The sequence below is a fragment of the Rhodopseudomonas palustris genome (assembly GCF_003591005.1).
GTDB lineage: Bacteria > Pseudomonadota > Alphaproteobacteria > Rhizobiales > Xanthobacteraceae > Rhodopseudomonas > Rhodopseudomonas palustris_K.
The window spans coordinates 53,875-143,780 of record NZ_QYYD01000015.1; the positions used below are offsets into that span (position 1 = coordinate 53,875).

Genomic DNA, 89,906 nt, shown 5'->3' on the forward strand with positions numbered 1-89,906 from the left:
CGCTACGTGCTGGCCAATCGCGGCGCCGAACTCATCCTCAATCGCCGGCGCGAAGACGCGCTCGGGCTGACGTCCGGCGAGATATTCAACGCAAAGGAAGCGCGTCTGATCGGCGAGCGTGACGACATCGCGATCCGCAAGCGCGGCCTGATGGTCGAGGAGCATCCGATCAGCACCAAAGACGGTCTGCGGCTGTTCGTGACCCGGCGCATCACCGTCGCCGACGAGGCGGGGGCCGAAAACTATCTGATCAAGACCCATGTCGACGTCACCGACCGCCGCCAGACCGAGGCCCGGATGGCGCATATGGCGTATCACGACGGGCTCACCGGGCTCCCCAACCGCCCGGCATTCCTGAAGTCCCTGTCGCAGATGATCGAAGCCTGCGACTGCTCGTCCGACGAATTCGCCGTGCTCAGCGTCGACCTCGACGGGTTGGCGGAGATCAACGACGTGTTCGGCCACGCCATTGGCGACAAGCTGCTGGTCGAGGTCGCGCGCCGCATCGAGGCCGCCTCCAGCGGCGGGGTGGTGGCGCGGCTCAGCGGCGACGAATTCGGCCTGTTGATCGACGGCCCGCAGCCGGCTTCCGGCTACGAACTCGCCGAGCGGGTGGCGCGCGAATTCGCCGGCGGCTTCGAGATCGACGGCAAGACGGTGCGCACCGGCGTCACCACCGGCATCGCGCTGTTTCCGCGCGACGGCCGGGACGCTGCCTCGCTGCTCGCCAATGCCGGCGCCGCGCTGTTTCGCGCCAAGGGCCGCGCCCGCGGTACGATCAGCGTGTTCGCACCCGAAATGGACATGCAGATCCGCGACCGTCGCGCGCTGCATCAGGATCTGTCGAGCGCGATCCGCAACGCCGAGTTGTCGCTGCACTATCAGCCGCAGGCGTCGAGCAGCAAGGAGCTGTCCGAGCGCAACGTCGTCGGCTTCGAAGCGCTGGCGCGGTGGCGGCATCCGACCCGTGGCTTCGTGCCGCCGTCCGAATTCATCCCGCTGGCGGAAGAGAGCGGACTGATCGTCGAGATCGGCGAGTGGATTTTGCGCGAAGCCTGCCGGCAGGCGGCGGCATGGCCGAAGCCGCTGCAGATCGCCGTCAACCTGTCGCCGGCGCAATTCCTCAACAGCGACCTCGTCAGCTTCGTGCACACCGTGTTGCTCGAGACCGGGCTGCAGCCTGGCCGGCTCGAGCTCGAAATCACCGAAGGCGTGCTGATCGAGGATTTCGAGCGCGGTCTCTCGCTGCTGCGCCGGCTCAAGGCGCTCGGCGTGCGCGTCTCGATGGACGATTTCGGCAGTGGCTACTCGTCGCTGACCTATCTGCAGGCGTTCCCGTTCGACAAGATCAAGATCGACCGCGCCTTCATCATGAATCTCGGCCGCAACGTGCAGTCTGCCGCGATCGTACGCGCGGTGATCGGGCTCGGCCACGGTCTCGGCGTGTCGCTGGTGGCCGAAGGCGTCGAGACCCAGGAGCAGCTCGACTTCCTGGTCGACGAGGGCTGCGACGCGGTGCAGGGCTATCTGATCGGCCGTCCGGCACCGATCGAAGATTACCCGTGGCTGGTGGGCCTGCCGCCCCGGATCGGCAGCGGTGCGACCCGCAGCCGACAGGTCAGCTGATCGTCGCGGCCGGTCGCGCGACGCACCCATTTCGCGCTTCGCGGAAGCGCGGCGGATGGGCCGGCTTATCCTAAACCGCCCTTCAACCACCACCCGTCATTGCCCGGCTTGTCCGGGCGACCCAGTATCGCAGACCGTTCGCGACGAACAATGAATGCACTGGGATACTGGGTCACCCGCTTTCGCGGTGATGACGGTCTGGTGGTGTGGCAGCGTAGCGCCTGCGCGCTACGCACTAGCAGAGTTGAGCCGCTTGCGATTGGCCGCTACAGCTTGCCGGTTATCGCCGGATGGGAAGCGGGGCGGGTCGTCCTAGGAATGACTGAGCAGGTTGTAAAAAATTCCGCGCCGTCCGAAAGCGCGGCGACGCCGCTGCTGCGGATCGAGGCGGTCAAAAAACGCTTCGGCGGCTTCGTCGCCGTCGACGGGCTGTCGCTCGACATCAAGGCCGGCGAGTTCTTCGCGCTGCTCGGGCCGAGCGGCTGCGGCAAGACCACGCTGCTGCGGATGCTCGCCGGCTTCGAGACACCGGACAGCGGCCGCATCCTGCTCGGCGGCGAGGACATCGCCCCGGTGCTGCCACACCAGCGGCCGGTCAACATGATGTTCCAGAACTACGCGCTGTTTCCGCATCTCAGCGTCGCAAACAACATCGCCTTCGGGCTGAAGCGCGCCGGGCTGCCGCGCCGCGAGGTGGCGCAGCGCGTCGCCGAGATGGTGGCGCTGGCGAAGCTGGAGGGCATGGAGAAGCGTCGGCCGAATCAGCTCTCCGGCGGTCAGCAGCAACGCGTCGCGCTCGCCCGCGCGCTGGCGCGACGGCCGAAACTGTTGCTGCTCGACGAGCCGATGGCGGCGCTGGACAAGAAATTGCGCGAAAGCACCCAGCTCGAACTGATCGCGCTGCAGAAGCGGCTCGGCACCACTTTCGTAATCGTCACGCATGATCAGGACGAGGCGATGACGGTGGCCGATCGGATCGGCGTGATGCGCGCCGGCAAGCTCGAACAGGTTGCGGCGCCGCGCCGGCTGTACGAGACGCCGACTTCGCGCTGGGTCGCGGAGTTCGTCGGCGACGTCAACATCCTCGACGGCAACGTCACGTCGCGCGAGCACGGCCGACTGACGATTGCGACGGATGCAGGCGCGGTGGTGGCTGCCGCGCCATCGCAGCCTGTCGAAGCGACATCGGTCGCGCTGGCGATCCGGCCCGAGAAGATCAAGCTGTCGCGCCGCGGGCCCGCGGCCGACCCCGGCCATGCCGATGCGATGAACCGGCTCGATGGCGAGATCGTCGAGGTCGGCTATGTCGGCGGGCTGACCACCTACAAGGTCCGGCTCGACGCCGGCACCATGCTGCAGGCGAGGATGGCCAATACCACGCGGCTCGACAGCGACGTTTACCAGACCGGCCAGCACGTGGTGGCGTGGTTCGCGCCGGACGACTGCGTGGTGCTGGACCGATGAGGGCAGGGCGATGAAGGAATGGCGATGAGCGGCGCTCGCGACATCTTCACCCGCCCGGCGCGGCTGGCGGTGATCGCGCCGTATCTGTGGATGGCGCTGTTCTTCCTGGTGCCGTTCGGCTTCGTGGTGAAGATCAGCCTGTCGCAGAGCGCGATCGCGCAGCCGCCTTATACGCCGGTGTTCGATCTCGCCGCCGGCTGGGACGCGCTGACAGCAGCATTCTCGGCGCTGTCGCTGGAGAATTTCCGGCTGCTGATCTCCGACAACCTCTATGTGCTGTCGTATCTGCGCAGTCTTGTCGTCGCGGCGGTGTCGACCGCGATCCTGCTGCTGATCGGCTATCCGATTGCGTACGCGATGGCGCGGCTGCCGCGGCGGTGGCAGCCGCTGGCGATGATGCTGGTGATCGTGCCGTTCTGGACCTCGTTCCTGATCCGGATCTACGCCTGGATCAATATCCTGCAGCACGACGGCCTGCTCAACACCACGCTGCTGGCGCTGCATCTGATCTCCGCGCCGCTCGTGTGGCTATCGACCGACACCGCGATGTACATCGGCATCGTCTATTCCTATCTGCCGTTCATGGTGCTGCCGCTCTACGCGACGCTGGCCAAACTACCCGCCTCGCTCGGCGAAGCTGCAGCCGATCTCGGCGCCTCGCCGCGCCGCGCGTTCTGGCTGGTGACGTTTCCGCTGTCGCTGCCCGGCATCGGCGCCGGCGTGTTGTTGTGCTTCATCCCGATCGTCGGCGATTTCGTGATTCCCGATCTGCTCGCCGGCTCCGGCTCGCAGATGATCGGCCAGACGCTGTGGCTGGAGTTCTTCACCAATCGCGACTGGCCGGTCGCCTCGGCGATCGCGGTCGTGCTGCTCGCCGTATTGCTGCTGCCGCTGCTGATCTACGAACGGGTGCAGCGGCGGCAACTCGAGGGCTGATGATTCCGGAAACCGGAAGTAAGACCGTCCGCTCGCTAAGTCATCGATAGCAGACCGACGTTCTCAACAGCTTGACCAGCGCGCGGGTTTCGACGTGAACTTGTTCGGTCCACCTGATGGACCACAGGTTCATTTATTTTGACAACCGCTGAAGCGGATGCAAAGACGTCGATCGGAAGAGCTCGCAACAAACGACCGGGCTTACGTGTCGGGAGAGAACGCTATGTTGAGATTTGCCCTGCTACTTGGCGCGTCGGTGTCGATCGCAATGATGCCAAGTGCGATGGCGCAGGAGCAGCCTTTCAAGATCGGCGTGTCGAACGATCAGTCCGGGCCTTACGCCGATCAGGGCGGGCCGGGATCGGCGCTTGCCGCGCGCATGGCGGTGGAAGACTTTGGCGGCAAGGTGCTCGGCCGAACCATCGAGGTCGTCGTCGCCGACAATCAGAACAAGCCGGATCTGGCCTCGCAGATCGCGCGGCGGTTCTTCGAGGTCGAGGGTGTCAGCGCGATTACCGATGGTGGGACGTCGGCCGCCGGGCTGGCAGCGCAGAGCATGGCGACGCAGCTCAACAAGACCATGTTGAACACGGCCGGCACCGCGCCGGGCTTCAGCGGCGCGCTCTGCTCGCCGTCCGGGACGCAATGGGCCACCAGCTCCTACGCGCTCGCCAACACGGTGGTGAAGGACCTGGTCCGCGAGGGCGGCAAGAAGTGGTTCTTCGTGACCACGGATTCCGCGTTCGGTAACGCGCTGGAGCCGGAAACCGTGAAGGCCATCAAGGCGGCGGGCGGAACGACGCTCGGCAGCGTCAAGCATCCGATCAATACGGCGGACTTCTCGTCCTTCCTGTTGCAGGCGCAAGGCTCCGGCGCGGACGTTGTCGCGCTGGCCGTCGGCGGGTCGGATCTGATCACCGCCATGAAACAGGCCAAGGAATTCGCCATCCCCGGCCGCATGGTCGCGCTCTATGTCAGCCAGCCCGAAGTCGACTCGATGGGCGCGGACACCGCGCAGGGCCTGCATTTCGCGACGCCGTTCTACTGGAATCTCAACGAGACCACGCGGGCCTGGTCGAAGCGTTTCGTCGAGCGGCACAAGAAGATGCCGAGCATGATCCACGCCAACACCTATGTGGCGGTCACGCATTATCTCAAAGCCGTGGCGGCCGTCGGGTCGGACAAGGGGGCCGATGTCGTCGCCAAGATGAAAGAGATGCCGATCGGCGACAAGGCGCTGATCCAGAATGCGTCGATCAAGGACAATGGCCGCGTGGTGATGGACATGTACGTCGCGCGCGCCAAGAAGCCGGGGGCCGCGACCATGCCGGGCGACAGCTTCGAGATCGTCGGCACCGTGCCCGCGAGCGAAGCCTTCGAGGACATCGCTTTGTCCGGATGTCCTCTGATCAAGAACTAACGACGTTGCCCGACGCCGCGAAGACGCCCGTCAACGCGCTGTTGCGCGGGCTTCTCGTCCTCGAAGCCGTGAACGCTTACGGCCCGGTCGGGCTGTCGGATGTCCGCGATATCACCGGACTGCCGAAGGCGACGACGTTGCGGCTGCTCGAAAGCCTGCGGCAGGTCGGGTACCTCTCCTTCGACGAGACGACGCGCACCTACACGGTCGGGCTGCGCGCACTCGCTTTGTCGAACAACATCTCCCACGAAAATCATCTGGTGGAGACCGCGCGGCCGATCATGGAGCGGCTGCGGCTGAAGCTCGGCTGGCCGTCGGACCTCGCGATCTTCCAGCTCGACAAGATGGTGATCGTCGACACCAACCGAAAGCCCGGCATGCTGTCGAGCAATCGCTCGATCGGCTCGCGCGTACCGATGCTGGCGTCGGCAACCGGACGCGTCTATCTCGCCAATATGAATCCGGACGAACGCGCCGATTTGCTCGCGCGGTTGCGGCTGTCGAGCGATCCGTTCGAGAAGCTGGCGCGCAATGCCAAGGCCGTCGACAAGATCGTCAAGACTACGCTCGAGCGCGGCTACGCGGTTTCCGATCAGGAGTTTCTCAAGACCAATCGGGGCGCCGCCGTTGCGGTCAAGCATGGCGACGAAGTCATCTGTGTCATCAATCTGATCGCCATCGCGTCGCTGGCGACACTCGAAGACATCGAGCGCCGCTATATCCCCCTGCTGTTCGAGGCCAAGGCCGAACTCGAAGAGCAGATGCGCGGCGCTTTCCGTCCGCGAGATGCCAACGCAGCGCGGGCAACGCGCATCACGGCGAAAGCTGACAAATGAAACTCTATCATTCGACCGCATCCCCGTTCGTCCGCAAGGTGATGGTGTTGGCCTATGAAACAGGCCTCGTCGACCGGCTCGAGCTGGTGTCGGCGGTCGTCAGTCCGGTGGCGCGCGACGCCAGCGTCGTCGCCCACAATCCGACCGGGCACATTCCCACGCTGGTTCTGGAGGACGGGACCGCGCTCTACGACAGTGGCGTGATCTGCCAGTATCTCGACACGTTGCATGATGGGCCGCCGCTGCTGCCCGCCGGACCTCTTGACCGCGCCCGCGCGCTTTGCCTGCAGGCGCTCGGCGACGGCATCATGAACGCCGGCGTCCTGATCCGGTTCGAAAACGCATTACGGCCATCGGAGCTGCGCTGGCAGGCCTGGCTCGACGGGCAGTCCTCCAAAATTCAATCCAGCCTCGATGTGCTGGAGAGCGACTGGCTGGCGTATCTGGAGCAACCGGTCGATATCGGGGCCATCACGGTCGCCTGTGCGCTCAGCTACATCGATTTTCGCGAGCTTCGCCCGGGTTGGCGCGAAACGGTGCCGTCGCTTGCCGACTGGCACGCGCGCTTCGCGCAGCGACGCTCGATGCAACAGACGCAACTTCGCGCCATTTCGTGACGTGGTGAGACACCGGAGCAAACAGGAGACATCGTGAGCGGCATCTTCAGGGACAGCGTCATCCTCATCACCGGCGGAGCGGCCGGCATCGGACGCGCGACCGGCGAACTGCTGGCGCAACAGGGCGGACGTATCAACATCCTCGATCTCGCGGCCGACAACGTGCCGGCCGGTTGGACCGCCTATCAGGGCAGCGTGACGGACGACGCCGCCATTGCATCTGCGGTGGGCGACATCGTCGCGCGCGAGGGCCGCATCGACATCCTCGTCAACAATGCGGGTGTCAGCTTTTATGGCAGCATCGAAGACGGCACGATGGACGATTGGTCGCGCGTGATCGATGTCAATCTCATCAGCGTCGCGCGGGTCTCGCGTCTGGTGCTGCCTCACCTGCGGAAATCGAGCCATCCGGCCATCGTGAACATCGCATCGTGCCTGGCCCAGACCGGCCTCGCGCGCCGTGCTCTGTATTCGGCGACCAAAGGCGGCGTCGAGGCGCTGACCCGGGCGATGGCTGCTGATCTTGTTTCGGAGGGCATCCGGGTCAATTGCGTCAATCCCGGCACGGTCGATACGGATTTCGTCCGCGGTCTGGCGGCGCAAACCGGGCGGGACGTCAGCGAATTCGCCGCCCGGCAGGCGACGGGTCACATGGTGTCTCCGGACGAGGTCGCCCACGCCATCGCCTATCTGGCGCGCCCGGGTGCGAGGTCGACGATCGGATCGGTCCTGACGGTCGAAGCCGGTTTCGGTCAATTGCATCGCTGAGGCACGCGATCAAGCGGGGGCGGGATCGCTGCGCGATTTGATGCTAGGCTGAGGCCGAACTGGACCGCTCATCCCGTCGGAAGACAAATCGCCAATCCGGCCTCACCCATGAAACTCTCCCGCTTCAACCTGGTCTCGCTGACGCTCGGGCTGGCGTTTTTGTATCTCCCGATCGTCATCATGGTGATCTACTCGTTCAACGACTCCCGTCTGGTAACGGTGTGGGGCGGGTGGTCGCTGCGGTGGTACCGCGAGTTGTTTCAGGATCAGGCGATGCTGGCGGCGGCGTGGATGAGCCTGCGCGTGGCGCTGGCGTCGGCGACGGCGGCGGCGGTGCTCGGCACGCTGGCGGCGGTGGCGCTGTCGCGGGCGGGGCATTTCCGCGGCCGCACTCTGTTTTCCGGCATGCTGTACGCGCCGCTGGTGATGCCTGAAGTCATCACAGGCCTGTCGCTGCTGCTGCTGTTCGTCGCGCTCAATGCGGAGCGCGGCTTCTGGACGGTGATGATCGCGCATACCACGCTGACGATGTGCTTCGTCGCGGTGGTGGTGCAGTCGCGCCTGCACGCGCTCGACCGCAGCGTCGAGGAGGCCGCGATGGACCTCGGCTGCGGCCCGGCCGAAGCCTTCCTGCGCGCCACCGTGCCGCTGATCTGGCCGGCGATCGCTGCCGGCTGGATGCTGGCCTTCGCGCTGTCGCTCGACGACCTGGTTATCGCCAGCTTCACCACCGGGCCTGGCTCGGCGACGCTGCCGATCCGGATCTATTCGGAAGTCAGGCTCGGCGTGAAGCCGCAGATCAACGCGATCTGCACGCTGATCGTCGCGGTGGTGACGGTGGCGATCGTGCTGGCGTCGCTGGCGTCGAAACTGTCGAAGGCTCATGCGGAGAGTGCGGCGCCGATGTGAGGCGCCTGCCGCCGTCTTCGGGGCGCGGGCTTACCGTCCGACCGTGCCTGAAAGCGGCGAATTCTCACCCAGCGTGACGCCATTGACGGTCCGACCGTACATCTCGAACGGCGAGTTGTGATACCTTCGGCGCGTCTCCGCGACCGAGCCGATGAAGCGCGGATCCTGCGGCCGCTCCTGGCTGTTGATATAGGTCGCGACGTCCCACGCCTCGCGATCGGAAAGCGTGTTGCCCTGGCTGAGAGGCATGTTGGCTTTGATGAAGCCGGCCGCGTTGGTGATCGAACTCATGCCCGCGCCCCAATTGTAGGAGCGTGGTCCCCATAGCGGCGGAAACACCGTCTGGCCGCTCGCCGACCTTTGACCCTGGCCATCGGCGCCGTGACACGTCGCGCATCGCGAGGTGTAGACCTGCTGGCCATTGACCGCGTCGAGCGCATCGGGTGGCGGCAGCTTCAAGAAGCCCTGGCCTGGCAGCTTCTCTCCGGTCGGCGCACCCTTGGCCAACGCGAAGGCGTAGCTCTCGAGCGCGACCAGCACCTTGTCGCCGAGTTCGGGCGCCTTTCCGTTCATACTGAAGCGAAAGCAGCCCTGCAGCCGTTCGGCGAACGTATTGACGTGCTGGTCCTTGGATCGGTACGCCGGGTAGATCACATAGGCTGCCCACATTGGCGCCGCGTGCGCGAGCCGGCCGCGATCGAGGTGACAATTTGCGCAGCGCAGATCATTGCCGACGAACTCACCCGCATGCGCCTTGGTGTCCGTGAAGATTGCCTCGCCGAGCTTGACCATCTCGCCGAATTCTCCAGTCGGAAGGTCGTTCTCCAGGGTCGGTACGAACTGCGCGGGCGAGGGGCGCGCGGTCGCGGTGTTGTTGCCACCGTCCTGGGAGCCAGCGGCTGGTTTCATGGCTTGCGTTGACGACACGAGGTCCGCGCCGCGCGGCAGCGAATAGCCGATCAGTCCCGCAAGTCCGAGCAGGATCACTCCGACCACCCAGGTGCCAAGGTCTTTCATGATCAGTCTTTCTTTCCGGCGGTGATGGAAAGCTTGGCGTAATAGCTTGCGACCGCCTTGATATCGGCTTCGTCCAGCTTGCTGGCGATGCCGGTCATCAGATGCAGCGCATCGTTCTGTCGCGTGGCGCTGCGGAACGCGGTGAGTTGATTCTCGATGTACTTCGCCGATTGGCCTGCGAGACGCGGAAAGCCGGCGCCGACGCCTTCGCCTTGCGGTCCGTGGCACTGGTTGCAGGCCGGAAGTCCGTTTGCCCAGACCCCGATCGTGGCGAGGTCGCGGCCCCGGGTTGCAGCGAGTTCAGAGTTGGCGGCCTGGTCTATTGCCGGCGGCGCCGACTGGCTTGCGTAGTACGCGGCGACGGCTTGCCGCTCCTCGGGCGACAGGCCCTTCGCGACCGGCGACATTACCTCGCTGGAGCGGCTGCTGTCCGCGAAGCTGTTCAATTGATGAACGAGATAGCCGGCATTGAGACCGGACAGCCTGGGATAGCCATCAGCCGGAAGGCCTTCGCCCTTCTGGCCGTGACACGAGGCGCAAGCGGGCGCACCCGAGCTGCCGTTGGTTACGATCGACGAGCCATCGGCCGTGTGTCCCGGGGCAATCGGTGCCAGCACCGACGCCGAGAGGATCGCGGCCAGCACCACACCCCCATGACATCCAGCCATGCGCGCGCTTCCCCGGTTTGCTCTTTGTCGCTTGGCAGACGCTGGTGTTCTCAACGCCGTCTCAGGCGCAGAGGAGTTATACGCTCACATCTTACGGCATTTTCGTTGTCGAAACGTAACGGCGCGATCGCCTGCTGGGCAACACGGCAGACATTGCGCAGGACGGCCGTCTCGGACGACTGATCAGTTCGCTTTGGGGGGCGCCGCCGGCGCTGTCGATGGCGGCTCGGCGCCCGCGTCCGGCTCGCTCTTGCGGCCGCCGCCGGTGATGCGTTCTAGCACCGAGCGAACCGCGTCGCGGGTTTTCTTGTCCTTCACCGCGTCGAGCAGCGGGGCGGAGGCGGGGGAGCGGCGGATCAGGCTTTCCGGATCGGGGAAGATCAGGGGATCGTCCCATGGGCCTTCGACGATGAACGGCAGCTCGAAGCCGGCCGCGGCGCCGCCGCCGTTGGCGAGGCTGGCGACGCCCTTGAGGTCGTATTCGCGCGACGGCACCGAGGCGGTGCCGGTCAGCGAGATTTTCGCGGTCGGGCCATCGATCCGGATGTCGTCGGCGGTGGCGACGCCGTCGCGGAACCGCACCGCGACGTTGAGGGTGGTGAACGGCGTCTTGCCGTTGCGGAAATTGCCGCCGCCGGACAGCGGCCGGCGCTCCAGCCGCTTCAGCAATTGCTCGACATTGAAGCCGGTGATGGCGCCGTCATGGCCGGTCAGCAGCGCCGAGCCGTCGAGCGACTGCGCCAGGCCGAACGGGCTGGAGCCCGAAGCTTCCAGCGAGATACCGAGATTGCCGCGGCCCGACAGATTGCGCACGCCGAGCAGGTCGGAGGCGCAGGCTTCGAGATCGACGTCTCTGAACTGGAACTGGGTCTTGATGTTGGCGATGTTGTCGCGCCGCGACACGCCGAGCGTGCCCTGCACGATGCCGCCATAAACCTGCGCCTCGCCGACGCTGAGCGCCAGCGCGCCGCCGCGCAGATTGGCGCTGAGCGCGGTGCGGCCCAGCGTCGAGGAGCCGAGCAACACCTTGGCGGCCGACAGCCGCACGTCGAGATCGATCGGGTTGCTGGAGCCGAGATCGAACAGCTGCCGGTTCCAGTCGCGGGCGCCGCTGGCCAGCAGCCGGACCGTGGAGATGTAGGGCGTGGCGTCGATCGAACCGGCCGCGAGCGTCGCCTGCAGGCCCTGGTGGCCGCCGGCGATGGTGTAGGTCATCACGCCTTCGGCGACGTTCTTATCGAGTTCGATATTGACGTTGGTCAGCGCCACCGAAGGCCCGATCAGGCTAGCGCGCGCCTTCATGGCGAAGCGGCCGAAACCGCCGGCGCCGGGCGGCTCCTGGCCGGCCCAGCGCAGCGCGTTGCGCAGCGAGGCGCTGTCGGCCGACAGCGTGCCTTCCAGCACCAGGCTGGATTTGTTGGCGATCGCGCCGTCGAAGGCGAGCTTCATCGGCGGGCCGGCGAGCCGCAGCTTGAGGCCGGAGCGATCGCCCGCCAGCGCCGCGATGAAATCGTTGACGCTAATGCTGCCGTCGAGCCGCTCGCCGCGCCAGTCGAACTGGCCGGCGGCCGCGAAGGTGCGCGAGATCGACGGCCACGCCAGCGCCAGATCGATGTCGCTGACGCGTTCGAGGATCGCGCTGGCGTCGTCGCGATAGCTCAGCGTGCCGTCCTGCAGCCGGATTTCGGAGAACGACACCTGGTCGTCGAGCCCGGGCTTCATCGTCCGCGTCAGGCTCTTGATGAAGGGCGTCCAGTTGCTGCCGCCGTCGGCATCGCGGATCACCCGGATGGTCGGCTGCATCAGCGCGATGTCGGCGATTTCGAAGCGGCGCAGCAGCAGCGGCAATAATCGCAGATTGGCGGTGAGCGTCTCGACGCTGAGCGCGGAGTCCTCGCTGCTATCGCCGCTGCCCTTCAGCCGCACCGCGTTGAAGGTCACGTAGCTGCGCGGAAACACCGCAACGTCGATATCGCCATCGACCGCGAGATCGAGACCGGTGGCGGCGCGCAGCTGCGCCTCGACGGCCTGGCGCATCGAGCCACGGTCGATCAGCAGCGACAGCAGCAGCGCGCCGATCACCACGATGGCGATCAGCGCCGCCACCGAGATGCCGAGGCGCTTGATTCCTTGGGCCATCGCCAATGACTATCCGGATCGATCTATGGGCGTGTTGAGGGATGGGCCCCCGCCGGCCCTCGGTCGGCCGGCAACTTGATCGGTTTTCTTGTCTGATTCAAGGCCTTCCGGGCCGCAGCCTGTGGGCGCAATTGACGGCCTGCGCGGTTTTTGCTGAATAGACCCACTCGCAGAACAGCCCCTCTGACCAGGTCCCTGTCCATGAAAAAGGTTTATCCCGACGCCGAAGCGGCCCTGGCCGGAATCCTGCGCGACGGCATGATGGTTATGTCCGGCGGTTTCGGGCTGTGCGGCATCGCCGAGACGCTGTCCGACGCGCTGCGCGAGTCCGGCGTCAAGGGCCTCACCGTCGTCTCCAACAATGCCGGGGTCGACGGCATCGGCCTCAGCCGACTGCTGGAAACGCGGCAGATCAAGAAGATGATTTCGTCCTATGTGGGCGAGAACAAGCTGTTCGCGCAGCAATATCTGGCCGGCGAACTCGAACTCGAATTCTGCCCGCAGGGCACGCTGGCCGAGCGCATTCGCGCCGGCGGCGCCGGCATTCCGGCGTTCTTCACCAAGACCGGCGTCGGCACGCTGGTGGCGGAAGGCAAGGAAGTGCGCGAGTTTGACGGCGAGAAGTACGTGATGGAGCGCGGCCTGTTCGGCGACATCGCGATCGTGCACGCCTGGAAGGGCGACACCGCCGGCAACCTCGTGTACCGAAAGACCGCGCGCAACTTCAATCCGATGATGGCCACCGCGGCGAAGATCACCATCGCCGAGGTCGAGCATCTGGTGCCGGCCGGCGAGATCGATCCCGATCATATCCACACGCCGGGCATCTTCGTCCAGCGCATCATCGAAGTCGGCACTGCCAAGAAACACATCGAGCAGCGCACCACGCGCAAGCGCCCCGAAACCGCGGCGAGCTGAGGAGAAGTCTGATGGCCTGGACCCGCGAACAGATGGCGGCGCGCGCCGCCAAGGAATTGCGCGACGGTTTCTACGTCAATCTCGGCATCGGCATTCCGACGCTGGTGTCGAACTACATCCCCGACGGCGTCGACGTGGTGCTGCAGAGCGAGAACGGCATGCTCGGCATGGGCCCGTTCCCCTATGAGGGCGACGAGGATCCGGATCTGATCAACGCCGGCAAGCAGACCGTCACCGAGCTGCCGTCGACCAGCTACTTCTCCTCGGCCGATTCCTTCGCGATGGTCCGCGGCGGCCACATCGATTTGTCGATCCTCGGCGCCATGCAGGTCGCCCAGAATGGCGACCTCGCCAACTGGATGATCCCCGGCAAGATGGTCAAGGGCATGGGCGGCGCAATGGATCTGGTCGCCGGCGTCAAGCGCGTCATCGTGGTGATGGAGCATTCCGCCAAGGACGGCCCGAAGCTGCTGAAGAGCTGCAACCTGCCGCTGACCGGCGAGCGCGTCGTCGACATGGTGGTCACCGATCTCGCCGTGTTCACCATCGACAAGCACGGCAATGACGGCATGGCGCTGATCGAACTCGCCGACGGCGTCACCCTCGACGAGGTCAAGGCGAAGACCGAAGCCGATTTTCGGGTGGCGCTCAAGAACGCGTAGTTGGTGACTTAGATGTAGGGTGGGCAAAGGCGCGCAGCGCCGTGCCACGCGACGATCGGTTGCCGCGAATGCGCCCTTTGAGATCAGGCACTTTCGTCTCCACCCGTCATGCCCGGCCTTGTGCCGGGCATCCACGCCTTGCTGACGGAAACGCACGAAAGGCGTGGATGGCCGGGACAAGCCCGGCCATGACGGATTCATCAGCGAAATCGAACGGCCGGACCGGACGCGGATCGTCTGCCGTATCGGATTGAGATTTGCAGGTTCGCGGCCACAGCGCAGCGGAAACGCGTCATCATCGTTTCCCTGCTCCTCCATCCGATGAGGTCGCGTGCGCTTTCTGACTCTGCGTTACTTCAACGAGGTCGCCAAGCTCGGCTCGATCCGCAAGGCGGCCGATCGGCTGCACGTCGCGCCCTCCGCGGTCAGCCGGCAGATCGCGCAGCTCGAGCATGAACTCGACGCCGTGCTGTTCGAGCGCTCCAAGGTCGGCGTGCAACTGACCCCGGCCGGCGAAGTGCTGGCGCGGCAGAGCACCCGGATCTTTCGCGACCTCGACCGCGCCCGCAATGAGATCGATGACCTGCGCGGCCTGCGCCGCGGCGAGGTGTCGCTGTTCGTGATCGAAGGGCTGGTGTCCGGGCTGCTGCCGGATCTGCTCGCCAACTTCCACCATCGCTATCCGGCCGTCAGCTTTCGTATCCAGACCGGCTCGACGGATCGCATCATCGAGGCGCTACTCGAAGATGAGGCGGATATCGGCATCACTTTCAACGCGACGCCGCGGCCGGAGATCGAAGTGATCGCCGAGCATATCGAGCCGATCGCCTGCCTGGTGGCGCCTACGCATCAATTCGCCAACCGCACCTCGCTGACACTCGACGATATCTGCACCCAGACCATCGCGCTGCCCGAGCATAGTTTCGGCCTGCGCCAGGTGTTCGAGCGCGCGATCGCCAAGCGCCAACGCACCCCCCAGGTGCTGGTGACCACCAATTCGCTGGAGCTCACCAAGCGGATGGCCGCGACCGGGCAGGTGATCGCCTTCATGCCGGCGCTGACGGTGATCACCGAGCTGCATTCCGACGCGCTGCGGGCGATCCCGATCGCCGATCCGGCCTTCGCCGCGGCCCGCTCCAGCATCAGCGTGCACCGCGACCGGCCGCTGCCGCACGCGCCGCAGGAGTTTCTCAAGGCGCTGGCGGACGCCATCCGTGGCCTGTCGAAGCGAAAGAAGCCCGGCTGAGGGTGTTGCCTTTTTGGCAGCATCGCATGACTGATTCTCGACTTTTCGGAACAGCTTCTCCGTCCTTAGTCTGGCGGCCACAGGCCCCAACGGAGGACGCGTCGTGAAATCTGAGCGCACAGCCACCAAGCTTTACACCGGCGCCGCCTCGCGGCGGACCGTCCTGCTGGGGGCGAGCGCGGCCGCCATGGTCGCAGCCTTCGACCGGCTCGGCAGCCCCGCCGCCGCCCAGTCGCTGAAATCCATCAAGGTTTCCGAGGCGATCCACCTCGGCATGTATGTGTCGGTCTACGCCGCCAAGCACGGCGGCTTCTTCAAGAAGCACGGCCTCGACGTCGCCGTCAGCTCGGCCGGCGGCATCGCGCTGGCGCTGCCGGTGGTGCTGTCGGGCAATGCCAGCTTCGCCGTCACCGGCGCCGGCATGTCGGTCAACGCCGTCAACGAGGGCGCCAAGGTCAGCAACATCGCCAAGGTCGTCGGCGGCGTCGCGATGTGGGCGGTCGCCAAGCCCGGCACCAAGGTCGGCAACATCGCCGACTTCAAGGGCAAGACCATCGCCACGCTGCGCTTCCCATCCTCCACCATCCAGACCCCGACCTTCGCCATGAAGGACCGCGGCGGCTACGATCCGGAGGCCAGCGGCGTCAAATTCCTGCAGCTGCCGCAGGGCGCGCAGGCGCAGGCGGTGCTCGACGGCCGCGCCGAGTTCGCCACGATGTTCGAGTGGGACGTCTCGATCGCCAAGGAGAAATTCGGCCTCGAGCCGGTGTTCGCCTTCGCCGACATCATCGGCCCGTTGTCCTGGACCACCGCGATGACCCAGCGCGAGGTGATCGAAAAGGATCCGGCGATGGTGCAGGCGTTCTGCGACGCGCTGGCCGAAGCCCAGGCGGCGCTGCAGACCGACCGCGAGCTGTTCGTCAAAGCCTCGGTCGCCGAATTCCCGCAGGTCGGCGAATCGGTGATCCGCTCCGCGGCCGGCAACCTGCTCGACAACTCCGCCGCCATTCCGAAGAACCCGACCATCTCCAAAGCCGAGTGGGACGCCGACATGGCGTTCGAACTCGCCGGCGGCTCGATCAAGTCCGCACGGCCCTACGAGGAAATGGTCGACAACAGCTTCGCCGAAAAGGCGACCGCCAAGGTCGGCAAGGCCGGCTGAAGATCGAGAGCATCATGTCCAAGCAATTGTCCGCCCGTCCCGAGGCCGTCGATCTCGACGCCGCCGCCACCGCGCTGATCGTCGTCGATATGCAGAACGGCTACTGCTCGCCGGGCGGTTACTTCTCGCATCTCGGCGTCGATCTGGCGCCGACCCAGAAAGTGATCCCGGCGATCGCGCGGCTGGTTGCGACCGCGCGTAGCGCCGGCATTCAGGTGATCTGGCTGCAAAACGGCTGGGATCCGGAGCTGAAGGAGGCCGGCGGGCCGCATTCGGTCAATCAGCGCAAGGGCAATTCGCTGAAGCTGATGCGCAGCCGCCCCGAGCTTGCCGGCAAGCTGCTGACGCGCGGCGGTTGGGACTACGAGCTGGTCAAGGAGCTGAAGCCGGAGCCGAATGATCTGGTGGTGCCGAAGCCGCGCTACAGCGGCTTCGCCGGCACCGCGCTCGACAGCCTGCTGCGCAGCCGGCGGATCGATACGCTTTTGGTGTGCGGCGTCGCCACCAATGTCTGCGTCGAATCCACCATCCGCGACGCGTTCTTCAAGGAGTACTTCCCGGTCCTGGTGCGCGACGCCTGCTATCAGGCCGGGCCGGAATTCTGCCAGCAGGCGACGATCTACAACGTCGAGAGCTTCTTCGGCTGGAGCTCGACCGTCGACGACGTCGCCCAGGCGCTCGCCTCCAGCATCGCCGCCTGATCCTCGCTTCCGACAACCAAGGAGTGTCTATGCCGTTCGAAGTCATCATTCCGCCGGGCTCGCCGCCGCCGCTCGCGCCCTACAGCCCCGGCACCAAGGCCGGCGGTTTCATCTACGTGTCCGGCACGCTGGCGATCGGCCCCAAGGGCGAGACCGTCGGTGCCGGTGATGCCACCGCGCAGACCCGGTTCGTGCTGGAATCGATCAAGTCGGTGATCGAGGCCGGTGGCGGCACCATGAAGGACGTGGTGTTCAACCAGATCTTCCTCAAGGATCTCGCCGACTACGCGGCGATGAATGCCGTCTACAAGGAGTACTTCCCGGAGACTCCGCCGGCGCGTTATTGCATCCAGACGCCGCTGGTGCGTCCGGAATTCCTCGTCGAAATCGCCACCACCGCTTACGTCGGAACCTGACCATGGCCAACGCGGAGATCGTAGGTCGCATGCCCGAGCAGACAGCCGACCGGAAGCCGGCCAAAGCCTCGCAACGCTCGATCTCCGCGCCGTGGTTCGCGCGGGGCAAGATCCTCGTGCTGCAGCTGCTGCTGATCGGCGGTTTCCTGCTGCTGTGGGAAGTTGCGATCCGCGCCGAGTGGATCAAGGTCTATCTCTACGGCCAGCCGACCGGCATCTGGCGCGAGCTGGTGAAGGGCTTCACCACCGGCACGCTGCTCAACGACACCTGGGTCACCGCCAAGGAATCGATCCTCGGCTTCCTGATCGGCAGCATCGCCGGCTCCGCGGCGGGCTTGCTGTTGTGGTTGTCGCCGACTGCGGCCGCGGTGCTGCGGCCGATCTTGATCGCGCTCAACGGCCTGCCGAAGATCGCGCTGGCGCCACTGATCGTGGTGTGGTTCGGCGTCGGCATCGAATCCAAGATCGCGGTCGCCGCGATCATCACCTTCATCGTCGCGATGATCACCAGCTATGCGGGCACGCAGGAAATCGATGGCGACTACCTGAAGATGCTCAAGGCGCTCGGCGCCAGCCGGCTGCAGATGTTCCGGATGGTGATCGTGCCCGGCTCGCTGCCGTGGATCGCCTCGGCGTTCCGCCTCAACATCGGCTTCGCGATGATCGGCGCGGTGGTCGGCGAATACATCTCGGCCGATCAGGGCCTCGGCTATCAGATCTACTACGCCGGCACGCTGTACAATCTCAACGCGGTGTGGGGCGGCATTCTGGCGCTGATGCTGCTGGCGGTGCTGCTCGACGGCGCGGTCGGCTGGGTCGAACGCCGCATGAAGTGGCGCTGAGGCCCGCCATGCCGATCGCTCAATTATCGGACGTCGCGCTGCGCTACGAGATTGTCGGCTCCGGCGAGCCGGTGCTGCTGGTCGCCGGGCTCGGCGGCTCGGCGGGCTACTGGGTGCCGAATGTCGACGCCTTCGCGGCGCGTCACCAGGTGGTGCTGCACGATCATCGCGGCACCGGCGGCAGCACGCGGTCGGAGATGGACTATTCGGTCGAACTTTTGGCCGACGATCTGCTGCGGCTGATGGATCAGCTCAAGATCGACAAGGCGCATCTGGTCGGCCATTCCACCGGCGGCGCGATGGGCATCGTGCTCGGCGCCAAGGCGCCGGAGCGGATCGCCAGCCTCGTGCTGTACGCCACCTGGGCCGAGCTCGACGCGCAGATGGAGCAGTGCCTCAGCCTACGCCGGCGGATCCTCCGCGCCATGGGCGAGGCGGAGTATCACCGCGCCACGCCGCTGTTTTTGTATCCGCCGTACTACGTGCGCGACCACAAGGCCGATCTCGAGCGCGAGGTCGCGGCCGCCGTCGCCGCGAGCCCGTCACGCAGCATCATGGACGCCCGCGCCAAGGGCATCATGGCGTTCGACGGGCTGCGCTATCTCGACGCCATCCGCTGCCCGACGCTGGTGCTGGTGGCGCAGGACGACATCCTGACGCCGCCATATTCGTCCGAGCTGATCGCCGCCCGCATCGTCGGCTCCGAACTCGTCGAAGTGCCGCGCGGCGGCCATGCCTTCTCCCGCGTCGAGCCGGCTGAATTCAACAGCCTGACGCTCGACTTCCTTGCCGCTCATCCGATCGGGACCCATGCTCATGTCTGACGCCAACATCGTGCTCAATGCCGAGAGGGTCGGGATGACCTTCGAGGCCGCCAACGCGCCGCCGGTGACGGCGATCGCCGATATCGGCTTTCAGGTCCATCGCGGCGAGATCGTCGCCATCGTCGGCCCGTCCGGCTGCGGCAAGACCACGCTGTTCAACATCATCGCCGGCCTGTTGAAGCCGACCGACGGCCGCGTCGAGGTCAACGGCGAGCCGGTGCACAGCGCCACCGGCCATGTCGGCTACATGCTGCAGAAGGATCTGCTGCTGCCGTGGCGCACGGTGATCGACAACGTCATCATCGGCCTGCAGGTGCGCAACACGCCGCGCACGAAGGCTGAGGCGATCGCACACGAGCTGATCGAGAACTACGGCCTCAAGGGTTTCGAACACAGCTATCCGTCGGAACTGTCCGGCGGCATGCGGCAGCGCGTGGCGTTTATGCGCACGCTCGCGTTCAGCCCGGACGTGATCCTGCTCGACGAGCCGTTCTCGGCGCTCGACAGCCAGACCCGGCTGGTGCTGCAGAGCGACGTGCTGCGCATCATCCGCGAGCGGCAGTGCAGCGTCGTCCTGGTGACGCACGACGTCGGCGAGGCGATCACCATGGCGGACCGCATCGTGGTGATCACCAGCCGGCCGGGCCGGGTGAAGTCGATCCATCCGGTGAACATCGCGCCCGAGCAGCGCCATCCCTTGAAGATCCGCAAGCTGCCGGAGTTCACCGCGCTGTACGAAACCATCTGGTCCGAACTCGGCATCGATCTGGCGGCGTGAGCGACATGAACGCAACTGATAGCGGCGTGCTGACCACGCAGATCATCGGCCGCACCGAAAAGGATGCGCCGACCATCGTGCTGTCGGCCGGCCTCGGCGGCGCTGGCGCATTCTGGCAGCCGCAGTTCGGGGCGCTGACCGAGCAGTTCCGCATCGTGCTGTACGATCATCGCGGCACCGGCCGAAACGCGGCGGCGCTGCCCGAAGGCTACAGCATCGGCGACATGGCGGACGAAGTCATCGCGCTGCTGCGCGCGCTGCAGATTGATCGCTGTGCCTTCATGGGCCACGCGCTGGGCGGTCTCGTCGGGCTCGAGCTGGCCCTGCGCGCGCCGCAGCTGCTCGATCGCCTGGTGCTGGTCAACGCCTGGGCCGCGCCCAATCCGCATAGCAAACGCTGCTTCGACGTCCGCCGCGATCTGCTGCGCCATGTCGGCGTCGAAGCCTATGTCCGGGCACAGCCGATCTTCCTGTATCCGCCGGTGTGGCTGGTCGCCAACGCCGACCGCGTCGCGGAGGAGGAGGCCCACGGCGTCAAGCACTTCCAGGGCGCCGACAATATCGAGCGCCGGATCGCGGCGCTGCTGCGCTTCGACGTATCGGACCGGCTCGGCCAAATCGGGCATCGCACGCTGGTGCTGGCGACCAAAGACGACATGCTGGTGCCGTGGACCTGCTCGCAGCAGCTCGCGGCCGGCTTGCCGAATGCCGAACTCGTCGTAATGCCTGAAGGCGGCCACGGCGTCACCGTGACAGATGCCGAGGCGTTCAACCGCGTCGTGCTGGATTTCCTAGCGGCGGCCGCCTGAGAACATCGGCGACTCGCCGGGGAGCAGATTGGAGCGGATGTCGCTGTCGACGGCGCCGTTGGGCTGGACGTAGCCGGCCGAGAACGACAGGCTGAGATTCGACGTCGGGCGGATCTCGACGCCGGCATGCACCGCGGTCGCCGCGGTGTTGCCGCTGGAGAAGCCTGGGGAGGTCAGCGAGGTGAATACGTCGGGCTGATACTTCAGCTGATCGACGCCGCCGAACAGCGTCATCGGCGTATTGCCTACGCCCTTGAAGTTGTAGCCGTACTGCGATCCTTCGACGGCGAGCGAGCCGAAATTGCCGAACGCCCCTGCGCCGCCGATCCCGCCGACGCCGCGCCAGTTGAGGCCGCTGCTGAACGCACTCACCGGCGTGCTGTAGGCGCGCGCGACGAAGCCGGTGCGGAAGCCGTCCTCATCCGGCTCGGATGCGGTGAAGCCGGGTACGTCGCCCCAGCTCAGCGGCTGCCAGCTCTCGGTCGCTCCGCCGCCAAAGCCGAACGGCCCGCCCGGCACCCAATAGCGGATCGGCGCCGACTGCGCCGACGCGGCCTGCGCGCCGAGGCTGAGCAAGGCGGCAGCAAGGCTGATCCTGATCACGGGGCGAAACATCCGATTGTCCATCATGGCCAGCAAATTATACGCGGGCGCTCAAACCGAAACCAGCCGGTGCAGCGCATCGCCGCATCGGTGGGCGGTTCCATTTTCAATGCGATGACGGCGCCAGCATGGCGATGCCCTTGTCGGGCACGACCTCTGCGTCATTGCGAGGAGGCGAAGCCGACGAAGCAATCCAGCCCCCGTGAACTGGGCTTCTGGATTGCTTCGCTTCGCTGGCAATGACGAGAGACGATGCCTCACTCCGCCCGATCCGAAAACCGCGTCAGCCAAATCACCGGCGGGATGCTGGCGGCGACGATGATCAGGGCGGCGAGGGCGCCGTCCTCGAAGCTGCCGCGGCTGGCGTATTGGTAGATCGAGGTAGCCAGCGTGTCGACGTTCAGCGGCCGCAGCAGCAGCGTCGCCGGCAGCTCCTTGAGGCAGTCGACGAATACCAGGATCGCGGCGCCGACCAGGGCCGGCCGCAGCAGCGGCAGATCGACCTTCGCCAGCGTCACCAACCGCGACGCGCCGGCCGCGCGCGCCGAGTCGTCGTAGTCGCGCGGGATGCGATCGAAGCCGGCCTTCAGCAGACCGGTCGGCACGGCCAGGAAGCGGATCACATAGGCGGCCACCACCGCGCCGCCCGAGCCCATCAGCAGCAGGCCGGGCGACGCCAGGCCGAGCACTTGCGCGGCCGAGGCGATGGTGCCGTCGAGCGCCAGCAGCGGCGCCAGCAGGCCGAGCGCCAGCACCAGCCCCGGCAGCGCATAGCCGAGTTGAACGATCGACGCCGCTATGCTCGCGGTACGGCCCGGGCGCCAACGCAGAGCGAGGATCACGATCAGCGCCAGCCCGAGCGCCAGCAGCGTCGCGACCGACGCCAGCGTCACGGTATGCAGCGCGTCGCGCCACAGCGCGTCGTCGATCCGGCCGGCGAGGGCGCGGCGCAGGCTTTCGCCGAGCAGATAGGCCGCCGGAATCACGAAGCCGAGCAGCACCGGGACGGCGCACGCAACGCTCGCGAGCGCGCTCTTTTTCCCCCGAAGCAGCCGGCGCGGCCGCAGCCGCGGATTCTCAGCGGAGAGCTCGGTACTGATGCTGCGGCGGCCGAGACGCTCGATGGTGATCAGCAGCGCCGCGAAGCTGAGCAGCACCAGCGACAGCTGCGCGGCGCCGGCCAGGCTGCCGCGATTGAGCCAGGTGGTGAACACCGATACGGTCAGCGTCCGGACGCCGAGATATTCGCTGGCGCCGATATCGTTGAGCGTTTCAAGCGCCGCCAGCGCCACGCCGACCGCGAGCGCCGGCCGCGCCATCGGCAGCACGACGCGGCGCAGGATGGTGAAGCGGGAGGCGCCGAGCGTGCGCGCCGCCTCGATCGGATCGGCGCTCTGCGCCGCAAACACCGCGCGTGCCGACAGATAAACGTAGGGATACAGCACCACCGACAGCAGCAGCACCGCGCCGGGCAGCGAGCGCAGCTGCGGCAGCCAGCGCACCGCGCTTGTCGTCGGCATCACCAGGGCCAGCAGGCGGTGCGCCAGCCCGAGCGGCTCGAACAAATCCACATACACATAGGCCGACAGATAGGTCGGCACGGCGAGCGGCAACGGCAGCAGCCACAGCAGCAGCGCGCGGCCGGCAAAATCATGCGACGACACCAGCCAGGCGGTGCCGGTGCCGATCAGCAGCGTCAGCGTGCCGACGCCGATCAGCAGCCACGCCGTGTCGCGCAGCGTCTGCGGCAGCACATAGGCGATCAGATGCGGCCAGATATCCGCGGCCGGCTGCAGCGCCGTGATCGCCAGACTGATCACCGGCGAAGCGACGATCAGCGCGGTGAGCAGGGCGATGGCGAGGGCGGTGAGTTCAATGCGGGAGGAGGGACGACGGAGGGAGCGCGCCGGGGGAGGCGTGGCCGTGCCCTCTGCTTCCCTCTCCCCTTGTGGGAGAGGGTGCCCGAGCGCGGCGAGGGCGGGTGAGGGGCTGCGTCGCAGCGCTTCGTCCCGCCCCCTCATTCGTCTCGAATTCCCTTCGCTCATTCGAGCCACCCTCTCCCACAAGGGGAGAGGGAATCGGCGTGTGTCCCGATCATCGTCAGTTGTCGAACCCGACCTTGTCGACCAGCGTCGAGGCGGTTTTGCGCTGCGCGGCGATCTCGGCGATCGGCAGCGAGTCCGCCGTCAGCTTGCCGTAGCTGGCGATGGTCGGGTTGAGCGGCACGCCGGGACGGATCGGGTATTCGTAGTTGGCGTCGGCGTAGATCTGCTGCGCCTTCTCGCCGGCGAGCCATTCGATCAGCTTGAGGCCGTTCGCCTTGTTGGGCGCGTGCTTGGCGAGCAGCACGCCGGACAAATTGACGTGAGTGCCGCCGCCCGCGAAGGTCGGCAGGATCACCTTGGTGGCTTCCGCCCACGGCTTCTTGTCGGGATCGTTGTTCATCATCAGCGCCCAGTAATAGGTATTGCCAATCCCGATGTCGCATTTGCCGGCCGCGACGTCGCGCGCGGTTTCGCGGTCGCCGCCTGACGGCTTTTGCGCCAGATTGGCCTTCAGGCCGCGCAGCCATTCCTCGGCCTTGGCTTCGCCGTGCTTCGCGACGTAAGCGGCGAACAGCGCGTTGTTGTAGATGTGCTGGCCCGAGCGAATGCAGATCTTGCCCTTCCACTTCGGATCGGCCAGCTCCTCGTAAGTAATCGCGTCCTGCTTGACGCGGTCCTTCGCGGCGTAGATCACCCGCGCCCGCATCGAGATGCCGGTCCAATGACCTTTCGGATCGCGGTAGCGCGGCGGCACGGTCTCGTCGATGACCGCGGAGCCGATCGGCTGGGTGATGCCGGCTTGAACCGCTTCGTCGATCCGGCCGATGTCCACCGTCAGCAACACGTCGGCCGGGCTCTTGTCGCCCTCGGCCTTGATCCGCTGCTCCAGCCCGGAACTCGCCGAGATCACGTTGACGGCGATGCCGGTGTCCTTGGTGAATGCCTCGAACAGCGGCTGCACCAGCTTGGTTTCGCGATAGGTGTAGACGTTGACCTGCTCGGCGGCACCCGCCGGCAGCGGCAAAAGGACAGCGACGATTGCGAAGGCAGCGGTGCGGATGCGGCTCATGCGACAGGCTCCTGAGGGGCTGACGGGACCCGTGTCAGTATCTCAGAGGGGGCAGGGCCGAGCAGCGACGCAATGTCGCGATTAGAGCGATTCCAGCTTTCCAATGAGGGAGTTGCAGGAGGCGGGCAGAGTTTGATGGGCGGTCCTGCAGAGGGCCGTTCAGAACAGCCGGGTGCCTTCGCCGCTCTGGCAGGACGGGCACTTGCAATTGTGAAAATTGACGTCGGCTGCGAGATATTCTTCGCCGCAATGGATGCAGGCGATCCGCAGATGCGGACGCTTGTCGGTGCTGACCGTGCGGTCGACCAAATATTGCCCAAGCGCATTCTGATCGCCGACAGCGACGTGATAGTTCGCAACCATGGCGTCCTCCGCATCTCGCGTCTGCGAAATAGTCTAGCACACAGTCCGCAGGGGAAGGCAAATGTGATTATGGCGATCGGACACGCGGGCCTCCTTCCATAAAACTTCCCTTAAATGAACCGGTTACCGTCAATGCTCGGCAAATCACAGCGTCAGTTGGGTGAGCGCCGATTTCGGCGTTGCCCGCAACCCGGCAACAGCGTCGCTGCGGATCGCGCATCAGGCGGAAGCGGGGATCGGTCAGCGGCAGGCCGAACAGCCTTCGGCTTTGTGCCGCGGACGAAGTCGGACGCATCGGCGTGGTCGAGACAGGTCGCGTCGATTTCCTGACGTTGCCGTCGAGATCGAGCCGGGTCGCAGAGGTGTTAGTTGCACCGCGTTGGTACTTGGCCGGATCGGAGATTCGCGAAGGTCGCGAGCGGCGTTCGGTTCAAACGTTGGCGCTGCACGACGTTCTGCGGGGTGTGACCACGCATGCTGGCACGATGGAGACGACCATGCTCATTCATCGCGCCCGCGTCGTCGATCAGGGCGCCTTGCCCTCGGGCGCCTGCTCGGCCAGCACCACGAGCTGATGAGGCTCGCGCAGCACGATCTTCTGCCGACCGCTCTCGATCAGTCCGCGTTGTTCCCAGCCGGACAGCAGGCGGCTGATGGTGTGCAGCGTGGTGCCGGTCATCTGCGCGATATCCTGCCGGCTGATCGGGAAATCGATCTGCACGCCGTTGTCGACCTGGCGGCCGCTCTGCTTGGCGAGCCGCAACAGCGCGTGGGCGACACGCTGTTCGACCTGCTGGGTCGACATCTCGATGACCCGCGAATGGGTCTCCTGAAGCCGGCTGCCGACGGTGCGCAGCGTGTTGGTTGCGAGCGAGGGATAGCGCTCAACCAGCCGCGGCCAGGCCGCGGTCGGCCACGCCAGCACGATGCTGTCGTCGACCGCCGTCGCCGTCGCGGGGTAGCGCGACAGCCCGATCGCCATCGCGACGCCGAGCGTCTCACCGGGCGATACGTAGCGCACCACGACCTGCTCGCCCGCCAGCGTGACTTTGCTGGCGCGAACGTGGCCGTGCAGCAGCACGTAGAACGAATGCGCGTCCTCGCCCTGCTCGAACACCTTGCCGTTCTTGGGAATCCGGATGGAGCGCGCCTCCAGCAGGATGGCGTCGAGCTCGGCCGGCGCGAACCCGGCAAACAACGGCAGCTTAGCAACCAGAGAGGTGTCGATCGTCGCCATGCGTGTCTCGGGCTTTGCAGTCGGCAGCCACCTAAATCGCGACCGCGGATCGGAGCAAGAGAAATATAGGGTGGGCCGTCATGGGTAGGGCGGATAAGCGAAGCGCCATCCGCCGAGCCTCGCCGATCGTCCTCGCGATAAAGAGCTCGTGAAGCTAATGACGCCTTCGGCTCTCAGTCTCACGGGCGGGAAAGTTCGTTGGGTTCACCATAGTCGCCGGGTGCTGCGCTGTCGCCCGCCCAATCAAGTGGAAACAAGCCAAGCTTCACATCCCGATGAAACGAGGAGTAAGGCCAGTCCTGAACACGACTAACCAGACCGTGCTTAACCGGGTTGATATAGCAGTAGTGGATATGACGCGCGAAATCGTCCTCGGTCCTGATGAGATGTTCCCAGTAGCGTCGCTGCCAAATTCCGCGTTCGCGACGTGACCGCCTTGTTGGATCGCAGTACTCAATATGTGGCAGTGCCTTCGTGAAGTGTTTTTTGATCGCCCGCCACCGAGACGAGAAGTTTGCGTCGCCGTCCGGCAGCGTCCAGACGGTGTGGATATGATCCGGCAGAACTACAATGGCATCGATCTGAAAAGGAGATCTGGCTCGAACAACGCGCACCGCTTCGCGCAGCAGATCAATCTCTTCGATGAGGAGGGGGAGGCGTCGATCGTGAAGGTTCACTGTGAAGAACCAACATCCTCCCTTCAGCCATGCGCGGCGGTAATTGGGCATTGGACGACAGTCCCATCCGCAGACCTTTAGCGCACAATCTAGCGTTTTCTGTAGATCAGCGCATCCGCTTCGTTCGTGGTGAGGATGGCGGATGACGCCTTCGGCTTATCCGCCCTACGGATATGCTCTGTTGCTCCCCTCACACCCCTACCGGCGTGCGTGAAAACACCACTTCAATCAGGGTGCCGGACTGCGGTGCGCTCTTGATGTGGAATTGAGCATGGTTGGCTTCCACCAGCGCCTTGGTCAGCGACAGGCTGACGCCGGCGGCCTCGGAGCGGTCGCTGGGGGCCGGAGTGCTGAACGGCTGCAAGGCGGCGGCGAGTTCGTCGTCGTTGAGGCGATGGCCGGTGTCGCGGACGCGCAGCACGACCTCGCCGAAATCGCTCAACGCGGTCGAGACGATGACCTGGCCGCCAGCATTGGCGAGATGGATCGAGGTGCCGATCAGATGCATCAGGATCTGTCGCAGCGCCTGCGCGTCGGCGACGACGGGCGGCAACGCGTGCGCCAGCGAGGTGCGGATGATGATGCGCTCGCGATTGGCGCGCGGCTGCATCACCGCAACGCACTGCTCGACAACCTCGTTGAGATGCTGGCTGGTGAAGTCGAGCTCGAGCTTGCCGGTTTCGATCTGCGACAGATCGAGCAGATCGCCGACGATGCCGATCACGCGCTCGCCCGAGGCGCGGATGTCCTTGAGATAGTCGCCATAACGCTCGTTGCCGAGCGGGCCGAAGCGCTCTTCGATCATGACTTCGGCGAAACCGATGATGGCGTTGACCGGCGTACGGATCTCGTGACTGAGGCGCGCCAGCACGTCGGCCTTGGCGCCGGCGGCGCGCTCGGCCAGCTTGCGCACCTGGCCGAGTTCGGTTTCGATCCGGCGCGCCTGCGACAGGTCGCGGAAGACCGCGAAGTAGTTCGGGCCATCGGGCCGGGTGCGGCCGATCGTCATGGTGAGCGGAAACAGTCCGCCTTCGCGCACGCGGCCGAGTGCTTCGAGGCCGTGGTCGAGCAGGCTTTCGGCGCTGCCGGACTTCACGCTGGCGAAGTAATCGTTCACCACATTGGTGCTCTCCGGCGCGAACAGATCCGGCAGCGAGCGCTCCACCAACTCGGCGCCGTCATAGCCGAACAGCGCCTCGGCGCTGCGATTGCAGGCGCTGATGTGCCCGTCGGCATCGAACATCAGGATGCCTTCCGCGGTGGTGTCGAGGATCGCGCCGAGTTCTTCGGCATTGACCTGGCCGGCTTCGGATGACGCGGCGCTCTCTGCCTCCTCAACATCGGCGACCAGCTCCGGGGCGACAACGGCCGGCGCGTCTGGCGAAAAGATCAATGCCAGCGCCTGCTCGCCATCCCAGGTGATGGTGTGCAGCCGGCCCGCCGCCGGCGAGGAGTGCGCGCTCGCGACGGTGATCGGCGCGCCGACTTCGGAGGTGCTGCTGGCGCCGCCGCTGCCTTCTTCGACATACAGCGCGTCGAGCCCGCCGGCTTCGTCGAGCTCCGTGACGCTGGCGAACCCGACGCGCTGCAGGAACGCGCCGTTGGCGTAGAGCAGGCGGTCGAGCCGATAGATCAGCACGCCCACCGGGATCAAATCCATCAACACGCGATCGTGGGCACTGCTCCCCATGGCCGGCGTCGCCGGCGGTGTCAGCCAGTCGGCCTGCGGCGCGGCAGGCTCCGAAACGGAGGTCTCGTCCGTGCTGGTCTCCGCGACGCCTGATGCGTCGGCGCGCTGCCCGCCGTCGTCATGCTCGGCCGGCGCGCTGATCTGATCGTCGTTGGACGCCTGCGCGAACAACAGATCCGCGGCGCCGGCGGCTTCACTTTCCAGCCGTTCGGCGAGCTGGCGCGCGAGCTCGTTGAATGCGCTGTTCTCGACCGGCGTCAGCGCGGGCGAGCGCGCATCGTTGGCGGGCCGGAACGGCAAGACGTTTCTCGGGGGTTCCACGGCGCTATCCGTTTCTAGGGTCTGGTGAGTTGGGTCCGCCGCAACAGGCTGGTCGGCGGCGAGCAGCGACGCGTCGGGCGGCGTCGTGCCGGCGGAGAGCGACTGCGGCGGGTGTTGGTCTGAGCTGCCGTGCTGGCGGAGCGCGGCGAGATGATCGAGGCCGGCGAGATCGCGGCACACGCCGGCGCCGCGATAGCCGACCAACAGGCCGTCCCGGTTCTGGATCGGCAGGCCGGACATCTCGATCGGCAGCCGAAGGCTGGTGCCGTCCGCCGGCCAGTGCAGCGTGACGCCGCTCCAGGTCTGGCGCCGCGCCACCGCCTGCGCGAACCGGTCGTCGGGATCGAGATCGAGCGCAGCCCGGATCTCGGCCCAAGGCCGATCGAGGCCGGCCGCCGTCTGCGGGCCGATCAGCCGGATGAAATCGTCTGACTTCAGCGTGAAGCGCTGATCGCCGTCGAGTTGCCAGACGAAACGCAACGGATGCCGCCGCGGCGGCACCGGTTCGAGAGGTGCCGGCTCGGGAGGCTCCGGCTCGGGAGGCTCCGGCTCGGCAGGCACCGGTTCGGCAGGCGGCGGCTCGGTCGTCCCCGGTTCGTCGGCGACCGGCTCGACAAATGGGGAAGGTTCTTGGGACGGCGCGTCGGGCGCCTCGGGCGGCGGCAAGGCGTCGGCTTCGACCTGATCGGCCACGCTCTCGGCAATCGGCGAGAGCTGTTGACTTGCATCTGCGGCCGCCTCGGCCGGAGCAGGATCAATGGGTTCTGATGCAGCAACGTCCGCTTCCACCGGCGCGAGCGGCTGCAGCAGTGCCACCAGCCCGACGTCGCTGCCGCTGCCGACGCGTTGCAGGACCATGCGGCCGACGCCGACCGGGGTCTCGGCGCGGCCGCTGCGCAGCGCCTCGGCGCGCGCTTCGTCGAGCCCGGCCTCGGTGAGGTTGCGGAAGCCGAGCAGGGTTCGGGCGGCGGCGCTGGCGCCGACGAACAGGCCGTCGCGGGCGAAAGCTGCCATCGGGGTGTCGAGGCCCTCCACCAGCGCGCGCAGCCGATCGAGCAGCGGCATCGGGCGCCCGACCGGCTCGACGGCCGCGATCAGGACGCCGGCGCCCCCGTCGGCAAACTCCATCCGCGCACAAGCGCAAGTAAGCAGCCCCCCCACCCGCGCGCCAAAGCCCCGCAGCCGCTCCAGCCGCGTGGCGCCGTTTGGCGGGAGACGGCCAGCCAGATGCACGACGAGGCGACGCTGCGGATCGGCGGGGCCGAAGTGCCTGGCGCCAAGCGCATTGGCATTGTCGGCGCCGAGCAGCCGCGCGCCGACCGGATTGGCCCACAGCACGCGGGTGCCATCGACCGACCACAGCCAGACCGGCAAAGCCCGAATGGCGTGGGCCGCTAGCCGAGGATCGTCGACCCCTCGCAACTGAAAATCCCAACTGGTCATCGATGCTCGTGCGCGGCGGTTTTGGTCCGGTTCAAGCGCCGGAGCAGCTTTGCGCCGCGGCCGGTCAAGAAGCTTAACAATTCATTATCGCTTTCGCGCGCCGTCAGGTCCACGCTTGCGGCTGCGCTGTCCCAAGCTAAGCGGCGATAACCTTAATTTGGCCGTGAGGCGGCCGAACCCTGGTGCGCAAGTCGGCGTTGTAAGGGAGACCGCGTTGTAAGGTTGCAAAAATCCTTTGTTGGGTCACGATGACAAGGATGCGGTCACACGGCTGATGCGAAGCTGGCGTTATCGTAAGGCAGGCTCAATTGGGCCGTGAAGCGGCCTCTCGGAACAGGAGTGGACCATGGATCAGGACGGGCGGGACCGGTTCGAAATTCCCAAGGAAATGCGCTCCATCGCGGAAGCCAGCTTCGATCAGGCCCGCAAGGCCTTCGAGCACATGCTGTCCAACGCGCAGCAGACCGCCACGACGATCGAGGATCGCGGCGCGGTTGTCCGAGCTAACGCCAAGGACATCACCACCAAGGCCGTTGGATTTGCCGAGCGCAACGTCTCGGCGGCGCTGGACTATGCTCAGCAGCTCGTCCACGCCAAGGACTTGGGAGATGTGTTGCGACTGCACAGTGAATACGTTCAGGCCCAAATGAAGGCGCTGGCGGAGCAGGCCACCGAACTTGGCCATGCGGTAAGCAAAGCCGCCCAGGACGCTGCCACACCCAAAAGTTAAGTGGCACGAAAATACCGCGTCGGTCACACCGATGGCCTAAGTGGCGCACAATGTGGCAGTGCGATGCATTTTTATGTTGCATTGCACAAATTTCGTGTCATCATCCTCGCATAGGATGACCGAAAGCGGTCGATCCAGTTTTAGGCCCGCTACGCTGGCCCTCTTTTAAGGGGCTCCGCGCGTGGGTGACTTGGATTTTTCATCAGGAAGGGCGCCCCTATGGCCGATTCGAACGATCCGTTCTCTACCGTCATCCCGTTTCAGCTTCCCGAGCAGGTTCGCGCATTTGCCGAGAAAGGCGTTTCCCAGGCTCGCGAGAGCTACAGCAAGCTGCGTGATGTTGCCGAGAGCAACAACGGTGCCATCGAAGCTGTGTTCACGTCCGCCAGCAAGGGCGCGACCGACTACTCCTCGAAGGTGTTCGACTTCGTGAAGACCAACACCACCGCCAGCTTCGACTTCGCTCACAGCCTGATCGGCGCCAAGACGCTGCCGGAAGTGCTGGAAATGTGGACGTCGCACGCCAAGAAGCAGGTCGAAGTCCTGACCTCGCAGACCAAGGAGCTGACCGAGCTGTCGCAGAAGGTTGCGGCTGAGACCGTCGAGCCGATCAAGGCCAACGCCTCGAAGATCTTCAGCACCGCCGGCTGAGCCGATCCGAGAGAAGCGAATATCGAAGCCCGGGACCTGTCCCGGGCTTTTTTATCGATCCGCCCCTCGACATTGGTCGGAGGGCGCAACGCGGTCTTGCCAAAGCGCGGCGTTGCACCTAGTTTCCGCCCGTTCGCGGCCCGAGCCGCGCCGGATGCAGTTGTAGCTCAGTTGGTTAGAGCGCCTGTCTGTGGAACAGGAGGTCGGTGGTTCGAGCCCACCCAACTGTACCACGTTATTCCCCAGTTCTCCTTCGCTCGCTGGTCCGGCAACCGACGTCCGTCTGGTTCGAGATCGGGCGAAGCGTCGATCGTGATCGATCCGATTGCACGTCGGTTCCTGACGGGAAGCGTGACACGTCTCGATCGTTCGCCTCGAGGCCCAGCCAATCTGCTGAGCGGACCTCGCCAGGCTCTGCGACGCGCGGTGGAACGAGGCCCCGCGCGGCACGTTCCTTTCGCCGGAGCGGAGCAGGGAAGCGATGGCGGAATACCAACCCAGCAATGAAGCGATCGCCGTGCTAGTCGACATTGCGCGTACGGCCGGGCGCGACTTGAACGCCGGGCAGCGGCTGGAACTGGATCATCTGATTTCGCAAGGATTCGCCGCGATTGTGCCGAACGAGCAGGGACAGCGGAGCTACGAGGTCACTGCGAAGGGCCAAGATCTGCTCGATCAGCGCGGCGTCGGCGCCAACGAATCGTAACGCGCTGTCGGATGATCGATTGTTCATGGAGCTGGCGGCCAGTTGCTCTGGATCGAAGCACGGCAGATACATACGTAGAGGCGAATGGAGAAACCCATGAGCGACCTCGATCACCGCGCTGAAATCGAACGCCATCTTGCGTGGTTCGAGTCCAAGCTGCCGCCTAAGCCCGCTCGATTCGTTGGGTGGTTGCGCAAACCGTCTTCGCGCTATGTGCGCCTGCCGGTCGGTGTGGCGTTGGTTGGCGGCGGGTTGCTCAGCTTTCTTCCCATACTCGGGCTCTGGATGCTGCCGCTCGGCCTTGTCCTGATTTCGCAGGACATCCCGGTGCTCGAAAAACCGACAGCGCGGATACTGAGCTGGCTGGAACGAAAGTGGCTCGAGCACCAGCGCAAGCGCGGCGTCGACGCCATGCCGTTCGACCCTGAACAGCACGCCCGCGATTCGGCCGCGGATTCTGCGGCAAAGCGGCTCAGCGCCTAGCATGCACGCAGCCGGATGTCCGTGTGACTCAAAAGCCGCCGTAACGCTGCAATCGTCAAGCGCCGTCGGCGGTCGTCCGCACTTTTATCTTCCACGAATCAGCGTCCTGATTCACCTTTGTGAATCAATGGTCAATCGGGAGGCCCGTCGTATGAATGTCATCGTCTTTGCGTCACGTAAAGGCGGCGCAGGCAAGAGCACACTGACCGCTCACTTGGCTGCCCATCTTACCAAAGCGTCGAAGCGCTGTTTGTTGGTCGATGCCGATCCGCAGGGCTCACTCACGCTGTGGCACAAATTGCGTGGTACTAACGAGCCGCCGCTTCGCACGGCAACGCGTTCCGTGGGTGAGATCGTCGCTTCCGCCAAGCGCGATGGCATCGATTGGGTGTTCATCGACACGCCGCCGAACTTGTCCGCCGTCGTCGACGACGCGATCCGTCATGCCACCATGGTCATCATACCGGCGCGCCCGGGCGTGTTCGACGTCAATGCGGTGCAGGAGACGATCCAGAGCTGCCGCTCCAGCCGCAAGCCTTATGCGGTCGTGCTCAACGGCGCACCGGCGCTCCGCGACGAAACGGAAAGCCGCATTGTCACCATTGCGCGTGACGCACTCGCCAAGTTCAAGGCGCCGGTTTGGGGTGGTCAGATCACCAATCGTGCCGACCTGCTGATGGCGCTGGGCGAAGGCCAGGGCGCTCGGGAATATGCGGCGGAAGGACGCGCCGCCTACGAGATCAGCCGATTGTGGGCCGCGATCGAGCGCTCGGTCAAGGCGATCCGCGGGGCGGGTGCTGCATCCGGGGCGATGCACAAGCAGGCCGCCTAATCATCGCACATAACGACGCGCGGCATCGCGCGTTCTCGGCCTCCGGCCGCGGCGTAACTCGCCGCGGTTTTTCGCCGTTGCGGCCGGGCTGCCCGCACCCAGCCGATAAGCTGACGCTCATCAGCGCAAGAAAAAAGCCGGGCTCACAAGGAACCCGGCTGAGGTCATGGCCTCAAGAGGCCGACACAATCACCTTCCAAGAGGGATAACTGAAGCTCCACACCACTGGAGGAGGGGGACAAGTGTAGTGCGAACCCTCAGCATGTAGCCATTTGATCCGCGAAAACGGCATCCAGCAACCAGGGTCGCCGCATGTCAGTCATGCATACGTGGCCGCGGCGATGCCGCGCAGAGCTGGCGGCGTCGCAGGCCTCCTGGGGCTTGACCGAGAGCACGAGAGCGCCGAACTCAGCTCGGCCAGCGCTGCGCCTTGTTGACCACGAAGTCGCGGAAGACCTGGACGCGGGCGACGGTCTTCAGCTCTTCTGGATAGACGAAATATGTGTCGAGCTGGATCGAGTCCTGCTCGTCGAACAGCTGTACCAGCCGGTTCGGATCTTCGACCAGGTAGTCGGGCAGCGCCGCGATGCCGAGGCCCTGCTGACAAGCCCGCACCAGACCGAGGATGTTGTTGACCTTGAAGTACGGCTCGCGCGGCCCTTGGCCGTTGCGGCCGGCGTCGACCAGCCAGCTGCGGTTCTGCAGATGCTGCGGTACCTGATTGTCGCTCAGCATGATCAGCCGGTGGTTATCCAGCTCTTCAAGCGTGCGCGGCGTGCCGAAATGCTTGATGTATTCGGGAGAGCAATAGGCGTGGAAGCCGATTGAGAACAGTTTTCGCTGGATCAGGTCGGGCTGGGTCGGCTTGCGGGTGCGGATCGCGACGTCAGCCTCGCGCATCGACAGATCCAGCTCTTCGTCGGTGACGATCAGCGAGATCCGGATCTCGGGATACAGCGCGGTGAACTCGCCGAGCCGCGGCACCAGCCAGTGAATGCCGAGCCCCGGCGTCGTGGTGATCTTCAGATCTCCGCTCGGCCGCTCGCGGCTGTCGGTCAGCTTGGCACGCGCCGCCTGAAGCTGCATGAACACGTCGTGCGCGGTACGGAACAGCAGGTCGCCCTGTTCGGTGAGTATCAGACCACGCGCGTGGCGGTGGAACAGCGAGACCGACAGCTCCTGCTCGAGCGCGCTGACTTGGCGCGAGACGGCTGATTGCGACAGGCCGAGCTGTTCACCCGCATGGGTGAAGCTGCCGGCTTCGGCAGCCGCGTGAAAGACCTTGAGCTTATCCCAATCCATATCGGTGAACCCGTCGCGGTTTCGAGGCACGGTTATTCCGCCGCCTCGCGTTCATTGGCCGCCATTGCCAGAAAGCGTTCGGCTTCGAGCGCGGCCATGCAGCCGAGGCCTGCTGCGGTGACGGCCTGACGATACGTTTCGTCAGCCACGTCGCCGGCGGCGAACACGCCCGGCACCGAGGTGGCGGTCGAATTCGGCGCCACCTGAACATAGCCGGACGGCTTCAGCTTGAGCTGGTCTTTCACCAGCTCGGTCGCGGGCGCGTGGCCGATCGCAATGAACACGCCATCGGCCGGCAGTTCGGTTATCGCGCCGCTCTTGACGTTCTTCAGCCGGACATGCGTGACCTTGGTCGGGTTGTCGCTGCCGCAGATCTCGTCGACGGCGCTGTCCCAGACCACGTTGATCTTCGGGTTCTTGAACAGGCGGTCCTGCAGGATGCGCTCGGCCCGGAAATGATCACGGCGATGGACGATGGTGACCTTGGACGCGAAGTTAGTCAGAAACAGTGCTTCCTCGACCGCGGTGTTGCCACCGCCGACGACCACCACTTCCTTGCCGCGATAGAAGAAGCCATCGCAGGTCGCGCAGGCCGAAACGCCGAACCCCTTGTAGGTCTGCTCCGACGGCAGGCCGAGCCAGCGTGCCTGCGCCCCGGTGGCGAGGATCACCGTGTCGGCGATGTAGACGTCGCCGCTGTCGCAGGTGAGCCGGAACGGGCACTGGCTCAGATCGAGGTTCACGACCAGATCGGTGATGATCTTGGTGCCGACATGGACGGCCTGCTTCTCCATCTGCTCCATCAGCCAGGGGCCCTGGATGACGTCGGCGAAGCCGGGGTAGTTCTCCACGTCGGTGGTGATGGTCAGCTGACCCCCAGGCTGCATTCCTTGCAGCAGGACCGGCTCAAGCATGGCGCGGGCGGCATAGATCGCTGCGGTGTAGCCGGCCGGTCCTGAGCCGATGATCACGACTTTGGCGTGGACTGGACTGGGCATGTTTCAGCTCCCCAAATATAGGGCGGCGCGAAGCAGGAATGGCCTGGCAGGGGCATCGCCAATGGGCGGAAGGTTTAGACGCAACATTATGTCATCTAGAGAGCTATGCAAGATTTGCAATCCGTCTGTGCAGGATTTCCCACGGTGTTTGGCAAACGAGTTGTGAGCATCGCGAAATAAAATTGCGCAGGATGTGTCAACTCAGCTAAGACGGGAGCGTTGCCCGCCACGTCCGCAACACGGGATTTCGCTGCGTGTCCAAGAGCCTCGACCAGATCGACCTGAAAATCCTCCAGGAAATCCAGGAGGACGGTCGAATCACCAATGTCGAATTGGCGAAGCGCGTCGGGATCTCGCCGCCGCCTTGTCTGCGCCGCGTCCGCACCCTGGAGGAAGAGGGCTACATCCAGGGCTATCGCGGCCTGCTCGACCCGGCCCATCTCGGCTTCGACGTGACCGTGTTCGCCTCGGTGCACCTGTCGAGCCAGGCTGAAGCCGATCTGCGCGGGTTTGAGGAGTTCGTCCGCAACGAGCCGCTCGTCAGGGAGTGCTGGATGCTGTCCGGCGAGGTCGATTTCATTCTGAAATGCGTCGCGCCCGATATGGCGACCTTTCAGGCCTTCGTGGCGCATCTCACCGCCGCTCCCCATGTCCGTAACGTCCGCACGTCGCTGGTGCTGAGGAATTCGAAGTATGCGGCCGCCGTGCCGCTGGAGTTGAAGTCGGCGACCTGACCGCCGGGCCGGGCCCGGCGTCCAAAATTGGTTGGGGAGGTTCAGATCTTGCGGCGCAGGGCTGCGTCGAGACTGATCGGTCCGCCACCCGCTGTCGCCAGATACAAGCAGGCGAAGCAGAACAGGATCGCGGCGGTGCCGCCGTTCAACAGCGGAAACCACACCGGCGCTTCGCCCTTGAATACGTGGCCGATGAAGTAAGCGAACGCCATCTCGCCCGACAGGATGAAGGCGACCAGCCTGGTGAACAGACCGAGCATCAGCATCGCGCCGAGAATGAGTTCGAGCGCACCGGCGAAGCCGATGAGCGAGAACAATTCGACCTTGGCGAAGTAAGGGACCACCGGAAACTTGAAGATTTTCGCCACGCCGTACTGAAACAGCAGCAGGCCGGTGATGAAGCGAAACAAGCTCAGGACCGTGGGCTGCCACTTGGCGGCGAAGCTGTCCATGTTCGGTGCGAGTCCTTTGTTGATGACGGATCGCAGTTGGATACTTGGCGTTCCGCGCCCTTGTCCATTGGTCGCACCCTGCAACACGGACAAGTGATGTTTGTCCGGCTGGCGTGATCACCTGGAAGGCGCTCACTACTCTGCACACAGCAAAAAGGCCGCCCTCGGCGGCCTTCTGTGCACTACCTGCTCGAAAAACGCGTCAGCGCCATTCGACCTTTGCGATCTCGTAGGCCTTGGCGCCGCCGGGGGCATTGACCTCGACGGAGGTGCCCTTGGTCTTGCCGATCAGGGCGCGGGCGAGCGGCGAGGTGATCGAGATCTTGCCCTTCTTGGCGTCTGCCTCGGCTTCGCCGACGATCTGCCAGACGGCCTTTTTCTCTGTGTCCTCGTCGATCAGCGTCACGGTGGCGCCGAACTTGATGGTGTCGCCGGACAGCTTGCTGATGTCGATGATGTCGGCGCGCGCGAGCTTGTCCTCGAGCTCCGCGATGCGGCCCTCGTTGTGCGACTGCTCTTCCTTGGCGGCGTGATACTCGGCGTTCTCCGAGAGGTCGCCATGCGAGCGCGCCTCGGCGATATGCTCGATGATGCGCGGACGATCCTGCGACTGGCGCTTCTTCAATTCGTCCGAGAGCGCGGCGTAGCCGCCCGCCGTCATCGGTACCTTTTCGACCATCTTGCCTTCATCCTCGATATTCGCCGCGGCTGGTCACATCGTGACCAACCGCAATCTCGTCAGCTTGCATAAGGGCGAGCCGCCGCGCGGGTACCCAAAACTTCCAGGAATACTTCCAGCCGGTAGCTCAGGATCGCCGCGAGGGCCGATTAAAACTAACTTGAAGCTGGCGGGTTCCCGGCCTTGCCGATCAGTTTGCCGGGCACGCGGCCCGGCTGTCGATCAGGATTGGGAAAAGTAGCTCTGCAAGGTCCGAACCTCAAGGTCTCCGCCCAGATAGGCCCGGATTCCCTTTGCGGCCGCCACAGCCCCGGAAAGAGTGGTGTAATATGGCACCTTATGCAAGAGGGCAGCCCGCCGCAGCGAGCGGCTGTCGGCCAAGGCCTGCGGCCCCTCGGTGGTGTTGAACACCAATTGGACCTCGCCGTTCATGATGGCGTCGACGATGTGCGGACGGCCTTCCAACACCTTGTTGATCTTCTCGGCCGGGACGCCGTGGTCGCTGAGATAGCGCTGCGTGCCGGAGGTGGCGATCACCTTGAAGCCGACTTCATGGAGCAGCTTCACGGCGTCGATGATCCGGGTCTTGTCGTTTTCCCTGACCGAGACAAACACCGTGCCCTTGCGCGGCACGCGGGTGCCGCCGCCGAGCTGACTCTTGGCGAAGGCGATCTCGAACGAGCGGTCGAGGCCCATGACTTCGCCGGTCGAACGCATCTCCGGGCCGAGCACGGTGTCGACGCCGGGGAAGCGGGCGAACGGGAAGACCGATTCCTTGACGCCGACGTGGCCCAGCATGCGTTTCTCCAGACCGAGGTCCGCGATCTTCTCGCCGGCCATGATCCGGGCGGCCAGCTTGGCAACCGGCATACCGATCACCTTGGCGACGAACGGCACCGTTCGCGAGGCCCGCGGATTGACCTCGAGAACGTAGATCTCGCCGTCCTTAATGGCGTACTGCACGTTCATCAGGCCGACGACGTCGAGGCCGAGCGCAAGCTCCCGGGTCTGCCGCTCCAGCTCGGCGATGATCGGCGCGTCGAGCGAGTAGGGCGGCAGCGAGCAGGCCGAGTCGCCGGAATGAATGCCGGCTTCCTCGATGTGCTCCATGATGCCGACGATGAAGGTGTCCTTGCCGTCGGACAGGCAGTCGACGTCGACTTCCGTGGCGTCCGACAGATAGCGGTCGAACAGCAGCGGGTTGGTGCCGAGCACGGTGTTGATCTGGCCGGTCTTGTCGTTCGGGTAGCGCGCCTTGACGTCGCCGGGGACGAGCTCGGGCAGGGTGCCGAGCAGATAATCGCTGAGCTGATTGTCCTCGCGAATGATCTGCATGGCGCGGCCGCCGAGCACGTAAGACGGGCGCACCACCAGCGGCAGGCCGAGTTCGGCCGCGACCAGGCGCGCCTGCTCGACCGAATAGGCGATGCCGTTCTTCGGCTGCTTCAGCCGCAGCTTGTCGAGGATGCGCTTGAAGCGGTCGCGGTCCTCGGCGAGGTCGATCGCGTCCGGCGAGGTGCCGAGGATCGGCACGTCGGCGGCTTCCAGCGCGCGCGCCAGCTTCAGCGGCGTCTGGCCGCCGAACTGGACGATGACGCCCTTCAGGCTGCCCTTGCTGCGTTCGGTGTCGATGATCTCGAGTACGTCTTCGGCAGTCAGCGGTTCGAAATACAGCCGGTCCGCGGTGTCGTAGTCGGTCGACACGGTTTCGGGGTTGCAGTTCACCATGATCGACTCGTAGCCGGCGTCATGCAGCGCGAAGCAGGCATGGCAGCAGCAATAGTCGAACTCGATGCCCTGGCCGATCCGGTTCGGACCGCCGCCGAGGATGATGACCTTGTTCTTGTCCGAAGGCCGGCTCTCGTCGGACGCGGGGCCGGCGAACGGCGACTCGTAGGTCGAGTACATGTAGGCGGTCGGCGAGGCGAACTCCGCCGCGCAGGTGTCGATGCGCTTGAACACCGGGCGGACGTCGAGCGCGCGGCGCTTCGCCTTGACGTCGGCTTCGGTGGTGCCGGCCAGCACGGCCAGGCGGGCGTCGGAGAACCCCATCGCCTTCAGGGTCCGCATGCCGAAGGAGTGCTCCGGCAGGCCGCTGGAGCGCACCCGCGCTTCCATGTCGACAATGCCGCGCAGCTGCGCCAGGAACCACGGGTCGATCTTGCAGGAGTTGAAGATCTCCTCGTCGGTCCAGCCCAGCCGCATCGCCTGGGCGACCTGCAGCAGCCGGCTCGGGGTCGGGGTGCCGAGCGCCGCGCGGATCGCGTTCTTGTCGTCGCCGCGGCCGAGGCCGTCGATTTCGATCTCGTCGAGGCCGGTCAGGCCGGTCTCGAGACCGCGCAGCGCCTTCTGCAGGCTTTCCTGGAAGGTGCGGCCGATCGCCATGACTTCGCCGACCGACTTCATCGAGGTGGTCAGGTTGGCCGAGGCGCCGGGGAATTTCTCGAAGGCGAAGCGCGGAATTTTGGTGACGACGTAGTCGATGGTCGGCTCGAACGACGCTGGCGTCGCGCCGCCGGTGATGTCGTTGGCAATTTCGTCCAGCGTGTAGCCGACCGCCAGCTTGGCAGCGACCTTGGCGATCGGGAAGCCGGTGGCCTTCGACGCCAGCGCCGACGAGCGCGACACGCGGGGGTTCATCTCGATCACGACCAGCCGGCCGTCCTCGGGATTGACCGCGAACTGCACGTTGGAGCCGCCGGTTTCGACGCCGATCTCGCGCAGCACCGCCAGCGAGGCGTCGCGCATGATCTGATATTCCTTGTCGGTCAGCGTCAGCGCCGGCGCCACCGTGATCGAGTCGCCGGTGTGCACGCCCATCGGATCGAGGTTTTCGATCGAGCAGACGATGATGCAGTTGTCCTTCTTGTCGCGGACAACCTCCATTTCGTATTCTTTCCATCCGAGGATGGATTCTTCGATCAGCACCTCGCTGGTCGGCGAGGCGTCGATGCCGCTCTCGACGATCTCGATGAATTCGGCCTTGGTGTAGGCGATGCCGCCGCCGGTGCCGCCCATGGTGAAAGACGGGCGGATCAGCGCCGGGAAGCCGATTTCGTCGAGCGCGCGCAGCGCGTCGGGCAGATTCTTGACCTGGCGGGAGCGGGGCGTCTCCAGACCGATTTTGGTCATCGCCTCGCGGAAGCGTTCGCGGTCCTCGGCCTTGTCGATGGCGTCGGCGGTGGCGCCGATCATCTCGACGTCGAATTTCTCCAGCGTGCCGAGCTTGCGCAGCGACAGCGCGCAGTTCAGCGCGGTCTGGCCGCCCATGGTCGGCAGCAGCGCGAAGCCGCCGGGAATGACGTAGCGTTCCTTCTCGACGATCTTGGCGACGATCTCGGGCGTGATCGGCTCGATATAGGTCGCGTCGGCCAGTTCCGGATCAGTCATGATCGTGGCCGGATTGGAATTGACCAGGACGACCCGGTAGCCTTCCTGCTTCAGCGCCTTGACCGCCTGTGTGCCGGAATAGTCGAACTCACAGGCCTGGCCGATCACGATGGGACCGGCGCCGATGATGAGGATCGTGGAGATGTCGGTTCTTTTGGGCATCAAATCTCGCTGACGCGGGCGGGGAATTTCGGGCACAAAAAAAGGGCGCGCATCCGCGCGTCCCTTGCTCATAAGCGCCGGGCGTTCCAGGCGCGCGGCCGTGTCTTAGACCAGTTTCCGCAGCGGCGAAAGGGTTTAACGACCGCCGTCAACCGTCAAATTGAAGTATTGGAGGCCCAGCCTGGACTTGAACCAGGAAAAAGGAGCGTTGCACCGCCCCCGCGTTGATCTTCCGCCACCGGGCCAAGGACAATGTGGCCCGTTCGGGTGCGACAATCCAGCCCATCTGACGATTAACCTTAAAATCCCGGTTCTGGAAAACCAGGCGAGACCTCGACTGGCTGCCGCTGCGCAGCACCCCGGAATGGCGTGCTTGGGGCCGACAGCCTCCAGTTTTTGAGGCCTCAATTCACCGTCATTGCCTCACGCATTCGTGTGATTGCTGGCGTAACACTTCCCCGGTCTCGCCGTATCTTGTCAGCGATGGCAGCCGCGGTGGAGAGATCCAGCGGTGGTCCGAGCGATCGAACGTCGAACCCGAGGAAACTCCATGCGCTACATCAGCCGCTTCGCTCACTACGCCGCCGCCCTCGGCGCACTGGCCCTTTCCGCGAGTTTCACGCCGGGGCACGCCGCCGAGGAAGCAGTGGTGATCCCGCCGCCGGCGGTCGACGCCAAGGCCGGCGACGGCATGCAGACCGCGGTGTTCGCCGGCGGCTGTTTCTGGGGCGTGCAGGGCGTGTTTCAGCACACCACCGGCGTCGTCAATGCCGTCTCCGGTTATGCGGGTGGCAGCAAGGCGAGCGCGAACTACATGATGGTGTCGACCGGCACCACCGACCATGCCGAGGCGGTGGAGATCAAATACGATCCCAAGCAGGTCAGCTACGGCAAGCTGCTGCAGATCTTCTTCTCGGTGGTGCACGATCCGACCCAGCTCAACCGGCAGGGTCCCGATCGCGGCACGCAGTATCGTTCGGCGATCTTCACGCTCAACGATGATCAGAAGAAAGTCGCTGACGCTTACATTGCACAGCTCGGCGCCGCCAAGGTCTACGGCGGCCCGATCGTCACCAAAGTCGGCGCGCTCGAAGGATTTTATGCGGCAGAAGCCTATCATCAGGACTACCTGACGCTGCACCCCAGCCAACCCTATATTGTCTACAACGACCTGCCGAAGATCGATAATCTGAAGAAGCTGTTCCCGAAGGACTATCGGGAGAAACCCGCGCTGGTCAGCAGCGCGAAAGTGACGAACTGAGGCTCAGGTCGATCACACGTTCAGGAGTTGTCATGACCGATACCAAGACCGCGCCCGGCAAGGTCACCAAGAGCGAGGCCGAGTGGCGCAAGGAATTGACGCCGATTCAGTACGCCGTGCTGCGCGAAAAGGCGACCGAGCGTCCGTTCACCGGCGAGTATGAATACGAGACGACGCCCGGCACCTATGTGTGCGCCGGCTGCGGTCAGACCCTATTCGAGTCCGATGCCAAGTTCGATTCCGGATGCGGCTGGCCGAGCTTCACGGCGCCGGCGCAATCGGAAGTGATCGACGAGGAACGCGACGTCAGCCACGGCATGGTCCGCACCGAAGTGCTTTGCTCGAACTGCAGCGGCCATCTCGGCCACGTGTTCCCGGACGGGCCGGGACCGACCGGCCTGCGCTACTGCATCAACTCGGCCGCGCTGAAGCTGAAGCCGCGCTGACGATTCGAATGCGACGCGCCGCGGCAAGCGCGACGCGTCGCATTCGGCCAAGATCGAGCGTATCCTCTCTCCACGGCCAAGGCCGGCGTATATGCCACGCATCGGCGGGGAGAGTGCCATGTCGCTCGCGACCATTCTCATCATCGTCCTGGTCATTCTGCTGCTGGGCGGCCTCAGCCGTCACTTCGGCGGCTATGGCTACGGCCAAGGCTCCGGCCTCACGGGCCTGATCGGCGTGGTCCTGATCGTCGTCCTCGTCATGGTGCTGCTGCGCAAGCTTTGAGGGATTCCGCAAGCGCCGCCCGGTCTTGGGCGATTTCGCCTTCGCGGGGTCGCAATTCCGACGCTTGCGCCTATATTATAGAGGAAATTCGAGCAGCGCTGCGCCGAGCTCTCGCGGAGTTTCCGCGTCGCGCATAATTCACGCGTACCGTCAAAAGGTTAGTTGCATCATGGCATTCAGCTTCGACACTGCCGCAGAATTATTTCCTGCAGCGATCCGGAAGAAGAAGCGTGCTGGTTTCACCTATCGCCGGTTCGACAATGCGGCCGACGCGGTGAAGTTTGCCATCGAGGAACTGCCGGCGGATTCGCTGAACGGCGCCTATCTGCAGGTCGACGAAGCCCGGTTCGATCAGAAGGGCATTCGCGAGCTCTACGAGAGCGAAGCCTATCCGCATCAGCGCCGCGTCGAGGAACCTGCCGACGTGCTGAAGGAAGATGCCGCCTGACGCCTGATACTCAGGGGCGTTCCTACAGCCGGACAAAGGCCTGCGTATCGCAGCGATCGACGATGGCTGCGGGGCGTGACGAGATCAGTTTGATATCTCGGTAGAATAGCGCGTAGGTCTGGTTCGCCGGCGCTTGGGTACTGCTGCGCACGCAGACGATCCATGGCGCCACAGTGGCCGGCTTGGCTTCGATCGGGCCCGCCACTTCCAGCGGGTCGGGGAGCTTGGCTTCGGCAGCGACCCTCTTGATATCAGCAGTCGCGGATTTGATGGTCGGCGCCTCTGCGGCAGGCTCGGGAATACCTTCGAGAATACCCGAACACGCCCCCAGCATGATCGACGAAAGAATGATAGTTAGCGTCCGCATTCGTCCAACACTCGTTAAGTGATTGGCGCGAGTGAGTAAACCAACCCGGCTCCGATGGCAACGCCGGCGCGGCGAAGATGAGGCGGACGAGCAGTGACACCGCGCCCATTTTCACTCTCTGCAGATCAGGCTAAACAGCCGTCATGCAGCGCCTTGCTACAAATTCATTGGTGGTACTTTTAGTCACCGGACTATGTGGCTGCGCGGTCGATTCCAATCTCAGCTTCGCGCCGGATTTCATGAAGCAGGCTCCGGCCGCGTCGTCCGAGCCGGGTGCTCCGCCTGATGTGGGCAGCTTGTTGAAGTCCAACGTCAACGCGGTGTTTGCGCAGGGCTCATCGCCCGCAGACCTTCGGTTCTCGGCGCCGGTCGCCGGAAAATATGGCGGCTGGGATAGCTGCGTGCAGGGCGATGTGGTCGGCGTGACCGGGCAGCCGCTCGGCGTTCAGACGTACCTCGTCACAATCGACCGCAATCAAGTCGGGCGCCGTGAGCGCGTCGGGTCCGATCATTGGTGCGCGCGGCAGACTTACAAGCCGATCTGACTGTGCAGCAGACTTGATCCACCGTTCGCGCGATCGGATGCAGCATCCCTATATGGTTTGATTGTAGGCGCCGACTTCCGGATGCTGGCGCAACACGAGGTTGACCGCTTCGAACATCTCGTGCATCCGCGCCTCCGAAACCGGGCTCTCGACCACGACGACCAGCTCCGGCTTGTTCGATGAGGCGCGTATCAACCCCCAGCTGCCATCCGTACAGGTAAAACGCACGCCGTTGACCGTAACGAGATCCCGGATCGGCTGGCCGGCGACGAGGTCGCCGTGCTTCTGCGCGGCTTCGAAGTGCTTCACCACCGCATCGATCACGCCGTACTTCTTCTCGTCGTCGCAATGCGGTGACATCGTCGGCGACGACCATGTCTTCGGCAGCGCATCCTTGAGCTGCGACATCGATTTGTCCGGCGCGCGATCGAGCATCTCGCAGATCGCGATCGCCGATACGAGGCCGTCGTCGTAGCCGCGGCCGGGCGGCGCGTTGAAGAAGAAGTGTCCCGATTTCTCGAAGCCCGCGAGCGCGTTCAGTTCGTTGGTCCGGCGCTTCATGTAGGAGTGGCCGGTCTTCCAGTACTCAGTCTTGGCGCCCTGCGCCTGCAACACCGGATCTGTCGCGAACAGCCCGGTGGATTTGACGTCGACGACGAACTGCGCGCCGGCAGTGATCGCCGACATGTCGCGCGCCAACATCACGCCGACCTTGTCGGCGAAGATCTCCTCGCCGGTGTCGTCGACCACGCCGCAACGGTCGCCGTCGCCGTCGAAGCCGAGGCCGAGGTCGGCCTTGTGCTGCAGCACCGCGTCGCGGATCGCGTGCAGCATCTTCATGTCTTCCGGGTTCGGATTGTATTTCGGGAAAGTGTGGTCGAGCTCGGTATCCAGCGGGATCACCTCGCAGCCGATCGCCGCCATGACCTGCGGCGCGAAGGCGCCGGCTGTGCCATTGCCGCAGGCGACTACCACCTTCAGCTTGCGCTTCAGCCTCGTGCGCTTGGTGAGATCGGCGACGTAGCGAGCCGGATAGTCTTGGTGGAAAACGTAGCAGCCGCTTCCGCCTTTGAACTCGCCGCCCAGCACGATCTCCTTCAGCCGGGTCATCTCCTCAGGGCCGAAAGTCAGCGGCCGGTTGGCGCCCATCTTGACGCCGGTCCAGCCATTGTCGTTGTGCGAGGCGGTGACCATCGCGACGCACGGCACGTCGAGATCGAACTGCGCGAAATACGCCATCGGCGTCACCGCCAGCCCGATGTCGTGGACCTTGCAGCCGGACGCCATCAGGCCTGCGATCAGAGCGTATTTGATCGACGCCGAGTAGCTGCGGAAATCATGACCGGTGACGATCTCCTGCGGGCGCCCGAGCTCGGCGATCAGCGTGCCGAGCCCCATGCCGAGCGCCTGGACGCCCATCAGGTTAATCTCTTTGCCGAACAGCCAGCGCGCGTCGTATTCGCGGAAGCCGGTGGGTTTTACCATCGCCTCGGATTCGTAGGCGTAGGTGTTGGGCAGCAGCGCTGCCTTCGGCTGCGGAAACATGGCTCTTTCTCGCGGTCGGGACGTTGGCGGATGACGAAGTTCAACGCGGGCTATGTACGACGGTAATCGTCATCGAACCTGATGATGTCGTCCTCACCGAGGTAGCTTCCAGTCTGCACCTCGATCAGCTCGAGCGTGATCTTGCCAGGATTGTCGAGCCGGTGCGTCGCACCGATCGGGATATAGATCGACTCGTTCTCGTGGATGGTCTTGACCAGATCGTCCACCGTGACCTGAGCCGTACCGCGGACGACGATCCAGTGCTCCGAGCGGTGATGATGCTTTTGCAGCGACAGCCGCTCGCCGGGCTTGACCACGATCCGCTTCACCTGGTGACGATCACCCTTGTCGAGCGATTGATACGATCCCCACGGTCGATGGACCAGGATATGATCCTCGGTCACGTTCGGCGCCACGGTCTTGAGATGACTGACGAGCGTCTTCATGCTGCCGCCGGCGTTCTGCCGGCTCACCAGGATGGCGTCCTGCGTGGCGACCACTACCAGATCTTCGACATCCTGGAGCGCGATCAGCGCCTTGTCGGTCCACACGTTGCAGTTTTGCGCATTCTCGAACACCGCGTGGCCGCGCGCCGTATTGCCCTCGCGGTCCTTGTCCGACAGCTGCCAGATCGCCAGCCAGGAGCCCACGTCCGACCAGCCATACGACACTGCGATCACCGACGCGCGCGAGGTGGTTTCCATCACCGCGTAGTCGATCGAGATCGGCTTGGCCGCTTCGAACGACGCACGGTCGAGAACACGGAAATCGAGGTCATCGATCGCCTTGACGACGGCGGCTTCGACCTTCTCGACGCTGACGGCGTCGACGGCTCGATATTCGTCCAGCAGGGTGGCTGCGCGGAACATGAAATTGCCCGTGTTCCACAGATAGCCCTCCGAGACGTAGCGCTTGGCCGTCTGCAGATCCGGCTTCTCGACAAAGCGCTCGACCGGCGCCACGCCGTCTTCCACATTCAGGGCAGGCTTGATGTAGCCATACTCGACCGACGGCCCCTCGGGGCGAACGCCGAATGTGACGATACGGCCTGCCTCTGCGGCGCCAAAGCCCTGGCGGCACGCCGCCACGAAGGCGGCGTCATCATCCACGACGTGGTCGGCAGCCAGCGCAACCACCACCGCCTCCGGATTCTGCCGCGCGGCGAACGCTGCCCCGGCGGCGATGGCCGGGCCGGAATCGCGCTTTACCGGCTCGAGCAAGATATCAGCCTGCAGACCGATTTCGGCCAGCTGCTCGCGGACCAGAAAACGATACGCCAGATTGGTGATGACGATCGGCCGTTCGAACAATTCGGGGTCGGAAACCCGCAGCATGGTGTTCTGAAACGTCGAGCGATTGCCGAACAGCGCGAGAAATTGCTTCGGACGTCCTTCCCGCGACGCCGGCCAAAGCCGCGTGCCGGCTCCCCCACACATGACAAGCGGAAATATTCGCAATCGGGCCTCCGTAGGTTGATGCGTCCACTAGCATGATCGACCTCGGCGGGCAATTTGACGAGGCACCAGGCTTGCGATGCCTTCGGTAATTGGTCGAAATGCGGGCAGCAGTTGCGTGAGGTCACGCCGTTCGCGGAAGGGCGCATGAGGTCCGTGGCCACGGCGCCAGCATTCGGTCTCACCGGCGCCTGGCACGAGCCATCACGCCCAGCTCGATCGGTCTTTGGAGCTGTCCCCGATACAAGCTCCAGGCACTGGGGCAATCTCACGCTCTCCTGTCATTGTGAAGGCACTCTTTTCACCCGGAAAACCGATTATAGTTTCTCCAGGTCGGTGTGTGGGCCACCGGCTTCCTCCGGTTTCGTCTCGATGAGTACCAAGGCGAAGTAGTTCTTGCAGCTCCGAGAGTGCAGGCTGCTCCTTCCGGACGAGGAGAAATAGATTGCGGCGGAACCAGTGAAGCGTGGAAAGCGCTCGCAGCGATAAACTGCCGGGTACGTCAACTCCCCAGCCGCAATGCTGAAATCTGTCGAGCCAGAATCCCGGCTCACGCAAGGTTATGTGGCCATGGCCTGGCTGATCCAACTGAGCTGCCGAGAAGACGATTGCATCGGTTGTGTTGGACGCGATGTCGTCAATGATGCTGAGGCCGGCTTCCTCTGGAAGATGCTCGGCCACTTCGACAAAGATGGATAGGCTGAACTGACGGTCGATACACAGCTTTTCAGTGCTCGCCAGATCGCGTTGGATGTACTCATTCGGAGAGATAAAATGATGGCTCGACCATGGCGCGCCATCAATCCCCACGACCTTTGCGCCCAGTGTGCGGAACAGGGATAGATCGGCCCCTAGACCGCAGCCGACGTCTAGAACGGATGAGTGGTCAAAGCGTCTGCTTACGTATGCGAATGGCGGCCAATCGCATTTCAAGTTCTGCGCGTAAAACGTCGACGAGAATGTTCCGGGCGGTAGCGCTTCCTTCGCCTCATCGTCACAAAGTGCAGCGGGGCGCAATGTCTCGGTTGGATTGGGCAATGGGAAAACCGAATACGAGAGTCGGTGCAGCAACTGCAACTCCGGTCGCATCTGTCTTATCAAGGCCCCAAACAATTGAACGTCGTGAGGCAGGCGAGTGTCCGAAGTGATTTCGGGGGTGTCTGAGGCGGTTGCCTCCCGAGCTAAGTAATTCCGCGCGACATCTCTGATATCGGGGGAATCGTGCGTTTCGAAATATGAGAGGACCGTTTGTCGCTGATATGACTCCGTGCCTATCCAAGATCCGCCGAGGGCAATTCCCTTGCTGAGGATTCCGTTGCAAGTTTTCATCCGTATCTGATGGCTTGAGCGGACTGGAAGGTGGGCGAGCGGCAGATGAGCGAGAATCGTGCTTTTGAACGGCCGCCCGTCGGGTCGAGTGACGATATGCTGTCCATTCGGAACGAGAATATCGCTCCCTCCAGCGGCGTGACCGGGAATTATTGCCTTATAGTACTGCTCAACTTCCCGTTCTAGCCGATGCTCCCAATGGTCCGGTTGAAATACGTACTGCTGCTCATTGTTTGGCGGAATAAACGTCACCCATGGCACCAATCCGATTGTGTCGCTTGGTATCTGAGCCAGCGAAGCTTTGAACGTCTCCTTATTCTTCGTTAAGAAAATTTCATCCGCGTCAAGAAGGCAAAGGTATTCAGGGTTGAACTGGTCTCTTATGCGGTTAGCTAGAGACGTGAGAACCTCTGACTGCGCGTAATAATTCTTGCGCGTAGGCCATATTGTGATGGGCAGCCCTTCGCGAACAAGCGCATCAAGAATCTCGCAAGTGCCATCCTCCGATGGATTGAGGACAATAAACATATGGTCGAGCAGCTTGGTGTTGCACCTCACAAAGTATTCGATGATATCAGCTTCGGACTGAACCATCGAGAGCGATACAATCATGTCTGACAACGTTACAGTTTTGGTATTCCGATAATAGGCTGTTGCCGGTTCGGTCGACAGCTAGTTAAGCTACTCCCAGCTTCCGCTCGAACTCAACGGGGCTGAGATAGAAGATAGTCGAATGCCGACGGGGCGGATTGCAGAGTCGATGGACGTCATCAAACACGCCAGCTTTAGCCTCGATCCCGCGGCGATCGCTTGGTCTCGAGCGACGAGAAGAATGACGGGAATGTCGACTCAACATCGGGGGCATCGGTCCCGATCGCACCGACATCGATTCGGCCGCAACTGGCGGGCCTTGGCGGTGTTCGCCGGTTTCGCACTCTGGCAAAATGGTCTAAGACGCGGCGCGGATCGTGATGGGCCGCGTTGGTGGTGGATGATCTGTGGAAGCTATGCCGGCCGCGACCTCAAAAGTAGCGATTTTGCTTGCGACCTATTGCGGGGCCGAGTTTCTCGCCGAACAGCTCGAGTCATTTCGAGCGCAGACCCATCGCAATTGGGAGTTGCACGTCTCCGATGACGGTTCGACAGACGACAGCATCGCCCTCGTCGAGGCGTTTGCTGCGACGGTCGAGCAGCAGGTCGTGGTTCGGGCAGGAGCGGGTGGCGGCTTTTGGCGGAATTTCCTGTCGCTGATTCCCCGGGGCGAGATCGCCGCCGATTATTTCGCCTTCAGCGATCAGGACGATGTCTGGCTGCCCGAGAAACTCGCGAGGGCAGTCGCCTGGTTCCGTTCAGTGTCGCCGGAGCGCCCAGCGCTGTACTTTTCGCGCACTGAACTGATCGCTCGCGACGGGGCCGCGCTCGGGCTATCGCCGCTGTTTCGACGCCCGCCGATCTTCCAGAACGCGCTGGTACAAAACATCGGTGGCGGGAACACCATGGTCTTCAACGACGCCGCCCGCCGGCTGCTCGCGCAGACGCCCGATGATGTGGAGTTGGTGTCTCACGATTGGTGGGCCTATCAGTTGATCACCGGCGCGGGCGGGATCGCCCATTATGATCCATGGCCGAGCCTGAAATATCGGCAGCACGGGCAGAATCTGGTCGGCTCCAACATCGGCTTGCGCGCGCGCCTGGTTCGCCTCATGGCATTTGCCGGCGGTCGGGTGATCGGCTGGAATGCGATCAATATCGCGGCGCTGAGCAGCGTCCGGCATTTGCTGCACCCCGACAATGTGCGGGTGCTGGACAGCTTCGCGCAGGCCCGCAGTGCCGGTCTGCTGATGCGGCCTTATCTGCTGTGGCGCGCGGGTGTCTACCGGCAAGGTCTTGTGGAAACGATCGGTCTTTATCTCGGCGCCTTGCTCGGGCGGATCTGAGGCCGCGGTCCCAGCCGTGCTCCGACTTCAGTCGCGGCGATCGGCAAGAGAGCGCAGATGATCGTCGATCATCGTCACGTCATACGCGCTCGCAGACCGGATGACGTCGCGCCATGCCGCGATTGGCATCCCGGTCGGATTGGATTGCAGCAATTCGCGTTTGATGAACGGGCATTTGTAATCGGTGATCAGCGTATCCCAGAAAAAATGCATCGCGTTGATCGGACGGCCCTGCAGCAGGATGGTCTGCAATCGTTGCAGGCTGTGCGAAGGGTCGCTGGCCGTTTGCCGGATCGCGCGATCCGCCAGCCTGTCCTTCATGGCTTCGGCAACAGACCAATATGGCGCGAGCACAGCGCCGCGCAGCCCTTGCGCCGCGAGCGCCTGCGTCAATCCCACTTCGCCGTTGCGGATGACCCAGTCCTTGTTGTCGACGTAAGGCATCGCCTGCCAGAACCCGCCAAACGCTTTCGAACGTAGCGCTGTCGGCAGGAACATCAGGAAGAATGACTGAAGGTGATAGCGAAGCTCCCAGTTGTCGACGATGCCCCAGAAATCCGCGCGGCTGCGATCGACCGCTGACAACATCTCAGCCAGGTTGGAAAATGGCCCGTACACGCTGTCGTTCATCAGAACCAACGCATCGAGCTCCCGCAGGTCGCCCACCGCTGCGATGCCGTCCTTGTAGGCGCCGAAGTCGTAGCCGGTGTTGAACCGCCACAACATCGAATGGCAGTGCGGCGCGACCCGCATTCGGCTTTCGGCGGGAAAACTCGGCGAGTTGGTGACGAAGGTGACGCTAAAGCCTGCCGCAGCCAGCTCGCGGAGCTGGTATAGGACGTAGTCGTGGACCAGGCCATCGCGGTCGAAATGAACATAGATGGCCGCGTGACGGGCCCCGGTCGCCGAGGCGTCACCCAAGATGGTTTCGCGGATCAGGCTGCGACGCCGCCAGGCCCGGGCAACCGGCCGGATGACGGCGTCCTGTGCGATGTAATAGGAGGATCGGACCGATCTGGCGAAGTCCTTGAACTGGCTCACACCGCGCTCCAATCGACTGTCATGCGGTTGCCGGACGCCCGCTTCGCGCGGGATGCCTCTGCTCGTGCGATCGAGCGGATCGGCCGCAGCTGATGACCGCGCGTCCGATCAACATGCCAATTCGACGTTGCTGGCTCGCGTTCACTGCCGCAAGCCCGGCGCTCAGTTGGCCATTTCGGCAGTATAGGCGTCGAGGATCTCGTCGATCGGACCGGCAACCTTGATGCGACCCTGATCCATCCAGATCGCCTGATTGCAGAAACGCCGGCAAGTCTCGATGCTGTGCGACGCCAGCACCAAGATGCTCGCCTTCTCCACGAACGATTGAATGCGGGTCTGTGCCTTGTTGAGAAAGGTGGCGTCGCCCGCCATGATCCACTCGTCCATCAGCAGCACTTCGGGTGCGAAGCACGTGGCGACCGCGAAGGTCAGGCGCGTCATCATGCCCGACGAATAGGTTCGGACCGGAAGGTCGAGATAATCGCCGAGCTGGGTGAACTCGATGATGTCCGGGATACGCTCTTCGATCTCTTTGGCGGTCAGACCGAGAATCATGCCCCGAAGGCGGATATTGTCGTATCCGCTGACTTCGCTGTCGATACCAAGTGCGATGTCGAACATCGGGGAGATCCGACCGCGCGTCGTCACAGTGCCCGACACCGGCTCGTAAATCCCGGCGAGGACCCGCAGCAGGGTGGTCTTGCCCGCTCCGTTCGAGCCGATCAGCGCGACACGGTCGCCCGCCGTCAGCTGAAACGAAATGTCACGCAGCGCCTCGACCATGATCCGCTGGTTGGCATCGGTGGCGAGATGCCCGCCCGAGCCGCGGAACAGGATGCTCTTTTTCAGCGACCGCGACCCACCATGATAGATCGGAAACGAAACGCTGACGTTGCGAAGCGTCAGTTCGGCATCCACGGCCGGGCGGATCGGAGCGACTTTCATGGCGATCAAACCCAATACGCGATGCGGGCGCGGAAGCGGGAAAACACTGCTCCGGCAATGGCCAAGTTGATGATGGTGATGAGCAGTACGGCCAGATAGTTCTTCAGCGTCGGCATGTTGCCGAGCAACGGCGCCCGCACGATCTCGATCAGGTGGAAAAACGGGTTGAAGTCCACGATGAACGTCTTGGATTTCAGCAGTTCCGGCTTCCAGAAGATCGGCGTGATGAAGAAGACGATCTGAATCGCCGAGTTGACCACCTGCGGAATATCGCGAAACCGCGCCGACACGATGCCGATACACAGGTTGAGGACGCTACCGTTCAGGATCAAGAGCAGCAGACCGGGGATCGCCCAGAGTGCCGTGAAACCAGGCCAGAGCTTGAAGTACAGCAACACGCCGAAATAGATGACGAAATTATGGAGGAAGATGACGAACTTGCTCCACGTCGAACGGTAGACATAGACGGAGTAGGGCAGGCGAATCTGCTTGATGTAGGATTCGGCGCCCGTGAATAATGTGCCACCCTCGGTCACGAAGCTGGCAGTCAGCGTCCAGACCAGCAATCCAACGCATAGATAGGGCAGGAAATCGTGGATCGGCACGTTGAACAGTTCGCTGTACAGGATGCCCAGCGCGACCACCATGATGGCCATGCTGGCGGTCAGCCAGAACGGCCCCAGCAGAGACCTGCGATAGCGCTGCAGGATGTCGTTCCAGCCGAGCCGAACCCAGAGCGGCCACAACGCCAGGCCGCTGATCAGATCCTGCACCATCACGTGAACCGGTGACGGAGGCTGAGCCTCCGCGAGGAGGTCGGCGCGATCGAATTCTAGGTGTGTTTTCAAGGGGAAGCACCGGGTCTATGCAAAAGCTGATAGCGGCGAGCTATCACTTGTGGACAGCAACAGCTGCAGAAGTCCGCCTGTCAACGCCACGACCGCCGGTTCCTGTCAAGGGATAACATAAACCGCCCCTGCGCAACAGATCAGCGAAGCCCTTGCGCCACGGATCGTCCGCCGAAACATCGCTCCGCAGCCCAAAAAATCGACAGTGCTATCGCATCCACGGCTTTCGCCGCCGGGGCGGAAAGGCAAGACCAAAGGGGTTCACCATCGCAATCGTCAGATTGTCACTGTAAAATTGATCGTGCGCCAGCGCGGCAGACCACGTCTGCTGCATGTAGTCGACTTCCCGGCGGAACCGCGCCGCTTTGGCCGGAGTGTCTTCAGCGCCGCGGCTGGCAGATTCATAATGATAGAGCTCCGCATGCGGGGTCCACACGTTGCGATAGCCCTTCGCCAGAATCTTAAGACAGAGGTCGACGTCGTTGAAGGCGACCGGCAGGTCCTCTTCATTCAAGCCACCGACTTCGTCGAACACCGATTTTCGCACCACTAAACAAGCGCCGGTGACCGCCGAGACGTCGGATGCCAGCAGATTGCGGCCGAAATATCCCACGTCGTGGCGACCCAGCCCGACATTGAAATGGTTCGCGACGCCTCCCACGCCGAGCACGACGCCGCCATGCTGCAGCCGGCCGTCCGGATACAACAGCTTCGCTCCGACGGCGCCAACTCCGGGAAGCACGGCGATCGACACCATTTCCGACAGCCAATCGCGATTGATGACATCGATGTCGTTGTTGATCAGGCCGATGATCGAACCCCGTGCCGACTTCACCGCCATGTTGTTGATGGCGGAGTAGTTGAACGGGCCTTCGAAGCGCAGAATGCGGACCCGGGGATCGCGCCGCAACTCGGCAAGGAGCCGAATGGTGTCGGGAGAGACGCTTTGATGATCGACGATCAGGAGTTCGAACGTCGGATAGTCTGTTCGATGCAGACTCCCATCGGCGCACATCGCCAACAGGTCGGCCTGATCCCGGGTCGGAACGCTCAACGACACCAACGGCGCCGGCTGCGGCACCGCGCGGCGCACGCGAATCCATTGCGGCAGTTTCTGATCGGCCGCCACCGTCGCGACCTCGTTGTTGCGTTGGAGATGCTCGCTGACTGCCTGCAATGCCGCTTCGGAGCATTGCTTGAGGTTGCTTTCGGAGAAGGAAGCAACACCATATTTGCGTCGCCAGTGATACAGGACCGCCGGTATATGATGAATCCGATCCGGCTTGGTGGCGTCGGCACAGCGAAGGCTGACATCGTAGTCCTGGCTTCCTTCGAAGCCTTCGCGGAAGCCGCCGACGCGCTGCAGCAGCGTGCGGCGATAGACTCCCAAATGGCTGACCATGTTGTGCGCGAGAATCAGCGTCGGATTCCAGGCCGTCTTGAAGTAGGGCGTCATGCGGCGCCCTTCTTGGTCGATCTGATCTTCATCGCTGTAGATCATATCCAGTGACGGATTGTCGTTGAGGCTGACCGCGACCTCATACAGCGCATGCTCCGGCAACAGATCGTCGTGATCCATCAGCGCGACGAACTCACCCGTCGCCAGCTCCAGCGCCGAATTCGACGCGGCGGAGATGTGGCCGTTAGTTGCCCGCCGTGTCCATTTGATCCGTGGATCGTTCTCGGAAGCGCGGGCGAGAATCGCAGAGACGTGCGGAGAGGGCGAGGCATCGTCCGCGACGCAGAGCTCCCAATTTGGATAAAGTTGCGCGCGAACGCTGTCGATCGATCGCTCCAGCAATCCAGCGGGAGTCTCGTAGGCTGGCATGACGATGGAGATCAGCGGCTTGTAGCCGAGCCGATTGATATGCGCGCGGATGAGTCGACGGTCTTTGTCGGTCAATGTATCGAATTCGTGCACCCATTGATCATAGAGCGTCGCGCTTGGTCGCTTGCGCCGCCCTTTGATCGAACCCAAAATCGGTCGAAGCTGCCGCTTTGCTAATCGGTAACATGGTCCGATAACCGATCTAATCGCTTGTTTGGCGGGGGCCGGAAGCTTTCTTCCAAGCCGCTTGATGCTCTCTTCGGTCCGTTGGAGCCTCGAGACTGCTTCTCCGGTGACTGGTTCGGTTGCATCGTGATCGGCGTTAGACATATCTATCTCCGACGCGCGAGCGGTGCTGGTATTCGGCTCGCGAGCCTTGAAGCTGCTGGGTGTTTTCTGGGCTGCTCACAGCAGACGAGTTTGGTGATCAAACTTCCGAACCGAAATATCACCCGTCAGCGGCGCCCTTATGGTGACCAGTCAGACGGTCAAATAGTGGATGTCTCAAAAAGCACTGTTCCAATTCGATTTCGTCAACAGATCGCGCAATGGCTTCTAAGCTTTTTCGCTCCTACCAGACAATCTTTTACAGTGGTCGAATTGCTTCTGAGCGGATGGTTCTTGGTCGCGGTCTAGTGTGCGGATCCTCATCGGTCAATGGCGGACGTGGTTGATCCAAATCTGGCACATCTGTCGGTTGTCCCGGTGCCCTGCATCAGCGTAGGGTTTGACGGCCTTAGTCCTGCCATGCTTATTGCAATGAGAGACTGGCAATCGCTGCCGACTGTTGGATTTAAAACCGAAGTACGCGTCGATCGAGCCAGACTTCAAGTTATTGTCTAAACCAACTTTATTAACGGCTCGCGTGACAGATCATTTGCGCTGACCGTAGAAGCAAAACGAGCAGTCTACGATGGATTCATGCTGCCCGACTCGGCTTCTTCCCTTAGTGGTGGATCTCGACGATACTTTGTTAAAGGTCGATACTCTTTACGAACAGTTTGCATCTGGACTGCTCACCCGGCCATGGGCAGCGATCGGCGCTCTCTTGGCGTTGTCCGGCGGCAAGGCGGCGTTCAAGCGCCGACTGTCCGGCCTGGCCAATGTCGATGTCGAGCATCTGCCGGTTCGTGAGGAGCTCTTCGGTTACCTCGTTGAACAGGCCGCGATGGGACGGGAACTGCACCTCGTGTCTGCGGCGGATCAGACCATCGTGTCGCGCGTCGCCGAACGGTTCCAGATTTTCAATTCGGCGACTGGAACAGAGCCGGGTCTGAACTTGAAGGGCATCAACAAAGCTGCGCATCTGGCGGCGCGTTTTCCGGAAGGATTTGTCTACGCTGGCGACAGCGCCGCAGATCTGCCGGTGTGGAAAGCCGCTCGCGCCGCAATCCTGGTCGCGCCGGCGATGTCGGTCCGGGCCGCAGTCGTGGATGCCGGTATTCCAGTGGAGTGCAGCTTTGATGACAGGCCGGCGCCGCGGACGGCCTGGCTCAGGGCGCTGCGTCCGCATCAATGGGCCAAGAACCTGATCGTCTTGGTTCCCTTGGCGCTCGGCTGGCGCGACGTCACGCTGACCTCATTGTTGACGACGCTGATCGTGATGGGGCTGCTCTGCGTCGTTGCGTCGCTGACCTATGTGGTCAACGATTTGGCGGACTTGACGGCGGACCGCCGACACTGGTCGAAACGGCGGCGACCGTTTGCGTCCGGCGCAATCCCGGTTCGCGACGGACTGCTGGCCGTTGGCGTTCTGCTGCCGATCGCATGCGCAGCAATTCTTCTGGTCGCCCCGCTCGCCGGCGTTTGCGTGTTGTTCTACGTTGCGGTGACGCTCGGATACTCGTTTGGATGGAAACGAATTCCGCTGTTCGACACCTTCATCATTGCGTTGTTGTTCACGACGCGAATTTTGATCGGAATTGCGGCCGCCCAATTGGCGCCATCGGCCTGGCTGCTGACATTCTCGATGTTCTTCTTCTTCTCGCTGGCGATGGCCAAACGCCATACTGAGATACTACGGGCCGCAGAGCATGACATGAAGAAGCTGGAAGGCCGGGGCTACCAGGCCGGCGACGAGAGTCTGACGCTGGCTTTCGGCACGGCTGCCGGGATGGCGTCGATCGTCATCGTCGTCATCTACCTGGTCGAAGAGGTGTTCGCCAGGCAGGTCTACAATACCCCGGCATGGCTGTGGGTGGCGCCAATTGCGATCTTCCTGTTCATCTGCCGGATCTGGGGGCTGTCCCATCGCGGGCGGATGACGGACGACCCGGTGGCATTCGCGCTGCGCGACCGCGTCTGCCTTGGGCTCGGCGTCTGCGTCGCCGTTGCTATTGTGTTGGCCCTGTGACGGGATTTGCGCCACGGTCCGACCTGCTGTCGTGGGGGCGTACGCCTCGTTTGGCGATGCGGGTCGCGCATCCGGCCTTTCGGGACGAACTCGGCGATCTGATCCGGACAGGCGTCTCCAATGGTCACGGCCTGTTGGCGGTGGGGAAGCTGCGGTCGTATGGCGACAGCTGCCTGAACGGCGATGGCTCTGTGATCGAAATGCCCGGTCTCGATCACCTGATCCGGTTTGACCGCCAGCACGGCGTGATCGAGGCCGAGGCGGGCGTGTCGCTCGATGAGATCCTCCAGGTGGCGATTCCTGCCGGGTTTTTTCTCCCGGTCACTCCGGGAACGAAGTTCGTCACTTTGGGGGGCGCGGTCGCCAACGACGTTCACGGCAAGAACCACCATCGCGCCGGCACATTCGGCCGATGGGTGAGGCAACTCGCACTGATGCGGAGCGATGGCTCGGAGAACGTCGTCGACCGCGATGACGCCAGTGGGCTATTTGCTGCGACCATCGGCGGCCTTGGTCTGACCGGCGTGATCACCCGCGTGACGCTCGACCTGATGCCGATCACGAGTTCGCGGATTGATCTGCAAACCATACCGTTCGGTAAGTTGTCGGAGTTCTTCGCGCTGGCGGCGGAAAGCGAAACCTCGCATGACTACACGGTCGCTTGGATCGACTGCCTGGCCCAAGGGGACAAGCTGGGACGCGGTATCTTTACGCGCGCTCGGCACAGCAGGGATGGCGGACTCAGCGTCAGCACGAAGACCGGTCCGTCGGTCCCGATCGAAGCACCGGGGTTTCTGCTGAACCGCCTGTCGCTGTCGGCTTTCAACGAGGCTTACTACCGGATCGCCGGGCGGCCCCGCGAGGCCAACGCCGGCTACGATCCGTTCTTCTATCCGCTGGATGCCATCGGCGGCTGGAACCGGCTCTACGGCCGGCGGGGCTTCTACCAATATCAGAGCGTCGTTCCGCCCAGCGTTGCCGAAGCGGCGACCACGGCAATGCTTCAAACGATCGCGGCGGCGGGCCAAGGCTCGTTTCTGGCCGTGCTCAAGACATTCGGCGATGTGCCGTCGCCCGGCCTGTTGTCGTTCCCGATGCAGGGGACCACCCTGGCATTGGACTTCGCGAACCGGGGCGCGCCGACCCTGTCACTTCTTGACAAGCTCGACGCGATCGTCAGAGAAGCCGGGGGGCGTCTTTACCCCGCCAAGGATGGCCGGCTACCGCCCGCCATGTTCAAGGCCGGCTACCCGGCGCTCGATCACTTCACACCTCATATGGATCCAGGAATGTCATCGACATTCTGGCGTCGGATGCAGCTATGACAACACAGACACCGCTACGTGTGCTGATGCTGGGAGCGGCCTCCGGCATCGCCCAGGCGACGGCGAGACTCTACGCCGCCGAGGGGGCCGTCATCGGGTTGGCAGGGCGCAATTCCGAACGTCTCGGCAGCATCGCCGCCGATCTGGCCGCGCGTGGCGCCGGGCAAACCGAAATCTTCGAGCTTGATCTCGTGTCTGCAGAGCCCTCGTCAGCGCTTGCCGGCATGGTCGCAAAGCTCGGCGGCATCGATCATGTCATCCTCGCCTACGGCGTGCTGGGCGATCAAGCTCTCGCAGAGCGAGACCTCGCTGCGGCCGAAGCGATCCTCGACGTCAATTTCCGCTCGGCCGCCGGCTGGTCGCTCGCGGCCGCGAATGTCTTGGAACAGCAGGGCCGCGGCTCGCTGGTGGTGCTCGGCTCGGTAGCGGGCGATCGCGGCCGGCGATCGAACTACGTCTATGGGGCAGCCAAGGCCGGCCTTGCCGTGCTGATCGAGGGCATCGACCACCGCTTCCGCGGCCGTGGGCCGCGTGCGGTGATCGTCAAGCCGGGGCCGACCGATACGGCCATGACCACCGGCATGGCAAAGGGCGGCCCGCTGTGGGCGACGCCGGAGGCCGTCGCGGCTGTCGTCCGCAAGGCCGCAGATAAAGGCGGGCCGGTGGTCTACGCGCCGGCGCGGTGGTGGCTGATCATGACGATCATCCGCGCGATCCCCGCGGCGATCTTCAACAAGATGAACTTCTAGAGCCGGATATGCGCAAGGTCGTCATCACCGGCGCGGCCGGGCTGGTCGGGCAAAATCTGGTGGCGCGGCTGAAGGCGCGCCCGGACGTCGAACTGGTCGGCATCGACAAGCACGCCGCCAACGTCGCGCTGTTCCGCCAGGTTCATCCCGGGGTGGAGATCATCGAGGCGGATCTCGCCGAGCCGGGCGCGTGGTCGGACAGCTTCGGCGGCGCAGACACTGTGGTGATCAACCAGGCGCAGATCGGCGGGCTGTTCGCGGCCGAATTCGAGGCCAACAATGTCACGGCGACGCGGCACATTCTCTCTGCCATCGAACGCCACACGGTGCCGTATTTTGTCGGCATTTCGTCCTCGGTGGTCAATTCCACCGCCGACGACTTCTACACCCGCTCGAAGACCGCGCAGGAAAAGCTGTTCGACGCCAGCGCCGTGCCGCACGTGACACTGCGGCCGACCCTGATGTTCGGGTGGTTCGATCGCAAGCATCTCGGCTGGTTGCGGCGCTTCATGGACCGCGCGCCGGTGTTTCCGATCCCGGGCGATGGCCGGTTCGACCGCCAGCCGCTATATGTCGGCGACTTCGTCTCGATCATCGTCGCGGCGATCGAGAACCGTAAAACCGGCACCTTCGACATTTCCGGACTCGAGAAGATTTCCTACGGCGACCTGATCGCGTTGATCCACGACATCGTCAAACCGCGCGCCCGGATCGTTCATATTCCCTACCGTCTGTTCTGGGCTCTGCTGTGGGTCTACGCGCGGCTCGACAAGAACCCGCCATTCACCACCCGGCAGCTCGAGGCACTGGTCATTCCCGAAACTTTCCCGGTGATCGACTGGCCGGGGGAGTTCGGCGTCCAGCCGACAGCGCTGCGCAAAGCGCTGGCTGAAACCTATCTCGATCCCGATCTCTCCAAAATCACCCTGTCGTTCTAGGAGGCGCCGTCATGAGCCGGGTCGTCGTGCTGGGAGCCGGACCGATGGGACTTGCGGCCGCGCAGCGCGCGGTGCGGCTCGGGCATGAAGTCGATCTCATCGAAGCCGACGACAAGGTCGGCGGCATGGCGGCACATTTCGATTTCTCAGGCGTCTCGATCGAACGCTTCTATCACTTCATCTGCAAATCCGACGCGCCGACCTTCGAGCTGATGGCCGAACTCGGCATCGCCGACAAGATGCGCTGGGCCGATACGTCGATGGCGTACTACACCCATGGCCAGGTGCACCGCTGGGGCGACCCGATCTCGCTGCTGCGCTATCCCCATCTCAGCCTGATCGAGAAGTTCCGGACCGGCTTGCAGATGTTCCTCACCACCAAGGCCGGCAATTTCGATCGGATCGAACATCTGACCTCGCGGCAATGGATCGAGCGCGGATCCGGCAAATCGGTCTACGACAAGCTGTGGAAACGGCTGCAGGAGCTGAAGTTCTACGAGTTCGCCGATCACGTCTCGGCGTCCTGGATCGCGACCCGGATCAAGCGGATCGGCAATTCCCGCAAATCCATCTTTCAGGAGCAGCTCGGCTACATCGAAGGCGGCTCGGAGACGCTGGTCGAAGCCATCGCCGACGACATCCGCCGTGCCGGCGGCCGAGTTCACCTCGGCGTTCCGGCCGAACGCGTGGTCGTCGAAGGCGGAAGCGTCCGCGCCGTGCGAGCCGGCGGCCAGGAATTCGCGGCCGACGCGGTGATCTCCACCGTGCCGATCCCGCTGGTCAATCAGCTGGTGCCGGACCTGCCGCAAGCATTGCGGGACAAATACGCCGCGATCCACAACATCGGTGTGGTGTGTCTGCTGTTCAAGCTGCGCAAGTCGGTCACGCCGCATTTCTGGCTCAACATCGTGGCCGACGATATCGAGATCCCCGGTCTGATCGAGTTTTCCAATCTGCGGCCGGTCGGAGAGACGATCGTCTATGTGCCTTATTACATGCCGGTGACTCGGCCGAAATGGGCCTGGACGGATCAGCAGTTCATCGACGAAGCGTTCGGCTACATCAAGCGTATCAACCCGAGCGTCACCGACGCCGACCGGATCGACGCGCGAGTCGGGCGGCTGCGCTACGCTCAGCCGATCTGCGAGCCGAATTTCGCCGACAAGCTGCCCCCGATCCAGACGCCGATCGTCGGGCTGCAGATCGCCGACACCTGCTATTATTACCCCGAGGATCGCGGCGTCGCCGAAAGCATTCGGCTCGGACGGCGGATGGCCGAGGCGGTCGTGGCCATGTCAACACAAGATGGATAGGTTGTGCAGCATTTCAGCAAAGGATAATTTCCATGAACGATTTGGCAATTATCTACCGGTCCCGCTTCTCGAATACAGGTTTTGAAAAACGGAAACGCGTCTGGAAGATACTCTGCGCCGAATTCTTTCAGAAGCACGTGCCGCCGGACTCGACCATCCTGGATCTGGCATGCGGCTACGGTGAGTTCATCAATCACATCGACGCAGCGAAGAAGTACGGCGTCGACCTCAACCCGGATGCTCCATCGCGATTGTCGCCGGAGGTCGAATTCAAACTCACGCCAGCCTATGATCTGTCGCACATCCCGGACAACAGCGTCGATCGTGTGTTCACCTCCAATTTTCTCGAGCATTTGCCGGACAAGGCCGCCTGCGACGCCGTGCTGCAGGAGGTGTGGCGAATCCTGAAGCCGGGCGGAAAAATCATGCTGCTCGGGCCGAATATTCGCTACGCCTACAAGGAGTATTGGGATTATTACGACCACTACCTCGCGCTATCTCACCTCTCGCTCAGCGAGGGGCTGCTGCTGGCCGGCTTTCAGCCGGAGGTGGTGACCGATCGGTTTCTGCCTTATACAATGAACAACTCCACACCGACCGCAGACTGGATGATCCGGCTGTATCTTCGGATTCCACTGGCGTGGAAGCTGCTCGGCAAGCAATTCTTCATCGTAGCCCGGAAATGATCTTGATTAGAACGGCCAACAGCTCAATCGCAGCGATCTCGACCTCGCGCTTTGCCCGCTTCCTTCTGGTCGGCGGCGCAGCTGCGGCCATCAACGTCGCCAGTCGGGTGATCATCTCGAAATTTCTACCTTTCGAATACGCCGTCGCGTTGGCTTTCCCGATCGCCCTGACATTTGCGTTCGTGATGTCCCGGTTGCTGGTATTCGAGCGGGCCGAAAGCTCCGCCTGGGGACAATACTTCCGCTTTTTTCTCGTCAATCTGGTGGCGTTGGCGCAGGTATGGCTGGTCAGCGTCGGATTGGCCAAATGGCTGTTTCCGATGATCGGCTGGACCTTCCATTCCGAGCTGATCGCCCACACAGTCGGAGTGTGCAGCCCGGTATTGACAAGCTACTACGCGCACAAGGTTTTCACGTTCAGATAGTCAGAGTTCGGTCAATTGAAGGCGGCGCCATTGGGCGCGGCAACCTATACAGATGGGGCGTTCCCAGGAAAGGTCGGACCCACGATGCCCGTCGACGTCGCTCGTCTTGGTCCGCAGGAATCGGCGGATCGGCTGACCCGCCTGGTATGGTTGGCGGCAATCGTCCTGATCGTGTTCGGCGTCAAGCTGCTTTTCATCCGCCAATTCGGGTCGGCGGTGCCATATTGGGATCAATGGGATGCTGAAGCCGATCTGATCTATAAGCCGTACCTGAATTCCAGCCTGTCGCTCGAGAACCTGTTCCAGTCTCATAACGAGCACCGTATTTTCATCTCTCGAATACTGACCTTGATTTTGTTCGAGATCGACGGTGGCTGGGATCCGATCCTGCAGATGGCGGTGAATGCGGGGCTGCATGTCATTGCGATTGTCATACTCGTACTGGCGCTCCGACCGATCATTCGTCCAGATCAGTTTGGCCTCCTCGTCCTGTTCTCAACGCTGCTGTTCGCTCTGCCGATCGGGTGGGAGAATCTGCTGGCTGGTTTCCAGAGTCAGTTTTATTTTCTCTTGATGTTTTCACTGCTGGCGCTGAAAGGCTTTGCAGGCGCCCCGGCTTTCAGTCTGGTGTGGTGGGGAAGTGCGCTCTGCGCAGTGGCTGCCTATTTTTCGATGGCCTCGGGCGCACTCACGGCTGCGGCAGCGGTGGCCCTGGTGGGCGCTCAGTTTGTGCTCCGGCATCGAACCGGCCGCAAAGAGCTTGTCGGCATTGTAGTACTGGTGGCGATGACCGCGGTGATGTTGGCCTTCATCCGAATCGTGCCGCAGCACGATGTCATCAAGGCGCACAGTTTTTCGGAGTTTGCTCGCGCGTTTCTCGCTCTCCTGTCCTTTCCGCGAGTCAGTCCAATTTTAGGACTTTGGGTCAATCTGCCGGCTGCAGTGTATGTTTGCGCGGTACTGCTTCGGCGGCCTGGGCTCGGATCACCACACTGGTACGTTCTCGGCTTCATCATCTGGCTGCTCGCGCAGTCGTTATCATTGGCCTACGGTCGTGCTGCGTTTGCCACCTCACCGCGTTATCTCGACCTCATCGTCGTCGGATTGCCGATCAATTTCGCGATCCTGTTACTTGCGTCGAACTGGATGGTGCACAGGCGAGCGCGAGCCGTCACGATGTTGGCGATGGTCGGCTGGCTCTGCATCGTCTTTTCCGGCTTGATCTGGAACACGGTGGTCTTGTCGCTTCCCGCAGTGCTCGGCAAGGGGCAACTGGGGCGCGAGCAGCAGCAGCATGTTCTGGCGTATCTGCAGACCGGAAAGTTGGCGGAACTGCAAGGCAAGGCGGAGCAGGCGGTCCCCTATCCGGTGCCGGAGCGGCTGGCCGAGCTGCTATCGGATCCGACGATCCGGCAGGCACTTCCCGATGCAATTCGCCCCGCCGACATCGACGATCGCGCCCGGCTGGACCGAACCTTGATGAAGGGCAGGCTGCGGGGCACCACGAACTGGCTCAAATTGCAGATGCTGAACAACGCCGAGATCCTGGCCGGCGGTGGAGTCGCATTGGGATTTGCGGCGGGATGGATCGGCTTGATGCGACGTCGAGGATCGATTGGCGACGTGGTAACGCCAAGGCCGCCCCGAACTAGCGAATTTGACCGGTTGGGCCGAACTGGATAGTCGTAAGGAGCTGAACCGGTTACGGCCGACACTTGTCGCATGTTGCGGGCATCATCGCGGATACATCATGAATATCGAAAAGCTAAGCATTCCCGGCCTGCTCCTCGTCACCCCGAACAAGCACGGCGACCAGCGCGGTTTTTTCTCGGAGACGTTTCGTGCGGACGTGTTCACGGCGGCAGCTGGCCCCGTGCAATTCGTTCAGGACAATCATGTGCTGTCGACCCAGCGCGGCGTCGTTCGGGGGTTGCACTTTCAGACTCCGCCCCATGCGCAAGGCAAGCTGGTCCGATGCACGCGCGGCGCGATTCTCGACGTCGGCGTCGATATTCGGGTCGGTTCGCCAACCTATGGACAACATGTTGCTGTGGAGCTGTCCGCCGATAACTGGCGGCAACTCTGGGTTCCGCCGGGGTTTGCCCATGGGTATGTCACTTTGGAAGACAATTGCGAGGTGATCTACAAAGTCACCGACTACTATGCGCCGGATTGCGATCGCGGGATCGCCTGGGACGACCCGGCTTTGGCGATCGATTGGCGGATCCCCGCTTCCGAGGTTATTCTCTCGGACAAGGACAAGAAGCAGCCGCGCTTGCAGGACGCCGCTGCAGCGTTTCATTTTGTCATCGGGGAGTCGTGAATGCGGGTGATTGTCACGGGTGGTGCGGGTTTTATCGGATCCGCAGTTTGCCGGCACTTCGTCGATGACCTGCAATACGATGTGGTTGTCGTCGACAAGATCACCTACGCGGGAAATCTTGAATCGCTCGCCCCGGTGGCGTCGAGTTCGCATTATGCGTTCGAGCAGCACGACATCTGCGACGCCGAGGCCGTCAAGGCGATCTTCGACAAGCATCAGCCGGACGCCGTGGTGCATCTTGCGGCCGAGAGCCACGTCGACCGCTCGATCTCCGGTTCGGATGTCTTCGTGAAGACCAATGTGCTCGGGACCTTCACCTTGCTGGAGGCCGCGCGCCGGTATGTGAACTCCGACCGAAAGAAGGATGCTCCCGAGTTTCGCTTCGTCCATGTGTCCACGGACGAGGTCTATGGATCGTTAGGGGAGACCGGCCTGTTCACCGAGACGACGCCCTACGATCCGAGTTCACCTTACTCGGCGACCAAAGCAGCGTCGGACCACCTCGCCAAGGCGTGGCATCGCACCTACGGCTTGCCGGTGATCGTGTCGAACTGCTCCAACAATTACGGACCGTATCACTTCCCGGAAAAGCTGATTCCGCTCGTGATCCTCAACGCGCTCGATCGCAAGCCGCTGCCGGTTTATGGCGACGGCTCCAACGTGCGCGACTGGCTGTATGTCGAGGACCACGCCCGCGCGCTCGGCATCATTCTGGCCAAAGGGCGGCCCGGCGAGACCTACAACATCGGTGGCCGCAATGAGCGGCAGAATATCGAGGTCGTTCGGCAGATCTGCACCTGGATGGATCGGCTCCGACCTGGCAGCACCTCCCACCATGACCTGATCACGTTCGTGACGGATCGTCCGGGTCATGATCATCGCTATGCGATCGACGCCACCAAGCTGGAGAACGAGCTGGGCTGGCGCGCGCAAGAGACCTTCGAGACCGGCATTGAAAAGACGGTGCGGTGGTATCTCGATCGGTCGGATTGGTGGAAGCCGCTGCGCGACCGGGTCTATGGCGGCGAGCGCCTCGGCCTTGTGAAGGCGTGAGGATTCCGATGCGACTGTACGTCATTGGCGCTGAGGGGCAGGTCGCGCGCTCGCTGCGCGAGGCAGCGGAGCGAAACCCCGATATTGTCTTCGGGCACGGCGCCCGGCCGGCGGTTGATCTGTTGCGGCCGGAAACGCTTGCCCAGGCCCTCGACGATTTCCGCCCCGATATCGTGGTCAACCCGGCGGCCTACACCGCCGTCGACAAGGCCGAATCCGAGCCCGAGCAGGCTTTTGCGCTGAATCGCGACGGTGCGCGGGCGGCGGCGGAGATCACCGCCGAGCGCGGACTTCCGATCGTTCATCTGTCGACCGACTACGTTTTCGACGGAGCCAAACAGGGCCCCTATGTCGAGAGCGACGCGGTGGCGCCTCAGGGTATCTACGGCCGGTCGAAGCTCGAAGGCGAGCAGGCGGTCGCTGCGGCAAACCCGCGGCACATCATCTTGCGCACCGCGTGGGTGTACGCGCCGTTCGGCGGCAATTTCGTGCGCACCATGCTGCGGCTTGCCGCGGAGCGCGACCGGCTTCGCGTCGTCGATGATCAGCTGGGATGTCCGACCTACGCACCGGACATCGCCGATGCGATCGTCGCTGTGGCGCGGCGTTGGGCGGGGTCGGGCTGGGATTCGCAGTTCGCCGGCGTGACTCATCTCAGCGGTCCCGATGCGCTGACCTGGTGTGGATTCGCCCGCGAGATCATGGCTGGGTCTGCCGAGCGAGGCGGTCGTTCGGTGCCCGTCGATGCGATCACCACCGCGGATTATCCCACGCCAGCGGCGCGGCCGGCCAATTCGCGGCTGTCGACGGCGCGATTGAATTCGATGTTCGGTGTCCATCTTCCGCCGATGGCGAAATCGCTGGATGATTGTTTGGACCGTCTGCTGCGTCAATAGGAGGGGATTGTCGTGAAAGGTATCATTCTGGCGGGAGGAAGCGGCACGCGTCTGTTTCCGATGACGTTGGTGACCTCCAAGCAGCTGCTGCCGGTCTACGACAAGCCGATGATCTACTATCCGCTGACCACGCTGATGTTGGCGGGGATTCGCGAGATCCTGTTGATCTCGACGCCTCACGATCTGCCGCTGTTCCAGGCGCTGCTCGGCGACGGCAGCAAGTGGGGCCTGTCGTTGTCATATGCCGAGCAGCCGAAGCCTGAAGGGTTGGCCCAGGCATTCATCATCGGGGCGAAATTCGTCCAAGGCGGCCCGTCGGCGCTGATCCTCGGCGACAACATCTTCTTCGGCCACGGCCTTCCGGAACTGCTCGGCAACGCCACCGCCCGGCGCCACGGCGCGTCCGTTTTTGCGTACCGGGTTTCCGATCCGGAGCGATATGGCGTGGTGGCGTTCGACGATCAAGGCCAAGCCACCTCGATCGAAGAGAAGCCGGCCCAGCCCAAATCCAACTTCGCAGTCACTGGCCTGTATTTCTACGACGAGCAGGTCGTGAATATCGCCGCCGATATCAAGCCATCCGCCCGCGGCGAGCTGGAAATCACCGATCTCAACCAGGTCTATCTGGACCGAGGCCAGCTTGCGGTCGAGCGGATGGGGCGGGGCTTCACCTGGCTGGACACCGGCACCCCGGACAGCCTTCTCGAAGCGGCGGAGTTCGTGGCGACGCTGGAAAAGCGCCAGGGCGTTCGCATCGCTTGCCCTGAGGAGGTGGCGTTCAACGCCGGCTTCATCGACCGGGAGCAACTGCTGCGGCTCGGCGCCGCCATGGGCAAAAGCGCCTACGGCCGCTACGTGGCGGGCCTGGCGTCACAGCCGGCCTGGTGACAGAAATTCGCACCCGCCGGATTCGAACAGCCGCTCGCGCCCCCTGATGAACGCCGTCACCAGCTCGGCGTTCTCCTTATAGGCCGACAGTTGGCTGGCGCAGTACACCACGCCGACCATCGGGGCGTCGCCGAGGAAGCGCTGCGGATCTTTCAACGTGCCTTCAATCAGCGGTTTCGGGGTCCAGGACGGCACCGCCAATGATCGCCGCTGTGACAGATACGGGATGACGGAGGACCAGTCGGTCCCGATGACGATCAAGGCTCCGCCTTCGTCGGTCGTCTCGCGGACAAATTGTGCGACCCGCAGCACGGTGTCCTGACTGTAATCGCGTGTGATGAACGGAGCAAAGCGGTCGTAGAAAAGCGACAGCTGGCCAATCGCAATCACCGCCGTCAGTCCGACCGCGATCGCCCGTTGGGACGAATTGTAGATCTGTCCGAGACCGAAGCCGATGGCCGCGATCAGAAAGATCGCGTTGGCATATTGGTAGTAGTTATGGATGATGTGAAGATTGGTGAACACCAGGAACGGGACTGCAAATCCGATCATGGCCAGCCCGGTCGCCGCCAGCGTGCGTCGGTTCGTCAGCGTCGCGCCCAATACGATCACTGCCACCAGCGCAAAACGGCCGAGTACCTCCGGAACCACACGGTCGCGGACCGTGTCGAGCCAGAGCACTGCCCCCAGTCTTTGTCCGAAGCTGCCGAAATTCCAGCTCGTCAGCACCTCTGACGTCAGCAGTTGTCCATATGGATTGGCAGCTTTGACGTGGTCGGAATACCGCACCCAGAGGATGCCGACGACCAGCGGGAGCAGCAGATTGGCGATCGTGAAGGTCGCCATCCTGAGCAGACGGCCGTAGGATTCTGTTTGGAACGACGCCCAAAGGCGGATCAGCGTCAGAATTCCGCCGATCACCACGAAGGTTGGAAATGTCGTTGACTTCGCTAGCGCCGCGAGGCTTCCGCAAACGATTGCGGCGAGGAGCCAGTAGCGGTTCGGCGTCGCCAGGTAGCGCGCCGTGAGTGCAAGCCAACTCACCGAAAAGAACAGCGCGCATGACTCTACCAGAAACGTCCGGCTCCAATACAGATACAGCGGCGACGTGAGATAGAGAATCGCCGTCACCAGATAGGTCGCCCGACCAAAGCCGGCGGTCTTGTACAGCAGGGCGAGCGGCAGCAGCACCGCGAGGAAGAAGGAGAACCCGACCAACCGGCCTGCGGCATCGAGCGGCAGCCCCGCCCAGGCGAGGGCGGCACACAGCAGTTGGTAGATCGGGAATTCGAGCGGGACCGACCAGGGATAGCCGAGAACCGGAGTCTCGTAGGCGAGCCAGGGGCCGCCCTTCAAGATGGTGTAAGCGCTTAGGGCCGTCTGGGTCTGTCGAAACGAGTGCAGATCGAGCAGCGGGCTGCTGATACCAGTCGCCAGCACCACCAAGGCGTGGCCGCTTGCGAGCGCCAACAGCAATGTAAGCGCACGGCGCCAGGAATAGATCGCGGGCGTCGTCATCGAGATGTTGAAGGAAATATCACTGTTCATACTATCTGTTTCCGCTTGGTCCGCACCGTGGTCGCGCTCCGAGCGGACCGTATCAAAAACACGACGTGAATCTACCGCCGGTCGCGTGGACGATCGAACGTCGCAATATGACCTGTCAATTCAAGACGACCTGCTGGCGATATATCAGAAACTAGTGCAGCTCGACACGATGTAAAACTGACAAATTCAAATTTGTAAAAGTAATTGACTTAATCATATTATCATAATCAGTAGTTAATACGTGGATACAGTCCGTCCTCGTTCGAGTGGTATTCAAGAACAGCGTTCTTGAGTTGGATCTGTGGGCAGATCCATACTTTTATGGCAAAGATGCTAAGTGCGGACGTGATAACAAGGTGGTTGATAGTTGCGATATTCGTAGTACGGGTGCGGCTGCGGGTTCCAAATTCAATTGATTCGTTGTATGATTGAACATTGCTCGGACTGCGTTGGCGGATTTGATGGACAAATTGATTGTCGTTAAGTCGGATTTCGACGGCTGGCTCAGCGTTGACGGCGGCGCACTGGAGGCTGCCGATGAATCCGTGAGGAGCCGGCGGTCGCCCGCATTGCTGCCACGCATGGCGCTGGCAAATACCCAGTCAGCCGCGGACGATCTGAAGACGCGCAAGCTTCGCGATGCCTCGATGCTCCTGTCGGCGGCACAGCGCGAACTGGCGGAGGTAAGCCATGAGCGGGACGTCCTATATGGCGAATTGCTGCGGCTGCGCCGGGCTGCAAAGGTAGCCAAGGGCGATGCAGCGGTTGCCGTGCGTAAGCTGTTGCCGTTGTTGGACTGGGCGGCCACCAACCGAGGCTCATTGCTCAATGGGTTCGGACGGAAGGTGCGGCTCGGCCTGACCACGATGCTTGATTCCGTCGCCAGAGATGTCGACGCTATCGAAGCGTATGTCAGGGAGTACAATAAATTCAGGGGCGTAGCCGAATCTCTCAGGCTTCGTATCTTGCAGACCTGCATGGAGATCGGCTCTGACCTCCAGGACTTGCCGCTGTTTTCCGCCCTTGACTACTGTACCCAGTATCCCGATGTCGCGGTGTCAGGGCTGAGCCCACTTCTACATTTCGTAACCCGGGGCCGCGCCGAGGATCGCTCCATTCATCCGCTGCTCGACCACGAGTTCTACCGCTCGACGTATCCTGAGGTCGTCGCGTTCCAGATGCCGCCGTCTCTGCACTACATCCACTTCGGCGCGCAGAAGGGATTCGATCCGCATCCGCTGTTCGATTCCAAGAGCTATCTGGAACGATATCCCGATGTTCGCGACAGCGGGATGACGGCGCTGGAGCACTACATTCGCAATCCGATGTACAATCCACACCCGTTGTTTGATAGTGCGTATTACCTCAATCAGAATCCCGATGTGATGGAATCCGGCATCAATCCGCTGGTGCATTTTGCGTTGTTCGGCGGCGTCGAGGGGCGGCGGCCGCACCCCCTGTTCCATTCCGATTACTATCTCGCGGTAAATGCCGACGTGGCAAGTGCCGGGGTGAATCCGCTCGCCCACTATTTGCGCCACGGTTGGAAGGAGAACAGGGATCCCAATCCGGAGCTTTACGGCCGGTTGCTGACCCACGGGAGCAATCGCGGCAATCCGTTGCTCGAGTACATTGCAGGCGCTGCGGCGTCTTCGAGCATATCGATCCGGCCGTGCTCGAATGCCGGGCCGCGAAAGAGTGGCGAACCTGGGGTGCTGATGATCGATGCGCTGTTTCCACGCCCGGAGCAAGATTCCGGTTCATTGGATCAGATCGGCTTCATGCGCATCTTCATCTCGCTCGGCTTCCGCGTCTTTTTCTTCGCGAAATGGGAATTTGGCGGCAATCAAGAGCGCGAACGGGAGCTGTGTGCGCTGGGCGTCGAATGCGTTTCCTCGGCGGACTATCGAAATCTCGATGAGTTTCTTCTGTTCAACGCAAAGGCGATTGTCGCGTGCTTCGTATCGCGCGTGACCATGATGGATGAATGCTACGATATTCTGCGCGAATTCTGCAGCCGCTCACCAATCATTTTCAATACCGTCGATATCCATCACCTGCGCGAGCAGCGCGAAGCCAAGCTGCGGCTCGACGCCAGCCTGGCTCAAAAGGCCTTGGAAACACGTGCCAGGGAAGTCGGCTTTATCGAACGAGCTGATCTCACGATTGTGGTTTCCGGGCGGGAGGCGGAGATGCTGTCGCAGCAGGTTGCGGCCGCCAAAGTGACCACGATCCCGTTGATCCGCGAATGGGGCTGCGACGCCGTGCCGGATTTCGAAGCGCGAAGCGGCGTCTGCTTCATCGGTGGGTTCGCGCATCAGCCGAACGTCGATGCGGTCGACTATTTCATCAAATCGATCTGGCCATTGGTTCTGGCGCGGCAACCTGACCTGCAATTCTATATCATCGGGTCACATATGCCGCAGCGCCTGCGCGAGCTTGAGGTGGCCGGGGTCGTTGCGGTCGGCTTCGTCGAGGACCTGGCGGCATCGCTGGGAGCCGTCAGGCTCTCGGTGGCACCCCTGCGCTACGGTGCCGGCGCCAAGGGCAAGATTGTCTCGAGTGTCGGCTTGGGCGTGCCCTGTGTGGCCACGGAGATCGGCGCCGAAGGGATGGGCCTAGTCCATGATGAGACGATTGTGGTGGCGACTTCGGAGCAGGCATTTGCCGAACAAGTCGTGAAACTTCACAACGACAGAGCGCATTGGCAGCGAATATCGCGGGCTGGTATGGCGTTCATTCGCGAGCACTACTCCCTGGAATCCGGCCGGGAAGTCTTGAAGTCGTGCTTGCGTCAACTCGGTGTCCGGCTGCCGGGCAACCTTGGACGATCGGTGCCGGATCGTCAAAATGCCTGATAGCCGCGTCGCGGTCGTGGTGCCGCTCTACAATCATGCCCGCTACATCGGCGCGGCGCTCGATAGCGTATTGAAGCAGACGAGGCTTCCCGACGAAATCGTGGTCGTTGATGACGGCTCTTCCGATGACAGCGTCGACATCTGCCGAAGAAGGCTCGACGGGGTCGAAGGCGCACGCGTGCTGACGCAGCCGAATGCCGGCGCGCACAATGCCCTTAACCGCGCTATCGGGGCGACCACGGCGGACCTCATTGCCGTGCTTAATTCTGACGACGTCTTTGCACTCGACAAGCTCGAACGCTGCGCCGAGCTGTTCGCGCAGCAGCCGGATCTCAGCCTGATATTTGGAAGGCTGACTATTATCGACGAGAATGATGCCGCAGTGACGGCTGGCTCAACCGTGGAGTGGCTGGCTCGGTCGATTGCTTTCGCCCGGCAAGCCGGGACCGAGATCGGACTGATCAGCGAGAACTTTGCCACCACGACATCCAATATGGTGTTTCGGAAGGCGACCTGGGTGGCGAACGGCGGGTTCATGCCGCTGCGCTATTGTCACGATCTGGAGTTCGTGCTGTCCGCTCTTGGACGTGGGGCGGTGCTGTTCGATGTGGATCGCGTTCACACCAAATATCGGGTGCATCCGACCAACACGATCAAGCAGCGGATCGACAGTGTTCGGGTCGAGATTGCCGGCGTGTTGGCCAACGCGTTGTTCGAGAACGCCGTAGGACTGTCTGGTGAATTCGACAGCGGCCGGGTCCTCGGGCTGTTCCAGGCGCTGTCGGGAAAAGGTCTCTCCGATCTCATCTGCACGCTGCTGCCGATGCGCAGCGTCAGTGCAAAGACCGCCTTCTTCGACACCATCACCTCCAGCCCGGCCATCGACACGCTGCGCCACCTGACGGCGCCGGATCGTGCGGCGCGGCTGTTGAGGTGTCGCGCCTCAACGCATGTGACCAAATCGCTTGCTTCGGCGAACCTGCAAGTGCGGGGCAATCTCGACATCCAGGCGCTGATCGAGGTGTCGGCCTTCGACAAGGGGGGACTGGAAAAGGTCGTTCTGGATTCTGCGATCCTCCTGAAGGAATTTGGTGTGCGGCCGCTCGTTGTGTCGTGCCGGCCTGCGGGACATCTCGCCGGGGTCGCCGAGGCTGCGGACGTGGAGGTCGTCAGTCTGCCTGAGACCAACGCTCTGGAAGCCTACCGCTCGTTGGTGGCAAGCCGTCGCATCGACATTGCGATGTCTCATTTCTCCCGTCTGGGCTATCCGGTCTTCCGCGAACGCGGCATCCCGAACGTGACCTTCATCCACAACGTCTACGCCATGCTGGACACCGCGGGCGTCGCGGCTTTCAAGGCGGACGACGCCTATGTCGACCGTTACATCTCGGTGTCAGGCAAGGCGACCGAATACGCGGCAGGGCCGCTCGGGATCGATCCGAGTAAGATCGCCACCATCCCGAACGGCCTGATTGTCGAGGAGCATCTGCAGCGGGAGGCCGCGGCGGTGCCTGCGGAACGGGCGCAGTTCGGACTCGGCGCGGATGACTACGTGTTCCTTAACGTGGCCTCCTACAATCTTCACAAGGGCCATTATTTGATGGCGGATGCGATGAGCCTGATTCTGAATCTGCGCTCCGACATCAAGATCCTCTGCGTTGGCAATGTGATTTATCCGCCGCATATCGAGGAGCTAAGAAGGTACCTGAGCGGAACCGGTCTATCCCGCCATATTTTGATGCCCGGCTACTTCGACGACGTGACCCCGCTGCACCGGATGGCGGACGCGTTTCTCCTGCCGTCTTTCCTCGAGGGGTGGAGCATCGCCATGAACGAGGCGATGTTCAACGGCAAGCCGATGATCCTGAGCGATACCGGCGGCGCTCGCGATGTCATCGAGAAAAATGACATCGGCCTCATCGTGGCCAACGAGTACGGCGACGTGACCAATCTCAACAGCGCAAGGCTGGACGAACTTGCATACTCGAGGCGGAAGTACGAGACGGCGCCGAGGTTGGCGCGAGCGATGATCGATTTCGCCGACAACCGCCAGCGCTGGGCCGACGCCGGGCGGCGCGGACGCGACAAAATCTTCGAGAAATACAGATTTGAAAATATCGTTAGTCAATATGTGGATGTGCTGAAGGACATTCTGCAGCGATGAATATTAGAGGCTGGTTGCGGCGGTTTTCGTCGGCGCTCAGATTCTATCTGGGCAATCATCTGTTCATGAACTGGACGCCCTATCACATTCGTCATGCTTATCTGCGGCGGTTCTGCAACGTGCGGATCGGAGCGGACTCCAGCATAGCCATGGGCTGCTTTATCACCGGCACGTGCATCACAATCGGCAATAACACGGTGATCAATCGCGGCAGCTATCTCGACGGCCGCGTGCCGCTATACATCGGAAACAACGTCAACGTCTCGCACGGCACGCTGATTCAGACGCTGAGCCACGACCCGCAAAATCCGGACTTCGTCTGTATCGAGAAGCCGGTCGCGATCATGGACTATGCGTGGATCGGAACACGTGCCATTCTGATGCCGGGAGTGACAGTGGGGGAGGGCGCCGTCGTCGCCGCCGGTGCGGTGGTAACCAAGGACGTGCCGCCCTATACGATCTGCGGCGGCAATCCGGCGCGACATATCGCCGATCGCTCCCGGAATCTGCGCTACAAGCCTCGATATTTTCCGTTCTTCGATACGGATATCCAGTGAGTGGACCCTCGACTGCTGTCGCCCGAGGCCCCCTGGTGAGATGTGGTCAAAGCAGCCTGAATTGTCGATCGATGTAAGTCCAGAATTGGGTACGTCATTTCGGGGCGCTCACGTCAGCGAGGGAGCACGTTATCCCGAAGTTTAAGGCACCCAGCCATGCCGCTGGCAAAGCCGTTCGGTCAAGCATCATCTGGATTCCGGATCAGCCGCGCGCGCCGCGGAATGACGGGCTTGGAGCCCTCACGTCTCCGATTGACTTGAGATCGGCACGGCGGGCCGCCGCTCCGCCTCACCATGCATCACCCAATGGACGAAAGGATTGATATCGCTTGCCTGGAGATCGGGCGCGGATTGTAGATAAAAGTTGGTGCAGAAATTCGGCGTGGGATCCCGGCCTTCGCGCCATCCGAAGATCATGTAGTGCGTGAATGGATCAATCCCGTTGGCGGCGATGTCCGGATTGCGTGATAAGTAAAAATCCTGATCGAATCTTGCCTTGATCCGCGCGATATCGGATGGCGACAACTGCTCCAGACCGGGCAGCGCTGTCGCCGGAGTGTCGCTGCTTGCCGAGGCGGTGTGTTGCGTCAAACCTAAGCGCCCGGCCAAGGAGCGAGCGCCACTACGCAGGCGACGTCTCGCAAAGCGAAGCGGCTTGGTCAATTTCCAGGACGAACTGTCGTAAACCGCTTGGGTAAGCCGGGCCGACTCGGCAAGCTCCTGAGAGCGGTGCTGCAACTCGCCTTCGAGCGCGGCATTCCGGCTTTCCAGCCAATCGACATGAACCTTCAAGCCACGATTGGTGGTTTTGAGATTGGCGGTTTCGCGATCCAGTTCGGCTATTCTGGCCCAGGACGCCGCCAATTCCTGCGACAATTTGTTGTATTCCGACTGACGTTGAAGAAGCTGCTGGGATACTTGCGCCAGCTGTTCGGCTTGGGTTGCGATCAGAGCCGCCCGCTCGGCGCTCTCCTGACGCAAGACAGCCAATTCCGCCTCGACCCTCTCCCGGTCCGACTGCGCTGCCGCTTCCAATGCTGCGGCCTTGTCATGCTCGAGTTGGGTCTCACACTGCACGCGAGCGGCACCTCCCAGGCAACTATAGGCCTGCCTGATCGCGACCGCGGTACCCTGCTGAGAGCAGGTGGCGAACAGCGCACGCAGTTCCTCTGGAAGTTCGTCGCCATAGCCCAATACACCGAGACCGTGGCCGTGATAGAATTCGAAGTGCGGATGCCGCTCACACAGCTCGGCCCAGTACTTGAAGACACCGAAGTTGCGCTCGCGAACATTGGTGTCATGGAACAGTACCACTGCACGCGATGACAGCTTCGGGATCCAGCTCTCGAAGTCGTACTTGACGTCGTCGTAGAAGTGCCGTCCGTCGACATGCAGGAGGTCGATCGAACCGTCTTCGAAATGCGGCAACGCGTCGTCGAACGTCGAACGCACCAGACGTGAGAACGTTGCGTAATATTGATTGTTATGCGCGTTGACGCCAGCGTAGACGCTTTCGTCATACATCCCGGCGTGCTCGTCTCCCTCCCAAGTGTCGATTGCATAGCAAGTGGTGCCAATGCCGGATGCCTGTACCGCCTGACAGAAAGTGAAGTATGAAAAGCCGGCGTGGGTGCCCAGCTCGACGAGTCGTCGAGGTTTGACTGTGTTCGTGAGCCAGAACGCAAACGGCGCATGCTCGATCCAGGCCGAGCGACACGAATATTGCGGCGACCAGAATGACGGAAGCGAGAGAAATACTCGAAAATCCGCGGGGGCAGGCACATCATTCATCGAGGAAGGGCTCCGATTGCCGCCAGGTGTCTGTTGAAGCGGCATATTCATGCAAGGTTGCCTGATCTTCAGGGGCGACCGCCACGCGGCAACAGCTTTGCCTCGGAGAGTAGCCGGATACTCGACGAAACGAGACCTTGGCGGTCCGCATCCATTGCATTCTGCGCAGGAAAACCTCGGCCCGGACGTCGCCGTTGTCAACACGTCGGAAAGTCGCTGCGACTGCGTTGCGGAACCGTTCCCAATTGAGGCTGGCCTGCAGCAAACCCTCAGCCGAGTGCGGTCGCATTGCGACTGTTACCGGCAGTGACAATGCCGCAGCGACGCTGTTCGCTGCGAGTGGAAAGATGGCGAGCGATTTGACTGGTGCTGGCGGAAGGCCGAGCTCAGGCTGAGCGGTGTGGAATTCGGCGGCTGTGTTGCTGTCCACCGTGCGATGATTGCGGGCGTTGTGCGAATGAAGGCGCGACGATCAGCGTGGTCGGCGGCGATTGTATCAGCTACGCGTAGCTCTTCGATTGCGTAAGGTCCGCCGATGCCGTTTTGCGAGGGATCCTTGGATCTAAGAGGCAACCGGAATGCTGTCCGTCGTTTTCGCCCGTGACAGCTTGGCTCGAATGATTTGTTGTTCCTTTTCGGCGTCGATCGTCTCGCTCACCCGAATGTCGTCGACCTGCCGATAATATGCCGCGAGTGCGTTCAATGCGTGGGCCGGCTTGTCGACGGTGCAACGGAGTGCGAAGTCCCAATCGTTCAGCCGGCTGAGATTCGGATCCCAGCCGCCGTAGCGGGCGACGAGCTCGCGCCGATGGACGAGCACATTCGTGTCGATGAAGTTGCCGACCTCCAGCCGGGCACGGTCGAACGGCTCCCACAGGATGCAGGCCGATGGCAGATTGTGGAGGAAAGTGACGAGCGCGCCGTAGACGAAATCGACCTCGGTATGCACCGCCAGTTGATCGACGGCGAGTGCGAGAAAGTCCGGGTACCAGGTGTTGTCGGAATCGAGGTAGGCGACCAACGGAGCAGATGTTTCGTCGAGGCCCCGGTTGCGGGCGACCGAGCTGCCGGTGTTTTGCTGGCGAATGTAGCGGATACGGGGATCGCCGAGAAATGGCGCGACGGCGTGTTCGGTCTCGTCGCTGCTGCCGTCGTCGACGATCACCAGCTCCCAAGCCGGGAAACTCTGCGCTTGCACGCTTGCAATCGCCTCGCCGACAAATCGCGCGCGGTTATAAGTCGGAAGGATGACCGCCACGGCGGGGTTGCCGAGCTTGGCGACGGCTTCGCGCGCGCCGGGCGGGCGGGCGCTCGGTGATCCGACCACGAGTCGCTGCAGGGCGAACAAGCGCAGCTGCAGTTCGTCGGTCCGTGGAATTCCCTCGCGCGATGCTGCGGCGATGCGCTTGTCCAGACCGGCGCCGAATCGATCGGCGAGCGCGTGCTCCAATCGATCGACCCGGTCCTGCAGTTCGCTGACTTTGAGATGAACTTGCTCGCTGTTCTGCGGAGTTCGTCCTGCCTGTTCCGGGTGCAGCTCCAGCCAATCGATGATCAGGGCGCGTAATCTTCGTTTGAGTTCAACCAGCATACAGGCGAATTCCAGCGGTGAGGCGATCCAGAGAGGTGCCCTCGTTTCGGAACGTTGACTGGACGACCTCCGTCCGCTCTTGACTTAAGCATTGTGGGGAAAGGATCCAGCCAGTTTGTAGAGCAGTTGAAGGCGCTCGCGCTGCCCTGCCGACCCGTCTCACCACGCCCTGTCATCCGGGGCGATCAGTAGTTGCGGCTGTGTGCTGGTTTTGATCGGTGCTGCCGATCGAGCAGGATCGCTAAAGCAGGTCATGGCCTCGGCCGGGATGCGGGCGCGCGCCCGCTAGGCTGAGCGCTCCTCTCATCATAGGTCGTTAGTTACCGCAGAAGGTTCACTTTTCGATGAGGCCGGGCCGCGCGCCCGGTTGCGGCGGCTTGTTCGGCTCCATTTGCGAGCCTGAGGAGTGCGTTACAGCCAGCGCTTGCGTCGCTTGAAGCTCTTCAGGTTCTTGAAGCTTTTGCGCTGGTCACCGGCGCCGCCGAGGTAGAACTCCTTGACGTCCTCGTTGTCGCGCAGTTCGTCGGCGGTGCCGTCGAGCACGACCTTGCCCTGCTCCATGATGTAGCCGTGGCTGGCGACCGAAAGGGCGGCGCGGGCGTTCTGTTCGACCAGCAGGATGGTGACGCCAAGGTCGCGGTTGATCTGCTTGATGATCGAGAACACCTCTTTGACCAGCAGCGGCGACAGGCCCATCGATGGCTCGTCCATCAGGATCATCTTCGGCCGGGCCATCAGTGCGCGCCCGATTGCCAGCATCTGCTGCTCGCCGCCCGACAAATAGCCGGCGAGGCCCGTTCGCTCCTTCAGGCGTGGGAAATAGGTGTAGACCATCTCGATATCCGCCGCGACGTTGCGGTCGCTGCGGGTGAAGGCGCCGAGCCGCAGGTTCTCCAGCGAGGTCATGTCGGAGACGATGCGGCGTCCTTCCATCACCTGAAAGATGCCGCGGCGGACGATCTTGTCCGGATCGGTGCCGTCGATCCGCTCGCCATCGAACACGATCTCGCCGCGCGTGACCTCGCCGTCCTCGGTCTTCAAGAGGCCGGAGATCGCCTTCAGCGTCGTCGACTTGCCGGCACCGTTGGCGCCGAGCAGCGCCACGATCGCGCCTTGCGGCACCTCGAGACTGAGCCCGCGCAGCACCAGAATGACGTCGTCATAGACGACTTCGATGTTGCGGACGCTGAGCAGCGGGGCGGGGGCTGTGGCGGCAGACGGCCGGCTGTCGGTTTGCGGTGCGGCTTCCACGACAAGTCTCCGAGGTTCTCATTGCTTTCCCGGGAGTGGGAAGAAGCGGCGTTGAACCTCTCCCCGCGCGCGGGAAGAGGTCGACCGGCGTAGCGTAGCCAAGCCGGGCGGGTGAGGGGGCGCTTCCGCGGGGCCGAGCAATTTAGACCCGCGGAGACGCCCCCTCACCCCGATCCTCTCCCCGCCAGCGGGGAGAGGGAGCACGTCCGCGCCCGCCTTCAGCTCACCACCCCAGCCATTCCGGCTTGCGCGGCAGATCCACCGTCTTGACCTTTTCGAGCTTGATGGTGCCCTTGGCGATCAGGTCCTTGAGGTCGCCGTCGGTCGCGCCGGAGACCTTGGCGCGATACAGGTCGACCTTGGTGGTGCCGCGGTGGTCCTTGTCGGTCCAGGTCGAGGGATTGCAGACGCCGTCCATGCCGGCCGGCACCCAGTCCTTCTTCTGGTAGAAGCCCTTGCGGACGTTCTCACCGGTGGCGCCGCCATTGGCGGCCGCCCATTCGATCGCTTCCTTCATGTACAGCGCCGAGCACACCGCGGCGACGTAATGCACCGGGCGATAGACGTTGCCGGACGGGTCGGATACTTTCGAAACTTCCTCGACAATCTTCATACCCGGCGCGTTGCCGCCCCAGGCGACCGCGGTGCGCAGCGGGAAGATCACGCCGTCGGCCGCGTCGCCGGCAGTCTTGGCGGCGTTCTCGTCCATGCCCCAGACGTTGCTCATGAACTGCACGTCAACGCCGGCCGCCTTGCAGGCCTTCATCACCGAGATGTTCGACGCCGCCGTGTTGCCGAGATACGCGTAGTTGGCGCCCGAGCTCTTCAGCGACAGGCACTGCGCCGAGTAGTCGCCCGGCGCCAGCGCGAACACCAGCGGCGGCAATACTTCAAAACCGAGCTCCTTGGCCATCGCTTCACCGGCGGCCTTCGGCGCGTTCGGGTAAGGATGGTTGGCGCCCATATGGACGAATTTCGGCGCGCCGGGCTTGCCCTTGGCCTTCCAGTCTTCGGCGGCCCACATCAGCTCGGCGCGCAGCGCGTCCGAATAGGACGGGCCGTAGAAGAAATTATACGGCGCCGGCTTGGCCTTGCCGCTGGTCCCTTCCGGATCGGTCAGCGCCGCCGCGTAGGAGCCGGACAGATCGGGGATCTTGTCGTTGGCGAGGAAGCCGGTCAGTGCCTCGGTGTCGGCGGTGCCCCAGCCCATGATTGCCGCGACCTTGTCGCCGCCCGACCACTTCTTGTACAGCGCGATCGCGCGCGGCACCTGATAGCCGTAATCGTTGGTGTCGACATTGAGCTGCTTGCCGCCGACGCCGCCGTTCTTGTTGATGTAGGCGAAGGTGTCGGCGACGGCCTGGCCATAAGGCGTGCCGACGTCGGACGTACCGCCGGAGTAATCGGCGAGATGGCCGATCGCGATCTGCGCCTGCGCGGTTGCCGAAGCCCCGGCGATCACCAGCGCCATGGCCGCAGTGCTCAAGAGAGATTTCATCGTCATCGGTGGTCTCCTCCAGTGCTTTGTTATTGACGTCGTTTTGCGTCTGTTTTCGGCCCGTTCAATGCGAGAACGGGTAGAGCTTCCAATAGGCCTTGATCTGGCGCCAGCGGTGCGCGAGGCCGTCCGGCTCGAACACCAGGAAGGCGATGATGATCAGGCCGATCGCGATCTCGCGCAGAAAGGTGAGGTTGTTGTTGAGCAGCAACGCGCGGTCGATCGCGCTGCCCTTCAGCTCCATGCTGATCCACTCCATCGCCTCCGGCAGCAGCACCACGAAGGCAGTGCCCATCAGCGTGCCCGAAATCGAGCCGATGCCACCGATGATGATCATCGCCAGGAACAGGATCGAGCGCTCGATGCCGAACCCTTCGTTGGAAACGACGAGCTGGTAATGCGCATACAGCGCGCCGGCGATGCCGGCGAAGAACGCGGCGAGCCCGAACGACAGCGTGCGATATTTGGTGAGGTTGATGCCCATGATCTCGGCCGAGAGATAATGGTCACGCACCGCCACCAGCGCGCGGCCGTCGCGGGTGCGCATCAGATTGGTGACCAGGATGTAGCTGACCAAGAGATAGGCCAGCACGACGTAGAAATACTGCTTGTCGCCGCGCAGCACCCAGCCGAACAGCGAGAACGGGTTGGCCGAGGCGGGCACCGAGCCGCCGGAGAACCATTCGGCGCGCGAGAAAAAGTCGATCAGGATGTACTGCGCCGCCAGCGTGGCGATCACGAGATAGAGTCCCTTGAGCCGTGCCGCCGGCAGGCCGAAAATGAGCCCGACCAGCGCGGTGATAATTCCGGCGAGCGGGATGGTGAAGAACACCGGGATCGGCAGGTTGTTGTTGAGATAGGCCGAGGTGTAGGCGCCGAGCAGGAAGAACGCGGCGTGCCCGATCGAAATCTGGCCGGTGAAGCCGACCAGGATGTTGAGGCCGAGCGCCGCAATGCCGAAAATGCCGATCTGGATCAGGATGCTGAGCCAGTAGCCCGACAGAACCAGCGGCGCGAACGCGATCAGCACGGCGCCGAGGATCGCCATGTTGCGGCTGGTCCGGGTCGGGAAGATCGTGGTGTCGGCGGCGTAGGTGCTGCGGAAATCGCCGGCGGGGATCAAAGAGGTGTTGGCCATGGGTCAGATACGCTCGATGTCCTTGGTGCCGAACAGGCCGTAAGGCTTGATCATCAGGATGATGATCAGCACGTAGAACGGCGCGATTTCGTAGAGATTGCCCCAGTGTAGATATTCGCTGTCGACATACTGGGCGATGTTTTCCAATAGGCCGATGATGATGCCGCCGAGCACGGCGCCGCCGATCGAGTCGAGCCCGCCGAGGATTGCGGCCGGAAACACCTTAATGCCATAAGCGGAGAGCCCGGACGACACGCCGTTGACCACGGCGACGACGACGCCGGCGACCGCCGAGACGGTGGCGGAGATCGCCCAGGCCATCGCGAACACGCTCTTGACCGAAATGCCGAGCGACTGCGCGACCTGCTGGTTGAACGCGGTGGCGCGCATCGCGAGGCCGTACTTGGACACTTTGAAGAACCACGCCATGCCGATCATCATCGCGACTGAGACGACGAGGCTCATGACGTAGACGGTTTGCAACTGGAAGCCGGCGATCGATACCGACTGGGTGGTGAAAATCTGCGGGAACGGCTGCGGATTGACGCCGAAGATCCATCTCAGCGCTGCCTGAAACACGGTGGACAGCGCGATCGTCACCATGATCACCGAGATGATCGGCTCGCCGATCATCGGCCGCAGCACCACGATCTGGATCGCGATGCCGAACACGAACATGAACACCAGCGTGATCGGCATGCCGAGCCAGAACGGGATCTGATATTTGGCGAGCAGCGCCCAGCACACCCAGGCGCCGATCAGCAGCAATTCGCCCTGCGCGAAATTGACGACCTGCGTGGCCTTGTAGATCAGCACGAAACTCATCGCGACGACGCCATACAGCGTGCCGACGACGAGGCCGTTGACGAGAAGCTGGATCAGGAGATGCGAGTTCATGCTGAGTTCTCTCCCGTCATTGCCGGGCTTGACCCGGCAATCCATCCTCTTCGGATGATGGATGCGCGGGTCAAGCCCGCGCATGACGTCTGAAAATATTGCGACGTCGTGCTGATTTCGCCGGCGATACGTTCAGCAGCGTTTTGGTCCCGCCTCCCCACGTCATGCCCGGGCTCGTCCCGGGCATCCACGCCTTGCAGCGCTGGCGGTGGGTCGAAGGCGTGGATGGCCGGGACAAGCCCGGCCATGACAGAGGGGAGGGCGATCGTCATTCCGCAGCCTCCGCATGTGCCGCGGCGCTACCAAGATCCACCACCTTCAGCGACGTCCTGATCCGCTGAGTCGTGCCGTCCTGGAATTTGATGGTGGTATCGACCGGGATGTCGGCCTTGCCGCCGTAGATGCCGTCGATGATGTCGGCGTATTTGTCATTGATCACCGAGCGGCGGACTTTGCGGGTGCGGGTCAGTTCGCCGTCGTCGGCGTCGAGCTCCTTGTAGAGCAGCAGGAAGCGGCTGATCCGCTGCGCCGGCGGTAGGGTGGCGTTGACGGTTTCGACTTCGCCGCGCAACAGCTCGTAGACCTCGGGGCGCGAGGCCAGGTCCGAGTAGGTGGTGAAGGCGATGCGCTTCTTCTCGGCCCATTTCGAGATGATCGAGTAGCGGATGCAGATCATCGCGGCGAGGTGATCGCGGCCGGCTCCGAGCACCACGGCTTCGGCGACGTAGGGCGAGAACTTCAGCTTGTTTTCGATGTACTGCGGCGAGAACTTTTCGCCATGTGCGGTCTCGGCCAAGTCCTTGATGCGGTCGATGACGACGAGCTGGCCGGCGGCGTTGAAATAGCCGGCGTCGCCGGACTGCATCCAGCCGTCCTTCATGTCGGCGGCGGAGGCTTCCTCGTTCTTGTAGTAGCCGAGATACATGTTGGGGTGGCGCACCACGATCTCGCCGATGCCCTGCACGTCGGGATTCTCGACCCTGATCTCGATCTCGGCCCCCATCGGCACGCCGGTGGTGTCGGGATCGACCGCATCCGGCTTGTGCAGCGTATAGGCGCCGAGCAGTTCGGTCTGGCCGTACAGCGTGCGCAGCGGCACGCCCATCGCGCGGAAGAACCGGAAGGTGTCCGGCCCGAGCGCCGCGCCGCCGGTGGCGGCCGAGCGCAGCCGCGTGAAGCCGAGCCGGTCGCGCAGCGCACGGAACAGCACGGCGTCGGCGAAGGCCGAATGCTTGCCCTGCTCCAGCGCGGCGAGGCCGGCCTTCATGCCGGTGTCGTACAGCTTCTGCTTCAGCGGCGAAGCGTCCATCACGCGCGCACGGACATCCGCGGCGATGCCTTCCCAGACCCGTGGCGCGAACAGCACGAAGGTCGGGGCGATCTCGCGGAAGTCGTTCATCATCGTGTCGGGCTCTTCGACGAAGTTGACCTTCATCCGGCATAAGAGCCCTTTGCCGAGCGCATAGACCTGCTCCATGATCCACGGCAGCGGCAGCACCGAGACGTATTCGTCGTCCGGCCCTTTGGGATCGAAGGCGAGATACGTCGCGCAATGCTTCAGCACGCGTCCCGCCGCGAGCATCGCCAGCTTGGGATGCGACGTGGTACCGGAGGTCGTGCACAGGATCGCCACGTCCTCTCCGCGCGTCGCATCGACCAGGCGGTCGTACAACTGCGGCTCGCGCTGCGCGCGGGCGCGGCCCATCGCGGCCAGCGTATCGGCCGGCAGCAGCCGGGGATCGTCGTATTTCCGCATCCCGCGTGGGTCGGAATAGACGATGTGCTGCAGGTTCGGCACCCGCTCGGCGAGCGCCAGCAATTTATCGACCTGTTCCTCGTCCTCGGCGAACACCAGCCGGGCCTCGCCGTATGTCAGAAGATACGCGGCTTCCTCGTCGAGCACGTCGCGATACAGCCCCAGGCTCATCGCGCCGATGGCGTGGGTCGCGATCTCAGCCGACACCCAGTCGGGCCGGTTGTCGCCGATGATGCCGATGACGTCGCCCTTGCCGAGGCCGAGCTCGACCATGCCGAGCGCGAAATCATGCACGCGGGCCTGATAGTCCGCCCAGCTGAATTCGCGCCACAGTCCAAGATCCTTCTCGCGCAGCGCGATGGCGGTGCCGAATTCGCGCGCATTCAGGCGAAGCAGTTTGGGGAAGGTGTCGGCTGCCGCGGCGCGGCCGATATAGTCCATCATGCCACGCGCTCCGCGGCGGGCGGATTCGACGGCAGGTCGTCCGGATAGGTCAGCACCTCGTCTTCCTCGCCCAGATAAGCGCGCTTGACGTGCGGATCGGCCAGCACTGCGGCCGGCTCGCCCTCGGCGATCTTGCGGCCGAAATCCAGCACCACGACGCGGTTGGAGATGTCCATCACCACGCCCATGTCGTGCTCGATCATCACCACCGTCATGCCGAACTCTTCGTTGAGATCGACGATGTAGCGCGCCATGTCCTCCTTCTCTTCGAAGTTCATGCCGGCCATCGGCTCGTCGAGCAGGATCAGCTTCGGCTCCAGCGCCATCGCGCGGGCCAGCTCGACCCGCTTGCGCAGGCCGTAGGAGAGGGTGCCGGCGGTCGCCTTGCGCACCGACTGCAGGTCGAGAAAGTCGATGATCTCCTCGACCTTGCGGCGGTGCTGCAGCTCCTCGCGCCGCGCGCCGAGCCAGTACAGCGCGCCGGTCAGGAAGTTGTTCTTCAACAGATGGTGGCGCCCGACCATGATGTTGTCGAGCACGCTCATGTGGTGGAATAGCGCGAGGTTCTGGAAGGTGCGGCCGATTCCGAGCGGCGCGCGAGCGTTGGGCTTCAGCCCTGTAATATCGCGGCCGCGATAGAACAGCTGGCCTTCGGTCGGCCGGTAGCGGCCGGAGATGCAATTGACGATGGAGGTCTTGCCGGCGCCGTTCGGCCCGATGATGGAAAACAGCTCGCCATCGTTGACGGCGAAGCTGACCTCGCTCAGCGCGCGCACGCCGCCGAACCGAAGGGACACATTGCGCACTTCTAACGCGTGTTCCAAACCTGCTCCTCCCCGAGCACCCGCCGTCGACGCGGTCGGTGATGCTCCCGGCACTTTGCGCGCCTTGTGGGCGGTTGATCCGCCTATCAAAGCTTATAGCAGCCGAACGATTGACGATATTCGACTATTTTTGGCTTGGGGAAAGATACTGAACGCAAGCCGCGGTCGCACGAGTGCAGTTGCGCGGCCCGGGCATCGCAGATAGCGGCGAGTTGCCGCATCCCACGAGCTGTCTGCTGCGATGCAGCAAAAGCAGCCCGGATATCAAATCCGTCGCCAGATCGATGCGCGGCCAAGTTTGTCAGGGAGCTCGTAGGTCCCCGTATTCTTGTAGCGGGTCTGCTCGGCCATCGCGTCGACGATGCCGACCATCCGCGGATAGTCCCAACCCAGCAATTCCGATGAATAGCGGCTGTCCGGGGCGTCGATTATGACGACAACATCGGCTGTCGATTGCGCGATGCGCTGGCGCATCAGGTCCCGGACGTCTGCGCGCGTGGGCTGACGGTCGATGAAAGGGTCGGTGACCAGCCGGTCGCAGCGGCAATGCTCGCGGATCACCCAAGCGAACAGCTTGCTGCTCCCAAAGGTCGTGAACACCGTGACCTGGCGGCTGCGGTCGAGCTCCGGCAGATAACGCCGGATCAGATCGAGGTCGGTCGGTCCATCCTTGGCGCGGATAGCCGTCGCGTAGACCGCACCGGGGAGCGGCCGGCCGATCACGAGGGCGATCAGCGACGCCACCGCCGCCGCCGCGACCAGGCCGCGGACCCAGGGCGACAGCGCGCGCCGCAATCGTTGCAGCAGCAGTGCAGCACCGACACCGGAGCAGATCCACACGGCGAACACCCAGGTCGACATGAAGCGCCCCTGGTGCTGCGGATGGATGATGACTCCGAGCCAGGCCACCGCGGCGAATACAAACACGACGCGGGCGCCGGGCGCGAGGCGGGGGAGGCCGAGCACGCCGATCAGCGCCAGCGCCGCCACCGGCAGCGCCATCCAAGGCGCCACGTGATAGCTCTCGGTAAACGCGCGCCAATAGAACTGCGCGCCTTCCCAGACGCCGGTGTTGCCTTGCGGACTGTTCGCCGGGCCGACGAACCAAAGAAAGCGCGATAGCCGGTGCGGCAGCAGGAAGGAGATCGCGATCGGCGTCAGGTGCCAATACAGCAGGGCGCGGCCAGGCACGCCGAGCGCTGTGTCGATCGCGGCTCTGTGGCGCCACCAAAACAGCGACCACCACAGAAACAGCAGCGCGTAAGCGAGGGTTGTCAGGTTCTCCGGCGGATACAGCGAGATCGATTTGCCGAACAGCTCCAGCGCAGTCGGCCCGCGCGCATAGATGGCGGCCACCAGTGCGGCGACCAGCGCCGCCATGACCAGCAGCGGCTGGCGGAGCACGGAGGCGGCGAGCGGTCCGATCTTGATGCGCCCGATCGCGCGCGCGCGCTGCATGGTGCCATCGAGGCGCTCCGACGCGAATGCGATCCCGAACGCGATCAGCAACAGCCCCCAGTAATTGCCCTTGTGGAAGAACAACACAGTCAGCAGCACGGCGAGCAGCCGCCATCGCGAGGCTTGGTCGGGCTTGGCCGACGCCCGCAGATAGGCCCACAGCGCAGCGGCCGATAGTCCGGCACCAAGCCCTTCCAGCATGACATCGGTGCTGATCAGCCGGAAGGCAGGGCTGGCGGCGGTGAGGATGGTGGCGATCGCCGCGGCGAACAGGCCGTCGATCCGGTTCGTCACCATCCGGCGCGCGACCAGCCACACGAAGGCCAGCGTCATCACCCAGCCGATCAGACTCGGCACGATGGCGAGACGATAGTCGATGCCGCCGATCAGCAGCACGATGCTCAGCACCAGCCCGTGGAACGGCGGCCAGACCTTGGCCTTTTCGAGTTCGCCGAAGAACCAGGCTGGATCGAGATTGCGCGCTGCCAGCGCAAGGTCGAGGCCAAAGCTATAGTGGGAATTGCGGTCGTGATAGAAACCGCGCCACAACAGATCCGGTGCGTGCGCGTAGGCGGCCCACATCGCGCCGGCGATGCCGACCGCGACGGCCAGCACGATCACGAAGGCGGCGCCGTCGATCCAGCTGCTGTGCCGGTCGGCTTGCTCGATGCCTCGGCGATCCCCACCGGCCATTGCCATCCTCAAGGGCGTTGAGGCCTGCACCCGAAGCGATGCGCTGCCGATTCCCCCACCCCGGATAGCATGCGGGGTTCGGCGGGGATAAGGCGGATCGTCGATTCTGTGGCTTACGAGCGGGCCGGATCAGCGTACAGCCGCGCGAAGACCATGCCGATGAAGATCGAGATCATCGCCGCGCTGAACGCGTTCATCGAGAGTAGTCCGGCATATTCGGTGTCTTGGTAGAGATGTGGCGGCACGCCGTAGCTGCCGTGCAGGAACAGATAAGCGACGACCGGCAAACCGGCGAGCGGCAACATCAGCAGCCGTTCGCTCGGCCGGAACAACACGCTCGCCAGCATCGCGCAAGGCAGCAGAAACAGTTCAATGCCGGACGGCTCGCCGATCAGCCAGGTGCAGAACACGGTGTTGCCGGTCGTGATCAGGGCCAGCGCGACGCGGCCAAGCCGCGACTGAATGCGGGAGAGGGCGGGGACGGCGAGGAAGAAGGGAAATGACAGCAGCGTCAGCAGCAGCCATGGCATTCCGCCGGTGCCGGCAACGAACGCCACATACAGCGGATAAAACGGCGCGTTGCCGGCCAGCACCAGCGCCACCAGATTGCCAGTGGCGGCGAGGGGATCGGGATTGTCGGTATAGGCGCGAAGCCAATCGGCAATTCGCGTCAGTGGTGCGGGCAGCATCAGGCTCACGATCGGTCGAAGATTGTCGGAGCCGATCGTAGTCCGGAAGCCAGCGGTGAGGGAAGCGGCGGGGGCGTTATAGAATGCGAAGGCGATCGACCGCGGCGTGGTTTTGTGCGCGGACCGACACAAAAAAACAAAAAAAAAGGGGGGGGGTTTTTTTTGGTTTGGGGGGAAGAAAGGGGGGGGGGGGGGGGG

General features: G+C 63.2%; 79 protein-coding genes, 2 tRNA genes and 2 pseudogenes (1 of these 83 running past the window's edge). 46 read left to right on the forward strand and 37 right to left on the reverse strand.

All coding sequences use genetic code 11. The features are described 5' to 3' along the window. From D4Q52_RS15515 to D4Q52_RS15550, 8 genes are all read left to right on the forward strand, one after another. Positions 1-1,626 carry the 3' portion of a sensor domain-containing protein gene (locus tag D4Q52_RS15515; protein WP_119857468.1) on the forward strand. The gene continues 1,059 nt to the left of window position 1, outside the view, so only the last 1,626 of its 2,685 coding nucleotides appear in the window; the start codon falls outside the window, past its left edge; its stop codon occupies positions 1,624-1,626. Between the two features lie 318 nt (positions 1,627-1,944). Further along, a complete protein-coding gene (locus tag D4Q52_RS15520) occupies positions 1,945-3,090 on the forward strand; it encodes an ABC transporter ATP-binding protein (protein WP_119857469.1) in 1,146 nt (381 codons plus the stop codon). Between the two features lie 24 nt (positions 3,091-3,114). Beyond that, positions 3,115-4,026 (forward strand): ABC transporter permease, encoded by a 912-nt coding sequence (locus tag D4Q52_RS15525; RefSeq protein WP_119857548.1) that lies wholly within the window; start codon positions 3,115-3,117, stop codon positions 4,024-4,026. 223 nt (positions 4,027-4,249) lie between these two features. Continuing rightward, the gene (locus D4Q52_RS15530; RefSeq protein WP_182915330.1) at positions 4,250-5,446 is read left to right on the forward strand and encodes an ABC transporter substrate-binding protein; all 1,197 of its coding nucleotides are present in this window, start codon (positions 4,250-4,252) and stop codon (positions 5,444-5,446) included. Next, positions 5,425-6,282 carry an IclR family transcriptional regulator gene (locus tag D4Q52_RS15535; protein WP_119857471.1) on the forward strand — a complete coding sequence of 286 codons (858 nt, stop codon included), beginning with the start codon at positions 5,425-5,427 and terminating at the stop codon, positions 6,280-6,282. Before D4Q52_RS15530 ends, D4Q52_RS15535 begins: the two co-directional genes overlap by 22 nt. Then, positions 6,279-6,899 carry a glutathione S-transferase N-terminal domain-containing protein gene (locus D4Q52_RS15540; RefSeq protein ID WP_119857472.1) on the forward strand — a complete coding sequence of 207 codons (621 nt, stop codon included), beginning with the start codon at positions 6,279-6,281 and terminating at the stop codon, positions 6,897-6,899. Before D4Q52_RS15535 ends, D4Q52_RS15540 begins: the two co-directional genes overlap by 4 nt. Positions 6,900-6,932: 33 nt before the next feature. Next, the gene (locus D4Q52_RS15545; RefSeq protein WP_119857473.1) at positions 6,933-7,667 is read left to right on the forward strand and encodes an SDR family NAD(P)-dependent oxidoreductase; all 735 of its coding nucleotides are present in this window, start codon (positions 6,933-6,935) and stop codon (positions 7,665-7,667) included. A 108-nt stretch (positions 7,668-7,775) separates the two neighbouring features. Beyond that, complete coding sequence (locus tag D4Q52_RS15550) at positions 7,776-8,576, forward strand: ABC transporter permease (protein ID WP_119857474.1); 801 nt, start codon at positions 7,776-7,778, stop codon at positions 8,574-8,576. A gap of 30 nt (positions 8,577-8,606) precedes the next feature. Here the strand turns inward: D4Q52_RS15550 and D4Q52_RS15555 are convergent, their stop codons facing one another. The 3 genes from D4Q52_RS15555 to D4Q52_RS15565 form a co-directional block, all read right to left on the reverse strand. Then, a complete protein-coding gene (locus tag D4Q52_RS15555; RefSeq protein ID WP_119857475.1) occupies positions 8,607-9,593 on the reverse strand; it encodes a c-type cytochrome in 987 nt (328 codons plus the stop codon). Between the two features lie 2 nt (positions 9,594-9,595). Beyond that, positions 9,596-10,237: a c-type cytochrome gene (locus tag D4Q52_RS15560; RefSeq protein WP_234831210.1), complete on the reverse strand. Its 642-nt coding sequence runs from the start codon at positions 10,235-10,237 to the stop codon at positions 9,596-9,598. Positions 10,238-10,444: 207 nt separating this feature from the next. Beyond that, the gene (locus tag D4Q52_RS15565; RefSeq protein ID WP_119857477.1) at positions 10,445-12,400 is read right to left on the reverse strand and encodes an AsmA family protein; all 1,956 of its coding nucleotides are present in this window, start codon (positions 12,398-12,400) and stop codon (positions 10,445-10,447) included. A 201-nt stretch (positions 12,401-12,601) separates the two neighbouring features. On the opposite strand from D4Q52_RS15565, the gene D4Q52_RS15570 reads away from it, so the two are divergent. From D4Q52_RS15570 to rutD, 10 genes are all read left to right on the forward strand, one after another. After that, positions 12,602-13,318 carry a CoA transferase subunit A gene (locus D4Q52_RS15570; RefSeq protein WP_119857478.1) on the forward strand — a complete coding sequence of 239 codons (717 nt, stop codon included), beginning with the start codon at positions 12,602-12,604 and terminating at the stop codon, positions 13,316-13,318. A gap of 11 nt (positions 13,319-13,329) precedes the next feature. Beyond that, positions 13,330-13,980, forward strand: coding sequence for a CoA transferase subunit B (locus D4Q52_RS15575; RefSeq protein ID WP_119857479.1), 651 nt, complete (start codon positions 13,330-13,332; stop codon positions 13,978-13,980). A gap of 331 nt (positions 13,981-14,311) precedes the next feature. Next, a complete protein-coding gene (locus D4Q52_RS15580; RefSeq protein WP_119857480.1) occupies positions 14,312-15,226 on the forward strand; it encodes a LysR family transcriptional regulator in 915 nt (304 codons plus the stop codon). A gap of 103 nt (positions 15,227-15,329) precedes the next feature. Continuing rightward, a complete protein-coding gene (locus D4Q52_RS15585) occupies positions 15,330-16,388 on the forward strand; it encodes an ABC transporter substrate-binding protein (RefSeq protein ID WP_119857481.1) in 1,059 nt (352 codons plus the stop codon). Positions 16,389-16,402: 14 nt separating this feature from the next. Then, positions 16,403-17,089, forward strand: a complete 687-nt coding sequence (locus D4Q52_RS15590; protein ID WP_119857482.1) for an isochorismatase family protein — start codon at positions 16,403-16,405, stop codon at positions 17,087-17,089. Positions 17,090-17,118: 29 nt separating this feature from the next. Continuing rightward, the gene (gene rutC, locus D4Q52_RS15595; protein WP_119857483.1) at positions 17,119-17,505 is read left to right on the forward strand and encodes a pyrimidine utilization protein C; all 387 of its coding nucleotides are present in this window, start codon (positions 17,119-17,121) and stop codon (positions 17,503-17,505) included. Positions 17,506-17,534: 29 nt separating this feature from the next. After that, positions 17,535-18,347, forward strand: coding sequence for an ABC transporter permease (locus tag D4Q52_RS15600; RefSeq protein ID WP_234831211.1), 813 nt, complete (start codon positions 17,535-17,537; stop codon positions 18,345-18,347). Between the two features lie 8 nt (positions 18,348-18,355). Beyond that, the gene (locus tag D4Q52_RS15605; RefSeq protein ID WP_119857485.1) at positions 18,356-19,171 is read left to right on the forward strand and encodes an alpha/beta fold hydrolase; all 816 of its coding nucleotides are present in this window, start codon (positions 18,356-18,358) and stop codon (positions 19,169-19,171) included. Further along, the gene (locus tag D4Q52_RS15610) at positions 19,164-19,949 is read left to right on the forward strand and encodes an ABC transporter ATP-binding protein (protein ID WP_119857549.1); all 786 of its coding nucleotides are present in this window, start codon (positions 19,164-19,166) and stop codon (positions 19,947-19,949) included. Before D4Q52_RS15605 ends, D4Q52_RS15610 begins: the two co-directional genes overlap by 8 nt. 5 nt (positions 19,950-19,954) lie before the next feature. Next, positions 19,955-20,758 carry a pyrimidine utilization protein D gene (gene rutD, locus D4Q52_RS15615; RefSeq protein ID WP_119857486.1) on the forward strand — a complete coding sequence of 268 codons (804 nt, stop codon included), beginning with the start codon at positions 19,955-19,957 and terminating at the stop codon, positions 20,756-20,758. On the opposite strand, the gene D4Q52_RS15620 is transcribed toward rutD, so the two are convergent. The 7 genes from D4Q52_RS15620 to D4Q52_RS15650 all read right to left on the reverse strand — a co-directional run bounded on the left by D4Q52_RS15620 (position 20,741) and on the right by D4Q52_RS15650 (position 30,206). Beyond that, positions 20,741-21,373 carry a hypothetical protein gene (locus D4Q52_RS15620; RefSeq protein WP_234831212.1) on the reverse strand — a complete coding sequence of 211 codons (633 nt, stop codon included), beginning with the start codon at positions 21,371-21,373 and terminating at the stop codon, positions 20,741-20,743. The two genes, rutD and D4Q52_RS15620, sit on opposite strands and share 18 nt — an antisense overlap. A gap of 245 nt (positions 21,374-21,618) precedes the next feature. Next, positions 21,619-23,238, reverse strand: a complete 1,620-nt coding sequence (locus D4Q52_RS15625) for an ABC transporter permease (RefSeq protein WP_234831216.1) — start codon at positions 23,236-23,238, stop codon at positions 21,619-21,621. 223 nt (positions 23,239-23,461) lie between these two features. Beyond that, positions 23,462-24,475: a Fe(3+) ABC transporter substrate-binding protein gene (locus D4Q52_RS15630; protein ID WP_119857488.1), complete on the reverse strand. Its 1,014-nt coding sequence runs from the start codon at positions 24,473-24,475 to the stop codon at positions 23,462-23,464. A 159-nt stretch (positions 24,476-24,634) separates the two neighbouring features. Next, positions 24,635-24,838, reverse strand: a complete 204-nt coding sequence (locus tag D4Q52_RS15635; RefSeq protein WP_119857489.1) for a hypothetical protein — start codon at positions 24,836-24,838, stop codon at positions 24,635-24,637. Between the two features lie 526 nt (positions 24,839-25,364). Beyond that, positions 25,365-26,075, reverse strand: coding sequence for a Crp/Fnr family transcriptional regulator (locus tag D4Q52_RS15640; RefSeq protein ID WP_119857490.1), 711 nt, complete (start codon positions 26,073-26,075; stop codon positions 25,365-25,367). Between the two features lie 179 nt (positions 26,076-26,254). Continuing rightward, positions 26,255-26,803, reverse strand: a complete 549-nt coding sequence (locus D4Q52_RS15645) for an REP-associated tyrosine transposase (RefSeq protein ID WP_119857491.1) — start codon at positions 26,801-26,803, stop codon at positions 26,255-26,257. Between the two features lie 139 nt (positions 26,804-26,942). Then, on the reverse strand, positions 26,943-30,206 hold the full coding sequence (locus D4Q52_RS15650; RefSeq protein WP_119857492.1) for a PAS domain-containing protein: 3,264 nt from the start codon (positions 30,204-30,206) through the stop codon (positions 26,943-26,945). 346 nt (positions 30,207-30,552) lie between these two features. Between D4Q52_RS15650 and D4Q52_RS15655 the strand changes: the two genes are divergently transcribed. From D4Q52_RS15655 to D4Q52_RS15680, 6 genes are all read left to right on the forward strand, one after another. After that, on the forward strand, positions 30,553-30,936 hold the full coding sequence (locus D4Q52_RS15655) for a phasin (protein WP_119857493.1): 384 nt from the start codon (positions 30,553-30,555) through the stop codon (positions 30,934-30,936). Positions 30,937-31,155: 219 nt separating this feature from the next. Further along, entirely contained in the window at positions 31,156-31,587 is a 432-nt protein-coding gene (locus D4Q52_RS15660) for a phasin (protein WP_119857494.1), read from the forward strand. 156 nt (positions 31,588-31,743) lie between these two features. Then, positions 31,744-31,820, forward strand: a tRNA-His gene (locus tag D4Q52_RS15665). A 248-nt stretch (positions 31,821-32,068) separates the two neighbouring features. Then, the gene (locus D4Q52_RS15670; RefSeq protein ID WP_119857495.1) at positions 32,069-32,293 is read left to right on the forward strand and encodes a hypothetical protein; all 225 of its coding nucleotides are present in this window, start codon (positions 32,069-32,071) and stop codon (positions 32,291-32,293) included. Between the two features lie 96 nt (positions 32,294-32,389). Next, entirely contained in the window at positions 32,390-32,776 is a 387-nt protein-coding gene (locus tag D4Q52_RS15675) for a hypothetical protein (protein ID WP_119857551.1), read from the forward strand. A gap of 151 nt (positions 32,777-32,927) precedes the next feature. Then, positions 32,928-33,608, forward strand: coding sequence for a ParA family protein (locus D4Q52_RS15680; RefSeq protein WP_119857496.1), 681 nt, complete (start codon positions 32,928-32,930; stop codon positions 33,606-33,608). 408 nt (positions 33,609-34,016) lie between these two features. Here D4Q52_RS15680 and D4Q52_RS15685 read toward each other — a convergent pair whose 3' ends face one another. Further along, positions 34,017-34,910: a LysR family transcriptional regulator gene (locus D4Q52_RS15685; RefSeq protein ID WP_119857497.1), complete on the reverse strand. Its 894-nt coding sequence runs from the start codon at positions 34,908-34,910 to the stop codon at positions 34,017-34,019. 32 nt (positions 34,911-34,942) lie between these two features. Then, the gene (trxB, locus tag D4Q52_RS15690; protein ID WP_119857498.1) at positions 34,943-35,908 is read right to left on the reverse strand and encodes a thioredoxin-disulfide reductase; all 966 of its coding nucleotides are present in this window, start codon (positions 35,906-35,908) and stop codon (positions 34,943-34,945) included. Positions 35,909-36,162: 254 nt separating this feature from the next. On the opposite strand from trxB, the gene D4Q52_RS15695 reads away from it, so the two are divergent. Next, positions 36,163-36,642 (forward strand): Lrp/AsnC family transcriptional regulator, encoded by a 480-nt coding sequence (locus D4Q52_RS15695; RefSeq protein ID WP_119857499.1) that lies wholly within the window; start codon positions 36,163-36,165, stop codon positions 36,640-36,642. Positions 36,643-36,683: 41 nt separating this feature from the next. Here D4Q52_RS15695 and D4Q52_RS15700 read toward each other — a convergent pair whose 3' ends face one another. The 4 genes from D4Q52_RS15700 to D4Q52_RS15715 form a co-directional block, all read right to left on the reverse strand. Next, positions 36,684-37,094: a DoxX family protein gene (locus D4Q52_RS15700; RefSeq protein ID WP_119857500.1), complete on the reverse strand. Its 411-nt coding sequence runs from the start codon at positions 37,092-37,094 to the stop codon at positions 36,684-36,686. Positions 37,095-37,296: 202 nt separating this feature from the next. Beyond that, positions 37,297-37,773, reverse strand: a complete 477-nt coding sequence (greA, locus tag D4Q52_RS15705) for a transcription elongation factor GreA (protein ID WP_119857501.1) — start codon at positions 37,771-37,773, stop codon at positions 37,297-37,299. A gap of 222 nt (positions 37,774-37,995) precedes the next feature. Further along, the gene (gene carB / locus D4Q52_RS15710; RefSeq protein WP_119857502.1) at positions 37,996-41,325 is read right to left on the reverse strand and encodes a carbamoyl-phosphate synthase large subunit; all 3,330 of its coding nucleotides are present in this window, start codon (positions 41,323-41,325) and stop codon (positions 37,996-37,998) included. 169 nt (positions 41,326-41,494) lie between these two features. Continuing rightward, positions 41,495-41,570, reverse strand: a tRNA-OTHER gene (locus D4Q52_RS15715). A 305-nt stretch (positions 41,571-41,875) separates the two neighbouring features. Here D4Q52_RS15715 and msrA point away from each other — a divergent pair. The 4 genes from msrA (at position 41,876) to D4Q52_RS15735 (ending at position 43,763) form a co-directional block, all read left to right on the forward strand. Beyond that, positions 41,876-42,586, forward strand: a complete 711-nt coding sequence (gene msrA, locus D4Q52_RS15720; protein WP_119857503.1) for a peptide-methionine (S)-S-oxide reductase MsrA — start codon at positions 41,876-41,878, stop codon at positions 42,584-42,586. A 32-nt stretch (positions 42,587-42,618) separates the two neighbouring features. Continuing rightward, entirely contained in the window at positions 42,619-43,032 is a 414-nt protein-coding gene (msrB, locus tag D4Q52_RS15725) for a peptide-methionine (R)-S-oxide reductase MsrB (protein ID WP_119857504.1), read from the forward strand. Between the two features lie 118 nt (positions 43,033-43,150). Then, positions 43,151-43,315: a DUF3309 family protein gene (locus D4Q52_RS15730; RefSeq protein WP_119857505.1), complete on the forward strand. Its 165-nt coding sequence runs from the start codon at positions 43,151-43,153 to the stop codon at positions 43,313-43,315. 169 nt (positions 43,316-43,484) lie between these two features. Next, positions 43,485-43,763 (forward strand): hypothetical protein, encoded by a 279-nt coding sequence (locus tag D4Q52_RS15735; protein WP_182915331.1) that lies wholly within the window; start codon positions 43,485-43,487, stop codon positions 43,761-43,763. Positions 43,764-43,785: 22 nt separating this feature from the next. On the opposite strand, the gene D4Q52_RS15740 is transcribed toward D4Q52_RS15735, so the two are convergent. Further along, complete coding sequence (locus D4Q52_RS15740; RefSeq protein WP_119857506.1) at positions 43,786-44,130, reverse strand: hypothetical protein; 345 nt, start codon at positions 44,128-44,130, stop codon at positions 43,786-43,788. 170 nt (positions 44,131-44,300) lie between these two features. Between D4Q52_RS15740 and D4Q52_RS15745 the strand changes: the two genes are divergently transcribed. Continuing rightward, the gene (locus D4Q52_RS15745; protein WP_234831213.1) at positions 44,301-44,675 is read left to right on the forward strand and encodes a hypothetical protein; all 375 of its coding nucleotides are present in this window, start codon (positions 44,301-44,303) and stop codon (positions 44,673-44,675) included. A gap of 48 nt (positions 44,676-44,723) precedes the next feature. Here D4Q52_RS15745 and D4Q52_RS15750 read toward each other — a convergent pair whose 3' ends face one another. The 4 genes and pseudogenes from D4Q52_RS15750 to D4Q52_RS27015 all read right to left on the reverse strand — a co-directional run. Next, positions 44,724-46,220, reverse strand: coding sequence for a phosphomannomutase/phosphoglucomutase (locus tag D4Q52_RS15750; RefSeq protein ID WP_119857508.1), 1,497 nt, complete (start codon positions 46,218-46,220; stop codon positions 44,724-44,726). A 50-nt stretch (positions 46,221-46,270) separates the two neighbouring features. Further along, entirely contained in the window at positions 46,271-47,677 is a 1,407-nt protein-coding gene (locus tag D4Q52_RS15755) for a mannose-1-phosphate guanylyltransferase/mannose-6-phosphate isomerase (RefSeq protein WP_283805667.1), read from the reverse strand. A gap of 201 nt (positions 47,678-47,878) precedes the next feature. Beyond that, entirely contained in the window at positions 47,879-49,615 is a 1,737-nt protein-coding gene (locus D4Q52_RS15760) for a glycosyltransferase family 2 protein (RefSeq protein ID WP_119857510.1), read from the reverse strand. A 64-nt stretch (positions 49,616-49,679) separates the two neighbouring features. Next, positions 49,680-49,839: pseudogene (locus tag D4Q52_RS27015) on the reverse strand (IS3 family transposase); the annotation flags it as partial. A gap of 171 nt (positions 49,840-50,010) precedes the next feature. Between D4Q52_RS27015 and D4Q52_RS15765 the strand changes: the two are divergent. Further along, positions 50,011-50,940, forward strand: a complete 930-nt coding sequence (locus D4Q52_RS15765) for a glycosyltransferase family 2 protein (protein ID WP_119857511.1) — start codon at positions 50,011-50,013, stop codon at positions 50,938-50,940. 27 nt (positions 50,941-50,967) lie between these two features. Here D4Q52_RS15765 and D4Q52_RS15770 read toward each other — a convergent pair whose 3' ends face one another. The 4 genes from D4Q52_RS15770 to D4Q52_RS15785 form a co-directional block, all read right to left on the reverse strand. Continuing rightward, a complete protein-coding gene (locus tag D4Q52_RS15770) occupies positions 50,968-51,981 on the reverse strand; it encodes a rhamnan synthesis F family protein (RefSeq protein WP_119857512.1) in 1,014 nt (337 codons plus the stop codon). 162 nt (positions 51,982-52,143) lie between these two features. Continuing rightward, positions 52,144-52,926, reverse strand: a complete 783-nt coding sequence (locus D4Q52_RS15775; protein ID WP_119857513.1) for an ABC transporter ATP-binding protein — start codon at positions 52,924-52,926, stop codon at positions 52,144-52,146. A 5-nt stretch (positions 52,927-52,931) separates the two neighbouring features. After that, positions 52,932-53,702 carry an ABC transporter permease gene (locus D4Q52_RS15780; protein WP_119857514.1) on the reverse strand — a complete coding sequence of 257 codons (771 nt, stop codon included), beginning with the start codon at positions 53,700-53,702 and terminating at the stop codon, positions 52,932-52,934. 280 nt (positions 53,703-53,982) lie between these two features. Beyond that, complete coding sequence (locus D4Q52_RS15785; protein ID WP_119857515.1) at positions 53,983-55,932, reverse strand: glycosyltransferase family 2 protein; 1,950 nt, start codon at positions 55,930-55,932, stop codon at positions 53,983-53,985. Positions 55,933-56,515: 583 nt separating this feature from the next. Here D4Q52_RS15785 and D4Q52_RS15790 point away from each other — a divergent pair. From D4Q52_RS15790 to rfbA, 12 genes are all read left to right on the forward strand, one after another. Next, on the forward strand, positions 56,516-57,955 hold the full coding sequence (locus tag D4Q52_RS15790; protein WP_119857516.1) for a UbiA family prenyltransferase: 1,440 nt from the start codon (positions 56,516-56,518) through the stop codon (positions 57,953-57,955). A 56-nt stretch (positions 57,956-58,011) separates the two neighbouring features. Further along, positions 58,012-59,280 carry an FAD-binding oxidoreductase gene (locus D4Q52_RS15795; protein WP_119857517.1) on the forward strand — a complete coding sequence of 423 codons (1,269 nt, stop codon included), beginning with the start codon at positions 58,012-58,014 and terminating at the stop codon, positions 59,278-59,280. After that, a complete protein-coding gene (locus D4Q52_RS15800; protein ID WP_119857518.1) occupies positions 59,277-60,029 on the forward strand; it encodes an SDR family NAD(P)-dependent oxidoreductase in 753 nt (250 codons plus the stop codon). Before D4Q52_RS15795 ends, D4Q52_RS15800 begins: the two co-directional genes overlap by 4 nt. Positions 60,030-60,037: 8 nt before the next feature. Next, the gene (locus D4Q52_RS15805; RefSeq protein ID WP_119857519.1) at positions 60,038-60,967 is read left to right on the forward strand and encodes an NAD-dependent epimerase/dehydratase family protein; all 930 of its coding nucleotides are present in this window, start codon (positions 60,038-60,040) and stop codon (positions 60,965-60,967) included. 11 nt (positions 60,968-60,978) lie between these two features. Further along, entirely contained in the window at positions 60,979-62,280 is a 1,302-nt protein-coding gene (locus tag D4Q52_RS15810; protein ID WP_119857520.1) for an NAD(P)/FAD-dependent oxidoreductase, read from the forward strand. Between the two features lie 32 nt (positions 62,281-62,312). After that, positions 62,313-62,966: a class I SAM-dependent methyltransferase gene (locus D4Q52_RS15815; protein WP_119857521.1), complete on the forward strand. Its 654-nt coding sequence runs from the start codon at positions 62,313-62,315 to the stop codon at positions 62,964-62,966. A gap of 2 nt (positions 62,967-62,968) precedes the next feature. After that, positions 62,969-63,391, forward strand: a complete 423-nt coding sequence (locus D4Q52_RS15820; protein ID WP_210210142.1) for a GtrA family protein — start codon at positions 62,969-62,971, stop codon at positions 63,389-63,391. Between the two features lie 84 nt (positions 63,392-63,475). After that, entirely contained in the window at positions 63,476-65,074 is a 1,599-nt protein-coding gene (locus D4Q52_RS15825) for a hypothetical protein (protein WP_119857522.1), read from the forward strand. A 67-nt stretch (positions 65,075-65,141) separates the two neighbouring features. Further along, on the forward strand, positions 65,142-65,714 hold the full coding sequence (gene rfbC, locus D4Q52_RS15830) for a dTDP-4-dehydrorhamnose 3,5-epimerase (RefSeq protein WP_119857523.1): 573 nt from the start codon (positions 65,142-65,144) through the stop codon (positions 65,712-65,714). Further along, positions 65,715-66,767 carry a dTDP-glucose 4,6-dehydratase gene (gene rfbB, locus D4Q52_RS15835; protein ID WP_119857524.1) on the forward strand — a complete coding sequence of 351 codons (1,053 nt, stop codon included), beginning with the start codon at positions 65,715-65,717 and terminating at the stop codon, positions 66,765-66,767. An 8-nt stretch (positions 66,768-66,775) separates the two neighbouring features. Continuing rightward, positions 66,776-67,663 (forward strand): dTDP-4-dehydrorhamnose reductase, encoded by an 888-nt coding sequence (rfbD, locus tag D4Q52_RS15840; RefSeq protein WP_119857525.1) that lies wholly within the window; start codon positions 66,776-66,778, stop codon positions 67,661-67,663. Between the two features lie 6 nt (positions 67,664-67,669). Beyond that, the gene (rfbA, locus tag D4Q52_RS15845; RefSeq protein ID WP_210210143.1) at positions 67,670-68,551 is read left to right on the forward strand and encodes a glucose-1-phosphate thymidylyltransferase RfbA; all 882 of its coding nucleotides are present in this window, start codon (positions 67,670-67,672) and stop codon (positions 68,549-68,551) included. Here rfbA and D4Q52_RS15850 read toward each other — a convergent pair. Further along, positions 68,534-70,069 carry a phospholipid carrier-dependent glycosyltransferase gene (locus D4Q52_RS15850; protein ID WP_182915333.1) on the reverse strand — a complete coding sequence of 512 codons (1,536 nt, stop codon included), beginning with the start codon at positions 70,067-70,069 and terminating at the stop codon, positions 68,534-68,536. The two genes, rfbA and D4Q52_RS15850, sit on opposite strands and share 18 nt — an antisense overlap. A gap of 491 nt (positions 70,070-70,560) precedes the next feature. Between D4Q52_RS15850 and D4Q52_RS15855 the strand changes: the two genes are divergently transcribed. The 3 genes and pseudogenes from D4Q52_RS15855 to D4Q52_RS27020 form a co-directional block, all read left to right on the forward strand. After that, entirely contained in the window at positions 70,561-72,957 is a 2,397-nt protein-coding gene (locus tag D4Q52_RS15855; RefSeq protein ID WP_119857528.1) for a glycosyltransferase family 4 protein, read from the forward strand. Beyond that, positions 72,950-75,121: a glycosyltransferase gene (locus tag D4Q52_RS15860; RefSeq protein ID WP_119857529.1), complete on the forward strand. Its 2,172-nt coding sequence runs from the start codon at positions 72,950-72,952 to the stop codon at positions 75,119-75,121. The genes D4Q52_RS15855 and D4Q52_RS15860 overlap by 8 nt, the downstream gene beginning before the upstream one ends. 341 nt (positions 75,122-75,462) lie before the next feature. Continuing rightward, positions 75,463-75,678, forward strand: a pseudogene (locus tag D4Q52_RS27020) (acyltransferase); the annotation flags it as partial. Positions 75,679-75,918: 240 nt separating this feature from the next. Here D4Q52_RS27020 and D4Q52_RS15870 read toward each other — a convergent pair. The 11 genes from D4Q52_RS15870 to D4Q52_RS15920 form a co-directional block, all read right to left on the reverse strand. Continuing rightward, positions 75,919-77,469 carry a class I SAM-dependent methyltransferase gene (locus tag D4Q52_RS15870; protein ID WP_182915334.1) on the reverse strand — a complete coding sequence of 517 codons (1,551 nt, stop codon included), beginning with the start codon at positions 77,467-77,469 and terminating at the stop codon, positions 75,919-75,921. A gap of 562 nt (positions 77,470-78,031) precedes the next feature. Beyond that, positions 78,032-79,060: a glycosyltransferase family A protein gene (locus D4Q52_RS15875; RefSeq protein ID WP_119857532.1), complete on the reverse strand. Its 1,029-nt coding sequence runs from the start codon at positions 79,058-79,060 to the stop codon at positions 78,032-78,034. Between the two features lie 411 nt (positions 79,061-79,471). Beyond that, on the reverse strand, positions 79,472-80,311 hold the full coding sequence (locus D4Q52_RS15880) for an ABC transporter ATP-binding protein (RefSeq protein WP_119857533.1): 840 nt from the start codon (positions 80,309-80,311) through the stop codon (positions 79,472-79,474). Positions 80,312-80,534: 223 nt separating this feature from the next. Beyond that, the gene (locus D4Q52_RS15885; protein WP_119857534.1) at positions 80,535-81,815 is read right to left on the reverse strand and encodes an ABC transporter substrate-binding protein; all 1,281 of its coding nucleotides are present in this window, start codon (positions 81,813-81,815) and stop codon (positions 80,535-80,537) included. 58 nt (positions 81,816-81,873) lie between these two features. Beyond that, on the reverse strand, positions 81,874-82,947 hold the full coding sequence (locus D4Q52_RS15890; protein ID WP_119857535.1) for a branched-chain amino acid ABC transporter permease: 1,074 nt from the start codon (positions 82,945-82,947) through the stop codon (positions 81,874-81,876). A 3-nt stretch (positions 82,948-82,950) separates the two neighbouring features. Further along, entirely contained in the window at positions 82,951-83,844 is an 894-nt protein-coding gene (locus D4Q52_RS15895; RefSeq protein WP_119857536.1) for a branched-chain amino acid ABC transporter permease, read from the reverse strand. Then, positions 83,841-84,116 carry a hypothetical protein gene (locus D4Q52_RS15900; RefSeq protein ID WP_119857537.1) on the reverse strand — a complete coding sequence of 92 codons (276 nt, stop codon included), beginning with the start codon at positions 84,114-84,116 and terminating at the stop codon, positions 83,841-83,843. The genes D4Q52_RS15895 and D4Q52_RS15900 overlap by 4 nt, the downstream gene beginning before the upstream one ends. Continuing rightward, on the reverse strand, positions 84,113-86,044 hold the full coding sequence (locus D4Q52_RS15905; protein ID WP_119857538.1) for a long-chain fatty acid--CoA ligase: 1,932 nt from the start codon (positions 86,042-86,044) through the stop codon (positions 84,113-84,115). The genes D4Q52_RS15900 and D4Q52_RS15905 overlap by 4 nt, the downstream gene beginning before the upstream one ends. Continuing rightward, positions 86,041-86,868: an ABC transporter ATP-binding protein gene (locus D4Q52_RS15910; RefSeq protein ID WP_119857539.1), complete on the reverse strand. Its 828-nt coding sequence runs from the start codon at positions 86,866-86,868 to the stop codon at positions 86,041-86,043. Before D4Q52_RS15910 ends, D4Q52_RS15905 begins: the two co-directional genes overlap by 4 nt. Positions 86,869-87,132: 264 nt before the next feature. Next, the gene (locus D4Q52_RS15915; RefSeq protein ID WP_119857540.1) at positions 87,133-89,019 is read right to left on the reverse strand and encodes a glycosyltransferase family 39 protein; all 1,887 of its coding nucleotides are present in this window, start codon (positions 89,017-89,019) and stop codon (positions 87,133-87,135) included. 113 nt (positions 89,020-89,132) lie between these two features. Further along, positions 89,133-89,906, reverse strand: a 774-nt coding sequence (locus tag D4Q52_RS15920) for a hypothetical protein (RefSeq protein WP_234831214.1), incomplete at its 5' end; no start/stop codon positions are given.

Excerpts from the sequence above, each read along its gene's own strand:
- D4Q52_RS15520 (WP_119857469.1), top strand. The coding sequence starts at position 1,945 with ATGACTGAGCAGGTTGTAAAAAATTCCGCGCCGTCCGAAAGCGCGGCG.
- D4Q52_RS15525 (WP_119857548.1), top strand. The coding sequence starts at position 3,115 with ATGAGCGGCGCTCGCGACATCTTCACCCGCCCGGCGCGGCTGGCGGTG.
- D4Q52_RS15530 (WP_182915330.1), top strand. The coding sequence starts at position 4,250 with ATGTTGAGATTTGCCCTGCTACTTGGCGCGTCGGTGTCGATCGCAATG.
- D4Q52_RS15535 (WP_119857471.1), top strand. The coding sequence starts at position 5,425 with ATGTCCTCTGATCAAGAACTAACGACGTTGCCCGACGCCGCGAAGACG.
- D4Q52_RS15540 (WP_119857472.1), top strand. The coding sequence starts at position 6,279 with ATGAAACTCTATCATTCGACCGCATCCCCGTTCGTCCGCAAGGTGATG.
- D4Q52_RS15550 (WP_119857474.1), top strand. The coding sequence starts at position 7,776 with ATGAAACTCTCCCGCTTCAACCTGGTCTCGCTGACGCTCGGGCTGGCG.
- D4Q52_RS15555 (WP_119857475.1), bottom strand. The coding sequence starts at position 9,593 with ATGAAAGACCTTGGCACCTGGGTGGTCGGAGTGATCCTGCTCGGACTT.
- D4Q52_RS15565 (WP_119857477.1), bottom strand. The coding sequence starts at position 12,400 with ATGGCCCAAGGAATCAAGCGCCTCGGCATCTCGGTGGCGGCGCTGATC.
- D4Q52_RS15570 (WP_119857478.1), top strand. The coding sequence starts at position 12,602 with ATGAAAAAGGTTTATCCCGACGCCGAAGCGGCCCTGGCCGGAATCCTG.
- D4Q52_RS15575 (WP_119857479.1), top strand. The coding sequence starts at position 13,330 with ATGGCCTGGACCCGCGAACAGATGGCGGCGCGCGCCGCCAAGGAATTG.
- D4Q52_RS15590 (WP_119857482.1), top strand. The coding sequence starts at position 16,403 with ATGTCCAAGCAATTGTCCGCCCGTCCCGAGGCCGTCGATCTCGACGCC.
- rutC (WP_119857483.1), top strand. The coding sequence starts at position 17,119 with ATGCCGTTCGAAGTCATCATTCCGCCGGGCTCGCCGCCGCCGCTCGCG.
- D4Q52_RS15600 (WP_234831211.1), top strand. The coding sequence starts at position 17,535 with ATGCCCGAGCAGACAGCCGACCGGAAGCCGGCCAAAGCCTCGCAACGC.
- D4Q52_RS15605 (WP_119857485.1), top strand. The coding sequence starts at position 18,356 with ATGCCGATCGCTCAATTATCGGACGTCGCGCTGCGCTACGAGATTGTC.
- D4Q52_RS15610 (WP_119857549.1), top strand. The coding sequence starts at position 19,164 with ATGTCTGACGCCAACATCGTGCTCAATGCCGAGAGGGTCGGGATGACC.
- rutD (WP_119857486.1), top strand. The coding sequence starts at position 19,955 with ATGAACGCAACTGATAGCGGCGTGCTGACCACGCAGATCATCGGCCGC.
- D4Q52_RS15620 (WP_234831212.1), bottom strand. The coding sequence starts at position 21,373 with ATGTTTCGCCCCGTGATCAGGATCAGCCTTGCTGCCGCCTTGCTCAGC.
- D4Q52_RS15630 (WP_119857488.1), bottom strand. The coding sequence starts at position 24,475 with ATGAGCCGCATCCGCACCGCTGCCTTCGCAATCGTCGCTGTCCTTTTG.
- D4Q52_RS15635 (WP_119857489.1), bottom strand. The coding sequence starts at position 24,838 with ATGGTTGCGAACTATCACGTCGCTGTCGGCGATCAGAATGCGCTTGGG.
- D4Q52_RS15640 (WP_119857490.1), bottom strand. The coding sequence starts at position 26,075 with ATGGCGACGATCGACACCTCTCTGGTTGCTAAGCTGCCGTTGTTTGCC.
- D4Q52_RS15645 (WP_119857491.1), bottom strand. The coding sequence starts at position 26,803 with ATGCCCAATTACCGCCGCGCATGGCTGAAGGGAGGATGTTGGTTCTTC.
- D4Q52_RS15650 (WP_119857492.1), bottom strand. The coding sequence starts at position 30,206 with ATGACCAGTTGGGATTTTCAGTTGCGAGGGGTCGACGATCCTCGGCTA.
- D4Q52_RS15655 (WP_119857493.1), top strand. The coding sequence starts at position 30,553 with ATGGATCAGGACGGGCGGGACCGGTTCGAAATTCCCAAGGAAATGCGC.
- D4Q52_RS15660 (WP_119857494.1), top strand. The coding sequence starts at position 31,156 with ATGGCCGATTCGAACGATCCGTTCTCTACCGTCATCCCGTTTCAGCTT.
- D4Q52_RS15670 (WP_119857495.1), top strand. The coding sequence starts at position 32,069 with ATGGCGGAATACCAACCCAGCAATGAAGCGATCGCCGTGCTAGTCGAC.
- D4Q52_RS15675 (WP_119857551.1), top strand. The coding sequence starts at position 32,390 with ATGAGCGACCTCGATCACCGCGCTGAAATCGAACGCCATCTTGCGTGG.
- D4Q52_RS15680 (WP_119857496.1), top strand. The coding sequence starts at position 32,928 with ATGAATGTCATCGTCTTTGCGTCACGTAAAGGCGGCGCAGGCAAGAGC.
- D4Q52_RS15685 (WP_119857497.1), bottom strand. The coding sequence starts at position 34,910 with ATGGATTGGGATAAGCTCAAGGTCTTTCACGCGGCTGCCGAAGCCGGC.
- trxB (WP_119857498.1), bottom strand. The coding sequence starts at position 35,908 with ATGCCCAGTCCAGTCCACGCCAAAGTCGTGATCATCGGCTCAGGACCG.
- D4Q52_RS15700 (WP_119857500.1), bottom strand. The coding sequence starts at position 37,094 with ATGGACAGCTTCGCCGCCAAGTGGCAGCCCACGGTCCTGAGCTTGTTT.
- greA (WP_119857501.1), bottom strand. The coding sequence starts at position 37,773 with ATGGTCGAAAAGGTACCGATGACGGCGGGCGGCTACGCCGCGCTCTCG.
- carB (WP_119857502.1), bottom strand. The coding sequence starts at position 41,325 with ATGCCCAAAAGAACCGACATCTCCACGATCCTCATCATCGGCGCCGGT.
- msrA (WP_119857503.1), top strand. The coding sequence starts at position 41,876 with ATGCGCTACATCAGCCGCTTCGCTCACTACGCCGCCGCCCTCGGCGCA.
- msrB (WP_119857504.1), top strand. The coding sequence starts at position 42,619 with ATGACCGATACCAAGACCGCGCCCGGCAAGGTCACCAAGAGCGAGGCC.
- D4Q52_RS15730 (WP_119857505.1), top strand. The coding sequence starts at position 43,151 with ATGTCGCTCGCGACCATTCTCATCATCGTCCTGGTCATTCTGCTGCTG.
- D4Q52_RS15735 (WP_182915331.1), top strand. The coding sequence starts at position 43,485 with ATGGCATTCAGCTTCGACACTGCCGCAGAATTATTTCCTGCAGCGATC.
- D4Q52_RS15740 (WP_119857506.1), bottom strand. The coding sequence starts at position 44,130 with ATGCGGACGCTAACTATCATTCTTTCGTCGATCATGCTGGGGGCGTGT.
- D4Q52_RS15750 (WP_119857508.1), bottom strand. The coding sequence starts at position 46,220 with ATGTTTCCGCAGCCGAAGGCAGCGCTGCTGCCCAACACCTACGCCTAC.
- D4Q52_RS15760 (WP_119857510.1), bottom strand. The coding sequence starts at position 49,615 with ATGATTGTATCGCTCTCGATGGTTCAGTCCGAAGCTGATATCATCGAA.
- D4Q52_RS15765 (WP_119857511.1), top strand. The coding sequence starts at position 50,011 with ATGCCGGCCGCGACCTCAAAAGTAGCGATTTTGCTTGCGACCTATTGC.
- D4Q52_RS15775 (WP_119857513.1), bottom strand. The coding sequence starts at position 52,926 with ATGAAAGTCGCTCCGATCCGCCCGGCCGTGGATGCCGAACTGACGCTT.
- D4Q52_RS15780 (WP_119857514.1), bottom strand. The coding sequence starts at position 53,702 with ATGGTGCAGGATCTGATCAGCGGCCTGGCGTTGTGGCCGCTCTGGGTT.
- D4Q52_RS15785 (WP_119857515.1), bottom strand. The coding sequence starts at position 55,932 with ATGTCTAACGCCGATCACGATGCAACCGAACCAGTCACCGGAGAAGCA.
- D4Q52_RS15790 (WP_119857516.1), top strand. The coding sequence starts at position 56,516 with ATGGATTCATGCTGCCCGACTCGGCTTCTTCCCTTAGTGGTGGATCTC.
- D4Q52_RS15795 (WP_119857517.1), top strand. The coding sequence starts at position 58,012 with ATGCGGGTCGCGCATCCGGCCTTTCGGGACGAACTCGGCGATCTGATC.
- D4Q52_RS15800 (WP_119857518.1), top strand. The coding sequence starts at position 59,277 with ATGACAACACAGACACCGCTACGTGTGCTGATGCTGGGAGCGGCCTCC.
- D4Q52_RS15805 (WP_119857519.1), top strand. The coding sequence starts at position 60,038 with ATGCGCAAGGTCGTCATCACCGGCGCGGCCGGGCTGGTCGGGCAAAAT.
- D4Q52_RS15810 (WP_119857520.1), top strand. The coding sequence starts at position 60,979 with ATGAGCCGGGTCGTCGTGCTGGGAGCCGGACCGATGGGACTTGCGGCC.
- D4Q52_RS15815 (WP_119857521.1), top strand. The coding sequence starts at position 62,313 with ATGAACGATTTGGCAATTATCTACCGGTCCCGCTTCTCGAATACAGGT.
- D4Q52_RS15825 (WP_119857522.1), top strand. The coding sequence starts at position 63,476 with ATGCCCGTCGACGTCGCTCGTCTTGGTCCGCAGGAATCGGCGGATCGG.
- rfbC (WP_119857523.1), top strand. The coding sequence starts at position 65,142 with ATGAATATCGAAAAGCTAAGCATTCCCGGCCTGCTCCTCGTCACCCCG.
- rfbB (WP_119857524.1), top strand. The coding sequence starts at position 65,715 with ATGCGGGTGATTGTCACGGGTGGTGCGGGTTTTATCGGATCCGCAGTT.
- rfbD (WP_119857525.1), top strand. The coding sequence starts at position 66,776 with ATGCGACTGTACGTCATTGGCGCTGAGGGGCAGGTCGCGCGCTCGCTG.
- D4Q52_RS15850 (WP_182915333.1), bottom strand. The coding sequence starts at position 70,069 with ATGACGACGCCCGCGATCTATTCCTGGCGCCGTGCGCTTACATTGCTG.
- D4Q52_RS15855 (WP_119857528.1), top strand. The coding sequence starts at position 70,561 with ATGGACAAATTGATTGTCGTTAAGTCGGATTTCGACGGCTGGCTCAGC.
- D4Q52_RS15860 (WP_119857529.1), top strand. The coding sequence starts at position 72,950 with ATGCCTGATAGCCGCGTCGCGGTCGTGGTGCCGCTCTACAATCATGCC.
- D4Q52_RS15870 (WP_182915334.1), bottom strand. The coding sequence starts at position 77,469 with ATGAATGATGTGCCTGCCCCCGCGGATTTTCGAGTATTTCTCTCGCTT.
- D4Q52_RS15875 (WP_119857532.1), bottom strand. The coding sequence starts at position 79,060 with ATGCTGGTTGAACTCAAACGAAGATTACGCGCCCTGATCATCGATTGG.
- D4Q52_RS15885 (WP_119857534.1), bottom strand. The coding sequence starts at position 81,815 with ATGACGATGAAATCTCTCTTGAGCACTGCGGCCATGGCGCTGGTGATC.
- D4Q52_RS15890 (WP_119857535.1), bottom strand. The coding sequence starts at position 82,947 with ATGGCCAACACCTCTTTGATCCCCGCCGGCGATTTCCGCAGCACCTAC.
- D4Q52_RS15895 (WP_119857536.1), bottom strand. The coding sequence starts at position 83,844 with ATGAACTCGCATCTCCTGATCCAGCTTCTCGTCAACGGCCTCGTCGTC.
- D4Q52_RS15900 (WP_119857537.1), bottom strand. The coding sequence starts at position 84,116 with ATGACGATCGCCCTCCCCTCTGTCATGGCCGGGCTTGTCCCGGCCATC.
- D4Q52_RS15905 (WP_119857538.1), bottom strand. The coding sequence starts at position 86,044 with ATGATGGACTATATCGGCCGCGCCGCGGCAGCCGACACCTTCCCCAAA.
- D4Q52_RS15915 (WP_119857540.1), bottom strand. The coding sequence starts at position 89,019 with ATGGCCGGTGGGGATCGCCGAGGCATCGAGCAAGCCGACCGGCACAGC.